Genomic DNA, 93,581 nt, shown 5'->3' with positions numbered 1-93,581 from the left:
AAGTGAAACGCCGTAGCGCCGATGGTAGTGTGGGGTCTCCCCATGCGAGAGTAGGGAACTGCCAGGCATCAAATAAGAAGAACCCCAGCCTGACGGCTGGGGTTTTTTGCTTTCCGGGCGAAAAAGGCAAATGAAATGACCCGGAAGTAAGTACTTAAACAGCCTCTTTTTGCGCTAACCACTGCAAAACAAACTCCGCGATTTCCTCAATATCATTAAGATCCAGCACCGGTACCTTCAGCACCCGCGCAACATCGCTCGCAACCGCGATCGCATGTTCATCTATCGTTAATTCACTGATGTCGTGTCCGCAATCTTCGCGCCAGAGCAGGATCTTAGGTACCGGTTCATGTTTAAAGCCCTCGACCAGCACCAGATCCAGCTTTGTCGCATCCATCCTGCTGACCAGCCAGCTAAGATCCAGCTCCATGTTATCAGGCGTTTCCGTCATTAATGCCCATCGTTGGCTGCTGGCGACCAGCGTCTGCGCTGCGCCTGCCTTGCGTAACTCATAACTATCCTTGCCCGGCGTATCAACATCCATATCATGATGGGTATGCTTGATTAAGCCGGGACGAATGCCCCGCGCGCGCAGCGCAGGGATAAGCTTTTTCAACAGTGTGGTCTTACCCGTTCCGCTCCAGGCCGCTACGGCAAGTAATGGGATCATGATTTCTCCTGCCAGTGCGCGAGATCGTCAGGCGTATTCACATTGGCGAATGCCGCACGCCGATCGCTGAAATCGACCGCATGCCCGCCTGCTTCGCGCATAAACATCATAACCCTGCGTTCACCTCGCGCCAGCCACGCTTCGAGCCGCGGTAAAAGGTCCCGATGAAGTAGAACAATCACCGGATGATCCCTTTCGCCATCATGCACCCACACTGCCGGAGCCTGCCCACGGCCTGCCAGTAAACGCGGTAAGAGATCGTCCGGAATATAGGGTGTATCGCAGGGGCAAAAGAGAAACCATTCGGCTTCGCACTGTTGTAAGGCAGCCAGCATACCCGCCAGCGGCCCCGGGAAATCACGTAGCGTATCCTCAATGACCGGCAGACCACTGAGTCGATAGGTATCAAGATTTCGATTAGCGCTGATCGCCACACTCGCTACCTGCGGCGCTAATCGCCCGGCGACATGTTGCCAGAGTGGTTTCCCGTTAAGTGGCAGCAAGCCTTTGTCTTTTCCTGCCATGCGCGAAGCTTTGCCGCCAGCCAGCACGACGCCGAGCACTGCACTGCTATTCTTCACCAGTAACGCCTCTTTTATTGTGGGATTGACCCTGCTAACGTGTCTGGACACAAAATAAGGAGCAGATACATGAAATGTAAACGCCTCAACGAAGTTATCGAACTTCTCCAGCCGGCGTGGCAGAAAGAGCCCGAACTCAATTTAATGCAATTTTTACAGAAACTGGCGCAAGAGTCAGGTTATGAGGGCGAACTGGCAGATTTAAGTGATGACATCCTGATCTATCACCTGAAAATGCGCGACTCGGCAAAAGACGCAGCGATACCGGGGATTCAAAAAGATTACGAAGAGGATTTCAAAACCGCGTTACTGCGCGCCCGCGGCGTGATTAAAGAGTAAAACCTTGTAAGAGGAGCCACCGAAAACGACCCAAAATGATATCCTGAATCATTCGTCGTATTTTCGGATCCCAGGATGACCTGTAACGCTTTTACTTTCCAGACGCTTCACCCGGATACCATCATGGATGCGCTTTTCGCGCAGGGGATCCGGGTCGATTCCGGCCTCACTCCGCTTAATAGCTACGAAAACCGTGTTTATCAGTTTCAGGACGAAGATCGCCGCCGCTATGTCGTGAAATTTTACCGGCCGCAGCGCTGGTCAGCGGAACAGATACGTGAAGAGCATCAATTTGCGCTCGACCTGCAAGAGAATGATGTGCCGGTCGCCGCACCGCTCGCGTTTAACCATGAAACCCTGCTCACCCATGAGGATTTCCTCTTCGCCGTTTTCCCGAGCGTCGGCGGCCGCCAGTTTGAAGCGGATAACCTTGATCAGATGGAGTGGGTTGGCCGCTACCTCGGCCGCCTGCACCAAACCGGCCGTCAAAAACGCTTTACTCATCGTCCTGAGATGGGTGTTATCGAATACTTGATAGAGCCGCGTCAGCTTTTTGAGTCCACGGCCCTGATCCCCGCAGGCTTAAAAGAGGCGTTTCTGAGCGCTGTTGACAAGCTTATCGAGGCCGTTATGGCGCAGTGGCATAATCGCGCCAACGTGCTGCGTCTGCACGGGGATTGCCATGCCGGGAATATTCTCTGGCGCGATGGTCCAATGTTTGTCGATTTAGACGATGCGCGTAATGGCCCGGCTGTACAAGATCTATGGATGTTACTGCACGGTGATAAAGCCGAACAGCGCATGCAGCTGGAGATGATCGTCGAAGCCTACGAAGAGTTTTGTGAATTTGATACTGCGGAGCTGGCCTTGATCGAACCACTGCGCGCCATGCGCCTGGTTTACTATCTGGCGTGGCTAATCCGCCGCTGGGACGACCCCGCATTTCCCAAAAATTTCCCCTGGTTGAACAGCGAAGATCACTGGCGCAATCAGACGCATATTTTTCTTGAACAGGTTAAGGTTCTGCAAGAACCCCCTTTAGCATTAACCCCCATGTATTGAACGGAGAGAGTTGACCATGAAGAAGATTTGGCTGGCGCTGGCAGGAATGATTCTGGCATTTAGCGCTTCGGCAGCAGACATTACCGAAGGTAAGCAGTACAACACGCTGGATAAACCGGTCGCCGGTGAACCGCAGGTACTGGAGTTCTTCTCATTCTATTGCCCGCACTGCTACGATTTCGAGCAGGTCTGGCACGTCTCCGAGGCGGTGAAAAAGAAACTGCCGGAGGGGACAAAAATGACCAAATATCACGTCGAGTTCCTGGGGCCGCTGGGCAAAGAGATGACGCAGGCCTGGGCCGTAGCCATGGCACTGGGTGTGGAAGATAAAATCAGCTCTCCGATGTTCGAAGCGGTACAAAAAACGCAGACTGTTCAAAGCGTTGCTGACATCCGCGACGTATTTATCAAAGCTGGTGTGAAGGGTGAAGAGTATGATGCCGCCTGGAACAGCTTCGTAGTGAAATCCCTGGTTGCTCAGCAAGAGAAGGCCGCGGCCGATCTGCAGTTGCAGGGTGTACCGGCGATGTTCGTCAATGGTAAATACCAGATCGATCAACGCGGTATGGACGGCAGAAGCCTTGATACGTTCGTGAAAAGCTATGCCGATACGGTGAAGTTCCTGGTTGAGAAGAAGTAAAGCTAACGCCGGTCATTGACCGGCGTTTTTACATGAGGCTTTGATGGCATCTATACGTTCATCTTTAGCGAGCCATAACCCATTCAGCCACTGCTGAAAGCTACGCTTAAAATTCTTGTCGTTAATATAATCGCCGTGCAACCCCTCATGAACCGCCAGCAAATCAACACGCACCACGATACGGGTCAATTTACCGCTGAGCATGTCGAAAAAGGGCGTGCGATCGTTTTCCGGGTAGCAGAGCGTCACATCCAGTAACTTATCGAACTGTTTACCCAAAACATTTAACGCCATCGCTATACCCGCCGCTTTTGGCGGCAGGAGATGCTTAAACGAAGAGCGTGTCTGACGCCGTTTCTCTTCCGTAAAACGCGATCCTTCCACAAAATTCACCATCGTCGTCGGTTGCAGGCGAAACCTCTCACATGAACGGCGAGTTGTTTCAACATCTTTACCCCGTCTTTCGGGGTGCCGCAGGAGATAACCTCTTGAGTAGCGGCGCATGAAAGGCATATCCAGCGCCCAGCACGCCAGGCCGATAAAAGGCACCCACGCGAGTTGCTGTTTCAGGAAGTATTTGTTCATCGGGATCTGTTTGCGGAACAGCACGCACAGCACCACGATATCTGCCCAGCTGTGATGATTACAAATAAGGAGATACCAGTTTCTCTTATTCAGCCCCTCCAGCCCCTGAATATCCCATTCCAGCCGGGGATTAAGACGCAGCAGCCAGTAGAGCCCCTCACACCAGCAAGCCATCATCATATTGCAGAATGCAGAGATCGCCCGCCAAAAACGCGGGATCGGAATAAGTAGTTTTAACAGGCCAGCGATAATAATCGGCACAGAGCAGACAATAGTAAGCAGTATGGTTAACAGAACGCTAAAAAAGAGCGTTATAACCGCGTGTAGTCTCGACATGATGAACTATTTCAAAAAGTTAGCAGCAAGATGCTCGCTAAAAGGTATGCAAAACGCCGATTTTAACAGAAAACCGAGAGCGGCAACGGGGAAACCTTTTTCAGCGCTTTTGATGATTAGTAAAGAAGAAAGCAACCCCTTTTTTCTTCTATCCACAAAGAGCAGATTATCACCAAAAAGCAATAGCGATCCTTTTCATCTATTTAACTTTTTGTTTTTAATGGTTTTGTATATTCCTGCGATCTACATAAAGGCACAAAAATCCAGCCAATTAAAAACTGTGCACAAACTTATCCACAGGATGTTTCTGCGAGGGATCCCGACGATCGCGAAATCTTTTCCGCCATTTACCGGGAAAAACTCATGTTTTCATCCTGTCTGTGGCATCCTTTAGCGTAAATTTAAAAACAGGCATGGATATCATGGTTCAGATCCCCGAAAACCCACTCATTCTTGTTGACGGCTCCTCTTACCTTTATCGCGCGTATCATGCGTTTCCACCTCTGACCAACAGCGTTGGGGAACCCACCGGCGCAATGTACGGCGTATTGAATATGCTGCGCAGCCTGTTGCTGCAGTATCAGCCGACGCATGTCGCAGTGGTGTTTGATGCGAAGGGTAAGACGTTCCGTGATGAGTTGTTCGAACATTACAAATCCCACCGACCGCCGATGCCGGACGATCTGCGCGCGCAGATTGAGCCGCTGCATGCAATGGTGAAAGCGATGGGGCTGCCGCTGCTGGCGGTATCGGGCGTTGAAGCGGATGACGTGATCGGCACGCTGGCATGTGAAGCAGACAAAAAAGGGCGTCCGGTGCTGATCAGTACCGGCGACAAAGATATGGCGCAGCTTGTAACGCCGAATGTCACGCTGATCAACACTATGTCCAACACCATTCTGGGGCCGGAAGAGGTCGTCACCAAATATGGCGTGCCGCCAGAGCTGATTATCGACTTCCTCGCGCTGATGGGCGACTCCTCCGATAACATCCCGGGCGTGCCTGGCGTGGGCGAAAAAACCGCGCAGGCCCTGTTACAAGGGCTGGGGGGTCTGGACTCGCTCTATGCCGCGCCAGAGAAGATTGCCGAATTGAGCTTCCGTGGTGCGAAAACCATGGCGGCGAAACTGGAGCAGAATAAAGAGGTTGCTTACCTCTCCTACCAGCTGGCGACCATCAAAACCGATGTTCCGCTGGAGCTGACAAGCGAACAGCTTGAAGTTCAGCAGCCAGCCATCGAGGAGCTTGTGGAGCTCTTTAAGCGTTACGAATTTAAGCGCTGGACGGCGGATGTCGAAGCCGGGAAATGGCTGCAGGCCAGAGGAAGCAAGCCAGCCGCGAAGCCGCAGGAAACCATCGTGGTGGAAGCGGAGCCTGATATCCCAACGGCCACGCTCTCGGCAGAAAGTTACGTCACTATTCTTGATGAAGAGACGTTGCAGAGCTGGATCGGCAAACTGAGAAGCGCGGCGCTGTTTGCCTTTGATACGGAAACGGACAGCCTGGATAACATCAGCGCTAATCTCGTCGGCATCTCCTTTGCTATCGAGCCGGGCGTGGCAGCCTATGTGCCCGTTGCCCATGACTACCTTGATGCGCCGGATCAAATCCCGCGCGACCGCGCGCTGGAACTGCTGAAACCGCTGCTGGAAGATGAAAAGCTTCTCAAAGTCGGCCAGAACCTGAAATACGATCGCGGCGTGCTGGAAAACTACGGCATCGAACTGCGCGGCATCGCCTTTGACACTATGCTTGAGTCCTACGTGCTGAACAGCGTTGTGGGTCGCCACGACATGGACAGCCTCTCTCAGCGCTGGCTGAAGCACAAAACCGTGACCTTCGAAGAGATCGCCGGGAAAGGTAAAAACCAGCTGACTTTTAACCAGATTGCGCTGGAAGAAGCCGGACATTACGCGGCGGAAGATGCCGATGTCACGCTGCAACTCCACCTGGCGATGTGGCCGGAGCTGCAACAGCACGCCGGCCCGCTGAATGTCTTCCAGAATATTGAAATGCCGCTGGTGCCGGTCATTTCCCGTATCGAACGCAACGGCGTCAATATCGATCCGGCGGTGCTGCACAAGCACTCTGAGGAGCTGACCCTGCGCCTGGCAGAGCTGGAGCAAAAAGCGCATGAGATCGCGGGCGAAGCATTCAACCTCTCGTCGACCAAGCAGCTGCAAACCATTCTGTTTGAAAAGCAGGGCATTAAGCCGCTGAAGAAAACGCCGGGCGGCGCGCCGTCGACCTCAGAAGAGGTGCTGGAGGAGCTGGCGCTCGATTACCCGCTGCCGAAGGTGATCCTGCAATATCGCGGGTTAGCGAAGCTTAAATCGACCTACACCGATAAGCTGCCGCTGATGATCAACCCGAAAACCGGGCGGGTGCACACCTCTTACCACCAGGCGGTGACCGCGACCGGGCGCTTATCTTCTACCGATCCTAACCTGCAAAACATTCCTGTGCGTAATGAAGAGGGACGTCGTATTCGTCAGGCCTTTATCGCGCCGAAGGATTACGTCATCGTCTCTGCGGACTACTCGCAAATCGAGCTGCGCATCATGGCGCACCTCTCGCGGGATAAGGGCCTGCTGAAAGCGTTTGCTGAAGGTCAGGATATTCACCGCGCAACGGCGGCAGAGGTCTTTGGTTTGCCGCTGGAGAGCGTAAGCAATGAGCAGCGCCGCAGCGCGAAAGCGATCAACTTCGGTCTGATCTACGGGATGAGCGCCTTTGGCTTGTCGCGCCAGCTCAATATTCCGCGCAAAGAGTCGCAGAAGTATATGGATCTCTACTTCGAGCGCTATCCTGGCGTGCTGGAATATATGGAGCGCACCCGCGCGCAGGCGAAAGAGAGCGGTTATGTTGAAACGCTTGATGGCCGCCGTCTCTATCTGCCGGACATCAAATCCAGCAACGCTGCCCGCCGTGCGGGCGCTGAGCGCGCGGCGATCAACGCTCCGATGCAGGGTACAGCGGCAGATATCATCAAACGCGCGATGATCGCCGTTGATGCGTGGTTACAGCAAGAGAAGCCGCGCGTGCGGATGATCATGCAGGTACACGATGAACTGGTGTTCGAGGTGCACAAAGAGGATATCGAGGCGGTAACGAAGAAGATCCACGAACTGATGGAGAGCAGTACTCAACTCGATGTGCCGCTGCTGGTGGAAGTGGGAAGCGGACCAAACTGGGATCAAGCGCACTAAGCCTGCGGCAGGAAAGGGACTTTTCTGTAACTAAGCAACATAACCCGGCGTTTTTGTGACAATCATTAGAATTCCGTATGTAAAAATTGAAAAGAAATTACAAAAAGTACTTTGTCCAGATCCAAAAAGGGAGTAGAGTTATTCGCGTAGGGTACAGAGGTAAGATGTTCTATCTTTCAGACCTTTTACTTCACGTAATCGGATTTGGCTGAATATTTAGCCGCCCCAGTCAGTAATGACTGGGGCGTTTTTTATTGTGCAAAATAAAGCAATAAAGCGCAGCGGACGCCGCGCAAGAAGGGGTTATTCGCCTGCGTCTTCTGCTGCTGGCGGAAGGGATGAGAACCAGCTATCCAGCTTCTCGCGCAGTTTGTCCACGCCCTGTTTTTTCAATGATGAAAACGCTTCAACCTGCACATCGCCATTAAAGGCGATCGCCGCTTCCCGCACCATCGTAATCTGCGCTTTACGCGCGCCGCTGGCGAGCTTGTCCGCTTTGGTCAGCAGTACCAGCACCGGGATCTCGCTTGCCACTGCCCAGTGAATCATCTGCTGATCGAGATCTTTTAACGGGTGGCGGATATCCATCAGCACTACCAACCCTTTCAGGCACTGACGCTTCTCCAGATATTCACCCAGCGCGCGCTGCCATTTGATTTTCATCTCTTCCGGCACTTCGGCATAACCGTAGCCAGGCAGATCGACAAGGCGTTTGCCCTCTACGACTTCGAACAGGTTGATTAACTGCGTACGGCCAGGCGTTTTAGAGGTACGCGCCAGGCTCTTTTGATTGGTTAGCGTATTGAGAGCGCTCGATTTTCCGGCGTTGGAGCGGCCAGCGAATGCCACTTCGATGCCGGTATCGGCGGGTAAGTGGCGAATATCAGGCGCACTGGTGACAAAGTGCGTCTGTTGGTAATTCAGGTTAGTCAAAATGGTCGTCTCCATCGTTAAAGCATGCGGGGATTATACCTGAACCCACGTAAAAGGCTGTTTTTCTCGCATCATTCCGCTTTGTGCGCGATTGCTATGAGTTTTGTAGGAGATCAGCCCGTTATAGGTTGCGAATTTTCAGAGTAGTTGCAGGTTAAAAATTAGCTAAAATTAATTTAATCAATAACTTATTTTTATGGAATTCTCTTAAATTATCATTTCACGGGTTTTACCTGCTTGTCTCTTTCTCTGAGACGGGTAAAGTAACGACCTGTAGCAGGACGCTTTACAGGAAAGGATAACTCACGGATCGAGGGGTCGGGAGCGCCAGGAGGCGAAGACCAGAGGAACACGTCAGGAGACGTTCACAAGGAGAGGGATCGCGACACGGAGTGTTGATGCTAATGGAAAAACAGGGCAGGTTGATAGCAAACAGGGAACGTAAAGCCCTTTAAGGGTCAGGGTCAAGAAAAAGGCGACAGTTTACACTGCCGCCTTTTTTCTTTGCTTGCTTTCTGCTAGATTCCGCCGCAATTCTATACTGATGAAAAACCACCTAAGACCCCTATGATGAAAAAACCGTCTACCCAACCGCGCGGCAAAGTGCGCCGTAAAACCCGTGAAGAGTTGAACCAGGAAGGCCGCGAACGTAAGCGTGAGAAACGGCATCGCGGCAACGCTTCAGGCAGCCGCGCAAACGGTGGCGATAACGCGTCTGGCTCCGGCAAGGGCAAAGCGCAGAAAGATCCGCGTATTGGCAGTAAAAAACCGATTCCGCTGGGTGTTACCGACACGCCAGTCACTAAGCAGCACAAACCGAAGAGTGAGAAACCTATGCTTTCACCGCAGGCTGAATTAGAGATGCTGGAAACGGATGAGCGCCTGGATGCGCTACTTGAACGTCTTGAAGAGGGTGAAACCCTGAGCGCCGACGAGCAGAAATGGGTTGATGCCAAACTGGATCGCATTGATGAGCTGATGCAGAAGCTTGGCCTCTCCTACGATGATGACGAAGAAGAAGAGGAGGAGGAGCGTAAGGAAGATATGATGCGTCTGCTCAAGGGCGGCAACTAATCCTTTCTTATGGGGCTTCCCGTCCTGCTTATAACCCTTCCGGTTATATGTTATCTGGTGTGGTTATTCGTTAAACTACAGCGGTTGTCGCGGCGCAAACAGTGGCTGCGCAACCGGCTGATAACCCGAAACGGGGTCAGGCCAGGCCGCCGGTATCGCCAGCGGCGTCATCGGAAGGAGTAAGGAATGTCTGAGCATGTCATCGACTGGGATCTGGCCCTGATCCAGAAATATAACTATTCCGGGCCGCGTTATACGTCCTATCCCACTGCACTTGAGTTTTCTGACGACTTCGGCGAAGCGGATTTTCACCGCGCCGTAGCGCGTTACCCTGAACGTCCCCTTTCGCTCTACGTTCATATCCCGTTTTGCCACAAGCTCTGCTATTTCTGCGGCTGCAATAAAATCGTCACCCGTCAGCAGCATAAGGCCGATCAATACCTTGATGCTCTGGAGCAGGAGATTCTCCACCGCGCGCCGCTGTTTAAAGGCCGTCACGTCAGCCAACTGCACTGGGGCGGCGGTACGCCAACCTATCTCAACAAAGCACAGATCAGCCGTCTGATGGCGCTGTTGCGCGGTAACTTCGCCTTTGATGCCGATGCGGAGATCTCCATTGAAGTCGATCCGCGCGAAATTGAACTGGAAGTGCTTGACCATCTACGCGGGGAAGGATTTAACCGCCTCAGCATGGGCGTGCAGGATTTTAATAAAGAGGTACAGCGGCTGGTTAACCGCGAACAGGACGAAACGTTTATCTTCGCTCTGCTTAACCACGCGCGCGACATCGGCTTTACGTCGACCAATATCGACCTGATTTACGGCCTGCCCAAACAGACGCCGGAGAGTTTCGCCTACACGCTGCAACGTGTCGCTGAGCTAAGCCCGGACCGCTTAAGTGTCTTTAACTATGCGCATCTGCCGACGCTCTTTGCCGCTCAGCGCAAAATTAAAGACGCGGATCTGCCTTCGGCGCAGCAGAAGCTCGATATTCTGCAGCAGACTATCTCCTCCCTGACCGCATCCGGGTATCAATTTATCGGCATGGATCACTTCGCCCGTCCGGATGACGAACTGGCGATTGCCCAGCGCAACGGCGTGCTGCACCGCAACTTCCAGGGTTACACCACCCAGGGCGACAGCGATCTGCTGGGGCTTGGCGTCTCGGCCATCAGCATGATTGGCGACAGCTACGCGCAAAACCAGAAAGAGCTCAAACACTACTATCAGCAGGTTGATGAGCAGGGAAATGCGCTGTGGCGCGGCATTGCGCTGTCCCGCGATGACTGCATTCGCCGGGATGTGATCAAGGGGCTCATTTGTAATTTCCGCCTGGCATTCAGCGATATTGAGCGCGCGTGGGATCTCGATTTCCGCGACTACTTTGCGGAAGATCTGCAGCTGTTAGCGCCATTGATTAAAGATGGGCTGGTGGAGAGGGATGAGCAGGGGCTACAGGTGACGGCGAAAGGGCGTCTGTTGATTCGCAACATCTGCATGTGCTTCGATGTCTATCTGCGCCAGAAAGCGCGGCTGCAGCAGTTCTCGCGGGTGATTTAACAGGCCTGCAAAAGCACCAGGCCTGTTAAACCGCTAGCTAAACAGCCCGACCAGCGTTGCACAAAGCAGCGCTGCGACGGCCGTTTGCGGCGTATGGCTGGCAGAGGCGCCAGCCGTAACCAGATGAATGAACGATTCCAGCATGATAACCCCCCCTGAACGCGCAAGATCATACTGCACTGCGGCTAACAGTAAAGCACAAAATAGCAGCACTTTTCGCCAGCGGTTCGCGCTTTACGCTCACTCCATGCCCAGCTCTTTTAACTTACGCGTCAGGGTATTGCGCCCCCAGCCGAGCAGGCGTGCCGCTTCCTGTTTATGCCCCTGAGTGTGGCGCAGCGCGGTAGTCAGCAGTGTGCGCTCCATCTCCGGTTGCGCTTCAGAGAGCAGGTTTTGATGACCGGAGCGCAGCGCGCGATCGGCCCACTGCGCGAGCAGTGTCGCCCAGCTGTCCGGCAGACTCTGCGACGGGCTCTCCGGCACAGTAGCTTCAAACAGCTCACTGGGCAGATCCTGAATCAGCACTTCCTGGCCTGCCGCCATCACCGTTAACCAGCGGCAGGTGTTCTCCAGCTGGCGCACGTTGCCCGGCCATGCCAGACGGGTCAATGCCGCTTCAGTTTCCGGATGCAGCAGCTTCGCTTCCACACCCAGTTCACGGGCAGCGTCCTGTAAGAAGTGGCGCGCCAGACGCGGAATATCTTCCCGGCGTTCGCGCAGTGGCGGCAGATGTACGCGGATAACATTCAGACGGTGGAACAAGTCCTCCCTGAATTTTCCCTCCTGTACGCGCAGCTCCAGGTTCTGGTGCGTTGCCGCAATAATACGTACATCGACTTTCACCGGCGCATAGCCGCCCACGCGGTAAAACTGCCCATCGGCTAGCACGCGCAGCAAACGCGTCTGTACATCAAGCGGCATATCGCCAATTTCATCTAAAAACAGCGTGCCGCCATCGGCCTGCTCAAAACGCCCCTGACGAATGGTATTCGCGCCGGTAAAGGCTCCTTTCTCGTGGCCAAACAGCTCCGATTCGATCAAATCTTTCGGGATCGCCGCCATATTGAGGGCGATAAACGGCGCTTTAACGCGCGGGCTGTGGCGATGCAGCGCATGAGCAACCAGCTCTTTCCCGGTGCCGGACTCGCCGTTAATCAATACGCTAATCGATGAGCGCGACAGACGGCCAATAATGCGAAACACATCCTGCATCGCCGGCGCTTCGCCGATGATATCGGTGGTCGGGCCGAGGGCCTGCACATTGCGCGGCTGCTGCTGCTCCTGATAGTGACTGATAGCGCGCTCAACCAGCGCCACCGCTTCATCAATATCGAACGGTTTAGGCAGGTAGTCGAAGGCCCCCTGCTGATAAGCACTGACCGCCGCATCCAGATCGGAGTGCGCGGTCATAATGATGACCGGGAGCATCGGATGGCGCTGCTTAATCTGTTTTAACAGCGCCAGACCGTCCATACCGGGCATGCGAATATCCGAAAGCAGAACATCCGGCGTTTTGGTGGTCAGCGCATCAAGCACTTCATTGGCACTTTCAAACGTTGTACAACTCAAGCCTGCCCCGGTGAGCGCGCGTTCAAGCACCCAACGGATGGAGCTATCGTCATCCACGATCCAGACTATCCCTCGTTGCATAAACACCTCTACTTCCGAATAGGCAGGAATACCGAGAACTCGGTATGGCCTGGCCAACTGGTAAATTCAATTTTGCCTGAGTGTTGATCAATCAGGCTGCGTGCAATCGATAAGCCAAGTCCGGTGCCGCCTTCGCGGCCGCTGACCATCGGGTAAAACAGCGTATCCTGCAGATGCTGCGGTATACCCGGGCCGTTATCCTGCACATCGATTCTTGCTGCCAGGCGATAACGTACGCCGTGCAGCGTTAACTGAAACGCGGTGCGGGTGCGCAAAACAATTTCGCCACCTTCCGGCCCCAGTGCCTGAAGCGCATTGCGCACGATATTCAGTAAAACCTGCTCGATTTGGTCAGGATCGTGCGCCAGTTCCGGCAAACTGGGATCGTAATCGCGGATTAACGTGACGTTATCCGGCAGCTCCATCGACACCAGATTTACAACGCGCTCTGCCACTTTATGGATGCTTTCGGTGACGTGCATACCCGGTTGCTGCGGGCCTAACAGGCGATCAACCAGATTGCGCAGGCGGTCGGCCTGCTCAATGATCACTTTGGTGTACTCCAGCAGTGAAGGGTCGGGCAGCGCTTTGCTTAATAGCTGTGCCGCGCCGCGCAGACCGCCAAGCGGGTTTTTAATCTCATGGGCCAGGCCGCGCACCAGATCGCGAGCCGCCACCTGCTGGGCATGCTGCAATTGCTCCTGGCTTAAACGCCGCTGGTTATCCATCGGCGCCATTTCCAGCAGCACCAGCCCGTCCGGCAGCCGTTGTGCTGTCAGGGAGAGAATATGCGAGCGCCCGTCGATGACCAGCGTCACTTCGTTATCGGTAAAGCCCTGGCCTGCATGCAAACTTTCACGCAGCAGCTCAATATTGAGGGAGAAGTAGCTCAGCAGTTCCGGCAGCGGAGTGCCGAACAGTTTGCGCGAGCTTTGCGCCAGCAGCTGTTGTGCCGCGGGGTTGGCGTAATGTACCGCCAGATCGTCATCAACAAGCAGGATGCTGTTGATCAAAGAGTTGAGGATCTGCCCAGCATCGGGCAGCGCGCCGCTTGCCATGTAGCAGTCTCCCGGAGATATGCACCAATTTTGTGCAGTATAGCGTTATAGAAAGAAAAAGCGCGTGAGATCAGGTTGTTGTCGGCGAAAAAAGCCCATCGTGTGATGGGCCAAAGTTTCCACGGCAACTAAAAAATCCTCTGGCCTTTTTCTCGCCGTCGCGGCGTTAGCTGCCTACGACAAGAAATCGGCCGAGTATTAATGACGTAATTAAACGCTGTAATAGAGTTCGAACTCTACCGGGTGCGGCGTCATGCGAACGCGGTCGTTCTCTTCCATACGCAGTGCGATGTAAGCATCGATAGCGTCGTCGGTGAATACGCCGCCAGCGGTCAGGAACTCACGGTCAGCGTCCAGCGCGTTAAGCGCCTCTTCCAGGGAGCCTGCAACCTGCGGGATCTCTTTTGCCTCTTCCGGCGGCAGATCGTACAGGTTCTTGTCCATTGCTTCGCCCGGGTGGATTTTGTTTTTAATACCATCCAGGCCCGCCATCAGCAGCGCGGCAAAGCACAGGTACGGGTTCGCAGCCGGATCCGGGAAGCGCACTTCGATACGACGCGCTTTCGGAGAGGCAACAACCGGGATACGGATTGATGCGGAACGGTTACGGGCAGAGTAAGCCAGCATAACCGGTGCTTCGTAACCCGGGACCAGACGCTTGTAGGAGTTGGTGGTCGGGTTAGAGAGGGCGTTGATCGCTTTTGCGTGTTTGATTACGCCGCCGATGTAGTACAGCGCCATTTCAGACAGGCCAGCGTATTTGTCGCCAGAGAAGAGGTTGGTGCCGTTCTTGGAGAGGGACATGTGGCAGTGCATACCGGAACCGTTATCACCGAACATCGGTTTCGGCATAAAGGTCGCGGTTTTACCGAAGCGGTGCGCGACGTTATGTACCACATATTTGTAAATCTGAATTTCGTCCGCTTTTTTGGTCATGGTGTTGAAGCGGGTTGCCACTTCGTTCTGGCCCGCGGTCGCCACTTCGTGGTGATGCGCTTCAACCACCAGGCCCATCTCTTCCATCACCAGACACATGGTGGAACGCAGATCCTGAGAGGAGTCTACCGGCGGAACCGGGAAGTAACCGCCTTTCACAGCCGGACGGTGACCTTTGTTACCACCTTCATATTTGGTGGTGGTGTTCCATGCGCCTTCGATATCGTCGATAGCAACGCTGGAACCGGAAATAGAGCTGCCGAAACGCACGTCGTCAAACAGGAAGAATTCCGGCTCTGGCCCAAACAGCACGGTGTCTGCCAGACCGGTGGAGCGCAGGTACTCTTCAGCGCGTTTTGCGATGGAGCGCGGATCGCGATCGTAGCCCTGCATGGTGCCTGGCTCGAGGATATCGCAGCGAATAATCAGCGTAGACTCTTCGTAGAACGGGTCAATGACAGCGGTAGTCGCGTCCGGCATCAGCACCATGTCGGATTCGTTGATGCCTTTCCAGCCACCAATCGAAGAACCATCAAACATTTTGCCTTCTTCAAAGAAGTCAGCGTTGACCTGATGGGCTGGGATCGTGACGTGCTGTTCTTTACCTTTGGTATCTGTGAAGCGCAGATCGACAAACTTCACTTCGTGCTCATTCAGCATCGTCAAAACGTGTTCAGCGGACATACTTAAACTCTCCCGGGATTGTCATTGTCGTCGTGGTAACGAGGTCTTCTAATTACTACGTAAATCTGGCGTAGTTGCCGTACAATGGATAAGCGAAATCTATGCCAACTTTTAAATCCTCCTAAAAAGGCGTTATCATGCTCGGCATAGTGCAAAAGGGCTGCACCATGATGGTTACCTTGCACCAATATAGTGCTTTTATGGAAACATAGAGCACTATATTGGTGCAATTTTCGTTATTTGCCCCTTTTAACGCTCCGTGAAAGCGATCACAAAGCAACTCTGCAATACTTGTTTGCAGGGTATGTTTGTGATCCTGTTTAGTCCTTCGATTAATACGTGTACAATAACGCGCTATTTCTAATGCCTGAGGCAAAGTTGTGATCGAAAATCTGCGTAACATCGCCATCATTGCTCACGTTGACCATGGTAAAACGACCCTGGTTGACAAGCTGCTGCAGCAATCCGGTACGTTCGACGAACGTGCTGAAACTCAAGAGCGTGTGATGGACTCCAACGATTTGGAGAAAGAGCGTGGGATTACCATCCTCGCTAAAAACACCGCTATCAAATGGAATGATTATCGTATCAACATCGTTGATACCCCGGGGCACGCCGACTTCGGTGGTGAAGTTGAGCGTGTAATGTCCATGGTTGATTCCGTGCTGCTGGTGGTTGACGCATTTGACGGCCCGATGCCGCAAACGCGCTTCGTGACCAAAAAAGCATTTGCCCATGGTCTGAAACCTATCGTGGTAATCAACAAAGTTGACCGCCCTGGCGCGCGTCCGGACTGGGTTGTTGATCAGGTCTTCGACCTGTTCGTTAACCTCGACGCGACCGACGAGCAGCTGGACTTCCCGATCGTTTACGCATCTGCGCTGAACGGTATCGCGGGTCTGGACCACGAAAACATGGCTGAAGACATGACCCCGCTGTACCAGGCGATTGTTGAACATGTACCGGCACCGAACGTCGATCTCGACGGCACGCTGCAGATGCAGGTTTCCCAGCTCGATTACAACAACTACGTTGGCGTAATCGGCATCGGCCGTATCAAGCGCGGTAAAGTGAAGCCGAACCAGCAGGTCACTATCATCGATAGCGAAGGCAAAACCCGTAACGGCAAAGTCGGTAAAGTGCTGACTCACCTGGGGCTGGAGCGTATTGAGAGTGACGTGGCAGAAGCGGGCGATATCATTGCGATTACCGGTCTGGGCGAGCTGAACATCTCCGACACCATCTGCGATCCGCAGAATGTCGAAGCGCTGCCGGCGCTCTCTGTTGATGAGCCGACCGTAACCATGTTCTTCAACGTCAACACCTCTCCGTTCTGTGGCAAAGAGGGTAAATATGTTACCTCTCGTCAGATCCTTGATCGCCTGAACAAAGAGCTGGTTCACAACGTTGCGCTGCGCGTTGAAGAGACCGAAGACGCTGATGCGTTCCGTGTTTCGGGTCGTGGTGAGCTGCACCTCTCTGTTCTGATCGAGAACATGCGTCGTGAAGGTTTCGAAATGGCGGTTTCCCGTCCGAAAGTCATCTTCCGCGAAATCGACGGCCGTAAACAAGAGCCGTTCGAGAACGTGACGCTGGACGTTGAAGAGCAGCACCAGGGTTCTGTTATGCAGGCACTGGGCGAGCGTAAAGGCGATCTGAAAAACATGAATCCGGACGGCAAAGGCCGCGTACGTCTCGACTACGTGATCCCAAGCCGTGGTCTGATCGGCTTCCGTTCTGAGTTCATGACCATGACCTCCGGTACCGGTCTGCTTTACTCCACCTTCAGCCACTACGACGATATTCGTCCGGGCGAAGTGGGCCAGCGTAACAACGGCGTACTGATCTCCAACGGTCAGGGTAAAGCGGTGGCGTTTGCGCTGTTCGGTCTGCAGGATCGCGGTAAGCTGTTCCTCGGTCACGGTGCGGAAGTGTATGAAGGCCAGATCATCGGTATTCACAGCCGTTCTAACGACCTGACGGTAAACTGCCTGACCGGTAAGAAACTGACTAACATGCGTGCGTCCGGTACGGACGAAGCAACGGTTCTGGTTCCGCCGATCAAGATGACCCTGGAGCAGGCGCTCGAGTTCATCGATGACGACGAACTGGTAGAGGTAACGCCTCAGTCCATTCGTATCCGTAAACGTCATCTGACTGAGAACGACCGTAAACGCGCAATGCGCGGTGCAAAAGAAGACTAATTCTCCTCTTTTAGCCCAACAAAAGCCGCTGATAATCAGCGGCTTTTTTTTATCCCGCGATCGCGGGCGTGAAAGGGCCCGCTATTCAAGCGTAAACTTTCCCGCTACAGTTAACTCTCCATGGCAGGCAAGGAGAGGCAAATGCTCTATATCTTTGATTTAGGTAATGTGATTGTCGATATCGACTTCAACCGGGTGCTCGGTGCCTGGAGCGATTTCAGCCGCGTACCACTGGCAACCCTGAAGCAGAACTTTGTCATGGGGGAGGCCTTCCACCGTCATGAACGCGGGGAGATAAGCGATGAGGAGTTCGCCAAAGCCCTGTGTGAAGAGATGGCGCTGCCGCTAAGCTATGAGCAATTCTCCACCGGCTGGCAGGCGGTATTCGTCGCGCTACGGCCGGAAGTCATCGACATCATGCATAAACTGCGCGGACAGGGACACCGTGTGGTAGTGCTGTCGAACACCAACCGCCTGCACACGACATTCTGGCCGGAACAGTATCCGGAGATCCGCGCCGCTGCCGATCATATCTATCTCTCCCAGGAGATGGGTATGCGTAAACCTGAAGCGCAGATATACCAGCAGGTTCTTACTCAGGAGGGCTTCCCGGCGGAAGATGCCGTCTTTTTCGACGACAATGCTGAAAATATTGCTGGCGCTGAGCGTGTGGGGATTACGTCGATCCTGGTCGCCAGTAAGGCCACCATTGTGGACTATTTTTCAAAGCTGCTATGAGAGATGCCGTAAAACAGCGCGCGAAGAGGAGTGCGCAGTCGCTGCTGGCCTGGCTAAAGCTGCTGTGGCGACATATCAACGATGACAACATGACGACGCTGGCGGGGAATCTCGCCTACGTCTCACTGCTCTCGCTGGTGCCGCTGATTGCGGTGATCTTCGCGCTATTCGCCGTTTTCCCGATGTTTTCCGACATCAGCATCCAGCTGCGGCACTTTATTTTTGCCAATTTCATTCCCACAACCGGCGACGTTATTCAGAACTACATTGAGCAGTTCGTCGCCAACTCTACGAAGATGACCGCGGTAGGAGCCTGCGGGCTGGTGGTCACTTCGCTCCTGCTGATGTACTCCATCGACAGCGCACTGAACACCATATGGCGCAGCACCCGCGTGCGTCCGCACGTCTACTCTTTTGCCGTCTACTGGATGATCCTGACCCTCGGCCCACTGCTGGCCGGGGCGAGCCTGGCGATCAGCTCCTATCTGTTGTCGCTGCGCTGGGCCAGTGAGCTCAACAGCGTGATTGATGATGTACTGCGTATTTTTCCGCTGATCCTCTCCTGGCTTTCATTCTGGCTGCTCTACAGCATCGTTCCGACCACGCGCGTACCGAACCGCGATGCGGTGCTGGGCGCATTTGTTGCGGCGGTGCTATTTGAACTGGGCAAGAAAGGTTTTGGTTTATATATCACCATGTTCCCCTCCTACCAGCTGATCTATGGCGTACTCGCTGTTATCCCGATCATGTTTCTCTGGGTCTACTGGACCTGGTGTATCGTCTTGCTTGGGGCGGAAATTACTGTCACTCTCGGGGAATACCGCGAACTTAAAAAAGCAGCACAACGAGAAGAAGCAGACCAACCATGATTGCATTAATTCAACGCGTTGCCCGTGCGAGCGTTAGCGTGGCGGGGGAGGTAACGGGTGAAATCGGCCCGGGTCTTCTGGTATTACTCGGCGTCGAGAGGGAAGACGACGAGCAGAAAGCGAACCGCCTGTGTGAACGAGTACTGGGATACCGGATTTTTAGCGATGCCGAAGGGAAAATGAATCTTAACGTCCAGCAGGCTGGCGGCAGTGTGCTGGTGGTATCGCAGTTTACGCTGGCAGCCGATACCGAGCGTGGCATGCGCCCTGGCTTTTCACGCGGTGCCGCGCCAGAAAAAGCCGAGGCGCTCTATAACCACTTTGTTGCACGCTGCGGTCAGCAAATCGCCACGCAAACCGGGCGCTTCGCTGCCGATATGCAGGTGTCGCTGGTCAATGACGGTCCTGTCACATTCTGGCTACAGATATGAGCCAGCTTGCGGCGCGGCCCCGGGTCACAAGAGAGAATGCAGCTATGTATCATCTTCGCGTACCGCAAACTGAAGAAGAGTTAGAACGTTACTACCAGTTCCGCTGGGAAATGTTACGCAAGCCGTTGCACCAGCCGCAGGGCTCCGAGCGCGACGCATGGGACGCCATGGCGCATCACCAGATGGTGGTTGATGAAGAGGGCAATATCGTCGCTTCCGGGCGGCTCTATATCAATGCCGATAACGAAGGCTCGATCCGTTTTATGGCGGTGCATCCCTCCGTGCAGGATAAAGGCCTCGGCACGCTGATGGCGATGACCCTTGAATCCGTCGCCCGTCAGGAGGGTGTAAAGCGCGTTACCTGTAGCGCCCGTGAAGATGCGGTGCCTTTCTTCGCCAAGCTGGGGTTTATCAACGAAGGCGAAATCACCGCGCCGCAAACCACCCCCATCCGCCATTTTCTGATGATCAAACCCATCGCCTCGCTGGATGATATTCTTCATCGCGGCGACTGGTGTGGTCAGCTGCAGCAGGCCTGGTATCAACATATTCCGCTCAGCGAAAAGATGGGCGTGCGCATCCAGCAGTACACCGGGCAAAAATTTATTACCACCATGCCGGAAATCGGAAATCAAAATCCGCACCATACGCTGTTTGCCGGTAGCCTTTTCTCGCTGGCGACGCTCACCGGCTGGGGGCTTATCTGGCTGATGCTGCGCGAGCGCCACCTGGGAGGCACGATTATTCTCGCCGACGCCCATATCCGCTACAGCTCGCCCATCAGCGGGAAACCGAGCGCCATTGCCGATCTCGGCTCGCTAAGCGGCGATCTCGACCGCCTGGCACGCGGGAAAAAAGCGCGTGTACAGATGCAGGTGGAGCTGTTTGGCGATGATAAACAGGGCGCACTTTTCGAAGGTATCTACATTGTTCTGCCCGCAAAACCCTTCGGCTCGTTCGAGGAGGGCGGCAATGAAGAGGAGTAGAGGCTGATCCTGCCGAGGGCGCGCGCGAATGGCGCGCTTTACCGGACAGCCAGTTACACTCTGGCGATGCGCGCCGCCACATCGTAAATCACATCCGTTGCCGTGCGGCTGATGCCGGCCAGCTGGAAGAAACCGTGTATCACACCGAGATAACGCGAACAGGAGCAGGCCACGCCCTGTGCGGTCATTCGCTGATAGAGTGACTCTCCTTCATCGCACAGCGGGTCAAACTCCGCAGTGATGATATGTGTCGGCGGCAGGCCGTTGAAATCATCGCGCCACAGCGGGCTGACATCCGGCAGCAGGCGATCGGTCTCGCCAAGATAGTGATCATAGCCGGAGAGCAGCGCCTCGCGGGTGATGACGTAATCCGAGCCGTTAAGGGTGTAGCTGTCGGACCAGGCAGTTGCATCAAGCATCGGGTAGATGAGGATCAGCTGAGCGGGCTGCCACTCGCCTGTGGCTTTTAAGCGCATCGCCGTGACCAGCGCCAGATGCCCTCCCGCGCTATCGCCCGCCAACGTGATGCGCTGACAATCGATGCCAAGCTGCTGCGCGTTTTCCCGGATCAGTTCGGCCCCCCTCCGCGCATCATCATGTGCTGCTGGCCAGCGGTGTTCCGGCGCAAGGCGGTACTGCACGGCGATGACCCGACAGCCGCTGTAAAAGGCGAGCTGGCGCAGCTGTTTATCATGGGTATCGAAACCGCCGCTGACAAAACAGCCCCCGTGATAGTAGATAAGTGCGGGCAGATTACCGTTGGCATCTTGCGGCGAGAAGCAGCGAAAGCGAATACCTTCCAGCGTCAACTCACTCACCTCAACGCGCTGTTCCGTTTCGCCTGCCAGCGCCGTGCTGGCGAGATACTGCGCGCGCCGGTCATCAATACTCTGCTCGCAGACGGAAGGCCGTCCTGCAGCAATAAAGTCGCTTACCAGTTGGCTAATACCCTGTTCCAGTGCCATTTCGCATTCCTTTGTCTGTATAAATACCCAGGTTTTATAGCCTGGTTTTTGCGAAATGAAAACGGGGGTTTTTGGGCTGAAAATGAAAAGTGGAACTCAGCTCGAAAGAACGTTTTTTTCCTCAAAATGACACTTGCCCAGCAAAAATGGCAGCGTATCGTGTGGCTGGAAAATAAACGCTTACGATATACTGAGGTGATATATGGATGTTCTCTCTGGAGTAATTATGGGGCGTATTTTGTTGGATTTATCAGATGATGTTATACGCAGGCTCGATAGCTTAAAGCAGCAGCGTAACCTCCCTCGTGCTGAATTATTACGGGAAGCGGTTGAGCAGTATCTTGAAAAGCAGAACACGACAAGCGCTCGCAATGCTTTAGGTCTATGGGGAGATGAGGGCGAAGATGGTCTTGAATTTGAGAGAAAACTGCGCGAGGAGTGGTGACTATGAGCAACCTTGCGTTATTTGATACCAATATCTTGATTGATCTGTTTAATGGCCGGGAAGAGGCTGCTAACACTTTTGAAGATTACAGTGGCAGGATCGCCATCAGCCTGATTAGCTGGATTGAAGTGCTGGTTGGCGCTAAAAAAGTAGGGCAGGAAATTGCGACACGCGCTTTTCTTGATTCACTTGAGGTCATAGAGATTTCCCATCCCATAGCAGAACGAAGCATTGAGCTGCGTCAGGCGTATCGCATGAAGCTGCCCGATGCCATCATTCTTGCAACAGCTCAGATACATAGCCGTTGCCTCGTTACGCGCAATACCAAAGATTTTGCGTCTGTAACAGGGGTTTTAACACCTTATCAGTAACAGGCCGGGCAAAAACTTACCGCGACCTGCTGAATTTACTCCCCCTCGCCGGGGAATAAGAACGGGTTGATGGAGCTGCGGGCGAACCCTTCCTGCTCCATGCGGGCATCGAGGATCAGCGACGCAAGATCGTCGGCCACCGCTTCGACATTCTGGTCTTTTTCCTGATAAAGAATCTTCAGGTAAGTGCCGCAGTCGCCGCAGCTTTCCGCTTTGATTGCCGCCTGCTCGTTATCCAGCGACCAGTAGTGCAGATCGCGGGTTTGCTCGCAATTGCTGCACTTCACGCGCACCACGTGCCATTCAGTTTCGCACAGGTTGCAGTGCAGGTAGCGAAGCCCCTGGCTGCTGCCGATGTGCACAGTACTGGACACCGGCATCGATCCGCACACCGGGCAGAACTGGCGCTGTTCGCCATATTCCGCGCGGGCTTTCCCTGGGATGAGGCTGGCCATCTGCGCCCAGTAGAGCGACAGCGCGGCCCAGATAAAGGGCGCTTTATCGCTGCTGACGGAGGCGAAGTCAGCGGCAAAGAGTGCGCTGGCCATCGCTTCCAGCTCCTGTGCGGAGGCTTTTTCCAGATTCTCGATCACCGCCAGCGCCGGGCCGCTCATCTCCGGTTTCAGCTCGGCAATCAGCGAATGCAGCAGCTTGTGCCAGTGCGTATCGCGCGGCAGGACATGAATATCGAGCGGCGGTTTGCCCTGCGCGGCAGCTTCTTTAAGACGCGCCGTCAGGTCGAGTTGTAACGGGTGGTCATACAGCACCACCTCCTGAGCATGGGCGATAAGCGCGGCAAAACGCAGATAATCACCCAGCGGATTACTCTCTGCCAGCGTGCGCAGACGTTCCGCACGGCGGTTGTAGAGGTTTTTGAGTCTGGGGAATAACAACGGCGGAATCACTTCCGCCGTGCGTTTTTCGCTCTTCTCCAGCTCATCTTGCGGGATTATGCGAATACTCATTCAGTTGGTTTTTCCGTTGTCTTGCTGCGAACTTCCCGGTACCAGCGCGGGTGATGTTTCTTCGCCCAGGTACTGGTAACCCAGCCTTCCACCATTGCGGTTATGGTGCCTTTAACCCACAAGGCGGCATAAATGTGCACCATGATAACCACAATCAACGCGACTGCTGCAAATGAATGCACCATCAGCGCTAAGCGGATTACCGGGATGGGAAACGCGGGTGCAAAGTAAGGGCGCCAGATAACCACGCCGCTTGCCAGTAGCAACACCAGGAAGATAATCGCCGCCCAGAACACACACTTCTGACCGAAATTATAGCGCCCGGTGTCACCCACTTCCTCATTGACGACGATCTTACGAATATTCTTCGCCCAAAAGATATCATCCCTATTGATGAGGTTATGGTGCCAATAGCGGAAAAACATGATTATAAACGAGGCAAACATCACCACGCCGACAAACGGATGAAGGATACGCGCCAGCTGCGGCGTCCCCAGAATGTTCATCAACCAGTTGAAGGAAGGGAAGAAAAATCCCAGCCCGCTCACCGCTGCCAGCACGAAGCAGAAGGCGGTGATCCAGTGGTTGATGCGCTCGGGTGCCGAATAGCGCACGATGGTGTCACGTTTTCTCATTTGCGCACCTCGTCTTTCTCTTCATGCAGGTTGTCCTCTTCCTCTTCTGCGCGGTTCGGACCGACACCGACATAGTGGAAGATGCTGGCCGCGAAGGTGGCCGCAAAGCCGACCGCCGCAAGAGGTTTCCAGATCCCTTTCCAGAACTTCACGGTCTCGCTGATCGCCGGGTTTTCCGGCAGGCCATGATAGAGATTCGGGTTATCGGCATGGTGCAGCACATACATCACGTGCGTGCCGCCAACACCGGCCGGATCGTACAGGCCTGCTTTCTCATAACCACGGGTTTTCAGCTCTGCCACGCGCTCGCCGGCGAGGTTTTTCATATCCTCTTTGGAGCCAAAGTGGATAGCGCCGGTCGGGCAGGTTTTCACACAGGCCGGTTCCTGGCCTACCGTTACACGGTCAACGCACAGCGTACATTTGTAGACGCGATTGTCTTCCGGGTTCAGGCGCGGCACATCGAACGGACAGCCAGCGATGCAGTAACCACAGCCAATGCACTGCTCAGACTGGAAGTCGACAATGCCGTTAGCATACTGAATGATAGCCCCTTCTGACGGGCATGCTTTCAGACAGCCAGGATCGGCGCAGTGCATGCAGCCATCTTTACGAATCAGCCACTCCAGTTTGTCGTTCTGCTCCACTTCCGAGAAACGCATCACCGTCCATGATTTAGCGGTCAGATCTGCGGGGTTGTCATACACCCCGACGTTATGCCCCACCTCATCACGCAGGTCGTTCCATTCGGAACAGGCCACCTGACAGGCTTTACAGCCGATACAGGTGGTGACGTCGATAAGCTTCGCCACTTCCTGCTGGTGATCCCGCGCCTGAGGCGCGGGAGTGAAACCGTTAGTCGCGGAACGACGGATGATGTCTTGCGATTGATAAGCCATAAGTCGTCTCCGTTACACCTTTTCCACATTCACCAGGAACGCCTTGAACTCCGGCGTTTGGGTATTCGCATCACCGACAAACGGCGTCAGCGTGTTGGCGATAAAGCCTTTCTTCGCCACGCCCTCGTAACCCCAGTGAATAGGAATACCGATCGTGTCGATATCTTTGCCGTCCACTTTCAGGGTGCGGATACGCTTGGTCACCACCGCTTTGGCTTTGATATAGCCACGGTTGGAGGAGACACGCACGGTATCGCCCTGCGTAATGCCGAGCTTGCCCGCCAGTTTCTCACCAATCTCCACAAACTGTTCCGGCTGCGCAATCGAGTTCAATAACGCGTGTTTAGTCCAGTAGTGGAAGTGCTCGGTCAGGCGGTAAGTGGTACCGACATACGGGAACTTATCGGCTTTACCCATCGCCGCGAGATCGCCTTTAAAGACGCGCGCGGCAGGGTTGGAGACAACATTTGGGTGCAGCGGGTTGGTGCCCAGCGGCGTTTCAAACGGCTCGTAGTGCTCCGGGAACGGCCCTTCCATCATCTTATCAAGCGCGAAGAGGCGACCCAGCCCTTCCGGCTGCATGATAAACGGTCCGACTTCGCTGCCCGGTGCGGCGGTGCTGTAGTCCGGAATATCTGCACCTACCCACTTGCCGTTGGCGTAGCTGAGCAGCTTGCGCTTCGGATCCCACGGATTACCCTGCGGGTCAGCGGAGGCACGGTTATAGAGAATACGGCGGTTGAGCGGCCACGCCCATGCCCAGCCCAGCGTATTGCCGAGACCTGACGGATCGGCATTATCGCGTCGCGCCATCTGGTTGCCGTCCGGCGTCCAGCTCCCGGCGAAAATCCAGCAGCCGCTTGAGGTGCTGCCGTCATCGCGCAGGTGCGCAAAGCTGGCAAGCTGGTTGCCTTTCTTCGCCAGCACGTCGCCGCTTACCGGATCGATAATATCGACCAGCGCTTTGCCGTTGCTCTCCATCGCCACTTCTTCCGCCGACGGATTCTCCGGCGTCGAGTAGTTCCAGGTCATGTTCAGAACCTGTTCCGGATTCGCGCCACCCTCTGCGGCATACATCTTACGCAGACGTAAGAAGATACCGGCCAGGATCTCACCGTCGTTCAGCGCTTCGCCCGGGGCGTCGGCACCTTTCCAGTGCCACTGCAACCAGCGACCGGAGTTAACGATAGAGCCGTTCTCTTCAGCAAAGCAGGTCGACGGCAGGCGGAACACTTCGGTCTGGATGGTCGACGGATCGACATCGTTAGACTCGCCGTGGTTCTGCCAGAAGGTCGAGGTTTCCGTATTCAGCGGATCGATGGTCACCAGGAACTTCAGTTTCGACAGTGATGCCACTACCTTGTTCTTGTTCGGGAACGAGGCGACCGGGTTAAAGCCCTGGCAGATATAGCCGTTGACCTTGCCCTGACTCATCATTTCGAAGTACTGCAGAACGTCGTAGCCTTTGTCCCACTTCGGCAGCCAGTCAAAGCCCCAGCTGTTCTCCGCCGTCGCTTTGTCGCCAAAGAAGGCTTTCATCATTGAGACGAAGAATTTCGGGTAGTTACTCCAGTAGTTAACCTGGCCTTCCAGCAGCGGTTTCGGCGTGTTAACGGTCAGGTAGGTCTGGAGATCTTTCTGCTTCTCGCTCGGCAGCGTCATGTAACCCGGCAGACTCTGCGACAGCAGGCCAAGATCGGTCAGACCCTGGATATTGGAGTGACCGCGCAGGGCGTTTACGCCGCCGCCTGCCATCCCCATATTGCCGAGCAGCAGCTGGATCATCGCCATGGTACGGATGTTCTGCGCGCCGACGGAGTGCTGCGTCCAGCCCAGTGCATAGAGGAACGAGGCGGTCTTATCGTGCGCGCTGGTTTCCGCGATGTACTCGCACACCTTCAGGAAGTCCGCTTTTGGCGTCCCGCAGATGTTCTCCACCACGTCAGGCGTATAGCGGGAGACGTGCTGTTTCAGCAGGTTCCACACGCAGCGCGGGTGAGTCAGCGTTTTATCGCGTTTGGCGAAACCCTTCTCATCCAGCTCGTAGTTCCAGGTGGTTTTGTCGTACTTGCGTGTTTCTGCGTTATAGCCGGTGAACAGACCATCTTCAAAGCCAAAATCTTCACGCACGATGAGGCTGGCGTTGGTATAGGCTTCGGTATATTCGCGGTTATATTTTTCGTTGTTCAGCAGGTACAGCAACACGCCTGACAGGAAAGCGATGTCAGTACCGGAACGAATCGGCGTATAAAAATCCGCAACAGAGGCGGTTCGCGTAAAGCGTGGATCAATAACAATCAGCTTCGCGCCATTGTGGATCTTGGCTTCCATCGCCCAGCGGAATCCCACCGGATGCGCTTCTGCCGCGTTCCCGCCCATCACGACGATGAGGTTGGCGTTCTTCATATCAACCCAGTGGTTGGTCATCGCACCGCGACCAAATGTTGGAGCAAGACTTGCTACCGTTGGTCCGTGTCAGACACGCGCCTGGTTATCGACAGCTAACATGCCGAGTGCGCGGGTAAATTTCTGGGTTAAATAGCCGGTTTCGTTACTGGAAGCGGATGCGCACAGCATCCCGGTGCTCAGCCAGCGGTTAACGGTGGTGCCTTCGGCGTTCTGCGCAACATAGTTGGCGTCGCGGTCGGCTTTCATCAGTTTGGCGATGCGCTCAAAGGCATCTTCCCAGGTGATGCGTTGCCACTTATCGGAACCTGGCGCACGGTATTCCGGGTACTTCAGGCGGCTTTCAGAGTGGATGAAATCCACCAGACCTGCCCCTTTCGGGCAGAGCGCGCCGCGGTTTACCGGATGGTCCGGGTCGCCTTCGATATGGAAAATTGACGCTTTGGCGTTTTTTGCACCGTCGCCGAGGCTATACATCAATAGCCCGCAGCCCACGGAACAATATGTGCAAGTATTACGGGTTTCGCGGGTGCGCAACAGCTTATATTGCCGTGTCTCCGCGAGTGCAATGTTGGGGGCAAAGCCCAGTGCTGCAGCCGTTGTACCTGCCATACCGCCAGCGCAGATCTTAAAGAACTGCCTTCTGCTGACCTGCATGGGTTACTCCTGGGTTGACATTACTCTTATCGTTTTTTTCTTTGCGGTGAATTTCACAAAGGTTCAGAATTGCCGCTTATCCCTCTGCTTAAGAAGGATATGCGCGGAGAATACCACATTGTCGGTACGCTTGTTCGAGGGTAGTTAATACAAAGTGAACATTTTGCATACTAAAAAGCACAAAAATGCAACATCAGTCACAGGCGTACGCGAAGTCGTGCTCTGGAAGCGTGACAACCTGCAGCAGCCCCAGCCAGATATGCTGGCAGAAGAGGTGCCTGTCGCGCTGGTCTACAATGGTATTTCCCACGTGGTGATGATGGCATCACCAAAAGATCTGGAGGTGTTCGCCATCGGCTTCTCCTTATCCGAAGGGATTATTGAAACCCCCGCCGACATTTACGGTATGGATATTGTGCCGTCCTGTAACGGGCTGGAGGTGCAGATCGACCTCTCCAGTCGCCGCTTTATGGGGCTAAAGGAGCGCCGCCGCGCGCTGGCCGGGCGCACCGGCTGCGGTGTTTGCGGGGTTGAGCAGCTCAACGATATCGGTAAGCCCATCGCGCCGCTGCCGTTCACCCAGACCTTTGATTTAGCCGCGCTGGATCACGCGCTCGCCCACTTGACCGACGTGCAGCCTATCGGGCAGCTGAGCGGCTGTACTCACGCCGCCGCATGGCTATTACCTTCCGGCGAGCTGGCGGGCGGGCATGAAGATGTGGGGCGCCATGTGGCGCTGGATAAGCTGCTCGGACACCGGGCGCGCGCCGGTGAAACGTGGGCGTCCGGTGCGGTGCTGGTCTCCAGCCGCGCCAGCTATGAGATGGTGCAAAAATCGGCGATGTGCGGCGTCGAAATCCTGTTTGCCGTCTCCGCAGCGACCACCCTGGCGGTTGAAGTGGCGCAGCGTTGTAACCTGACGCTGGTCGGTTTTTGCAAGCCAGGCAGGGCGACGATTTATACCCACCCGCAGCGGCTGGTGGGTGTAAATTAAGCGTCAAAAAAACTGAAAGAGTTTAGCAAATCCTTCCGCTTTTTGTTTTGAGGGTAGAGGCCTATCATTACTTTCATCGAGGCAAAGCGCCTCACTTAAACAAAATAACGTAAGGGTTTATCTCATGAAAAACATCAAAACTTTTGTTGCAGTTATCGCTCTCGCTTCCTCTTTCGGTACATTTGCTGCGCAAACCGTGACCGCAACCGACACCACGCTAAGCGGTGCGGAAGCGAAAATTGCCGCCCAGGCACAGCAGGCTGGCGCCTCTTCTTACCAGATCACCGAAGCGTATAACGGCAATCAGGTTCACATGACCGCTGAACTGACCAAATAAGTTATGCAGTATCGTCGAAAGAGCGCCTCCGGGCGCTTTTTTCGTTTTAGTGCAGACCCGCCAGACGCAGCAGGGCTGTGACAACCGCCGCCGACAGGATCACCACGATCAACGGCATTTTGCGCCAGGCCAGAAAGAGTGCAAACAGCACGCCTAAGACGCGCGCCATCCCGGCGAAGTGATCCCCTTCATACAGCATTGCGGCCAGTGCAACAGCGAACAGCAGCGTGGTCGCCGCATCCGAGAGTAGCCCCTGCGCACGTTCCGACAATGCCAGCCGCCCGCCCAATTTCGCCCCGCCAAGCCGCATCAGATAGGTACCTACAGAGAGAATGGCGATGCCGCCAAGAGTCAGTGCAACGCTTGCCATTATCGTCTCCTCGTCAGTAAGCCAAGCAGTGAGAGCAGCACCGGTAACCCCACCGGTGCGAAGGGGACCGTCGCCAGTGAGAGCGCCGCGCCGCTACAGGCGCGTATCAGCGTGGTGCGCTTTTTCAGCGCTGGCAGCACCAACGCCAGCAGTATCGCCGGGAAAACTGCGTCCAGGCCGATGGTTTCCGGCGCGGGCAGCAATGTTCCGACCGACGCGCCGAGCAGCACGCCAACCGGCCACAGCAGCGCCACGCCCAGCCCGCAGAGCCAGTAAGCCGCTTTGCGCTGTTCAGGCGTTGATTGCGAAAGCCCGAACACCACGCTCTCATCATTCATAATGTGACAGCCCAACAACCCGGCGGCCCGTTTACCCACCAGCTCGCGTACCGTCACGCCGAACGGAATATGGCGCGCATTGACCAGCAGCCCGGCGACCGCCGCCGCCAGCGGGCTACCGCCGCTTGCCACAATACCGATAAACATAAACTCCGACGCGCCTGCCAGAACGAGTGTCGAGAGCATCAGCGGCACCCAGAGCGGAAAGCCGTAAGCCATCGCCAGAGAACCATAGGAGACGCCGACAACGCCGACCGCCAGGCAGACCAGCCCAATCGCTCTCACCGTGTCGCTTGTAAGGGAAGAAAAGTGTCGTGTGAACATCGCTTTTTAGCCATATCGAACGTGTATCCATTATAATGAACATCCTGTGACCGTTTTTCAAGACGAACATAACGTTCGATTAAATGAACATTAAGGCCGGTATGACACAACCCATCGCTATTATCGCCAAAAGCCTGGCGCGTGAGCGGCAACGAACCGGGCTCTCGCTGGCGGAGATCGCCCGTCGCGCGGGGATTGCCAAATCGACGCTATCGCAGCTGGAAGCGGGCAACGGCAATCCGAGCCTCGAAACCCTGTGGGCACTCTGCGTGGCGCTGGATATTCCTTTCGCCCGTCTGCTGGAGCCGCAAAACCCGCAAACGCAGGTTATTCGCCGCGGTGAAGGCACTAAAGTGGTCGCCGAACAGGCACACTACCAGGCGATATTGCTGGCAACCTGTCCGCCCGGCGCGCGGCGCGATATCTATCTGCTGCTGACGCAGCCCGGCGCGGATCGCATCTCCCACCCACACCCTGCCGGTTCGGTCGAGCACATTATTGTGACGCAGGGCCGGGCGCTGGTCGGGCTGACCGAAGCGCCTGAAGAGTTAAACGAAGGGGATTACATCTGTTACCCGGCGGATCGCGAGCATATCTTTAAAGCGCTGGAGCCGGATACGCAGGCGATCCTCGTTGCCGAGCAGAATTGAGCCTTTCTCCCCTGCGTCTGTTGAAGGGGGGAAGGGGAGCGGCTTACGCCAGATAGAACACCTCTTTCAGCTCGGTGCTCACCGGGCTGTTATCGGCATTGGCAGGCATCACCTCGCGCATATGTTTCCACCAGCGCTGGCACACCTCGGTGCGGGCGACCGCCGCCCAGCGCGCTTCTGATTCAATCTCTACCGTGGCAAAGAGCAGGTTGCGCGCTTTATCAAGATAGATGGCGTAATGGTGCGCGCCCGCCTCTTTCAGCACCGCTTCAAGCTCTGGCCAGATCGGGTTATGGCGACGCGCGTACTCTTCATGCGCATCGGGGTTTACCTGCATAACAAACGCTTTGCGGATCATAATGTCTCCAGATAGAGTTCGCGCACCTCATCGCGGCTGAGCTGCGCGGATTGCAGGGAGGCGGAGTCAGCGTTCTGTCCCGCATAAAATTCATCATGTTTCTCCCCGATTTGATTGAATCCTGCCGGCGGGAAGGCTCACCGTCGCCGGATGAAAATTTTCCCGCTGGCGCGTTGACGTAAGCCACCATCCGGCAACCCATGCCTGCACTACAGCCGTCGGCGCTGTACCAGGCGGCGAGTGAGGATCGGCAGTGAAATCACCACGATCAGCATCGCGCCGACAATAATCGACATCACGATCCCCGGCACGTTGAGCAGGCTCAGGCCAAAGGTCACCAGCCCCATCAAAAAGGCGGCGATAATCACGCCGACCATGCTGCCGGAGCCGCCGAGAATATTAATGCCGCCAAGCACTGCCATCGTCACCACGGAGAGTTCCCAGCCCAGCGCAATGGTCGGGCGCGTGCTGCCGAGGCGCGAAGTCAGCAGCACCGACGCCAGCCCCGCCATCAACCCCACCAGCGCGAAGAGGATCAGGTTGTGACGTTTGACATTGATCCCGGCATACCACGCGGCGGTCGGGTTATTGCCGATGGCGTAGGTACGGCGGCCAAAGTTGGTTTTATGCAGCAGAAAGGCAAACAGCAGCCCGAGCACGATAAAGAGCGCAAACTCGAACGACAGTGCGCCCCAGACGTAGCCCTGACCGAGCCACGCGAAGCTCTCCGGCCAGCTGTTCAGCGCCTGGTCGCCAAGCAGGATGTAGGAGATGCCGCGGTACAAGCTCATGGTGCCGATAGTGATAACAATCGACGACAGGTTGAAGCGGGTCACCAGAAAGCCGTTGAACAGCCCGCACAGCAGCCCGACACCCAATCCCACGCAAACCAACAGCGGCGTATCGACGCCCGCCTGCGCGCAAAAGCCCATCGCCGTTGAGCTGAGCGCGATAGTGGCGGCGACCGAGAGATCGATCTCTCTGGCGATAATCAACATGGCCATCGGCAGCACGATGATGGCCTTCTCGGTGAAGTTGAAGGTGGCGTCTGACAGGTTCCAGATATTCAGGAAATAGGGCGAGGCGAGAGCGTTCACCACAAACACCGCCAGTGTCACCGCCAGTAAAAACCCCTCCCAGCAGAGCAGACGGCGCAAGAGCGGCGTCGACGCAGCCGGGTTGTTTACAGCTTCCGAAGTCAGGATTTTGCTCATGATTTCACCGCCTGTTTCTGTCGGGCCAGCGCCGCATCGCGCAGGATTAACCGCCCTTTGCGCTTATTGCCGCGCTCATTGAGCAGCACCGCAATCACGATCACCGTGCCGGAGATCGCCATCTGCCAGAAGGGCGAGACGCCAATCACCGGCAGGGCATTGTTGATTACGCCGAGGAACAGCGCGCCAAGCAGACAGCCGAGCACGCGCCCGCTGCCGCCCATGGTGCTGATGCCGCCAATCACACAGGCGGCCACCACCTGTAGCTCAAAGCCGTTGGCGACATCGACATAGGCTACGGCGAAGCGCGAGATCCACAAATAGCCGCAGAACCCGGCCAGCGCGCCGGAGAGGCAGAAGCTGACGAACTGCATCTTTCCGGCGTTGATGCCGGTGTAGTACGCCGCCGTGGCGTTGCCGCCTGCGGTATAGAGCGCCCGCCCGCTGCGGCTGTAGCGCAGGAAGTAACCCACCAGCAGCAGCGCGGCAATGGCGCACCAGCTCAGCACCGGTAGCCCCAGCAGTCCACTACGCGGCACAGCAAGAAAATCGGCGCTCATCTGATTGGCGTTCACCCAGCCACCGCCGGAGAGGAGAAAGATAATGCCGCGGTAGATACTCATGGTGCCGAGCGTCACCACAATCGCCGGAATACCCAGCCTCCACACCAGCAGGCCGTTGATGACTCCCATCACCAGCCCCAGCGCGGTCGCCAGCAGCAGCAACGCCCAGACCGGCACATCGGGATGGTGGAAATTAATCAACGCCACAATCATGCCGGTGAGTGCCAGGTTTGCCGCCATCGACAGATCGATCCCTTTGGTCAGCAGCACCATCATCTGCCCAAGCGCGAGAATGATCAGGATGGCGGTATCGTTGAACATCTCCACCAGGTTACCGGGGCTGATAAAGGTGGGTACGCGGCTGCCGATGGCCAGCATCAGCAGCACTATCACCCCACCAAGCAGCGCTTCGCGATGTTTAAGCAGTGCGTTCATCATGCGGCCTCCTGCCCGGCACCGCTGGCGGCGCTGACAATGGTTTCTGCCGACGCCTCCCCGGCCCGGTAGTGCGCGACCATCAACCCTTCATGCATGACGATCACCCGATCGGCCATGCCCATCACTTCCGGCAGTTCGGAGGAGACCATAATCACCGCCAGCCCCTGCGCTACCAGTTCGGACATAAACTGGTGCACCGCCGCTTTCGAGCCGATATCAATCCCTTTGGTTGGCTCATCGAGGATAATCACCTGCGGCTGGGTGGCGAGCCACTTACCGATCACCACTTTCTGCTGATTACCGCCGGAGAGCGTCTCCACTGGCTGCTTCCAGCTGAATGCTTTGACCTGCAAACGGCGGGCGTACTCCTCTGCCAGCGCCCACTCTTTGGCGTCGTTCAGCACTCCGTTGGCGTTGAGCGTGCTCAACTGCGGCAGGCTGATGTTCTGGGCAATCGACAGCGCAGTGATCGCCCCCTGCTGCTGCCGCTCTTCCGGCACGCAGACTATTCCGGCCTGAATCGCATCCGCTGGCTGGCGGAACTGCACCGCCTTGCCATTGAGAATAATCTCCCCAGACGCCGGGCGCGTCACGCCGCAGAGCGCCTGCATCAGCTCGGTACGCCCGGCACCGACCAGACCATAAAAGCCGAGTATCTCCCCTTTACGCAGGTTAAAGCTGATGTGGGCGAACTCGGTCGCGTGACAGAGATCGTTTACCTCCAGCACCGTGTCACCCGGCTCGCAGGCGATTTTCGGCCAGCTCTGGCTGATAGCGCGCCCGACCATCAGCGTCACCATCCGCGCTTCGGTAATCTCCTGAATGGCCCCGGATTCGATAAAGAGACCATCGCGCAAAATGGTGTAGTGATCCGCCAGCTCGAAAATTTCATCGAATTTGTGCGAGATAAAGAGGATCGCTTTGCCCTCCTGCTTCAGACGCTCAACGATGTGATAAAACTCCAGAATCTCGTGCTGCGAGAGGGCAGCGGTCGGCTCATCAAGGATGACTACCTGTGCATCAAAGGCGAGGGCGCGGGCAATCGCCACCATATGACGCTGGGCGATGCTGAGCGTTTTAAGCGTGGCGCGCGGATCGATCTGCACCTCCAGCCGGGCGAGAATGGCCCGCGCCTGCTGGTGCATGGCGGGCCAGTCGAGCTTTTTCAGCAGCCCTTTATAGAGATAGTGACCGACAAAAATGTTCTCGGTGACCGACAGCTCGTCGAACAGTACTGTCTCCTGGTGAATGGCGGTAATGCCCACTCTGTGCGCGGCATCGGGCGTCGGCAGAGAGATGGGGATCGCTTTATAGAGGATCTTACCCTCATCGGGCTGATAAATGCCGGTCATCACTTTGACCAGCGTCGATTTGCCCGCGCCGTTCTCGCCAATCAGGGCGGTTACGTGGCCAGGCCAGAGATCAAGCTGTACGTTCTCAAGGGCGCGCACGCCGGGAAAGCGTTTGCTGATGCCCTTAAGCGACAGCAGTGGGGTGGATGCCGTCATGATAACTCTCCGGTTTTTGCCCCCTCCCGTCAGAGAGGGGAAAGGGTCAGAACATCTTTGAGAACTTATCAATGTTGCTGGCGTCGTAGACGAACGGCTCCGCCATCGCGCCACTGCCGTCGGCATCCAGCTTCACTTTTCCTAACCGGCCCATGCTGGCTTCCGTTTTGCTCGCCGTCCCTTTCACCAGATCGTGCGCTAAATAGGTGGCGGCATAACCGAGATCGATCGGGTTCCAGATGGCAAAGCTTTTACTTGCACCAGATTTGATGGCACCCGCCATCTCAGAGGGCAAGCCGAGACCGGTGACGTAGACTTTGCCGATTTTGCCCTGGTCCTTTACCGCCTGCGCTGCCGCCACAATGCCAACGGAGGAGGGGGAGACAATCACTTTTAGATCCGGGTAAGACTTCAGCAGACCGACCGCTTCGCGGTAGCTTTTATCGGAGAGGTCGTCGCCATACGCGACGGTGACCAGATTGACAGAGGGGTACTTCGGCAGCACCTTTTTCATCTCCGCAATCCAGATATTCTGGTTGGTTGAGGTTGGCGTGGCGCTCAGAATGGCGACCTCACCCTTCTCGACGTTGAGCGCTTTCAGCGCATCGGCGGCAAGCCTGACGTTGGTTTCACCAATCAGCTCGTTGTTGGAGGGGTTGAGATGGATCTGCCGCCCGGCTTTTGCCACGCCGGAGTCCCACGACACCACTTTGATACCGCGCTGCATCGCTTTTTTCAGCACCGGCACCACCGCGTCCGGATCGTTGGCGGAGATGGCGATCGCATCTACCCCCTGGGCGATCAACCCGTTCAGCACTTCGATCTGCGCTTCCGCCGTGGTGGTGGTTGGCCCGGTGTAGATTACTTTAACGTCGCCTAACTCTTTCGCTGCTTCCTGCGCGCCGGTGTTGGCGGCTTCAAAAAAACCGTTCCCTAACGATTTCGCCACCAGGGCGATTTTTACTTCGGCGATGGCGGAACCGGATAACGCCATCATGACAACAGTGAGGATCAAGCTTGCTTTTGTTTTCATTGCTCGTACTCCACGGATGACACTCCCGTCCGCTTTCGTATTGGCGAAATCACCAGGGAGTGGTTTTTTGCAGGTGAACAGAGTTCGCCCCGTCTGCGTGAGCGGGGCGCGTGTTTTTAGTGGTACAGGTCTAACGCCGATTGCAGCGGGTTGACGCCGAAGCGTTTGCCCAGTGCGATCAGTTCTTCACGGGTGATGGTCTGTTTCATACCGCCCATTGAATAGATTTTGACTAACACCTCGGCGGATTTTTCCGCGGTATCGATCAGGCCAAACGCTTCATCCAGCGTGGGGCCGCTGCCGAAAACGCCATGGAACGGCCACAGCACCAGCGCATGTGTCTGCATGTCGTTGGCGGTGGCGCGGCCAATCTCATCGGTGCCCGGCACCATCCACGGCAGAATGCCGACGCCGTCCGGGAAGACCACCAGACACTCGGTGCTCCCTTCCCACAGCTTGCGGGTAATCAGATCGGAGCTATTTTCCAGCACGTAGGTCAGGGCGATAAGGTTGGTGGCGTGGCAGTGCATGATCACCCGATCTTTGCCACCGGTCGCGTTGATGCGCTCGCAGTGGGACAAGAAGTGCGCCGGCAGCTCGGAGGTGGGCACCGCTTCGTTAGTCAGCCCCCACAGGATGTGGTAACCGGCACCGTCGCTGTCGACTTTGACCACGCCGAGGTTTGCCGTTGGATCGAGCTGCACGTTGCGGAAAAATTTGCCGGAGCCGGTGACGATAAACGGCGTGTTGGCGAGGAGCGGCATCGGCTGGCTGAGGGGAATGTAGCGCGGTTGCGGGTGGAAATCTGCTTCATACGGCGCAATATCCGCATCATCGAGACGCAGGGTCAGGTTACCGCCGTTGCGCTCATCCCAGCCCTTCAGCCAGGCGTCAGTGGTCGCTTTAATCATCCCCTGGACGAACCAGGCGTTAATAATGGTCTGCATGTAGGGAGTTCCTGTTGGTTCTGTTGCCGGATGGCGGCTAACGCCTTATACCGGCCTACGAAAATATGAATACCGCGTCATCCGGCACACGGTTACTGGCGCTGGCGTAATACCCCTTGCTCATACGCCCGTACGCTCTCAAGCCACTGGCTACCGGCGGGGGTGTCGTGGCGCTGACAATAGATCTCCCACACCGCCTGCCACGGCAGGGATTTCTGCTCTTCGAGCAGCGCAAGGCGCGCGGTGTAATCGCCAGCGGCTTCCAGCTGGCGCAGCTGTTCAACCGGCTCCAGCAGAGCACGCAGCAGCGCTTTTTTCATGTTGCGAGTGCCAATCACCCACGCGGCGATACGGTTGATAGAGGCGTCAAAGAAGTCGAGGCCGATATGCACGCGGTCGAACAGCTTATGGCGAATGATTTCGCTGGCGATGGCCTGGGTTTCGTCATCCAGTAGCACCACGTGATCGCTGTCCCAGCGCACCGGGCGGCTGACGTGCAGCAGCAGGCGCGGTACATAGAGCATGGCAGCGGAGATTTTGTCGGAGATCACCTCTGTCGGGTGGAAGTGGCCCGCATCCAGGCAGAGCGCGGTCTGGCGGCTGGTGGCGTACCCCATATAGAACTCATTCGAACCGACGGTGTAGCTCTCGGCGCCGATGCCGAACAGCTTGCTCTCCACGGCATCGATATGGTGCGCCGGGTTCAGTTTTTCGCTCAGCGCGTCGTCCAGCGCCGCAAGCAGACGCTGGCGCGGTGCCAGGCGATCGACGGTGACATCCTTCATGCCATCCGGTACCCAGATATTCATCACCGACGGCGTGCCGAGCTGCTCGCCGAACGAGGCGGAGACGCGGCGGCTGGCCTTCACATGCTCAATCCAGAACTGGCGAACCTCATCGTTGGCGTGAGAGAGGGTAAAGCCGTCGGCGCTGAAGGGGTGCGAGAAGCAGGAGGGGTTAAAATCGAGCCCCAGGTGATTGGCTTTCGCCCACGCGACCCAGTTTTTAAAGTGCTCCGGCTTGATCTCGTTGCGCGCCACGGGCGTATCGGCTTCGTGATAAATCGCATGCAGGTTGAGGCGTTTGGGGCCAGGGATCAGGCTCAGCGCCTGCTCAAGATCGGCGCGTAATTCGGCGGCGTTGCGCGCTTTACCCGGATAGTTACCGGTGGCCTGAATGCCGCCGGTCAGGCTGCCTTCCGGGTTTTCAAACCCGGCCACATCGTCGCCCTGCCAGCAGTGCATCGAGACCGGCAGGCGATCGAGCTGACGCAGCGCCTCCTCTGCATCGATGCCGACCGCGGCGAAACGCTCTCTGGCAATCTCCCAGGCCTGTTCAAGTTGAGTGGTCATGCGCAAAGCTCCTTTCGTTTTTGCTGAAAACGCGCGACATAACGGGCGATTTCATTATCAGAATGCGGGGTAAAGGTGAGCAGGGGGTGGTTAGCCGCCACCACCTGACGAAACGCATCGACGTTGGTTAGCTCACCCAGCGTCATCAGCTGTACGCCAATATTGCCAAGGGTTGAGGCTTCAACCGGCCCGGCGATCACCGGCAAACCGCAGGCGTCGGCGCAAAGCTGGTTCAGGAGCTGGTTCTGGCAGCCGCCGCCGACAATGTGCAGGCGGGTAAAGGGCTTGCCGCGCAGGGTGGCCAGCTCGCTCAGCACATCGGCATAGAGCAGGGCGAGGCTATCGAAGATGCAGCGCGCCAGCTCGGCGGCGCTCTGCGGTATGGGTTGATCCGCGTCGCGGCAGGCGGCCTGGATCTCGGCGCTCATGTTTGCCGGGTTGATAAAGCGCTCATCGTTTGGGTTGATGATGAAGCGGCAGACCGCGATCTGCCCGGTGAGGGCGATAAGCGCGGGCAGGTCGCTAATGCTCTGCTCTTTCAGCACCCGCTGTAGCAGCCACAGGCCCATGATGTTTTTCAGCACGCGGTAGCGCCCCTCGGCACCCCCTTCATTGGTGATATTGGCGGCGAGCGCGGCGTCGCTGGTGTAGGGCGTTTTGCTCTCAAAGCCCATCAATGACCAGGTGCCGGAAGAGAGGTATGCCGCGTCGTTATCGACCAGCGGCGAGGCGATCACCGCGCTGGCGGTATCGTGGCTGGCAACGGCGACCACCGGAATAGCGTTGCCCTGCGGGCAGATCCAGTCGCCAATCACATTGCCCGGATGGGTCGGTGTGCCAAACCAGCTGGCGGGCACCCCGGCCCAGTCAAGCAGCCTGGCGTCCCAGGTATCGGTATGGATATTGACCAGCTGCGTGGTGGTGGCGTTGGTGTACTCCCAGTTGCGTTGCCCGGTGAGGCGGAAGCTGAAATAGTCCGGGATCAGCAGGGCGTGCTCTACCTGCGCCACGGTTTCCGGTTGCTGCTCCGCCAGTGCGCGCAGCTGGTAGAGGGTGTTGAAGGGGAGGAACTGGATGCCGCTGCGGCGGTAGATATCGGCTTTTCCCGGCTGCTGGAAAGCGCGTTGCATAATGCCGTCGGTACGGCTGTCGCGGTACGCGATCGGCAGGCCGACGCGCTCGCCCGCGCGGTTAATCAGCACATAATCAACGCCCCAGGTATCAATGCCGATGCTGTCAGGCTGCACGCCGGATTCGCACACCTTTTGCAGCCCGGTGCGGATGTCGGCCTCAAGGCGGTCAATATCCCAACAGTCGCACCCGTCGACTCTCTGCAAGCTGTTAACAAAGCGGTGAATTTCCTGAAGCGTCAACTCCCGGCTCTGGCGATCGTAACGCGCCAGCATTACCCGTCCGCTGGAGGCACCTAAATCAACCGCGACGCAGTGGCGAAAAGTCATGATGAGGTCCTTCATAGAGTCATTACGGACAGTCTAAAAAAAGGGGCGTGGGGGCTACCTTCTTACTACTGACAACAGCGGAGGGGCGCTGGCAAGAAAGCAAAGATGAACGTGAGCGAGTTCACATATTCCAGCGATGACGCGGCGTTGCGCCATTGTGACTCTGACCACATTTCCCGATCTTTCCGGGCGCTTCTTGAAAAATGGGCAGCTTATGCGCGAAATGGCGTCGAAAATTAAAGGCCAGGTTCGCCGCCCTTAATTACTATTTTGAGACTGTTTCTCATTTGCTGGGGCGATCATGACCATACTGCATAGCGTCGATTTCTTTCCGACAGGTAAATCACCGGTTGCCATTGAGCCGCGGCTGCCGCAGGCGGCTTTTCCTGAGCATCATCATGATTTTCATGAAATTGTGATTGTTGAGCATGGCTCCGGCATTCATGTTTTTAACGGCCAGCCTTACACCATCAGCGGCGGCACGGTCTGCTTTGTGCGCGATCACGACCGCCATCTCTATGAACATACGGAAAATCTCTGCCTGACCAATGTGCTCTACCGCTCGCCGGACGCTTTCCGCTTCCTCGCCGGGTTAAACCAGCTGTTACCGCAGGAGCAGGAGGGGCATTATCCGTCGCACTGGCGGGTCAGCCAGCAGACGCTGGGGCAGGTGCGCGGCATTATCAGCCAGATGGAGGCACAGGGCGCGGAACTGGAAACTCACGATATTGCCAACCGTGAAATGCTGTTTATGCAGCTGCTGGTGCTGCTGCGCCGGAGCAGCCAGCAGGCGGAGATGGGCAACAGCGATGCGCGACTTAACCAATTGCTGCTGTGGCTGGAGGATCACTTCGCGGAGGATATCTGCTGGGCGGCGCTTGCCGGGCACTTCACGCTCTCCTTACGCACCCTGCATCGCCAGCTTAAACAGACCACCGGCATGACACCGCAGCGCTACCTGAACCGCCTGCGGCTGATCAAAGCCCGCCATATGCTGCGCCACAGCGATGAGAGCGTCACGGAGATCGCCTTTCGCTGTGGATTTGGCGACAGTAACCACTTTTCGACTCTATTTCGCCGCGAGTTTAGCTGGTCGCCGCGAGAGATCCGTCAGGGGCGCGATACGCTGCTTCAGTAACGAGAAGAGAATCACCGATTTTGGCTGCGCTTTGACTAATAATGTCAGGTTAGCGCACATAGAGGTGATGATGTGACAGGCCAGCTTATTCTTCGTCGGGACGATTTTTTTCCGCGCGCCGGTCAGGCGGTGGCGGTGGCGGATCGCTATCCGCAACATGTGTTTGCCGAACACACCCACGAGTTCAGTGAGCTGGTGATGGTGTGGCGCGGCAATGGCCTGCATCTGCTTAACAACCGTCCGTACCGCATTACGCGCGGCGATCTCTTCTATATTCGCGCCGAGGATTGCCACTCTTACGCCTCAGTTAACGATCTGGTGTTGCAGAACATCATCTACTGCCCGGAGCGGCTGACGCTCAATCTGGACTGGGCAGGGCTGATCCCTGGCTTTAGCGGCACGGCGCGGAGCCCGCACTGGCGCATCGGCAGCAGCGGCATGGCGCAGGCTCGCCAGGTGATCGCCCAGCTAGAGCATGAGAGCAACAAGAGCGATCCGCTGGCGAATATGATGGCGGAAACGCTCTTTGCCCAGCTGGTGATGACCTTAAAACGCCACCGTTTCGCCGCCGATAATCTGGCCGCCACCCACAGCGAAGCGCTGCTTGATAAGCTGATTACCGCGCTTTCCGGCAGCCTGAATCGCAGCTTTGTGCTTGAGCAGTTTTGCGAGCAGGAGCAGTGCAGTGAGCGCGCTCTGCGCCAGCAGTTTCGCTCCCAGACCGGCATGACCATCAACCACTATCTGCGCCAGCTGCGCATCTGCCACGCGCAATATCTGCTCCAGCATTCGGAGCAGATGATTGGTGAAATCGCCATGCAGTGCGGGTTTGAGGACAGTAACTACTTTTCGGTGGTTTTTAGCCGCGAAGTGGGAATGACGCCAGGGCAGTGGCGTCATCGCAGCCGCGCCGCCGCCTGACTGGCCCGGCATACCGAGGCCGGGAAATCCCTATCGTCATCGCGTTACGCATCCTGTACGCCTTTTCTTTTCTGGTCGGGACAGTAGTCGCCGATCCGCAGAGTGTAAAAATCAGTAAACGATTTAACCCTGGGACGGTTGCCGCGCTGCGCCTGACGATGGCGATCAGGGCATGACGGCGATGAGCAGCTTCACAATTTCAAGAACATAACTAAAATAGATAACCTTATAGAAACTACGGCATTGATAAACATTTTCAATATCACGTAATTAACTATAATGATCCAACTGCTTACGCGGCGTTAACAATTCCGCCGCCAGACTAAAAATGGAGATGAAAATGAGCTATACACTGCCCGCTCTGCCGTATGCGTATGATGCCCTTGAGCCTCATTTCGACAAGCAGACGATGGAAATCCATCACACTAAACATCACCAGACCTACGTAAACAACGCCAACGCCGCGCTGGAAAGCCTGCCGGAGTTCGCAAGCCTGCCGGTTGAAGAGCTGATCACCAAGCTGGACCAGCTGCCGACCGACAAGAAAACCGTACTGCGCAACAACGCAGGTGGCCACGCTAACCACAGCCTGTTCTGGAAAGGCCTGAAAGTCGGCACTACCCTGCAGGGCGATCTGAAAGCCGCTATCGAGCGCGATTTCGGTTCCGTGGATAACTTCAAAGCTGAATTTGAAAAAGCCGCAGCAACCCGCTTCGGTTCCGGTTGGGCATGGCTGGTGCTGAAAGGCGACAAACTGGCCGTGGTCTCCACCGCAAACCAGGACTCCCCGCTGATGGGTGAAGCGATCTCTGGCGCATCCGGCTTCCCGATCATCGGTCTGGATGTGTGGGAACACGCTTACTACCTGAAATTCCAGAACCGCCGCCCGGACTACATCAAAGCGTTCTGGGACGTGGTGAACTGGGACGAAGCAGCAGCGCGTTTCGCCGCGAAGAAATAAGTTCGCATACCGCTCCACGCCTTGCGTGAGGTCAACCCCCGTCCGGCTCAGCCGTCGGGGGTTTTTTATTGCCTGTGGCTTATTGCCGCGATGCGATATTAAACACCTGGTCGACAATGGCGCACTGCGCGTCGCTGAGCGTGCCGCCGACATTGCGCGAGACGGGCGTCGAGTAGCCGAATTTGCGTGACACCACGGTTTTGATGGTGGTGACGAAATCATCCCCGATGGCGTAGATCGCCATAAACTTGCCGATCTCCTGCTGCGCTTTACTCAGCCCGTCGAGATCGCCGGCGCGCCAGGCTTCTCTCGCCTGCACAAACAGCTCCGGCATCACGTTATTCAACCCGGAGATGACCCCTGCGCCGCCTGCCAGTAAGTTAGGAATGTAATACTCGTCGTAGCCGCTCAGCACCGCAAAATCGCGGCGTACCGCCTGGGTGGCGATGATCATATTCCGCGTGTGTGACTGGCAATCGACCGTATCTTTGATGCCGGCGAAATCAGGAAACTCGGCGGCAAGGGTGGCGACCAGTTCCGGCGTTAAATCGCAGCCGGTACGCGCCGGGAAGTTATAGGCGAACCATTTGCCCTCAACCGCCTGCCCGATAGCGCGGAAGTAGTGTAATAACTGCCCGCTGGTCTGCCCGTAATAATAGGGCGGCAGCACCATCACCGCGTCATACCCGACGCGCCGCGCCTCTTGTGCCATGCGCACAACATCGGAAAAGCAGGTGGAGGAGACGTTTGCCACCAGCGTGCCCGGCGTCATCTCCCGTGCTTCACGGATAAGCAGTAAGCGCTCCTCCAGCGAGAACGAGGCAAACTCCCCGATGCTGCCCATCAGTAGCACGACGTCGATTTTCGCCGCGGTCAGGCGGGCAATATGGTGCGCTAAGCCTGTAAGATCGATACTCCCTTCGCGATCCATCGGTGTGATGGAAGGGCACCAGACGCCGGAAAATGGAACTGTAGTGGCCACGTCGCTCTCTCCTCGTTTAATGAAATTGCGTTTCAAATCTCAAGGTAAGTGATAACACGGCATGGCGTCAGACACGCGCATGAATGTCTCATTTTCGCCGCTTCGGGTGAGAAAAAAGTGTGCTCTAATAACGCGATCAACAACGGCACTCCGGGAGGGAAGATGCGCCATCAGGTTAACGTTTTCAGGGGCAAGATAAGGGATTATGCGGGCAGCCGACCGAGCGCCATCGCCAAATTGCAGGTGCAGGGCGAGCTGACCCTGACGGAGCTGGGCATTGTGGGCGATGAGCAGGCAGAGAAAAGCTACCACGGTGGGGCTGACCGCGCGCTCTGCCACTATCCACGTGAACACTACGCGCACTGGGCGCAAGCCTTCCCGCAAAAGGCCGCGCTATTTTGCGCGCCCGCCTTCGGCGAAAACCTCTCTACCGTCGGTCTGACGGAGCAAACTGTTTTTATCGGCGATATCTTTCGCTGGGGCGAAACGCTGATTCAAGTGACGCAGCCGCGCTCGCCCTGCTTTAAGCTTAACTACCACTTTGGCATTGAGGATATGGCAAGCCAGATGCAGGCGAGCGGCCGCGTGGGCTGGCTCTACCGGGTGATTGCCGCAGGCTCCGTCGCGGCTGACGCGCCGTTAGAGCTTGTCTCAAGGGTAAGCGATGTCAGCGTTCATGAGGCAGCGGCGATCGCCTGGGCTCAACCGTTTGATGATGAACAGTATCAGCGCTTGCTGGCGGCGGCGGGATTATCGGCGAGCTGGACGCGCACGATGCAGAAGCGGCGCCTGAGCGGCAAGATCGAGGATAACTCCCGGCGGCTGCGCGGATAAAAAAACGCCCTCTCCGGTGGGAGAGGGCGCATTATCAGGCGCGTTTATAGAGCGGCAGCCAGAGGGTTAAGCGTAAACCGCCCAACGGGCTATCGTCCGCTTTCACCCAACCGCGATGCTGCTGGATCGCCGTTTCGACAATCGCCAGCCCCAGGCCAGTGCCGCCTGACTCGCGGTCGCGCGCTTCGTCGGTGCGGTAGAAGGGACGGAAAATCTGCTCGCGATCTTCTGCGCTGACGCCAGGGCCATCATCATCAACGTTGATGGTGATACCATCTTTATCCACCGCAAAGCTCACTTCGATTTTGGTGTGAGAGTAGCGCAGCGCGTTACGGACAATATTCTCCAGCGCGCTCTCCAGCGCGTTGGGGTTGCCATACAGCGGCCATGGCCCGGGCGGGAAGGTGACCGTCAGGGATTTGCCCATCTGCTCGGCTTCGAACGCGGCGTTATCCAGTACCTCATGCCACAGCTGATTGGCTTTTACCGTTTCGCTGACCAGCGCGTTTTTCTGCTGGTTGCGCGACATGACCAGCAGATCGTTGATCATGCTGTCCAGCCGCTGGGCTTCGGTTTCGATCCGCTCCAGCTCTTTGCTCTCTCCGCTACGGCGACGCAGCAGGGCGGTGCCAAGCTGCAGGCGCGTCAGCGGCGTGCGCAGCTCGTGGGAGATATCCGACAGCAGACGCTGCTGCGCGGTCATCATCCGCTCCAGCGCGCTCACCATCTGGTTAAAACTGGCTCCGGCGGCGAGGAACTCCTGCGGCCCGGCTTCCAGCTCCGGATGCTGACGCAGGTTGCCTTGCGCCACCTCATCCGCCGCGTTTTTCAACTTCCGCGCCGGTTTTGCCAGGCTCCACGCCAGCCACAGCAGCAGCGGTGAACTGATCAGCATGGTGACGATCAGCAGCAGCAGCGGGCGGTCAAACAGCAGGTTGATAAAGTCAGATTGCGAGTTGCTGGCGGGGCGAATCAGATAGAGCTGGTAGTTATCTTCCCCGTCGCGAATGGAGAAGGGACCGACCATTTCGACGCGGCCATACTTTTTCTTCTGCGGATGATCGGAGTTATCGGCCTGGCCGATAAAGTTGCGGATGATCTGCATTTCGCTGCGCTCCGCGCCGATCACACGCCCTTCGCTGGTCACCAGCAGCAGACGCTGACCGGGCGGTGCCCATTTATCGATGGCGCGAAACAGCCTGCGCCACCACATCAGATCGTTCGGCGGGTCGTTAGCCAGCTCCGCTTCCACATGCTGTTCAATCATCAGACCCTGGCGCTGCTCGCTGTCGAGCAGCTCCGTCATCTGGCGGGAGTCCAGCTTTGGCACCATCAATACCAGCATCAACACCAGCGCCAGGGTTAACCAGAAGATGGCGAAGATGCGGGCGGTCAAACTTCCTATCATGAAGCGGAGACCATCAGGTAACCGCGACCTCGCAGGGTTTTAAACCACGGATGCCCATCTTTACGCTCCGGCAGTTTGCGGCGCAGGTTGGAGATATGCATGTCGATGGCGCGATCGAACGGCGTCAGGCGTTTACCCAGCACTTCCTGGCTCAGATGTTCACGCGATACCACCTGGCCTAAATGCTGAGCCAGCAGGTAGAGCAGGGTAAATTCGGTGCCGGTGAGCTCCAGCGACTGCCCGTCAAAGCTCGCTTCCTGGCGACCAGGATTGAGGCTGAGCGCGTCCACTTCCAGCGTCGGCGAACCGCTGTCGCTGTTCTGCTGCTGCTCGCTCCAGTGGGAGCGGCGCAAGATCGCGCGAATACGCGCCACAAGTTCACGATCGTTAAAGGGTTTCGGGAGGTAGTCATCCGCGCCCAGCTCAAGGCCGAGAACGCGATCCAGCTCGCTGCCACGGGCAGTAAGCATAATTACCGGTGTCTGGTGTGTCTGTCGTAGCTCTTTAAGGGTATCAATGCCGTTTTTCTTCGGCATCATCACGTCGAGCAAAAGCAAATCGATGCTGTCATCAAGGAGGTCGAGCGCCTGTTCACCGTCATGGGCAACGAGCACGTTAAAACCTTCCATGTCGAGAAGTTCCTTTAACAAGGAAGTCAGCTCTCGGTCATCATCTACTAAAAGGATTTTATTCATTGTTTAAATACCTCCGAGGCAGAAATTACGTCATCAAGCGTCGCTAATCCATGACTTTACGTTGTTTTACACCCCCTGACGCATGTTTGCAGCCTGAATCGTAGACTGATTTTCGTTCACTCGTGAGACAAATAGGTTACTGGAGTAAATGATGCGCATCGTTACCGCTGCCGTCATGGCCTCAACGCTGACATTAAGCGCTGTTAGCCAGGCTGCTGAAGCCGTAACAGGCGATAACTGGCATCCCACTGAGGGGATCGCACAGCGCAGTGTTCAGAGCCATATGTTCGACGGTATTAATCTGACCGAACATCAGCGCCAGCAGATGCGGGATCTGATGACACAGGCGCGGCACGATCAGCCACCTGTTAATGTTAGCGAAATGGAGACAATGCACCGCCTTGTCACCGCAGATAAATTTGATGAAACCGCTGTACGCGCTCAGGCAGAAAAAATGGCGCAGGAGCAGGTCGCTCGCCAGGTTGAGATGGCGAAAGTCCGCAATCAGATGTACCACCTGCTTACGCCAGAGCAGCAAGCGGTTTTGAACCAGAAGCACCAACAACGGATGGCGAAGCTGCGTAACGTTGCGCAGATGCAAAAAAGCTCCCCGTTGACGGTAATGAGTAGCAGCAGTACCAGGTAACAACCCCTGTTTTTCCTTGCCATAGACACCATCCCTGTCTTCCCCTACATGATGTGGGGGTTTTTTTTGCCCGCAATTCCTGCGTTTATTTTCTCCATTGCTGCTTTTGCTATCCGTTATAATTCCGCCAACGACAAGCAGGAGCATGTATGAAAGCATCTTATGGACGGCTGGTCACACGGGCGGCAATGGCGGCAACCATCATGGCGTCGCTGCTGCTGGTGATTAAAATTTTCGCCTGGTGGCATACCGGTTCGGTCAGTATCCTGGCGGCGCTGGTCGATTCACTGGTGGATATCGCTGCGTCGCTTACCAACCTGCTGGTGGTGCGCTATTCGCTGCAACCGGCGGATGAGGAGCATACCTTCGGGCACGGCAAAGCGGAGTCGTTAGCCGCGCTGGCGCAGAGCATGTTTATCTCCGGCTCCGCGCTGTTCCTCTTTTTAACCGGCATTCAGCATCTTGCGCAGCCGGAGCCCTTGCATGCCGCAAGGATTGGCGTTGCCGTCACGCTGGTGGCGCTGATCAGCACTGTGATTCTGGTCACCTTTCAACGCTGGGTTGTGCGCAAAACACACAGCCAGGCGGTGCGCGCGGATATGCTTCATTATCAGTCTGATGTTATGATGAACAGCGCTATTCTCATCGCGCTTGGGCTGGCGTGGTATGGCTGGCACCGGGCGGATGCGCTGTTTGCGCTGGGTATCGGCGGCTATATCTTGTACAGTGCTTTGCGTATGGGGTATGAGGCGGTACAGGCGCTGTTAGATCGCGCGCTACCCGATGGAGAGCGTCAGGAAATTGTCGATATTGTCACTTGCTGGCCGGGCGTCAGAGGCGCTCACGATCTTCGCACGCGGCAGTCAGGGCCGACCCGCTTTATTCAAATACATCTGGAAATGGACGATCACCTGCCGCTGGTTGAGGCGCATCTTGTCGCTGAACAGGTCGAGCAGGCAATTTTGCGCCGTTTTCCCGGCTCCGATGTGATTATTCATCAGGATCCATGTTCAGTTGTTCCTCAAGGACGATAAGCCCGCAGAGGCTTTCGTAACGCGTTTTTAAGTGTGGGTCAGCGGTGAGGTTGTGTATAAAATACCCCCATTTCGCCTGACCTGAATCAATTCAGCAGTAGTGGATTGAGATACTATTTGCAGCATTGTTGTTCGCTCCCCGTGGGAGTTGCTTCGGGCCACAGAATTTTATTTTGCATTCCTAAGTTCAGAGGTAGTCATGATTAAAAAAATCGGTGTGTTGACAAGCGGCGGTGATGCGCCAGGCATGAATGCCGCCATCCGCGGCGTTGTCCGTGCAGCATTAACAGAAGGTCTGGAAGTTGCAGGTATCTATGACGGCTACCTGGGCCTGTATGAAGACCGTATGATCCAGCTTGACCGCTACAGCGTGTCTGACATGATCAACCGCGGCGGTACTTTCCTCGGCTCTGCCCGCTTCCCGGAGTTCCGCGAAGAGCATATCCGTGCCGTGGCTATCGAAAATATGAAAAAGCGCGGCATTGACGCGCTGGTCGTCATTGGCGGCGACGGCTCCTACATGGGCGCAAAGCGCCTGACTGAAATGGGCTTCCCGTGTATCGGCCTGCCGGGCACCATCGATAACGACGTTGCCGGTACCGACTACACCATCGGCTACTTCACCGCCCTGCAAACTGTGGTTGAAGCAATCGACCGCCTGCGTGACACCTCCTCCTCACACCAGCGCATCTCCATCGTTGAAGTGATGGGGCGTTACTGCGGCGATCTGACCCTGGCGGCGGCCATTGCCGGCGGGTGTGAGTTTATCGTTCTGCCGGAAGTGGAGTTCAACCGCGAAGACCTGGTCGCCGAGATCAAAGCCGGTATCGCCAAAGGTAAAAAACACGCGATTGTGGCGATCACCGAGCACATCTGCGATATCGACGAGCTGGCGAAGTACATTGAGAGCGAAACGCAGCGCGAAACCCGCGCGACCGTGCTGGGCCACATCCAGCGTGGCGGTTCGCCGGTGCCTTACGACCGCATTCTCGCCTCCCGCATGGGCGCTTACGCTATCGATCTGCTGCTGCAGGGCTACGGCGGCCGCTGCGTCGGTATCCAGAACGAAAAAATGGTGCATCACGACATCATCGACGCGATCGAAAACATGAAGCGTCCGTTCAAGGGCGACTGGCTGGACTGCGCGAAAAAGCTCTATTAATACGCAACACGCCCTCTCTGCTGAGGGCGTTTTTTTACCGCAAGTTATTCCCCAAAGTTATAGCCAATCTTTTTTTATTCTTTAATCATCGGATCCCTTTCTGGCAGGCTGGTGTCATCAAAATTGACAACCGAAGAGAGCGGGCAATGAATAAATGGGGCGTAGGCTTAACACTGCTGCTGGCTTCCAGCAGCGTGCTGGCAAAAGATATCCAACTGTTAAACGTGTCTTACGATCCGACGCGTGAACTGTACGAGCAGTACAACAAAGCGTTCAGCGCGCACTGGAAACAGGAGACCGGCGACAATGTGGTGATCCGCCAGTCACACGGCGGTTCCGGCAAACAGGCGACATCGGTTATCAACGGTATTGATGCCGATGTGGTAACGCTGGCGCTGGCCTATGACGTTGATGCGATTGCCGAGCGCGGTCGTATCGATAAAAACTGGATAAAACGCCTGCCCGACAACTCTGCGCCCTACACCTCGACCATTGTCTTCCTGGTGCGCAAAGGCAATCCGAAACAGATCCACGACTGGAACGATCTGGTAAAACCGGGCGTCTCCGTTATCACGCCGAACCCGAAAAGCTCCGGCGGCGCACGCTGGAACTACCTGGCTGCCTGGGGTTATGCCCTGCATCAGAACGGTGGCGATCAGGCCAAAGCGCAGGAGTTCGTCAAAGCGCTGTATAAAAATGTCGAAGTGCTCGATTCCGGCGCGCGCGGCGCGACCAACACCTTTGTGGAGCGCGGGATTGGCGATGTGCTGATTGCGTGGGAAAACGAAGCGCTGCTGGCAACCAAAGAGCTGGGCAAAGATAAGTTTGAGATCGTCACCCCGAGTGAATCTATTCTCGCTGAGCCGACCGTGTCGGTGGTCGACAAAGTCGCGGATAAAAAGGGTACCCAGAAAGTGGCTGAAGCCTATCTGAAGTATCTCTACTCGCCACAAGGGCAGGAGATCGCCGCCAGGAACTTCTACCGCCCGCGCGATGCGCAGGTTGCGGCAAAATACGCCAGCGAATTCCCGAAACTGAAATTGTTCACCATTGATGATGTGTTCGGCGGCTGGAGCAAGGCGCAGAAAGAGCACTTCGCCAACGGCGGCACCTTTGATCAGATCAGTAAACGCTAATTTTTACTGTTAAACCAGCCGGATGGCGCAAGTGCTATCCGGCAAAATCGATGTGTCACTTCGTTTAATTTTTACGCTATTATGCCGTTTCTTTCAGCAAAGGAAGCGGAAAATGAAAACTGTTAAACGTCTTATGATTGTCCTGTTGGTTCTGATTATTGTTGCAGCCGCAGGTGTATGGATTTGGATAAAGTTCGCCAGCAACCCGGACGCGTTGCGCCAAATCGTCTTACAGCAGTGCCTGCCCAATATGCGCAATCACCACAACCCTGCACCCTGCGAGCAGGTGAATCTCAAAAACGGTTATGTGTTAATGAAGGACCGCAACGGCCCGTTGCAGTATCTGTTAATGCCCACTTATCTGGTTAACGGTACCGAAAGCCCGTTACTGCTTAAGCCTGCTACGCCGAACTTCTTCTGGCAGTCATGGCAATCACGCGACGTGATGAGCACCCGACGCGGTAGCCCAGTCCCGGATGAGGCGGTCTCGCTGGCTATCAACTCCCGTCTTGGGCGTACCCAGAACCATTTCCATATTCATATCTCCTGCCTGCGCACCGACGTGCGCCAAAAGCTCAATGAGAATGCCGGACGCATCAGCAGCCAGTGGCTGGCATTGCCCGGCGGGCTGCTTGGGCATGAGTATTTAGCCCGCCGGGTAACGGCAGAGGAGCTGGCGCAGCGCAGCCCCTTCCTGATGCTGGCGGAAGAGGTGCCGGACGCTAAAGCGCATATGGGACGCTTTGCGCTGGCTTTGGCGCAGCAAGCGGACGGCTCGTTTGTGCTGCTGGCGACGGAGCGAAATCTGCTGGCGTTAAACCGCGCATCGGCGGAAGAGATTCAGGATCATCAGTGCGAGATCCTCAAATAACCCCACCATAATTCGCATTTACTCACTCTGCCTGTCGCCGTAGACTTGCTGGAAAAATCTACAGGAGACAGGCATGTCGCTCTGGCTTTCACACCCTCTGTTCCTTCCCTCTGTTATCGTCGGCATCACCATTATTCTCTGGGCTACGTCGCTGTTACCGGAGTTCATCACCGCGCTGCTCTTTTTCACCGCCGCGATGATCGCGAAAATCGCGCCGCCGGAGGTGATTTTCGGCGGCTTTGCCTCGTCCGCTTTCTGGCTGGTTTTTAGCGGCTTTGTGCTTGGCGTCGCGATTCGTAAAACCGGGCTGGCGGATCGGGCGGCGCGGGCGCTGTCGGCGAAGATGACTGGCTCCTGGCTGCAGATGGTGGCAAGCGTGGTGCTGCTCAGCTATGCGCTGGCGTTTGTCATGCCCTCCAATATGGGGCGCATTGCGCTGTTGATGCCGATTGTCGCGGCGATGGCAGCGCGCGCCGGCATCAATGAGGGTACACGTGCGTGGTATGGCCTGGCGCTGGCAGTCGGCTTCGGCACCTTCCAGCTTTCGGCAACGATTCTGCCTGCCAACGTCCCCAACCTGGTGATGAGCGGCGCGGCGGAGGGCTCCTACGGTATCCATCTCAACTATTTGCCTTATCTGCTGCTGCACACTCCGGTGCTGGGGATCCTGAAAGGTGCGATCCTGATTGGTCTAATCTGCTGGCTCTTTCCCGGTAAACCGCAGGCGATACGCGAAGCGCTGCCTTCTACGCCGATGAGCAGCGATGAAAAGCGTCTCGCGTGGCTGCTGGCGGTAGTGCTGACGCTGTGGGTGACAGAGAGCTGGCACGGCATTGGTCCGGCGTGGACCGGGCTGGCGGCCGCCTTCGTCACACTGCTGCCGCGCGTCGGGTTTATCACTGGTGATGAGTTCTCCAGCGGCGTGAATATCCGCACCTGCATCTATGTCGCCGGGATCCTGGGGCTGGCGATCACCGTGACGCAAACCGGTATCGGTAGCGCGGTGGGCGAGGCACTGTTGCATGTGATGCCGCTTGATGCCGAACGTCCGTTCACCAGTTTTCTGGCGCTTACCGGCATTACCACCGCCCTCAATTTTATTATGACCGCTAACGGTGTCCCGGCGCTGTTTACCACGCTGGCACAGAGCTTTTCCGACGCCACCGCTTTCCCGCTGCTGTCGGTGATTATGATTCAGGTGCTGGGCTATTCGACGCCGCTGTTGCCCTATCAGGCTTCGCCGATTGTGGTCGCGATGGCGCTCGGTAAAGTGCCGGCGCGCGCGGGTATGCTGCTCTGTCTGGCGCTGGCGCTGGTGAGTTATCTGCTGCTGCTGCCGCTCGATTACGCGTGGTTTAAGGTGCTGGGGAAATTGTAGAAAATACCCTCTCCCGGGCGGGAGAGGGTAACAGCAGCATTACGCCTGTTTAGCGGCTTCAGCTGCTTTAACGATCACCGCGAAGGCGTCGGCTTTCAGGGAAGCACCGCCAACCAGCGCGCCGTCGATGTCCGGCTGGGCAAAGAGTTCTGCCGCGTTGCTGGCGTTAACAGAGCCGCCGTACTGGATGATCACTTGCTCAGCCACTTTCGGGTCGGCTTTCGCAATATGGTCACGGATAAATTTGTGCACGGCCTGAGCCTGCGCCGGGGTTGCGGATTTGCCGGTACCGATCGCCCAAACGGGTTCATAAGCGATAACCACGCCTTCGAACGCGCTCGCGCCCTGAGTTTTCAGCACGGCGTCGATCTGGCGAGCGCACACTTCTTCGGTTTTACCCGCTTCGTTTTCCGCTTCGGTTTCACCGATGCACAGCACCGGAACCAGACCCTGCTCTTTCAGCACGGCGAATTTTTTCGCGATCAGCTCATCGGATTCAGCGTGGTAAGTACGACGCTCGGAGTGGCCGATGATGATGTATTTTGCGCCGATATCTTTCAGCATTTCAGCGGAGGTTTCGCCGGTGAACGCGCCAGAGAGGTTAATATCAACGTTCTGTGCGCCCAGGATAATGTGGCTGCCGTCAGCGGCGTGTTTTGCCAGATCCAGGTAGAGATTCGGCGGCGCAATCGCCACGCCGCAGCCTGAAACGCCCGCCAGTTCGGTACGCAGGTTAGCGATCAGTTCGTTTACCATGTGGCGGCTGCCGTTCAACTTCCAGTTACCCATCACTAAAGGATGTCGCATTTTTACTCTCCACGCGCTTGGCGAATTAATGAAAATGGCCGCCCCTCAGGGCAGCATGGTCTGAGAAACAGTATAGAGATCCCTCCCCTGAAAGGCTTTGCTTTTTGTCATTTATTGTTCCCTTCAAGAGGTTCAGATAGCGTCAGCTTAATCGGTTCAACCGCGAAGGTTAGCCCCTTTTCCCCGTTGTCTGCCACCACATAGCGCACCGCGCCCTCCGTCTCAGCATAGTAGGCTTTGCTTTTGCCGTTGGTCAGCAGCTTTTGCAGCTTTTGCATACTTTGCGCCGCGGTCATGGTCGGAGAGAAGGCGCGGATAAAGGCGCTCATATACTCCTGCGCCTTCGCTTTAGCCGCCTTCTGCTCCGGCCCCTGCACCGGCAGCCAGGTGATCTGCATCGATTTAATCTTTAACGTTCCGCGCTCCAGCGCCGTGGAGGCATAAAGATAATCATTGATGCGCGTAGCCGCGCGCGTCAGGTTGGCACGATCGCTGCGGCTGTCGACGGCGCGAAACTCGTTCAGCGCAAGCGTGGGATTGTCGGCATTGAACTTTTCACGGAACTGGCTGATAGATTCGTCAAAGGTGGGGGCGCCCGGCAGTAAGTAGGGCGCGGTGACGGCGGCTGGCGCCTCTTCTGCCCAACCCGGCGCGCAAAATGCCAGCGCGGAAAAGAGCAGCCAAAAGTGGTAACGCCGTGCTTTCATTCACATCGCCCTCTGTAGAGTGTGCTGACGATTAAAACGAGATTGGGCGGCCTTGTCAAAAACTCCCGCCGCCAGGGTACACTAGCCGCTATTACGATAATAAGGAACCTTACATGGGCATACAGCAGTGGTTGTTTTCGTTTAAGGGGCGCATTGGACGCCGCGATTTCTGGATCTGGATGGTGCTGTGGGTCGTGAGCATGACTCTGCTGTTTGTGCTGGCGAATGACGGCATGCTCGATTTCCAGACGGCGGCGTTTATCCTCGTCTGCCTGATCTGGCCAACCGCCTGCGTGATGGTTAAACGGCTGCACGATCGCGGTCGCCACGGTGCCTGGGCGCTTTTGATGGTGCTGGCGTGGATGCTGCTGTCAGGCAACTGGGAGATCCTCAACGGCACGCTGGCGTGGGCGGTGGGACGCCTGATTCCGGTGGCCATTATCGTGGTCATGATGATCGACCTGGGCGCGATGATCGGCACCCAGGGCAAAAATCGTTTTGGCAGCGAGACGCTTGAGGTGAAGTTCCGCTGATTACCAGTAGTGCTCAGCGGTGATATGCCCCGGACGGCGGCGCAGGTGTTTAGCCATCTGCCGGGAATCTTTCAGCAGCTGTGTGGTGTCGCGCACCATCTGTGGGTTACCGCACAGCATCACATGGCTGGTCTCAGCGGTCATCGGCAGACCGACCGCTTCCTCCAGCGCGCCGCTCTCAATCAGCGCTGGCACGCGCCCGGTCAGGGAGCCGGAGAGCGTCTCGCGGCTGACCACCGTCTGAATGCGCAACTTCCCTTCATAGCGCTTTTGCAGCTCCAGCATCAGCGGCAGGTAGCTCAAATCCGCGCCGTAGCGCACCGCATGCAGCAGGACGATATTTTTGAACCGTTCAAGATCTTTCCCCTCCTGCAGCATCGACAGATAAGGCCCGATAGCCGTGCCAGTCGCCAGCATCCAGAGCGTCTCGCACTCTGGCACCTCTTCCAGCACGAAAAAGCCGGCGGCTTCGCTGACAATTAACAGTTCATCGCCCGGTTGCAGGGCAGCCAGGCGCGGGCTCAGTTTCCCTTCCGGAACGGTGACGAGATAGAACTCAAGATCCGGATTACCCGGTGCATTGACGTAGGAGTAAGCGCGCTGCACGCGTTCGCCGTCAATCTCCAGCCCAAGCTTGGCGAACTGTCCGGCAGTGAAGGGTTGAACGGGGGCATGTACGGTGAGGCTGAAGAGTGCATCGGTCCAGAATTCCACCTTTGTGACTTTTCCTGTTACCCATTCCGCCATGGTTCTCTCCTGTTCTGTAACGTTGCCTTATCCTGGTGGTTGTCGCCTGAGATTTCCAGCCCGTGCGAGCCGGAAAGCTCAATTGAACAAATAGACTTACAGTATATGTCGTTGTACGTCCGGGTCTTTACGATCCAGATAATGGATCGATTGAATCCGGCGAATGGTGCGCGATTTACCGCGGATCAGCAGCGTCTCGGTGGTTGCCATATTGCCTTTGCGCGTAATGCCATCCAGCAGATCGCCTTTGGTGATACCAGTGGCAGAGAAGATGACATTATCACTGCGCGCCATCTCATCCAGGCGCAGCACATTACCTGCCTCAATCCCCATACCGCGGCAGCGTTTCAGCTCCTGCTCGCCGATACGGCGGTTCTCTTCACTGTCGCCCTTCACCTGGTGACGCGCCAGCAACCGGCCCTGCATATCGCCATCCAGCGCGCGGATCACTGCCGCCGACACCACGCCTTCCGGCGCGCCGCCAATCCCGTAGAGCACATCCACTTCGCTGTCGGGCATGCAGGTGAGGATCGACGCGGCGACATCGCCGTCAGGAATCGCAAACACGCGCACGCCCAGCGCCTGTAACTCGGCGATGGTTGCATCATGGCGCGGCTTGGCAAGAATAGTGACCGTCAGTTCGCTGAGCGGTTTGCCGAGCGCGGCGGCGATATTGCGCAGGTTATCGGCTAAAGGCAGGTTGAGATCGATAGCGCCTCTGGCTCCGGGGCCGACGATCAGCTTTTCCATATACATGTCCGGCGCGTTGAGGAAGCAGCCTTTGTCACCGACCGCGAGCACCGCCAGCGCGTTGGCCTGGCCCATTGCCGTCATGCGCGTCCCTTCAATCGGGTCGACGGCAATATCGACCGCGTCGCCTTTGCCGGTGCCCACTTTCTCTCCGATAAAGAGCATCGGCGCTTCGTCGATCTCCCCTTCACCGATGACAATCGTGCCGTCAATATTGACCTGGTTGAGCATAATGCGCATAGCGTGTACCGCTGCGCCGTCCGCCGTGTTTTTATCGCCGCGCCCCAGCCATTTATAGCCAGCCAGTGCCGCAGCTTCGGTAACACGGGAGAATTCGATGGCAAGTTCTCGTTTCATCACACACTCAGTTTTGAAAGAAATTGCGCGAAGTTTAACACAGTGAAAAGAGGACGGGGGTGCGGCAGATACCCCCTCCCGGCAGGGAGAGGGCATAAGTGGAGAGAGTTACTCTTCGAGATCTTCCCACGCCATTGCGCGTTTCACGGCTTTTTTCCAGCCGCTGTAGCGGAAGTTACGCTCGGTGGTTTCGATACCCGGACGGAACTCGCGCTCGATCACCGCTTTCTCCTGCAGCTCATCCAGATTCTGCCAGAAACCAACCGCCAGGCCCGCCAGGTAAGCGGCACCCAGCGCGGTGACTTCGCGCACTTCCGGACGCTCAACGCGCGTGCCGAGAATATCGGACTGGAACTGCATCAGGAAGTTATTCGCCACCGCGCCGCCATCCACACGCAGTGCGTGCAGACGAATGCCGGAGTCTGCCTGCATTGCTTCCAGCACATCGCGGGTCTGGAAGGCAATTGACTCCAGCGTCGCACGAATGATGTGGTTCGCATTAACACCACGGGTCAGGCCGAAGATGGAGCCGCGTGCATACGGGTCCCAATACGGCGCGCCCAGGCCGGTGAAGGCCGGAACAACATAGACGCCGTTGGTATCCTTCACTTTGGTGGCGAAGTACTCGGAGTCGAACGCGTCGTTGATCAGCTTCATCTCATCGCGCAGCCACTGAATGGAAGCGCCAGCCATAAACACCGCGCCTTCCAGTGCATAGTTCACTTCGCCTTTCGGGCCGCAGGCGATGGTGGTCAGCAGGCCATGATCGGATTTCACCGCCTGCTCGCCGGTGTTCATCAGCATAAAGCAGCCGGTGCCGTAGGTGTTTTTCGCCATCCCCTCTTTCACGCACAGCTGGCCAAACAGCGCCGCCTGCTGGTCGCCCGCAATACCGGCGATAGGGATACGCGTGCCGCCTTTACCACCGATGTTGGTCTGGCCGTAAACTTCGGAGGACTTACGCACCTGCGGCAGCATTGCGCGCGGGATATCCAGCACTTCGAGCATTTTGTCGTCCCACTCCAGCGTATGGATGTTGAACAACATGGTGCGTGAGGCGTTGGTGTAGTCGGTAACGTGTACGCGTCCCTGGGTCATTTTCCAGATAAGCCAGGTATCGACCGTACCGAACAGCAGTTCGCCGCGTTTAGCCCGCTCGCGTGAACCTTCAACGTGGTCGAGGATCCACTTCACTTTAGTGCCGGAGAAGTAGGGGTCGATTACAAGCCCGGTGGTGCTACGGATGTAATCTTCCATGCCGTCACGTTTGAGCTTTTCGCAGATCTCAGAGGTACGGCGGCACTGCCAGACGATAGCGTTATGAATCGGTTTGCCGGTTTCACGCTCCCAGACAATGGCGGTTTCGCGCTGGTTGGTAATACCGATGGCGGCAATCTCGTCGGAGCTGATATCCGCTTTCGCCAGCACTTCGACCAGCGTAGAACTTTGTGACGCCCAAATTTCCATCGGGTCATGCTCAACCCAGCCTGGCTTCGGGTAGATTTGTTCAAATTCGCGCTGTGAAACGCTAATGATGTTGGCATCGTGGTCCATCACAACGGCGCGGGAGCTGGTAGTGCCCTGGTCGAGCGCAACGATATATTTTTTGTCAGTCATAGTTATGATCCCGTAGTCACATTACAGCGAAGCTTTTTGTTGAGCCGTGGTGGAGGCGGTGCCTTTCTCTTTCGCAGCCTCACTTGTTCCAGACGGCAGATGGCGGGCGATCAGTTTGCGATAGCTGAACGCGCCAAGCGCCGCGCCTACAATCGGCCCAAAGAGCGGCACGAGGAAGTAGGGAATATCTTTGCCGCCGGTAAAGGCGACGTTACCCCAGCCGGCGAGCCAGGCGAAGGTTTTCGGTCCAAGATCGCGCGCCGGGTTCATGGCGAAGCCGGTGAGCGGTCCCATTGAAGCACCAATGACCGCGATCAGCAGACCAATCAGCAGCGGAGCCATTGGGCCACGCGGCACGCCGTTGCCATCATCGCCCAGCGCCATAATCACGCCCATCAGAATAGCGGTAATCACCATCTCAACCGCGAAGGCCTGCACAAGATTGATATGCGGGTTGGGGTAGGTTGAAAAGATGCCAGCCAGATCAAGACTTTCGACGCTGCCGCGAACCATATTGTGCGTCTGTTCGAAGTCGAGGAAAAGATTGTAGTAAAGCCCGTAAACAAGTGCAGCCGCGCAAAACGCGCCGGCAAATTGAGAAAAAATAAAAGGAACAACTTTGCGTCCGTCAAAGCTCGCGAAGAGCCAAAGTGCAATGGTTACAGCCGGATTAAGATGCGCGCCGGAAACCCCTGCGGTCAGGTAGATGGCCATCGCCACGCCCAAACCCCAGATAATACTGATTTCCCACTGGCCAAAAGTGGCGCCCGCCACTTTTAACGCTGCAACACATCCCACGCCGAAGAAAATCAACAACCCGGTACCGAGAAACTCGGCAATGCACTGGCCTTTTACGGTTGGTGTCTGACTCATAATCGGATCCTGCAGAAGTTTAATGGTTATTGTAGGCATGAGAGAAACAGCACCCCCATGATGTCGTGTAGACATAGTGTTAATTTATCGTTAACGAGCAAAAACGAGAAATATCGAAATCGAAATGTGTGTACTGCGTCAATAAAATGAGCGTTTACGAGCGGTGGCGCGCGTTTTTGCACCAATACGAAATGATATTTGAATCATTTATGTAACGCGGGTATTAACAATTACGGAGTAGCGAAGCGGATTGCACCAGGACCAGGACGAAAAGTGTTGCAAAGCGCAAACAGCGCCGCTCCATGCTGGACAGGGGCTGGCGCGATTCATACAATCGGTAACAAGCGAAATCCGCTCATCGTATTAAGGCGTCGCCGCTCTGCGGGACGAGGATGCTTAAAGACACGCATAATTTAGCGGGCAGACGGGCTACCTATTTGTCTGGCAAATAATGAAGTGTAAGTCCATCAACGCCTTGCCACTCAGGAGAAGTATGACTATGTCATTAGAAGTATTTGAGAAACTGGAAGCAAAAGTACAGCAGGCGATTGATACCATCACCCTGCTGCAGATGGAAATCGAAGAACTGAAAGAGAAGAACAACAGCCTGTCGCAGGATGTTCACTCTGCACACCAGAGCCGTGAAGAGCTGGAGCGCGAAAATCAACAGCTGCGTGAGCAGCAGCACGGCTGGCAGGAGCGTCTGCAGGCGCTGCTGGGCCGCATGGAAGAAGTGTAATTACGCTTTATCTTTCGTGCCGTCGCGGCGTTGGCTGCGCGCGCTCACCCCGGTCACATAGTTATCTATGCTCCCGGGGATTCACCTGCTTGCCGCCTTGCCACAACACGAAATCTTTTGCGTATTAAGCAAACTAGTTAAGCGCCATTTCATTTGGCAGCGACAAAAAGGGCACCCTCAGGTGCCCTTTCGTTTATTCGATATCGAGAGGATCTTCGGCGAGAATAATGCCGGTGTTATCGGCATAGAGATGGTCACCGGAGAAGAAGGTTACGCCGCCGAAGTTGACGCGAATATCACTTTCGCCAATGCCTTCGCCCGCTGCGCCAACCGGAATTGCGGCCATCGCCTGGATGCCGATATCCAGCTCTTCCAGATCGTCCACCTGGCGCACCGCGCCGTAGACCACCATTCCTTCCCACTCGTTTTGCGCCGCCAGACGCGCGAGATCGGCGTCAACCAACGCCCGGCGTACGGAACCGCCGCCGTCGACCACCAGCACGCGACCACGACCATTCTGTTCGAGCAGATCGTAAAGCAACCCGTTATCCTCGAAACATTTCACCGTGATGATTTGCCCGCCGAAAGAGGAGCGACCGCCAAAGTTGGAAAACAGCGGTTCGACGACGTTGACCTCTTCCTGGTAGATGTCACAAAGCTCAGAAGTATCGTATTTCATAGGATTTACGTTCAGTTGCTGCGAGAGCCGTAAGTATATCGCGCATCGCGCGCTGTTGGCAAAAGCATCAATTTTTAATTGCTCTCTGGCGCTCAGGCGAGCGTCTTGCTCAAAATAATCCCCAGTACAAACAGCAGATTAGTCAGCAACGCGCCTTTTACTGTGCGTTCAAGCATCGGCGGCATTGCGCGTGGATCGCGCTCGCGCAGCACATAACGTGCCTGCTTAAACAGCAGCGGCGCGGCGAGCAAAAATAGCCAGCCCCAGAGGCTGTGCAGCGAAATCAGGTTGAAGAGCGCAAGGCAGAGCAGCGCGCCCGCCAGCAAACCGGCATGGTAACGGCGGGCATTCACCGGCCCTAAGCGCACCACCAGCGTATATTTGCCGTTCTCGCGATCGCTATCGATATCGCGCAGGTTATTGATGTTCAGCACCGCCGTCGCCAGCAAGCCGCAGGCGGTGGCGGGGAGGAAAATCGCCGGAACTAGCGTATGTGCCTGCAGATACCAGCTCCCCATCACGCTTATCCAGCCGAAGAAGGTGAGCACTGAAATATCGCCCAGCCCTTGATAACCATACGGCCGCTTGCCAACGGTGTAGGTTATGGCGGCGATAATCGACAGACCGCCGAGCGCGAGGAAGCCGACAAAATCGGCCATCGTCTGGGTCGCGGCGCTTACCAGCCCCAGTCCGGAAATAGAGCTCAGCACAATCACGATAAGCAGCGCGCGCTTCATCTGCCCAAGGGAGATCGCCCCTTTTTGCATCCCACGCAGCGGCCCGATGCGATCCGGCTTATCGCTGCCTTTGATGGCATCGCCATAGTCATTCGCGAGGTTAGAGAGAATTTGCAGCAAACCGGCGGTAATCAGCGACAGCGCCGCGACCAGCGGATCAAAGTAGCCCTGCCACCAGGCAAGCACGGTTCCCACCACGATAGCGGCAAAGGCCAGCGGCAACGTTTTCGGTCGCAGGCTTTCCAGCCATGCCTGGGTAAGGCTCAGAGAGTGCGTATCGTTCATAAGTCCGGCCAAAAAAAATGGGGGCATAAGCCCCCATCGAGTGTGATGAAAAGAGTCTGGCCGCGATTATAAGATAAAACGGCTCAGATCTTCATCCGCCACTAAAGCATCAAGGTGTTTACTCACATAGTCTGCATCAATGGTAATGGTTTCGCCGCCCAGATCGCTGGCGTCATAGGAGATATCCTCCATCAAACGCTCAAGTACGGTGTGCAAACGGCGCGCGCCGATGTTTTCGGTGCTTTCATTCACCTGCCATGCGGCCTGCGCGATACGCTTGATGCCGTCGTCGGTAAATTCGATATTTACCCCTTCGGTTGCCATCAGCGCTTTGTACTGCACGGTGACGGAGGCGTTTGGCTCGGTGAGGATGCGCTCAAAATCTTCAGCGGTCAGCGCCTGCAGCTCAACACGGATCGGCAAACGACCCTGCAGCTCCGGGATGAGATCTGACGGGCTGGCAACCTGGAACGCGCCGGAAGCGATAAACAGGATATGGTCGGTTTTCACCATCCCGTGTTTGGTCGACACGGTGCAGCCCTCAACCAGCGGCAGCAGGTCGCGCTGTACACCTTCGCGGGAGACGTCCGGGCCGGAGGTGTTACCGCCGCGCTTACAGATTTTATCGATCTCATCGATAAAGACGATACCGTGCTGCTCAACGGCTTCGATCGCTTCCTCTTTCAGCTCTTCCGGGTTGACCAGTTTCGCCGCTTCTTCTTCGATCAGCAGCTTCATCGCGTCTTTGATTTTCAGCTTACGCGGCTTCTGCTTCTGCCCGCCCAGGTTCTGGAACATGGACTGCAGCTGGTTGGTCATCTCTTCCATGCCCGGAGGTGCCATGATCTCTACGCCCATTGGCGCGGCAGCGAGATCGATCTCAATCTCTTTATCATCCAGCTGGCCTTCGCGCAGCTTTTTACGGAAGGATTGGCGCGCCGCAGAGGGTTCCGCCGCCTGTTCCGGCTGTCCCCAGTTGTTTTTCGCCGGCGGGATCAGCACGTCAAGGATGCGCTCTTCCGCCATCTCTTCGGCGCGGTAGCGGTTTCTGTCGATTGACTGGCTGCGCACCATTTTCACGGCGGCATCGGTCAGATCGCGGATAATCGAATCCACTTCTTTCCCGACATAGCCGACTTCGGTGAATTTGGTCGCTTCCACTTTGATAAACGGCGCGTTGGCGAGCTTCGCCAGACGACGGGCGATTTCGGTTTTACCGACGCCGGTCGGGCCGATCATCAGAATATTTTTCGGTGTCACTTCGTGACGCAGCTCCTCATCGAGCTGCATACGGCGCCAGCGGTTACGCAGAGCAATCGCCACAGAGCGCTTTGCCGCGTCCTGGCCGATGATGTGTTTATTCAGTTCGCTGACGATTTCGCGTGGGGTCATTTCAGACATGGGAGATCCTTACGCTTGAGCGGGTAATTCTTCGATGGTATGGAAGTGGTTGGTGTAGATGCAGATATCGCCTGCGATCCCCAACGCCTTCTCAGCAATGTCGCGCGCGCCAAGCTCAGTGTTCTCCAGCAGTGCGCGGGCAGCGGCCTGGGCGTATGGTCCGCCGGAACCGATGGCAATCAGGTCATTTTCCGGCTGAATCACATCGCCATTACCGGTAATGATCAGCGACGCAGTTTCGTCGGCGACCGCTAACAGCGCCTCCAGCTTGCGCAGCATACGATCGGTACGCCAGTCCTTTGCCAGCTCGACGGCGGCTTTCACCAGGTGACCCTGGTGCATTTCCAGTTTGCGTTCAAAAAGCTCAAACAGCGTGAAGGCATCCGCTGTACCGCCCGCAAAGCCTGCAATGACTTTGTCGTTATAGAGACGGCGAACTTTTTTAACGTTGCCCTTCATCACGGTGTTGCCCAGTGTGGCCTGGCCATCACCGGCGATAACGACATGGCCGTTACGGCGTACGCTTACGATTGTTGTCACGAGCAGACCCCTTGGTTACAAAAGCACATACAGCGCCCCGCACAGCGTACGGGGCAGAATGCAATTATAGATGGGGGGGATTTTGGGGGTTTCAACCCCCGGCGGAAAGTCGAATGCAGTTTGCGTGACCAGCCAGTTTCAGCTTGCCAAGAGTGGCCTCGGCGCTCTCTTTGCCTTTCAGCGGGCCCATCACGACGCGATTCCAGCCATTATTACTGGTAATGCGCGAGTCAAAACCTTCAAACGCCAGCTGCGCACGGACGGTTTCTGCCTGCTCCTGGCCTTTGAATGAGCCGCACTGGATCAGCCAGCGACGCTCATCTTTTTTCTCCGTCGGCTGCGCCTTCGCTGTTTCCGCTTCACGCGTTACCGGCGCGGCCTGCTGCGTTTTCGGCTGTGTGGCGTTGCTGTGCGGCGGCGTCTGCAGCAGATCCTGATAGGGTTGCGAATTAGTGGCCGGTTTCTGCTGCGCTTGCTGTGTCTGGCGCGGCGGCGCGGCGACGCGCGCAGGTTGTTGTTCCACCGTGCGCGGCTGCATACGCGGTTGCTGCACCGGCTGGCTTTGCGTCCACTGAGACTGCTGCTGCTGCATTTGCTGAACCTGGCGCTGGCGCTGCAACGTTTGCTGGCGCTGCTCCGGCGTCTGCTCGTTCCATGGCACTTCGTTGAGCTGCGTCGGCATCTGGCGCATATCTGCCTGCATCTGGGCTAACAGCTGGCGCTGTTCATCGGTTAACTGCTCCGGTTTTTGCACTTCGCCCCCGGCCGTCGGCTCGGTGGGTGCCCGCACACCCGGCTGGCGGCTCTCCAGCTCTTTAATATAGCGCCAGCGCTCTTCCGGCTTCGGCGGCAGGCCGTTACCGGTTACTTTCTGGTTCTGCAGGGACTCCGACTCTTCTTTCTTATGATGGGTAATAAAGTACAAACCACCGATAAAGGCGACCAGCACGGCGGCCGCTATCGCGACCATTGCTGGAGAGACCGCAGGCGCGCTGCGCTGCTTTTTCTTTGAGGTGCTCTTCTTTCGCCGCGCAGGAGTCGACTGGCTGCGGCGTACATAATCTCGTTGTGCCACTATCGTTTCGCTGTATTCATATTCGTTTAACAGCCCGCCATGTTACTTAAGCGACGGGGTTTTGACCAGAAGAGGGCGTCCGAAAGCCCCTGGCTTTACGTTAGCGCCCGCGTTGAGCCACGCAGGATTAATTCACAATCTAATAGTCGCGAGCCGCTGCTCACCGTGTGGCCCTGTAACTGCTCCAGCAGAAGCAGCATCGCTTCACGCCCAATGTCGTAGCGCGGCTGCGCGACGGTGGTGAGCGGCGGGTCGCAATACTCTGCCAGCGAGATGTTATCAAAGCCGATAATCGACAGATCCTCCGGCACTTTCAGACCCCGGCGTTTCGCCTGCGACAACGCACCAAGCGCCATCACATCGCTATGGCAGAAAACGGCGGTTGGCGGTTTCGGCAGGCTGAGAAGCTGTTCCAGCGCCTGCGCCCCGGCTTCGAAGGTGAAATCGCCGCGCGTAATATAGTGTTTATCCACCGTCGCACCGGCGCGACGCAGCGCCTGCACGTAACCCTGCAGGCGGTAGTGGCAGAGCGGCATCTCTTCCGGTCCGGCGATACAGCCAATTAGCTGATGCCCCTGCTCCTGCAGATAAGTGACGGCATTGAAGGCCGCAGTCAGATTATCAATATGCACCGTCGGTAGCTCCAGCTCCGGCGCGAATTCGTTGGCCATCACCATCGGCGGTAGATTGCGCTGCTCTTCAATGCTGGCGTCAAACGGCAGACGTGAACCGAGCAGCAGCATGCCATCAATTTGCTTGGTGATGATCAGATCGATGAAGGTCTTTTCCTGCTGGTTTTGATGCGCGCAGTCGCCAATTAATACCAGATAACCATGCTCGGCGGCGGTCACTTCGATGCCGCGAATAATCTCACTGAAGAAGGGATCGCAGATATCCGGCACAATCACCAGCAGCGTACGGGACTCATTGCGCTTAACATTGCGGCCCATTGACTGTGGCAGGTAGCCCACTTCCATGGCGGCCTGCTCTACCCGGTTGCGGGTCGCCTGTGACACTTTTTCCGGGTTCATTAATGCACGAGAGACGGTTGCCGTAGACACCCTGGCTTTCATAGCAACGTCTTTCATGGTTGCTGCCGCAACCTGATTTTTCGGTTTCACCTTGTTCTCCTCGCATGCACGGGCAGGCGTCGTCTCATTTTTATCAGATAGTTAAGGGCACCGGTTACAGAAATTTCACAAAAAATGTGATGAATGTTGAATTTTACGCGCTGGCTCGCAGCATTAGCTTTCAATGGGGTCGACATCCAGCACCCATTTTACCCGTCGCGCATCGGGCAGGGTGTTAATGAGCGCCAGCGCACCGTGCACGATATGTTGCAGGCGAATGCGGGAGGGGTGCTGTAGCAGGATTTGCCAGCGGTAGCGCCCGGCGCGCTTGGCCGCCAGCGCCGGAACCGGACCGAGGATCCAGAGTTGGTTGTCCGCCAGCGGGCTCGCCTGCAGCAAGTTTTTCAGCTGTTGCAGGAAGAGCGGGGCGTGTTGATTGTTCTGATCTTCAGCGCGGATCAGCACATGGCTGGTCCACGGCGGCAGTTGCAGCGTCTGGCGCTCGGCCAGCGCCTGCTCGGCAAAGGTGTCGTAGCCTTTATGCAGCAGGGTTTGCAGCAACGGGTGCTCAGGGTGGTGCGTTTGCAGCACCACTTCGCCCTGTTTGCCGGCGCGCCCGGCGCGGCCTGAAACCTGCGTATAGAGCTGGGCAAAACGCTCTGCGGCGCGGAAGTCGGCGGAAAAGAGCGCGCCGTCGACGTCAAGCAGCGCCACCAGCGTGACATCCGGAAAGTGATGCCCTTTGGCGAGCATCTGAGTGCCGATTAAAATGCGCGCGCCGCCGCGGTGTACTTCAGCAAGATGCTGCTCCAGCGCACCCTTGCGGCTGGTCGTGTCCCGGTCGATGCGCGAAATCGGCACGCCGGGAAACAGTGGGGCCAGCGCCTGCTCCAGCTGCTCGGTACCGAGGCCAACCGGCAGCAGGTGCGTTGAGCCGCAGGATGGGCACTGGCGCGGCACCGGACGCTGGCTGTCGCAGTGGTGGCAACGCAGATGCTGCTGCGCCTGGTGGAAGGTGTAGTAGTGATCGCAGCGCGCGCACTCGGCGATCCAGCCGCAATCATGGCAGAGCAGCGCCGGAGCGAAGCCTCGCCGGTTAAGAAAGAGGATCGCCTGGTTACCCGCTTGCAAATGCTGACGCAGCCGGTTGATTAAGGCAGGCGCCAGTCCCGCCTGCAGCGGCTGGGCTTTCATATCCAGCACGTGCTGCATCGCCGGACGCGCGCTGCCTGCACGGCGCGTTAAACGCAGAATGTGATATTTCCGCGCCCGCACATTATGCAGCGTCTCAAGCGCCGGCGTCGCCGAGCCGAGGATGATCGGGATCTGTTCGCTGTGCGCGCGGTAAACAGCCAGATCGCGCGCATGGTAGCGCCACCCCTCCTGCTGTTTATAGGAGCTGTCATGCTCCTCATCAATGACGATCACGCCAAGATTTTTAAAGGGGGTGAAGAGCGAGGAGCGCGTACCGATCACAATCGCCGCTTCACCGCTTTTTGCTTTCTGCCAGGTGGTCAGGCGTTCACTGTCGTTAAGGCCAGAGTGCAGCACTTCAACGGGGGCATTAAACCGCTCGCGAAAACGGGCGATAGTTTGCGGCGTCAGACCAATTTCCGGCACCATCACCAGCGCCTGTTTGCCCTGTTCGAGCACATTTTCCAGCACGCTCAGATAGACTTCCGTTTTGCCGGAGCCAGTTACGCCCGCCAGTAGCCAGGCGGAGAAGCGATCAGCCGCGCTGTGGATCGCCCCTACGGCGGTGGCCTGTTCGGTATTGAGCCGCAGCCGGTCGCCGCTAACGGAAAAGGTGCTGCGCCAGTCCGAAAAGGTCGGCGTTTCGCTGTTCATCTCCACCAGCCCCTTTGCGCGCAGGGCTTGCAGAGTGACGCTTTTCAGATCTAAAGCTGCTAACTGATGCTGCCACACTTTGCCTTTGCGCAGCGCCGAGAGGGCCTGCTGCTGTTTCGGCGACTTGATGCGGTTAATGTCGGTGGCCTGGCCCTGTTCTGTGGCGAACCAGTAGCCCTGAAACTCGGCGCTGGCCGGTTTGGTCTGCCGCAGCAGAACGGGGAGGGCATTGAATAACACATCGCCAATAGGGTGGTGATAATAGTCAGCCGCCCATAACAGCATCCGCCAGACCGGCATTGAAAACGCGGGCTCGCTGTCCAGCACCTCTTCAACGCCTTTAAGCTCCGCCAGCGGTAATTCGCTTTTGTCGCTGACCGCCACCACAATCCCGACGCGAGTCTGATTACCGAACGGCACACGCACGCGAAAACCAGCGCTGGCGGGGGTTCCCTCCGGCAGCAGGTAATCGAAAGTGCGGGGCAGCGGTACAGAGAGCGCAACGTGGGCGACGGGCATTTCATCATCCTGACTTGAAAAGTGGCGGGTTAGTATACACATTGTTAAGACGGTCGAGCGGATCAGTTTGCATACGCTGGTTAATTTCTGTATGATTCGCCGCCTTTGATGCTCATTGCAGCGTCGAAGATTCACTTACATATCAACTCGCGTGGTGTCTGGCGTTAGGGCTGGAAGAGCGACGCGGCCTTAAACTGAGGTTTCCCATGAAAAAAGGTATTCACCCGAATTACGTAGCGATTACTGCAACCTGTTCTTGCGGTAACGTGATCGAAACCCACTCAACTCTGGGTCACGATCTGAACCTGGACGTGTGTGGTAAATGCCACCCGTTCTTCACCGGTAAGCAGCGTGATGTTGCAACTGGTGGCCGTGTTGACCGTTTCAACAAACGCTTCAGCATCCCGGGCAGCAAGTAAGTTGCCAAAGAAAAAAGCGCCGAAAGGCGCTTTTTTTGTCTCTGCGGTTTGCCTCAGGGGCGCTATTTTTGTGATGCATCTCACAAAAATATTGCTCTGGTCAAAAAACAGGCATATTCTGTCGCCATACATCTCCTCACACTATTTGAGCGTTAAAGGATAATTTGTATGCTGACAGCCATGAAAAACGTATTTATGTCTTACCTACTCTCACTGGCAGAAGTGCATCCGGAAGTGACGCGTTTCTGATTAGCAGGTGCGATAAATTAAAAAGGGCGGAATATGATTTCCGCCCTTTTTATTGCGATCAGTATTCCCACGTATCCGGGTCAATGCCCATTTCACGCATAATCACTTTCGCCTCTTCCGGGATCTCATCGCTGCGCTCTTTGCGCAGGTCTTCATCATTCGGCAAAGGCTGGCCGGTGAACGCATGTAAAAACGCCTCGCACAGCAGTTCGCTGTTGGTGGCGTGGCGCAGGTTATTCACCTGACGACGGGTACGTTCATCGGTGAGGATTTTTAACACCTTAAGAGGAATGGACACCGTAATTTTTTTTACTTGCTCACTCTTCTTGCCGTGCTCAGCGTATGGGCTGATATATTCGCCGCTCCATTCAGCCATGAGATACCTTTAATCCTCTCAGTCATTGATCTATACCCGGTCGCGCCGGGCCGTAATTGCGCGTAGTTTACCGTAGAGTCATCGGGGTGACACCGTGTATCGCTCTGCAATATCGTACGAAAGCATATAATTTTAACGGCTATTATGCGATTGCTCAATCTATACGCAAAGAAGTTTAGATGTCCAGATGTATTGACGTCTATTATTCCAGTGTTTACTCTGTGACCTGACTTTTCATCCATTAAGCCAGGAAGCCTTCACCATGACGCGTAAACAGGCCACCATCGCAGTGCGTAGCGGATTGAACGATGACGAGCAGTACGGTTGCGTTGTCCCCCCTATTCACCTCTCCAGCACCTATAACTTCACCGGTTTTAACGAACCCCGCGCCCACGATTACTCGCGTCGCGGTAATCCTACGCGTGATGTAGTACAGCGTGCGCTGGCGGAGCTGGAGGGCGGTGCGGGTGCAGTAATGACCAATACCGGCATGTCGGCGATTCACCTGGTGACCACGGTTTTCCTTAAGCCTGGCGATCTGCTGGTGGCACCGCACGACTGTTACGGCGGCAGCTATCGTCTGTTTGATAGCCTGGCGAAGCGCGGCTGCTACCGCGTGAAGTTTGTCGATCAGGGTGATGAGCAGGCGTTGAAAGCGGCGCTGGCAGAAAAACCGAAGCTGGTGTTGGTAGAAAGTCCAAGCAACCCATTGTTGCGCGTTGTAGATATTGCGAAAATCTGTGGGCTTGCGCGGGAGGCGGGTGCGGTGAGTGTGGTGGATAACACCTTCCTTAGCCCGGCGTTACAAAACCCGCTGGCGCTGGGGGCGGATCTGGTGCTGCACTCCTGTACTAAATACCTCAACGGGCACTCCGATGTGGTAGCTGGCGTGGTGATTGCGAAAGATGAAGAGACCGTCACCGAACTGGCATGGTGGGCAAATAATATTGGCGTCACCGGCAGCGCCTTCGACAGCTATTTGCTGCTGCGCGGGCTGCGCACCCTGTCTCCGCGCATGGAAGTGGCGCAGCGTAACGCGCAGGCGATTGTCGACTTTTTGCAGACCCAGCCGCTGGTGAAAAAGCTCTACCATCCCTCCCTGCCTGATAATCAGGGCCATGAGATTGCGGCGCGTCAGCAAAAGGGCTTTGGCGCGATGTTGAGTTTTGAACTGGATGGCGATGAGCAGACACTGCGTCGTTTCCTGAGCGGATTGTCGCTGTTTACACTGGCGGAATCGTTAGGCGGGGTTGAGAGTTTAATCTCCCACGCCGCGACCATGACCCATGCGGGCATGGCGCCGGAAGCACGCGCCGCCGCCGGGATCGGTGAGACGCTGCTGCGCATCTCCACCGGTATTGAAGATAGTGAAGATTTGATTGCCGATCTGGAAAATGGCTTCCGGATCGCCGCTGAGGGGTAAACATGAGTGTGATTGCGCAGGCAGGGACGAAGGCTCGTCAGCTGCACAAATTTGGTGGCAGTAGTCTGGCAGATGTGAAGTGTTATCTGCGCGTAGCAGGGATCATGGCGGAGTACTCGCAACCAGGCGACATGATGGTGGTCTCGGCCGCTGGCAGCACCACCAACCAGTTGATCAACTGGCTTAAACTGAGCCAGACCGATCGCCTCTCTGCGCATCAGGTGCAGCAATCGCTGCGTCGCTACCAGCTCGAATTAATTAACGGTCTGTTACCTGCCGATGTAGCCGATGGCCTGACCAGCGCGTTTATCCACGACCTGGAGCATCTCGCCGCGCTGCTCGACAGCGGCATCACCGATGCCGTCTATGCCGAAGTGGTGGGGCATGGCGAAATCTGGTCCGCGCGCTTAATGGCGGCGGTGCTGAATCAGCAGGAACTTAATGCTACATGGCTTGATGCCCGCGACTTCCTGCGCGCCGAGCGCAGCGCGCAGCCGCAGGTCAATGAAGGGGCTTCGTACCCTTTACTCCAGCAGCAGCTGGCGCAGCATCCGGGCAAACGAATTGTGGTCACCGGCTTTATCAGCCGTAATGATGCGGGCGAAACCGTGCTGCTTGGCCGTAACGGCTCGGACTACTCGGCAACGCAAATCGGCGCGCTGGGCGATGTCTCGCGCGTAACCATCTGGAGCGACGTTGCGGGGGTCTATAGCGCCGATCCGCGTAAAGTAAAAGATGCTTGTCTGCTGCCACTGTTGCGTCTGGACGAGGCGAGCGAGCTGGCGCGTCTGGCCGCGCCGGTACTTCATGCCCGCACGTTACAGCCGGTTTCCGGTAGCAATATCGATCTGCAACTGCGTTGCAGCTACAACCCCGAGCAGGGGTCGACGCGCATTGAGCGCGTGCTCGCTTCCGGCACCGGGGCACGCATTGTCACCAGCCATGATGATGTCTGCCTGATTGAGTTCCTTGTGCCGTCAGGGCAGGACTTCAGGCTGGCGCACAGAGAGATCGACATTACTCTTAAGCGCGCGCAGGTGCGCCCGCTGGCGGTCGGTGTGCACGCTGACCGCAATCTGTTGCAGCTCTGCTACACCTCTGAAGTGGTCGACAGTGTCTTTAAACTGCTTGATGAGGCCGGTCTGCCGGGCGAGCTGCGTTTGCGCCAGGGGCTGGCGCTGGTGGCGATGGTCGGTGCGGGCGTATGCCGCAATCCGCTGCATAGCCACCGCTTCTGGCAGCAGTTAAAAGGGCAGCCGGTCGAGTTTATCTGGCAGTCGGACGAAGGCATTAGCCTGGTGGCCGTGCTGCGCGTTGGCCCGACCGAGAGCCTGATCCAGGGTCTGCACCAGTCGCTGTTCCGCGCGGAAAAACGTATTGGCCTGGTGCTGTTCGGCAAAGGTAATATCGGCTCCCGCTGGCTGGAGCTCTTCTCCCGCGAGCAGAGCGCGCTCTCGGCGCGCACCGGGTTTGAGTTTGTGCTGGCGGGCGTGGTTGATAGCCGTCGCAGCCTGTTAAGCTACGACGGCCTGGATGCCAGCCGCGCCCTCGCTTTCTTCAATGATGAAGCGGTAGAACAGGATGAGGAGTCGCTCTTTCTGTGGATGCGCGCCCATCCTTACGACGATTTAGTGGTGCTGGATGTGACCGCCAGCGAGCAGCTTGCTGAACAGTATCTCGATTTCGCCAGCCACGGCTTCCATGTGATCAGCGCTAACAAGCTGGCGGGCGCAAGCAAAAGCGACCGCTTCCGCCAGATCCATGACGCCTTTGAAAAAACCGGCCGCCACTGGCTCTATAACGCCACCGTCGGCGCGGGTCTGCCGGTTAACCACACCGTGCGCGATCTGCGCGACAGCGGCGATTCGATTCTGGCGATCAGCGGTATCTTCTCCGGCACGCTCTCCTGGCTGTTCCTGCAGTTTGATGGCACCGTGCCGTTTACCGAGCTGGTGGATCAGGCGTGGCAGCAGGGGCTGACTGAGCCGGATCCGCGAGTCGATCTCTCCGGTAAGGATGTGATGCGCAAGCTGGTGATCCTTGCCCGCGAAGCGGGGTATGACATCGAGCCGGATCAGGTGCGCGTCGAGTCGCTGGTGCCGACAGGCTGCGAAGCGGAGTCTGTCGATCACTTCTTTGAAAATGGTGAGGCGTTAAATGAGCAGATGCTCCAGCGCCTTGAAGCCGCCCGCGAACTGGGACTGGTGCTGCGTTACGTTGCCCGTTTCGATGCCAATGGCAAAGCGCGTGTTGGCGTTGAAGCGGTGCGCCCGGAGCATCCGCTTGCTGCGCTGCTGCCGTGCGATAACGTCTTTGCTATTGAGAGCCGCTGGTATCGTGATAACCCGATGGTGATCCGCGGGCCGGGCGCAGGCCGGGATGTCACCGCTGGCGCTATTCAGTCCGATATTAATCGCCTCGCACAGCTACTGTAGCCCTGGCTTCAACTCCTCTTCCGCACCGGAAGGGGAGTTTTTCCCGCCCCATGAAACTTTTTCATCTTCGCTGAAAACTCCTCACGCACAATCACGATATTTCTGTTGACGCTTTGTACGATTTCCGTCATTTTTACATCTGGACGTCTAAACGTATAGAAGTTCACTCACCCTGGATAATGACTTGTGATTGATGAGGTAAGGTATGAGCTTTTTTCACGCCAATCAGCGGGAAGCCCTGAATCAGAGCCTGGCGGAAGTTCACGGCCAGATTAACGTCTCCTTTGAGTTTTTCCCGCCGCGCACCAGTGAAATGGAACAGACCTTATGGAACTCCATCGATCGCTTAAGCAGCCTGAAGCCGAAATTTGTTTCGGTCACATACGGCGCGAACTCCGGCGAGCGCGACCGTACGCATAGCATTATCAAAGGGATTAAAGATCGCACCGGGCTGGAAGCGGTGCCGCATCTGACCTGCATCGACGCCACGCGTGATGAGCTGCGCACTATTGCGCAGGATTACTGGAACAACGGCATTCGCCATATCGTTGCTCTGCGCGGCGATTTACCACCGGGCGGCGGAAAGCCAGAGATGTATGCCACCGATCTGGTGAGCTTGTTAAAAGAGGTGGCAGATTTTGATATCTCCGTCGCCGCTTACCCGGAAGTGCACCCGGAAGCGAAAAGCGCGCAGGCCGACCTGCTCAACCTGAAGCGTAAAGTCGACGCGGGAGCCAGCCGCGCGATCACGCAATTTTTCTTTGATGTTGAGAGCTACCTGCGCTTTCGCGATCGCTGCGCCTCAACCGGTATCGACGTCGAGATCATTCCCGGCATTTTGCCGGTCTCCAACTTTAAGCAGGCGAAAAAGTTCGCCGACATGACCAACGTGCGCATCCCGGCGTGGATGTCGCAAATGTTCGCCGGGCTCGATGACGATGCGGAAACCCGCAAGCTGGTCGGCGCGAATATCGCGATGGATATGGTGAAGATCCTCAGCCGCGAGGGGGTAAAAGATTTCCACTTCTATACCCTGAACCGCGCCGAAATGAGCTATGCCATTTGCCATACCCTGGGCGTGCGCCCGGCCTGTAACGTTGCCGTCTGACGCTTTATCCCGTCGGCTGAGGGCGCTTGCGCCGCGGCCTCTTTACAGGCTCAGGCTGCCAAAAGCGCGTTGCCAATCCTGCTCGAACTTCTCGACGGCGGATTCAACGGCGGGCGTATTGAGCATCTGTTTCGCGACATCGACCGGCAGGGTAATCGCCTCGCAACCGGCCAGAAGGCAGTCGAGCGCCTGGCGCGGCGTTTTAAAACTCGCCGCCAGCACTTTGCTCTGTGGCGCATGCAGGCTCAGCAGGGTTTGTAGCTCCTGCACCATACGCACACCGTCGCCGCCCTGCGCATCGACACGGTTAACATAGGGCGCGACATATTTCGCCCCAGCCAGCGCCGCCAGTAAGCCCTGCGCCGCGCTATAGACCGCCGTACCGAGCGTGACGATCCCCTCTTTTTTCAACTGCTTAATCGCCGCCAGCCCTTCGCCAGTCACCGGGATTTTAACCACGATACCCGGCAGCGCGTGATGAAGCCTTTTCGCCTCGCTCACCATGCCTTCTGCATCGCGGCTCATCACCTGGGCAAAGAGCGTCCCATTCGCACCAATCGCCTGCTGCAGGCGCGGTAACACCTCCTGGATCGGGATTTTACCGGCGGCAATAATGCTCGGATTGGTGGTGACGCCTGCCAGCGGATAGATGCGTGCAAGGCGCTCCACTTCCGCAATATCGGCTGTATCCAGATAGAGTTCCATCCTGCTTCCTCATTAATTCAGTCTGGCAAAAGCATACGGTCTGCGGTGCGGCGGGAGCTATATAACAATTCTGCCAAACACTGGACAAATGTACGCATGAGGTTGAAGTGCGACAGCGCTCACAAAATACGATTTAGCCTGATATAAAAAGGCTCAAGGCCAGGGGCGCAGATGAGATGCAGGGATAAAAGCGTACAAAAATCCAGTGTTAACGTTATTTGTCGCGTAGCTGGCTGTGGTAGTGCTGGCGATATTCGGAAGGCGAGCGCTCGGTGTTTTTACGGAACAGGCGGCAGAAGTAGTTGCTGTCGACAAACCCGCAGCTGTGCGCCACCTCTTTAATTTTCAGGTCGTAGCCTTTGAGCAGCGTTTTCGCATGCTCCAGACGGGTATGGGTCAGGTATTCACTAAAGCCGACCGCGCCGGTTTTCTGGAACAGATGAGAGAGGTAATTGGGAGAGATGTAGAACGCCTGCGCGACCGACTCGCGGGTGAGCGGCATGGCGTAATGTTCATCGATATAGTCACGAATGGCTTCAAACAGCGCCTGGCTGCGCGATGCGGTATGGATCTGGCTGCCGAGCAGATCGTGGCAGTGGCTTAGCAGGCTGGTGACAATCAATCGTGCCGTGTGCTGCTCATCCGGCTGCATCTGCATCTCATGCAGCGTTTGTAGCAGGAATGAACCCACGCGCGGGCCGCGCCGGGCTACATGCTGCCGGGTCAGCGTCTGGAGCGTGGCGCCATCCCACTGCGTAAGGCTAAAGCAGAGTTGCTGTTTGCCAAACAGCACGCTTAAGCTCTTCGCCGGGGCCAGCCAGCGCGGGCAGTTCCAGCCGCCAGCGGGAACGTACAGCACGTCATGCTGCATCATTAACGCCGTCTCGCCGGCGATCGCTGCATCGGTTAGCGCCCCCTCCAGCACAATCTCCAGCCGCGGGAAATCGAGCTGGCAGGCAAGCGCAGGCGCGGCTGCGTTCACTGCCGCAAAACGGATCTGCCCAAGCGTTAGCGGGCTGTGGATCAAGCGGGAGAGGAGAGGCGCAATATCGTGGCTCATGATGTTCCTGCAACAAAAAAACAGGCTCACCATAGCGCCAGGCTAAAAAAAAAGCCATCCCGATAGGATGGCTTTATACGCTTACTGGTTGGCGGGGAGATCGCCATACGGCAGTGCGTCGTAATCCCGTAGCGCGTTTTTCTTGTACGGGTTACCGATCCAGCGCGTGACTTCAACAAACTGCGGGTTGACCACCGAGCGTGTCGGGTCATAGCCGTCATAGCGCAGGCCTGCTAAATCAGACCAGGTGTGGATCAGCTGCGAGCTGCTGTATTTGCGGTTGAGATCGGCGGAGAAATCCCGCGGATGCGCCGCTTGCCACTTGTCCGAGGTCCAGAGGATAAACGGAATGGTGTACATATGGCGCGTCGGCTCCGCTTCGTTACGTCCCTGAATATTGTGCGGCGGCGTGTCATACACCTCTTCGCCATGATCGGAGAAGTAGAGCAGGAAGCCGTTCGGGTCGGTCGCTTTGTAGTCATTAATCAGCGAGGAGACAACATGATCGTTAAAGCGGTTGGCATCGTCATAGTTGTTGTAGGTCTCGGATTGATCGGCATCCAGCCCCGGCGGTTGATGATCGTGCTTATCCGTAAACTTGCCCCAGCCTTGCGGGTAGCGGAAGTCGTATCGAATATGTGTACCGAGCAGGTGCACAATGATGAACTTCTTCGGCGCAGGATCGGCGAGCACGGTTTTAAACGGCTTCAGCACGTTGGTGTCATATTCGCGGGCGCTCTGCGTACGCTGCTGGTTCATATAGAACTGCACATCCGTCTGTTTTGAAAAGACGGTCAACATGGTGTTGCGCTCGGTCATCGTCTGCTGGTTAGTGATCCAGAAGGTTTTGTACCCGGCCTGCTTCATCATGTTCATCAGCGAGGGCTGCGTCAGATAGAGATCGGGATGCTGCTCATCGGCGAATGTCAGTGCCTGTTGCAGAATCTCGATAGTATAGGGGCGTGACGTAACCACGTTAGTAAAGAGGCTCATCCGCGGGTCGCTTTTATGCAGCGCATCCAGCTCCGGCGTGGTTTCGCGCGGGTAGCCATACAGGCTCATGCGGCCACGCTGCGTCGACTCACCAATCACCAGCACCAGTGTGCGCGGCGCATCGCCCGATTCATCTTTCAGGTTCGCCAGCGGTGGCAGGGCATGGTTGCTGTCGAGCAGCCTGTTGAGGCTATTCAGCTGATTACGATACTGCACATAGCCCATCACCAGTTGCCACGGCGCGGCAGGCTCCAGCTTGGAGGCTAATCCTGAGGAGGCCTTAGCGAGGTTCTGCTTATATTTCAGCATGTTTATCGCAATCGGGTTGAGGATTAGCCCATACAGCAGGGCGAATGAGACGACCCAGCGCCACGGGTTAGGAATGTAAACCGGGCGCAGGCGAGTCCACAGGAGGATCGCGCCCGCAGTGTAGGCCAGCGCAATCAGCACCAGTTTCAGGCTGAAGTATTGACCTAAAAACTCGCTCGCTTCATGGGTGTTGGTTTCAAACATCACAAACAATACGCTCTGCGAGAACTCCTGCCCGTAGATGACGTAATAGGAGAGCATCGACAGCGACGTGGCCCACAGCACCACGCCAATGGTCGCCGCGATGGCGCGCGTATAGCGTGGGAAGAGGAAGACCGGGATTAGCCACAGTGAGCTGAACAGAATAGAGTCGCGAAAACCATTGGTGCCGCTGTATCCGCTAACCAGGATAGCGACCTGCAGAACCGTGGAGAAGTACCAAAAATAGAGCAGAGCCCATCCAAGGGCTTTCATACTAAACGGCTGTTTAGTATGAGATTGTGTGGAGCGCATACGAAGTGCCTGTGCGAATAAATAGCGCTAAAACATAGCGGCTAAAGCTTAAGCAAACCTGAATGTCACTATTCAGGCGGGTTTGTTTTGGTGAAGACTCATCAGGATGTGAGAATTTCGCGAGGAATATAAGGAATGTGAAGGATATATGACAATCAAAATTTGCAGCATTTTTACCCAAAAGATAAAAATGCTGCAATCGGTTAACAAAAATGGGGCGAGGGCATTAGCCGGTGTTACGCATCCCGGCGGCGACGCCCGCGATAGTCACCATCAGCGCTTGCTCAACGCGGCTATCCGGCTCTTTCTGCTCCTCTTCCGCCAGACGCGAGCGTTGCAGCAACTCGGCCTGCAGTACGTTGAGCGGGTCAGTGTAGATATTGCGTAACTGGATAGATTCGGCAATCCACGGCAGATCGGCCATCAGATGGGAGTCGTTGGCGATATCCAGCACCACTTTGATATCAGCCGCCAGCAGCTTACGCAGCTCTTTGCCCAGCGGCCACAGCTCCGGTTTCACCAGCCGCTGATCGTAATACTCTGCCAGCCACAGATCCGCTTTCGAGAAGACCATCTCCAGCATGCCAAGGCGCGTGGAGAAGAATGGCCAGTCGCGGCACATCGCTTCCAGCTCGCTCTGCTTGCCATCTTCCACCACTTTTTGCAGCGCTGCGCCCGCGCCGAGCCAGGCCGGCAGCATCAGGCGGTTCTGCGTCCAGGCGAAGATCCACGGAATGGCGCGTAGCGACTCGACCCCGCCGGTCGGGCGACGTTTTGCCGGACGCGAGCCCAGCGGCAACTTGCCCAGCTCCTGCTCCGGTGTCGCCGAGCGGAAGTAGGGGACAAAGTCTTTGTTTTCGCGCACATAGCCGCGGTACATCTCGCAAGAGATCGCCGACAGCTCATCCATGATGTGACGCCATTCGGTTTTTGGCTCCGGCGGCGGCAGCAGGTTGGCTTCCATAATCGCGCTGGTGTAGAGGGAGAGGCTGCTGATGGTTACTTCCGGCAGGCCATATTTAAAGCGGATCATCTCGCCCTGCTCGGTGACGCGCAGACCGCCTTTCAGGCTGCCGGGCGGTTGCGAGAGCAGTGCCGCGTGTGCCGGTGCGCCGCCGCGGCCGATAGAGCCACCGCGACCGTGAAACAGCGTTAGCTCAATGCCCGCTTTCTCGCAGGTTTTGATCAACGCGTCCTGCGCCTGGTACTGCGCCCAGCTTGCGGCCATCACGCCCGCATCTTTCGCGGAGTCGGAGTAGCCAATCATCACCATCTGTTTGCCCTGAATAAAGCCGCGATACCAGTCGATATTGAGCAACTGGCTCATCACGTCATTGGCATTGTTCAGGTCATCGAGGGTTTCAAACAGCGGGGCAACCGGCAGCGCGAAGCCGATACCGGCCTCTTTCAACAGCAGATGCACGGCCAGCACGTCGGACGGCGTCTTCGCCATGGAGATCACATACGCGGCAATCGATCCGCGCGGCGCTTCGGCGATCACCCGGCAGGTATCGAGCACTTCGCGGGTCTCTTCGCTCGGCTCCCACTGGCGCGGCAGCAGCGGACGTTTGGAGTTAAGCTCGCGGATCAGGAAGGCCTGTTTGTCGGCTTCCGACCAGCTTTCGTAATCGCCGATGCCAAGGTAGCGGGTCAGCTCGCCCAGCGCTTCGGTGTGACGGGTGCTCTCCTGGCGAATGTCGATACGCACCAGCGGCACGCCAAAACTCTTCACGCGGCGCAGCGTATCAAGCAGTTCGCCGTTGGCGATAATGCCCATGCCGCAGGCTTGCAGGGATTTGTAACAGGCGTAGAGCGGCTCCCACAGCTGCTCGTTTTGCGTCAGCAGCCCGGCAGGCTTCGGCAACTTCTGCCCTTTCAGGCGCGCTTCCAGCCAGCTCTGCGTAGCAATCAGATCGCCGCGCAGCTTTTTCATCAGGTAACGATAGGGTTCGCGAGCACCTTCGGCTCCGGCCAGTTCGCGCAGTTCGTCGGTACACTCGACCATCGACAGCTCGGAAATCAGCAGCTGGATATCTTTCAGGAAGAGATCGGTCGCTTTCCAGCGGCTGAGCAGCAGCACGTGGCGGGTGATATCGGCGGTAACGTTTGGGTTGCCGTCGCGGTCGCCGCCCATCCAGGAGGTAAAGCGTACCGGGACAAAATCGACCGGCAGCTTGTAATTGAGGTTCTCTTCCAGCTGTTCGTTCAGTTCGCGCAGGTAGTTCGGCACCCCTTCCCAAAGGCTGTTTTCCACCACCGCAAAGCCCCACTTTGCTTCATCGACCGGGCTTGGGCGGTTGCGACGGATCTCATCAGTGTGCCAGGACTGGGCAATCAACTGGCGCAGACGGCGCATCAGCTGGTGGCGCTCATAATCGGCAATATCGCTGTTATCGAGCTGTTTTAAACAGGCATTCACTTCCACCATCTTGTGGATCAGAGTCCGACGCGTGATCTCGGTCGGGTGCGCGGTCAGCACCAGCTCCAGCGAGAGGGATTCAATTGCATTGATAATGGTGGATTCGTTGAGATGAGGTTGGTCTTTCAGCTTTCTGATGGTGCGGGCAATCACTTCCGGGTTGCTGGCCGCTTCACCTTTCGCTGAAATGCTGTGGTACTGCTCGGCCGTATTCGCCAGATTCAGAAACTGGCTGAATGCGCGGGCCACCGGCAGCAGCTCATCATTGGAGAGATTCTGCAAGGTGTTGAGCAGTGCCTGGCGGTCGGTTTCATTGCCGGCGCGAGAAGATTTGGACAGCTTACGGATTGTTTCGACGCGGTCGAGAATGTTCTCGCCCAGTGCATCCTTGATGGTATCTCCCAGCAGTTTGCCGAGCATACTGACATTACTACGCAACGCGGAATATTGTTCGTTCATGTTACCCCAGACACCCCATCTCATTTTATTTTGTTATACCCGCCGTTGAGCAGATATAAGACACCGTCTTTTATAAAGCCACGTAAAACTCACTACGTCAATTGCGGCGAAATCGGTTCAGCAATCGAATAAATCACGGGAATTTATGAAAGTTAACACCCTTCGCTGCAGATAAGTTTCGCTTATGAAGTGCACGCTTTTGGCGCATAAAAATCCCCTCAGCAGAGGGGATGATTCATCTGTTTTGTCGCGCTTAATGCCAACAGAAATGGTGCACAACCTGGGTAATAAGCTCGCGCGTGGGCTTAATAAAGCGCGTTTCCAGGTATTCATCCGGTTGGTGAGCCTGGTTAATGGAGCCAGGGCCGAGTACCAGCGTCGGACAGAGCGTTTGAATAAACGGCGCTTCGGTGCAGTAGTTCACCACTTCCGTTTCGACGCCGAGCAGTTTTTCCACCACCTCAACCAGTTGATGATCCGGCGGACATTCGTAACCGGGGATCGGCGGATGGAGTTCAAAGACATTCAGGCGGCCTGGCCAGCGGGAACTGACCGGCTCCAGCGCTTCATTAAGCAGCCCGTTGAGATCGTCGAGCGTCATCCCCGGCAGCGGGCGAATATCCATATGTAATTCACAGCAGGCGCAGATCCGGTTTGCCGCATCACCACCATGAATATGACCCAGGTTAAGCGTCGGATAGGGAACGGTGAACGCCTCATAGTGATAGCGCTCTTTCAGGTTGTCGCGCAGATTAAGAATATGGCCGATGGCATCGTGCATCAGCTCAATGGCGTTGACGCCGCGCGCCGGATCGCTTGAGTGGCCGGACTGGCCGAGAATGCGGATGGCGTTGGAGATATGGCCTTTATGGGCGCGAACCGGTTGCAGTGACGTCGGCTCGCCGATAATGGCGCAATCCGGGCGCAGCTGCGTATTCTCCGAGAAGTAGCGCGCCCCCGCCATGCTGGTCTCTTCATCGGCGGTGGCGAGGATGTAGAGCGGCTTGCTCAGTTTTGTCACATCGACGTCACGCAGGGCATCAAGAATAAAGGCGAAAAAGCCTTTCATATCTGCCGTGCCGAGGCCGTACAGCTTGTTATCGTGCTCGGTAAGCGTGAAGGGATCGCGCGTCCAGCGCCCGTCGTCAAACGGTACGGTGTCAGTATGGCCGGTCAATAACAGACCGCCGGCACCGCTGCCGACGCTGGCAAGCATATTGAATTTGTTACGTGTGCCGGGTACCGGCTGCACTTCAACAGTGAACCCAAGATCGCCAAACCATCCTGCCAGCAGATTGATTAAAGACGCATTACTCTGATCGAGCGCTTCTTCCGTTGCGCTGATCGACGGAGTGGCAATCAGGGCGCGGTAGATCTCGATAAATGGCGGCAAATTCATTTTCATTGTTGACATACCTGAGTTCGTGATAGTATCAATATTCATGCAGTAAATATGCATAAAAATACAATAATGCTGAGCGTATGGGAACCCGTAAGGCGACTTTGCTCAGCGATGCGGGAGGGAGAACGCGCCCTTCCAGATCCGAACATGACGTAAGAAGGTAGACCGCCCCGATGTTGAACACACTAATTGTGGGTGCCAGCGGTTACGCCGGCGCAGAACTTGTGTCCTATGTAAATCGCCATCCTCATATGAACATAACCGCTTTGACGGTTTCTGCGCAAAGTAATGATGCAGGAAAATGTCTCTCCGATTTACATCCGCAGCTGAAGGGCATTGTCGATCTGCCGCTGCAGCCGATGGCCGATATCAAGGATTTTCTTACCGGCGTGGATGTGGTGTTCCTCGCGACCGCGCACGAAGTGAGCCACGATTTGGTGCCGGATTGCCTGGCGGCCGGCTGCGTAGTGTTCGATCTCTCTGGCGCCTTCCGCGTCAACGATCCCGCGTTTTATGAAACCTTCTATGGCTTTACCCATCAGCATGCCGATCTGCTCGAAAAAGCGGTTTACGGCCTGGCGGAGTGGAACCATGACAAAATCAAAGAGGCGCAGCTGGTTGCCGTGCCGGGTTGCTACCCGACGGCCGCGCAGCTCTCCTTAAAACCGCTGATCGATGCGGGCCTGCTGGATCTTAATCAGTGGCCGGTGATCAACGCCACCAGCGGCGTCAGCGGCGCAGGGCGCAAGGCCGCGCTCTCTAACAGCTTCTGTGAAGTGAGCCTGCAGCCGTACGGCGTCTTCAACCATCGCCATCATCCGGAAATCGCCACCCACCTCGGTACTGACGTGATCTTCACGCCGCACCTGGCAAGCTTTCCGCGTGGAATTCTGGAAACCATCACCTGCCGCTTAAAACCTGGCGTGACCCATGCGCAAATCACAGCCGTGTTCAAGCAGGCTTACGATGGTAAACCGCTGGTTCGGCTGTATGAAAAAGGCGTCCCGGCGCTGAAAAATGTGGTTGGCCTGCCGTTCTGCGATATCGGCTTTGCCGTGCAGGGCGAACACCTGATTGTGGTCGCGACGGAAGATAACCTGCTGAAAGGTGCGGCGGCGCAGGCGATGCAGTGTGCCAATATTCGTTTCGGCTATGCTGAAACCCAGTCTCTTATCTAATCGAACAGGCGTGATGATGAATCCATTAATTATTAAGCTCGGTGGCGTACTGCTGGATAGCGAAGAAGCGCTGGAGCGTTTGTTTACCGCCCTGGTGCAGTACCGCGAAGCCCATCAGCGTCCGCTGGTGATCGTTCACGGCGGCGGCTGCGTGGTGGATGAGTTAATGAAGCAGCTCAATCTGCCGGTGAAGAAGAAGAGTGGCCTGCGTGTGACGCCTGCCGATCAGATTGACATTATTACCGGCGCGCTGGCGGGCACCGCCAACAAAACGCTGCTGGCGTGGGCGAAGAAACACCATATCGCCTCGGTAGGGCTGTTCCTCGGCGATGGCGACAGCGTCAGTGTCACCCAGCTGGATGAAGAGCTTGGTCATGTGGGGTTAGCGCAGCCGGGCTCGCCGAAGCTGATTAACACCCTGCTTGAGGGCGGTTTCCTGCCGGTCGTCAGCTCCATCGGCGTGACTGATGAAGGCAAGCTGATGAACGTTAATGCCGATCAGGCGGCAACGGCGCTGGCATCGACGCTTGGCGCGGATCTGATTCTGCTCTCCGACGTGAGCGGTATTCTTGATGGTAAAGGCCAGCGCATCGCCGAGATGACCGCGGCTAAAGCGGAGCAGCTGATTGCGCAGGGCATTATTACCGATGGCATGATCGTGAAAGTAAATGCGGCACTGGATGCGGCGCGCACGCTGGGTCGTCCGGTGGATATCGCCTCCTGGCGTCACGCTGAGCAACTGCCGGCGCTGTTTAACGGTACGCCGATCGGCACACGTATTCTCGCATAAAAGCGCCCGGCGCCCGTTCGGGCCTGGGTGAACTGAATCTGTAGGCCGGATAAGCGCAGGCGCCATCCGGCAAAACGTAGAAAAGAGGGAAGCATATTATGGCACTTTGGGGCGGGCGTTTTACTCAGGCAGCGGATCAACGGTTCAAACAGTTCAACGACTCTTTGCGCTTTGACTACCGCCTGGCGGAGCAGGATATCGTTGGCTCTGTGGCCTGGTCCAAAGCGTTAGTCACCGTTGGCGTGATGAGCGAAGCCGAGCAGCAGCAGCTTGAAGAGGCGCTGAACACCCTGCTGGAAGAGGTGCGCGCCAACCCGGAGCAGATCCTGCAGAGCGACGCGGAAGATATTCATAGCTGGGTGGAAGGGAAGCTGATCGATAAAGTGGGTCAGCTTGGCAAGAAATTGCATACCGGGCGCAGCCGTAACGACCAGGTCGCCACCGATCTGAAACTGTGGTGCAAAGAGACCATCAGCGAACTGCTGCTGGCGAACCGTCAGCTGCAGAGCGCGCTGGTGGTGACCGCAGAGAACAATCAGGACGCCGTCATGCCGGGCTATACGCACCTGCAGCGTGCCCAGCCGGTCACCTTTGCGCACTGGTCTTTGGCTTACGTTGAGATGCTGGCCCGTGATGAGAGCCGTTTGCAGGATGCGCTGAAGCGTCTGGATGTCAGCCCCCTGGGCTGCGGCGCGCTGGCGGGCACTGCCTATGAGATTGATCGCGAACAGCTCGCGGGCTGGTTAGGTTTTGCGTCGGCCACCCGTAATAGCCTGGACAGCGTTTCCGACCGCGATCACGTGCTTGAACTGCTCTCCAGTGCTTCGATTGGCATGGTGCACCTGTCGCGTTTCGCCGAAGATCTGATCTTCTTCAACTCTGGTGAAGCGGGTTTTGTTGAGCTTTCCGATCGCGTCACTTCCGGCTCATCTTTGATGCCGCAGAAGAAAAACCCGGATGCGCTGGAGCTGATCCGCGGTAAATGCGGTCGTGTTCAGGGCGCGCTCACTGGCATGATGATGACGCTGAAAGGGCTGCCGTTGGCCTACAACAAAGATATGCAGGAAGATAAAGAGGGGCTGTTCGACGCGCTTGATACCTGGCTTGACTGCCTGCATATGGCGACACTGGTGCTGGATGGTCTTCAAGTGAAACGTCCGCGTTGCCAGGAAGCGGCGCAGCAGGGTTACGCGAACGCGACCGAGCTGGCAGATTACCTGGTCGCCAAAGGCGTGCCGTTCCGTGAAGCGCACCACATTGTGGGTGAAGCGGTCGTGGAAGCGATTCGTCAGGGTAAGCCGCTGGAGGAGCTGGCGCTTGCCGACCTGCAACAGTTCAGCACAGTGATTGGTGACGATGTTTACCCAATCCTTGCCCTGCAATCTTGCCTGGATAAACGCGCGGCGAAAGGGGGTGTTTCCCCGACGCAGGTTGCGCGGGCGATTGCTGAGGCAAAAGCGCGTCTTGTGTGAGATAAGCGTGGAAACGAGATGAGCCTGGCGTAACGCCGGGCTTTTTTGTATGCAAAAAAAAGCGGACACAAAGGTCCGCAAAACGTTCACGTTGGCTTTAGTTGTACAGAGAGAAACGGTAGAGAAGAGGGGGACTGGTTAGGGTGAAACACAGTACCACTACGTTTCCTGGAGCCAATTATTGTACAGAAGGCTTGATAGGGATAATCGTTCATTGCTATGCTATCTATCGCCATGAACTATCGTGGCGACGGAGGATGAAGATGAATATTCGTGATCTTGAATACCTGGTGGCATTAGCGGAACACCGCCATTTTCGCCGTGCAGCCGACTCTTGCCACGTCAGCCAACCTACGCTGAGCGGGCAGATCCGCAAACTGGAAGATGAACTGGGCGTAATGCTGCTTGAGCGCACCAGCCGCAAGGTTCTCTTTACCCAGGCCGGATTGCTGCTGGTGGACCAGGCGCGCACGGTACTGCGCGAAGTCAAGGTGCTCAAAGAGATGGCAAGCCAGCAGGGGGAAACCATGTCCGGCCCGCTGCACATTGGGCTGATCCCGACTGTAGGCCCCTATCTGCTGCCGCATATTATTCCGCTGCTGCATCAAACCTTCCCGAAACTCGAGATGTATCTGCACGAAGCGCAGACGCAGCAACTGCTGGCGCAGCTTGATAGCGGCAAGCTCGACTGCGCGATCCTCGCGCTGGTGAAAGAGAGCGAAGCCTTTATTGAAGTGCCGCTGTTTGACGAGCCGATGATGCTGGCTATTTACGAAGATCATGCCTGGGCGAACCGCGAATGCGTGCCGATGGCCGATCTGGCGGGTGAAAAGCTGCTGATGCTGGAAGATGGGCACTGCCTGCGCGATCAGGCGATGGGCTTCTGCTTCGAAGCGGGCGCGGATGAAGATACCCATTTCCGCGCAACCAGCCTGGAAACGCTGCGTAATATGGTCGCGGCAGGAAGCGGCATCACGCTGCTGCCAGCGCTTGCCGTACCGCGCGAGCGTAAACGTGATGGCGTGGTCTACTTACCGTGCATTAAGCCGGAGCCGAAGCGTACGGTTGGGCTGGTTTATCGACCAGGCTCGCCGCTGCGCAGCCGCTATGAGCAGCTGGCAGAGGCCATCCGCGGCGCGATGGATGGCCATTTCGATAATGGCTTAAAACAGGCGGTTTAAGCCGTTCAGTGCCGCTACCCGATAGGCTTCCGCCATGGTTGGGTAGTTGAAGGTGGTGTTAACGAAGTACTCAATGGTGTTACCGCCACCTTTCTGCTCCATAATCGCCTGGCCGATGTGAATAATCTCGGCTGCGCGCTCGCCAAAGCAGTGGATCCCCAAAATCTCTTTGGTTTCGCGGTGAAACAGAATCTTCAGCGTACCGATATTCATGCCCACGATTTGTGCCCGCGCGAGGTGTTTAAACTGTGCACGACCCACTTCATAAGGCACTTTCATGGCAGTGAGCTGCTGTTCGGTTTTACCGACGGAGCTGATCTCCGGAATGGTGTAGATGCCGGTCGGAATATCCTCAATCAGATGCGCGGTGGCTTCACCTTTGATCATCGCCTGCGCGGCGATACGCCCCTGATCGTAAGCCGCTGATGCCAGGCTCGGATAACCAATCACATCGCCCACGGCGTAGATGTGTGGCAGCGCGGTCTGGTACATGCTGTTGACCTTCAGCTGACCACGGCTATCCGCTTCCAGCCCGATATTAGCAAGCTGAAGGCTGTCGGTATTCCCGGTGCGGCCGTTCGCGTAGAGCAGGCAGTCCGCTTTCAGCTTCTTCCCCGATTTCAGGTGCATGATGACGCCATCATCTAATGGCTCGATGCGCTCATACTCTTCGTTGTGGCGAATCACCACGCCGCTGTTCCAGAAGTGGTAGGAGAGGGAGTCAGACATCTCCTGATCGAGGAACGCCAGCAGGCGATCGCGGGTGTTGATCAGGTCTACCTTCACATTCATACCGCGGAAAATCGACGCATATTCACAGCCAATAACCCCTGCACCATAGATAATTACGTGTCGGGGTTCGTGGTGCATATCAAGAATCGAGTCGCTGTCGTAGACGCGCGGGTGCGCGAAGTCGACATCATCCGGGTGATAAGGGCGCGAGCCGCAGGCGATGACAAACTTCTCTGCCGTCAGCGTTTCGACGGTGCCATCATGACACTCCAGCGCCAGCGTGTGGTCATCAATAAAGTGCGCGTTGCCTTCCAGAATGTCGCAGTGGTTACGCTCATAAAAACCCTGACGCATACGCGTTTGCTGGTTAATCACGCTTTCGGCATGGTTCAGGATGTCGGAGAAAGAGGAGCGAAGAAGGCGGGAATGGTCGCTGTAGAGCGGGTTCTGGTTAAACTCGATAATGCGGCTGACTGCGTGACGGAGCGCTTTCGAGGGGATGGTGCCCCAGTGCGTACAGCCGCCGCCGACATTGTGGTAGCGCTCAATAACCGCTACCCGGGCTCCCTGTTTAACGAGACCCATGGCTGCACCTTCGCCGCCGGGACCGGAGCCTATCACTATTGCATCGTAATCGTAGGAATGTGGCATGGTAAGGCTTACCTGTTCTTATACATAAAAGCAACATAATACTAACATTAACCGCGGGATAACCCAATTATCACTGTGCTTTTTTCCGCTGAAAAAGAAGAATCTGCGCGTAAACAATCCGTCACAATCCAGTACAATCGGTTTGGATTTATTCTCTGGTATAGTGCCAGCGGGCCCCTGGAAGGATTCAAACATCGTGATGGGTGTAAGAGCGCAACAAAAAGAGAGAACGCGGCGGTCACTGGTTGAAGCCGCATTCAGCCAACTGAGCGCTGAGCGAAGTTTTACCAGTCTGAGCCTGCGGGAAGTGGCTCGTGAAGCGGGCATTGCGCCAACGTCATTTTACCGGCACTTCCGCGACGTGGATGAACTCGGTCTGACGATGGTCGATGAGAGCGGACTGATGCTGCGCCAGCTGATGCGCCAGGCGCGCCAGCGGATCGCCAAAGGCGGCAGTGTGATCCGCACGTCGGTCTCCACTTTTATGGAGTTTATCGGTAATAACCCGAACGCCTTTCGGCTACTTTTACGTGAGCGCTCAGGAACGTCAGCCGCGTTTCGTGCAGCGGTCGCGCGCGAGATCCAGCACTTTATTGCGGAACTTGCCGATTACCTCGAACTCGAAAACCATATGCCGCGCGCCTTTACGGAAGCGCAGGCTGAAGCGATGGTCACCATCGTCTTTAACGCCGGTGCGGAAGCGCTGGACGTGAGCGCAGAGCAGCGCAAACAGCTGGAAGAGCGGCTGGTTTTACAGCTGCGTATGATTTCAAAAGGCGCATATTACTGGTATCGCCGCGAACAGGAAAAAATGGCGCAACAACCGACGAGTGAAGGATGAATGATGAAACAGTCAGGTCAAGATAAAGGTACGCTGCTGCTGGCGCTGATCGCCGGTTTGTCCATTAACGGCACGTTTACCGCCGTGTTTAGCTCCCTCGTACCCTTTTCGCTCTTTCCCATTATCTCGCTGGTGCTGACGATCTACTGTCTGCATCAGCGCTACCAGAATCGCACTATGCCGGTGGGTTTACCGGGTCTTTCCGCCGCCTGCTTTATTCTCGGTGTGCTGCTCTACAGTGCCGTGGTACGCGCGGAGTATCCGGATATGGGCTCTAACTTCCTGCCCGCTCTGCTGGCGGTGATTCTGGTCTTCTGGATTGGCTTTCGCCTGCGCAACCGCAGTCGTCAGTACGAAGCCTCCGATTCTGAGTAAACGTTAAGCCGGAGGGCGTTTGACACCTCCGGCATCGCGATTACTTGCGCGTCAGCAGGACGCCGCACTCCATATGGTGCGTGTAGGGGAACTGGTCAAACAGCGCCAGGCGTGAAACCGTATGCGTCTGGCTTAAGGTTTCCAGGTTTTTGCATAACGTTTCCGGGTTGCAGGAGATATACAGGATGCGCGGGTAGGCCTGCACCATCTTCTCCGTCTCTGCATCCAGCCCGCTGCGCGGGGGATCGACGAAAATCGTTTCGCACTGGTAGCTCTGCAAATCAATACCCTGTAAGCGGTTAAAGGCACGCACGCCGTTCATCGCCTGAGTAAACTCCTCCGCCGACATGCGGATAATCTGCACATTATCAATGTGGTTCGCTGCGATGTTGTACTGCGCCGCTGCAACCGAAGGTTTAGCAATCTCTGTCGCCAGTACGCGATCGAAATTGCGCGCCAGCGCCAGTGAGAAGTTGCCGTTACCGCAGTAAAGCTCCAGCAGATCGCCTTTCGACCCACGCGTCACATCCAGCGCCCACTCTAGCATCTGAATATTCATTGCCGCATTCGGCTGGGTGAAGCTGTTCTCCACCTGGCGGTAGATCATCTCCTGACCATCAACCGGCAGGCGCTCATCAACGAAATCCTGGTCCAGCTCGATTTTGGTTTTGGTGGCGCGGCCAATAATCTGCACATTCAGGTTCTGCGCGCGTAACGCGTCGCGCAGGCGCGTGGCCTCTACCAGCCACTCGGCATCCAGTTTCTTGTGATAGAGCAGGGTGATGATCGCCTGGTTGCTCAGGGTGCTCAGATAATCAATCTGGAAGAGTTTATGGCGCAGGGTTTTGTTATCGCGCACCGCATCAATCATCACCGCCATTAACTGACTGATCAGCTCGCTTGCCGCCGGGAAGCTGTCGACACGGATACGCGATTTGGTCTGCTGATCGAAAATGATGTGGTAGAGATCGTCCCCGTCGTGCCAGATACGGAACTCGGCGCGCATACGGTAATGGCTGACAGGCGAGCGGAACACCTCCGGAAGCGGCGCGGAAAAAGGCGTCATCAACGATTGCAGACGTACGACTTTTTCGGCCAGTTGGGCTTCGTACTGTTCTGTCGGCAGGTGTTCTGGGGTCATGATGCTTCCTGAGAGATTATGAATAACGCGGGGATTGTAGGGATTGCTCACGGGATGTCCAGCCCGGGGCGCAACGAAATAGTCTCTTAGCAGTCTGGACATCTATATGTAACGGAATGTAGCATCCTTTTTCCGGTCCTGTGAGTTAAAAGGGAATCCAGTGTAAATCTGGGGCTGACGCGCAGCGGTAAGGATAAAGGTGAGAGGCCAGACACTGCCTGCGGGTGGGAAGTCGCCTCTTGTAGTACCTCCAAGCCCGAAGACCTGCCGGCATACGTCGCATCTGGTTGTCATCATCGCGAGCTACTGATGGAACCTGCGGCATCCTTCTTATTATGTGGATGCTTACATAATGATAAAAAAAGCTTCGCTGCTGACGGCGCTCTCCGTCACGGCGTTTTCCGGCTGGGCGCAGGATAGCGGTCAGGATCAGTTAGTGGTGACAGCAAACCGTTTTCAACAACCGCTTAAAACCGTGTTGGCACCGACGGAAATTGTTACGCGTGAAGATATCGATCGCTGGCAGTCGCGCTCACTGATAGAGGTTCTGCGCCGCCTTCCGGGCATCGATATTTCGCAAAGCGGCGGTATCGGGCAGCTCTCTTCTGTCTATGTGCGGGGTACGGAAGCCAAACACCTGCTGCTGATGATTGACGGTGTGCCGGTTGGCCGTTCCGGCATCAGCAACAGCCCCGAACTGAACCAGATCCCGCTCTCGCTGGTGCAGCGCGTGGAGTACATCCGCGGGCCACGCTCGACGGTGTATGGCTCTGGCGCAATTGGCGGCGTGGTTAACATCATTACCCTGGCGGGCGATGAGAAATCACAAATTAATGCTGGCATCGGTTCGAAGGGGTATCAAACCTACGACGGTACAATGCGCCAGCGTTTTGGTGACACGGTGGTAACTGGGTCGGCTTCCTATACCGGCACGCGTGGATTTAACGTTCAGCCCGATTCCAGTTGGGATCATGATCAGGACCGCGACGGCTACCGGAACAAAACCTTCTGGGGTAGCGTACAGCATACGTTTAACGACAATTTTGACGGCTTCTTCCGCGGGTATGACTTCAGTAATAACGTGGATTATGACCTCGGCAGCCCGCCCTTTTCGCCGGAATACAGCGCTGATGAGCGCCAGCTCTATGCCCAGGGCTGGGATACCGGACTCAACTTCCGCCATGATATTTACTCTTCTCAGCTGCTGGCGAGCTATCAAAAAAGCAAAGACTACAACTACAGCAGCATCTATGGTCGTTATCACACGGGCACGACGCTGGATGAACTGGAGCAGCGCTACATTCAGTGGGCAAATAACGTTGATATCGGCAAAGGTTCGGTTGGCGCGGGCGTGGACTGGAAGCAGGAGCGGCTGGTGTCGTCCAACGAGACCAGCCGCGATGCCTACGATCGCGATAATACCGGGCTCTACCTGACAGGAATGAAGCAGTTAGGCGATGTGACGCTTGAGGCGTCTGGTCGTGAAGATAAAGATGATTCATTTGGCTGGCATGGCACCTGGCAGACGGCAGCAGGGTGGGAGTTTGTACCGGACTATCGCCTTACTCTCTCTTACGGCACGGGATTCCTTGCACCGTCGCTGGGCCAGCAGTTTGGCGCGAAGCGGTTTGGCATTGCCTCGAATCCAGACCTGAAGCCGGAAGAGTCGAAACAGTGGGAAGCAGGTATCGAGGGGCTTACCGGTCCGCTGGACTGGCGTCTCTCGGCGTACCGCTATGAGATAGAGAACCTCATTGATTACAGCAATCAGGCTTATATCAATGTTAAGTCAGCGACTATCAAAGGTGTTGAGTGGACCGGCGATATCAGTACGGGCATTTTCTCACACCGCGTCACTCTGCAATATATTGACCCGCGTGATGATGAAACCCACGACGTTTTGCAGCGTAGAGCGCAGCGTCAGGCGAAGTACCAGCTTGACTGGTCTGTATATGATGTCGATTTGGATCTTGCATGGGAGTATTTCAGTAAGCGTCACGATTATACAACGGGCGAGAAACGTATTCTGCCAAGTTATAGCACCGTCGATTTTTCTGCCTCATATCCTGTAACCTCTCACCTGACAGTTCGTGGTAAAATCGCCAACCTGTTCGATAAAGAGTACGAGACAGCATATGGTTACCAAACTGCAGGACGGGAATACACCTTGTCTGGCAGCTACACCTTCTGACGCGCGGCCCACCGTGCTGGTGTTTGACTCCGGCGTCGGTGGGCTTTCCGTGTATGACGAGATCCGGCAGCTCCTGCCGGACTTGCACTATATCTACACTTTCGACAACGTCGCGTTTCCCTATGGTGAGAAGAGCGAGGAGTTTATTGTTGAGCGTGTTGTCGAGATTGTTTCCGCCGTTCAGGCGCGCTACCCCCTCTCTCTGGCCATTATTGCCTGTAACTCGGCAAGCACCGTTTCGCTACCCGCGCTGCGTGAGAAGTTTACCTTTCCGGTAGTGGGTGTGGTGCCGGCGATCAAACCTGCGGCACGGTTAACGGCAAACGGCATCGTAGGCTTGCTGGCGACGCGCGGCACGGTGAAGCGTCCTTATACGCATGAATTGATCGCGCGCTTCGCTAATGAGTGCCGGATCGAAATGCTGGGGTCCGCTGAACTGGTGGAGCTGGCCGAGGGCAAACTGCACGGTAAGCCTGTGCCGCTTGAGGAGTTGCGCCGTATTCTGCGCCCATGGCTACGGATGAAGGAGCCACCAGACACCGTGGTGCTGGGCTGCACTCACTTTCCACTATTACAAGAAGAGCTGTTGCAGGTGCTGCCGGAAGGGACGCGGCTGATTGATTCAGGTTCGGCGATTGCGCGGCGTACCGCCTGGCTGCTGGAGCATGAAGCGCCGGAGGCTAAATCTTTTGACAATAATATTGCCTACTGCATGGCGCTGACGCCTGAAACTGTACAATTACTGCCCGTTTTGCAGCGCTATGGCTTCGAAAGGCTCGAAAAACTGGCTGTTTAACGCTGTTTTGCGCAAAAAAGAGACGGTTGAAAAGTTTTTTGAAATTAGGGGTTGTCAGCAGGAATTAACGCCCTATAATGCGCCTCCACTGACACGGCACAACGGCAAACACACCGGCCTGTCAGGTGAAGAAATCTGA

Annotated in this window: 88 protein-coding genes and 1 riboswitch; of the genes, 41 read left to right on the top strand and 47 right to left on the bottom strand. The window is 56.4% G+C overall.

The features are described 5' to 3' along the window. Nucleotides 1-154: 154 nt before the first annotated feature. Together mobB and mobA are read right to left on the bottom strand one after the other, a co-directional pair. Nucleotides 155-670, bottom strand: a complete 516-nt coding sequence (mobB, locus tag PU683_RS19720) for a molybdopterin-guanine dinucleotide biosynthesis protein MobB (protein WP_277174222.1) — start codon at nucleotides 668-670, stop codon at nucleotides 155-157. Then, on the bottom strand, nucleotides 667-1,251 hold the full coding sequence (mobA, locus tag PU683_RS19715; protein ID WP_277174221.1) for a molybdenum cofactor guanylyltransferase MobA: 585 nt from the start codon (nucleotides 1,249-1,251) through the stop codon (nucleotides 667-669). Before mobA ends, mobB begins: the two co-directional genes overlap by 4 nt. A 69-nt stretch (nucleotides 1,252-1,320) precedes the next feature. On the opposite strand from mobA, the gene PU683_RS19710 reads away from it, so the two are divergent. From PU683_RS19710 to dsbA, 3 genes are all read left to right on the top strand, one after another. Next, on the top strand, nucleotides 1,321-1,590 hold the full coding sequence (locus PU683_RS19710) for a YihD family protein (protein WP_023479302.1): 270 nt from the start codon (nucleotides 1,321-1,323) through the stop codon (nucleotides 1,588-1,590). A gap of 75 nt (nucleotides 1,591-1,665) precedes the next feature. Beyond that, complete coding sequence (locus tag PU683_RS19705) at nucleotides 1,666-2,652, top strand: serine/threonine protein kinase (protein ID WP_277174220.1); 987 nt, start codon at nucleotides 1,666-1,668, stop codon at nucleotides 2,650-2,652. Between the two features lie 16 nt (nucleotides 2,653-2,668). Then, nucleotides 2,669-3,292 (top strand): thiol:disulfide interchange protein DsbA, encoded by a 624-nt coding sequence (dsbA, locus tag PU683_RS19700; protein ID WP_277174219.1) that lies wholly within the window; start codon nucleotides 2,669-2,671, stop codon nucleotides 3,290-3,292. Between the two features lie 12 nt (nucleotides 3,293-3,304). On the opposite strand, the gene PU683_RS19695 is transcribed toward dsbA, so the two are convergent. Further along, the gene (locus PU683_RS19695; RefSeq protein ID WP_277174218.1) at nucleotides 3,305-4,213 is read right to left on the bottom strand and encodes a 1-acylglycerol-3-phosphate O-acyltransferase, YihG family; all 909 of its coding nucleotides are present in this window, start codon (nucleotides 4,211-4,213) and stop codon (nucleotides 3,305-3,307) included. A gap of 422 nt (nucleotides 4,214-4,635) precedes the next feature. Between PU683_RS19695 and polA the strand changes: the two genes are divergently transcribed. Then, nucleotides 4,636-7,422: a DNA polymerase I gene (gene polA, locus PU683_RS19690; protein WP_277174217.1), complete on the top strand. Its 2,787-nt coding sequence runs from the start codon at nucleotides 4,636-4,638 to the stop codon at nucleotides 7,420-7,422. A 164-nt stretch (nucleotides 7,423-7,586) separates the two neighbouring features. Continuing rightward, the gene (gene spfP / locus PU683_RS22510; protein WP_071892919.1) at nucleotides 7,587-7,634 is read left to right on the top strand and encodes a small protein SpfP; all 48 of its coding nucleotides are present in this window, start codon (nucleotides 7,587-7,589) and stop codon (nucleotides 7,632-7,634) included. Nucleotides 7,635-7,725: 91 nt separating this feature from the next. On the opposite strand, the gene yihA is transcribed toward spfP, so the two are convergent. Further along, the gene (gene yihA, locus PU683_RS19685; RefSeq protein ID WP_277174342.1) at nucleotides 7,726-8,355 is read right to left on the bottom strand and encodes a ribosome biogenesis GTP-binding protein YihA/YsxC; all 630 of its coding nucleotides are present in this window, start codon (nucleotides 8,353-8,355) and stop codon (nucleotides 7,726-7,728) included. Between the two features lie 570 nt (nucleotides 8,356-8,925). Here yihA and yihI point away from each other — a divergent pair. Then, on the top strand, nucleotides 8,926-9,429 hold the full coding sequence (gene yihI / locus PU683_RS19680) for a Der GTPase-activating protein YihI (protein WP_277174341.1): 504 nt from the start codon (nucleotides 8,926-8,928) through the stop codon (nucleotides 9,427-9,429). 186 nt (nucleotides 9,430-9,615) lie between these two features. After that, nucleotides 9,616-10,989, top strand: coding sequence for an oxygen-independent coproporphyrinogen III oxidase (hemN, locus tag PU683_RS19675; RefSeq protein ID WP_277174216.1), 1,374 nt, complete (start codon nucleotides 9,616-9,618; stop codon nucleotides 10,987-10,989). Between the two features lie 33 nt (nucleotides 10,990-11,022). Here the strand turns inward: hemN and PU683_RS19670 are convergent, their stop codons facing one another. The 4 genes from PU683_RS19670 to glnA all read right to left on the bottom strand — a co-directional run bounded on the left by PU683_RS19670 (nucleotide 11,023) and on the right by glnA (nucleotide 15,317). Next, complete coding sequence (locus PU683_RS19670) at nucleotides 11,023-11,133, bottom strand: YshB family small membrane protein (protein WP_094192975.1); 111 nt, start codon at nucleotides 11,131-11,133, stop codon at nucleotides 11,023-11,025. A 96-nt stretch (nucleotides 11,134-11,229) separates the two neighbouring features. Next, on the bottom strand, nucleotides 11,230-12,639 hold the full coding sequence (glnG, locus tag PU683_RS19665; RefSeq protein ID WP_277174215.1) for a nitrogen regulation protein NR(I): 1,410 nt from the start codon (nucleotides 12,637-12,639) through the stop codon (nucleotides 11,230-11,232). A gap of 8 nt (nucleotides 12,640-12,647) precedes the next feature. Continuing rightward, entirely contained in the window at nucleotides 12,648-13,697 is a 1,050-nt protein-coding gene (glnL, locus tag PU683_RS19660) for a nitrogen regulation protein NR(II) (protein WP_277174214.1), read from the bottom strand. Nucleotides 13,698-13,907: 210 nt separating this feature from the next. After that, on the bottom strand, nucleotides 13,908-15,317 hold the full coding sequence (gene glnA, locus PU683_RS19655; RefSeq protein ID WP_187800638.1) for a glutamate--ammonia ligase: 1,410 nt from the start codon (nucleotides 15,315-15,317) through the stop codon (nucleotides 13,908-13,910). A 380-nt stretch (nucleotides 15,318-15,697) separates the two neighbouring features. On the opposite strand from glnA, the gene typA reads away from it, so the two are divergent. From typA to fabY, 5 genes are all read left to right on the top strand, one after another. After that, complete coding sequence (gene typA / locus PU683_RS19650; protein WP_277174213.1) at nucleotides 15,698-17,521, top strand: ribosome-dependent GTPase TypA; 1,824 nt, start codon at nucleotides 15,698-15,700, stop codon at nucleotides 17,519-17,521. A gap of 141 nt (nucleotides 17,522-17,662) precedes the next feature. Further along, nucleotides 17,663-18,259, top strand: coding sequence for a glucose-1-phosphatase (gene yihX / locus PU683_RS19645; protein WP_277174212.1), 597 nt, complete (start codon nucleotides 17,663-17,665; stop codon nucleotides 18,257-18,259). After that, entirely contained in the window at nucleotides 18,256-19,128 is an 873-nt protein-coding gene (locus PU683_RS19640) for a virulence factor BrkB family protein (protein ID WP_277174211.1), read from the top strand. The genes yihX and PU683_RS19640 overlap by 4 nt, the downstream gene beginning before the upstream one ends. Next, nucleotides 19,125-19,559 (top strand): D-aminoacyl-tRNA deacylase, encoded by a 435-nt coding sequence (gene dtd, locus PU683_RS19635; RefSeq protein WP_277174210.1) that lies wholly within the window; start codon nucleotides 19,125-19,127, stop codon nucleotides 19,557-19,559. The genes PU683_RS19640 and dtd overlap by 4 nt, the downstream gene beginning before the upstream one ends. A 44-nt stretch (nucleotides 19,560-19,603) precedes the next feature. After that, nucleotides 19,604-20,545: a fatty acid biosynthesis protein FabY gene (gene fabY / locus PU683_RS19630; RefSeq protein ID WP_277174209.1), complete on the top strand. Its 942-nt coding sequence runs from the start codon at nucleotides 19,604-19,606 to the stop codon at nucleotides 20,543-20,545. 53 nt (nucleotides 20,546-20,598) lie between these two features. On the opposite strand, the gene PU683_RS19625 is transcribed toward fabY, so the two are convergent. Further along, a complete protein-coding gene (locus tag PU683_RS19625) occupies nucleotides 20,599-21,510 on the bottom strand; it encodes an alpha/beta hydrolase (RefSeq protein ID WP_277174208.1) in 912 nt (303 codons plus the stop codon). Nucleotides 21,511-21,712: 202 nt separating this feature from the next. On the opposite strand from PU683_RS19625, the gene PU683_RS19620 reads away from it, so the two are divergent. Together PU683_RS19620 and PU683_RS19615 are read left to right on the top strand one after the other, a co-directional pair. Then, nucleotides 21,713-21,955, top strand: a complete 243-nt coding sequence (locus PU683_RS19620; RefSeq protein WP_277174207.1) for a ribbon-helix-helix domain-containing protein — start codon at nucleotides 21,713-21,715, stop codon at nucleotides 21,953-21,955. 2 nt (nucleotides 21,956-21,957) lie between these two features. After that, nucleotides 21,958-22,326, top strand: a complete 369-nt coding sequence (locus tag PU683_RS19615) for a type II toxin-antitoxin system VapC family toxin (protein ID WP_277174206.1) — start codon at nucleotides 21,958-21,960, stop codon at nucleotides 22,324-22,326. 35 nt (nucleotides 22,327-22,361) lie between these two features. On the opposite strand, the gene fdhE is transcribed toward PU683_RS19615, so the two are convergent. The 4 genes from fdhE to fdnG are packed head-to-tail and all read right to left on the bottom strand — an operon-like array spanning nucleotide 22,362 to nucleotide 27,888. Then, nucleotides 22,362-23,291, bottom strand: coding sequence for a formate dehydrogenase accessory protein FdhE (gene fdhE, locus PU683_RS19610; RefSeq protein WP_023479362.1), 930 nt, complete (start codon nucleotides 23,289-23,291; stop codon nucleotides 22,362-22,364). Beyond that, a complete protein-coding gene (fdoI, locus tag PU683_RS19605; RefSeq protein WP_277174205.1) occupies nucleotides 23,288-23,926 on the bottom strand; it encodes a formate dehydrogenase cytochrome b556 subunit in 639 nt (212 codons plus the stop codon). Before fdoI ends, fdhE begins: the two co-directional genes overlap by 4 nt. Continuing rightward, nucleotides 23,923-24,825, bottom strand: a complete 903-nt coding sequence (gene fdxH / locus PU683_RS19600) for a formate dehydrogenase subunit beta (protein ID WP_277174204.1) — start codon at nucleotides 24,823-24,825, stop codon at nucleotides 23,923-23,925. The genes fdoI and fdxH overlap by 4 nt, the downstream gene beginning before the upstream one ends. A 12-nt stretch (nucleotides 24,826-24,837) precedes the next feature. Then, nucleotides 24,838-27,888 (bottom strand): formate dehydrogenase-N subunit alpha, encoded by a 3,051-nt coding sequence (gene fdnG, locus PU683_RS19595; RefSeq protein WP_277174203.1) that lies wholly within the window; start codon nucleotides 27,886-27,888, stop codon nucleotides 24,838-24,840. A 154-nt stretch (nucleotides 27,889-28,042) separates the two neighbouring features. On the opposite strand from fdnG, the gene fdhD reads away from it, so the two are divergent. Both fdhD and PU683_RS19585 read left to right on the top strand, forming a co-directional pair. Further along, the gene (gene fdhD / locus PU683_RS19590; RefSeq protein WP_277174202.1) at nucleotides 28,043-28,882 is read left to right on the top strand and encodes a formate dehydrogenase accessory sulfurtransferase FdhD; all 840 of its coding nucleotides are present in this window, start codon (nucleotides 28,043-28,045) and stop codon (nucleotides 28,880-28,882) included. A gap of 124 nt (nucleotides 28,883-29,006) precedes the next feature. Beyond that, on the top strand, nucleotides 29,007-29,219 hold the full coding sequence (locus PU683_RS19585; RefSeq protein ID WP_023479356.1) for a YdgH/BhsA/McbA-like domain containing protein: 213 nt from the start codon (nucleotides 29,007-29,009) through the stop codon (nucleotides 29,217-29,219). A gap of 46 nt (nucleotides 29,220-29,265) precedes the next feature. On the opposite strand, the gene PU683_RS19580 is transcribed toward PU683_RS19585, so the two are convergent. Further along, nucleotides 29,266-29,589, bottom strand: coding sequence for an AzlD domain-containing protein (locus PU683_RS19580; protein ID WP_277174201.1), 324 nt, complete (start codon nucleotides 29,587-29,589; stop codon nucleotides 29,266-29,268). Next, nucleotides 29,589-30,251, bottom strand: a complete 663-nt coding sequence (locus tag PU683_RS19575; RefSeq protein WP_277174200.1) for an AzlC family ABC transporter permease — start codon at nucleotides 30,249-30,251, stop codon at nucleotides 29,589-29,591. The genes PU683_RS19580 and PU683_RS19575 overlap by 1 nt, the downstream gene beginning before the upstream one ends. A 101-nt stretch (nucleotides 30,252-30,352) precedes the next feature. Here PU683_RS19575 and PU683_RS19570 point away from each other — a divergent pair, with 101 nt between their 5' ends. After that, a complete protein-coding gene (locus PU683_RS19570; protein ID WP_023479331.1) occupies nucleotides 30,353-30,901 on the top strand; it encodes a helix-turn-helix domain-containing protein in 549 nt (182 codons plus the stop codon). A 43-nt stretch (nucleotides 30,902-30,944) separates the two neighbouring features. Here PU683_RS19570 and rhaM read toward each other — a convergent pair whose 3' ends face one another. The 8 genes from rhaM to rhaB all read right to left on the bottom strand — a co-directional run bounded on the left by rhaM (nucleotide 30,945) and on the right by rhaB (nucleotide 39,774). Continuing rightward, on the bottom strand, nucleotides 30,945-31,259 hold the full coding sequence (gene rhaM / locus PU683_RS19565; protein ID WP_277174199.1) for an L-rhamnose mutarotase: 315 nt from the start codon (nucleotides 31,257-31,259) through the stop codon (nucleotides 30,945-30,947). Nucleotides 31,260-31,468: 209 nt separating this feature from the next. Further along, the gene (locus tag PU683_RS19560) at nucleotides 31,469-32,473 is read right to left on the bottom strand and encodes an ABC transporter permease (RefSeq protein WP_277174198.1); all 1,005 of its coding nucleotides are present in this window, start codon (nucleotides 32,471-32,473) and stop codon (nucleotides 31,469-31,471) included. Then, nucleotides 32,470-33,474: an ABC transporter permease gene (locus PU683_RS19555; RefSeq protein ID WP_277174197.1), complete on the bottom strand. Its 1,005-nt coding sequence runs from the start codon at nucleotides 33,472-33,474 to the stop codon at nucleotides 32,470-32,472. Before PU683_RS19555 ends, PU683_RS19560 begins: the two co-directional genes overlap by 4 nt. Next, nucleotides 33,471-34,982, bottom strand: coding sequence for a sugar ABC transporter ATP-binding protein (locus PU683_RS19550; RefSeq protein ID WP_277174196.1), 1,512 nt, complete (start codon nucleotides 34,980-34,982; stop codon nucleotides 33,471-33,473). Before PU683_RS19550 ends, PU683_RS19555 begins: the two co-directional genes overlap by 4 nt. A gap of 46 nt (nucleotides 34,983-35,028) precedes the next feature. Next, nucleotides 35,029-36,015, bottom strand: a complete 987-nt coding sequence (rhaS, locus tag PU683_RS19545; protein ID WP_277174195.1) for a rhamnose ABC transporter substrate-binding protein — start codon at nucleotides 36,013-36,015, stop codon at nucleotides 35,029-35,031. Nucleotides 36,016-36,131: 116 nt separating this feature from the next. Next, a complete protein-coding gene (gene rhaD / locus PU683_RS19540; RefSeq protein WP_277174194.1) occupies nucleotides 36,132-36,962 on the bottom strand; it encodes a rhamnulose-1-phosphate aldolase in 831 nt (276 codons plus the stop codon). A gap of 92 nt (nucleotides 36,963-37,054) precedes the next feature. Continuing rightward, entirely contained in the window at nucleotides 37,055-38,314 is a 1,260-nt protein-coding gene (locus PU683_RS19535; RefSeq protein WP_277174193.1) for an L-rhamnose isomerase, read from the bottom strand. Then, the gene (gene rhaB / locus PU683_RS19530; RefSeq protein WP_277174192.1) at nucleotides 38,311-39,774 is read right to left on the bottom strand and encodes a rhamnulokinase; all 1,464 of its coding nucleotides are present in this window, start codon (nucleotides 39,772-39,774) and stop codon (nucleotides 38,311-38,313) included. Before rhaB ends, PU683_RS19535 begins: the two co-directional genes overlap by 4 nt. Before the next feature lie 301 nt (nucleotides 39,775-40,075). On the opposite strand from rhaB, the gene rhaS (PU683_RS19525) reads away from it, so the two are divergent. The 3 genes from rhaS (PU683_RS19525) (at nucleotide 40,076) to sodA (ending at nucleotide 42,794) form a co-directional block, all read left to right on the top strand. Beyond that, nucleotides 40,076-40,912 (top strand): HTH-type transcriptional activator RhaS, encoded by an 837-nt coding sequence (rhaS, locus tag PU683_RS19525; RefSeq protein WP_277174191.1) that lies wholly within the window; start codon nucleotides 40,076-40,078, stop codon nucleotides 40,910-40,912. Between the two features lie 72 nt (nucleotides 40,913-40,984). Then, nucleotides 40,985-41,833, top strand: a complete 849-nt coding sequence (gene rhaR / locus PU683_RS19520; protein WP_277174190.1) for an HTH-type transcriptional activator RhaR — start codon at nucleotides 40,985-40,987, stop codon at nucleotides 41,831-41,833. A gap of 340 nt (nucleotides 41,834-42,173) precedes the next feature. Continuing rightward, a complete protein-coding gene (gene sodA, locus PU683_RS19515) occupies nucleotides 42,174-42,794 on the top strand; it encodes a superoxide dismutase [Mn] (protein ID WP_277174189.1) in 621 nt (206 codons plus the stop codon). A gap of 79 nt (nucleotides 42,795-42,873) precedes the next feature. Here sodA and PU683_RS19510 read toward each other — a convergent pair whose 3' ends face one another. Further along, nucleotides 42,874-43,776, bottom strand: a complete 903-nt coding sequence (locus tag PU683_RS19510) for a dihydrodipicolinate synthase family protein (protein ID WP_277174188.1) — start codon at nucleotides 43,774-43,776, stop codon at nucleotides 42,874-42,876. 162 nt (nucleotides 43,777-43,938) lie between these two features. On the opposite strand from PU683_RS19510, the gene yiiM reads away from it, so the two are divergent. Next, nucleotides 43,939-44,610: a 6-hydroxyaminopurine reductase gene (gene yiiM, locus PU683_RS19505; RefSeq protein ID WP_277174187.1), complete on the top strand. Its 672-nt coding sequence runs from the start codon at nucleotides 43,939-43,941 to the stop codon at nucleotides 44,608-44,610. Between the two features lie 34 nt (nucleotides 44,611-44,644). Here yiiM and cpxA read toward each other — a convergent pair whose 3' ends face one another. Beyond that, on the bottom strand, nucleotides 44,645-46,018 hold the full coding sequence (gene cpxA / locus PU683_RS19500; RefSeq protein ID WP_277174186.1) for an envelope stress sensor histidine kinase CpxA: 1,374 nt from the start codon (nucleotides 46,016-46,018) through the stop codon (nucleotides 44,645-44,647). Next, nucleotides 46,015-46,713 (bottom strand): envelope stress response regulator transcription factor CpxR, encoded by a 699-nt coding sequence (gene cpxR / locus PU683_RS19495; protein ID WP_034812606.1) that lies wholly within the window; start codon nucleotides 46,711-46,713, stop codon nucleotides 46,015-46,017. The genes cpxA and cpxR overlap by 4 nt, the downstream gene beginning before the upstream one ends. 151 nt (nucleotides 46,714-46,864) lie before the next feature. On the opposite strand from cpxR, the gene cpxP reads away from it, so the two are divergent. The 6 genes from cpxP to PU683_RS19465 all read left to right on the top strand — a co-directional run bounded on the left by cpxP (nucleotide 46,865) and on the right by PU683_RS19465 (nucleotide 52,940). After that, nucleotides 46,865-47,359 (top strand): cell-envelope stress modulator CpxP, encoded by a 495-nt coding sequence (gene cpxP / locus PU683_RS19490; RefSeq protein WP_277174340.1) that lies wholly within the window; start codon nucleotides 46,865-46,867, stop codon nucleotides 47,357-47,359. Between the two features lie 149 nt (nucleotides 47,360-47,508). Continuing rightward, on the top strand, nucleotides 47,509-48,393 hold the full coding sequence (gene fieF, locus PU683_RS19485) for a CDF family cation-efflux transporter FieF (RefSeq protein WP_277174185.1): 885 nt from the start codon (nucleotides 47,509-47,511) through the stop codon (nucleotides 48,391-48,393). A gap of 199 nt (nucleotides 48,394-48,592) precedes the next feature. Beyond that, nucleotides 48,593-49,555 carry a 6-phosphofructokinase gene (gene pfkA / locus PU683_RS19480; RefSeq protein ID WP_187800615.1) on the top strand — a complete coding sequence of 321 codons (963 nt, stop codon included), beginning with the start codon at nucleotides 48,593-48,595 and terminating at the stop codon, nucleotides 49,553-49,555. Between the two features lie 146 nt (nucleotides 49,556-49,701). Next, nucleotides 49,702-50,691, top strand: a complete 990-nt coding sequence (locus tag PU683_RS19475) for a sulfate ABC transporter substrate-binding protein (RefSeq protein WP_277174184.1) — start codon at nucleotides 49,702-49,704, stop codon at nucleotides 50,689-50,691. A gap of 112 nt (nucleotides 50,692-50,803) precedes the next feature. Beyond that, on the top strand, nucleotides 50,804-51,562 hold the full coding sequence (locus tag PU683_RS19470; RefSeq protein ID WP_277174183.1) for a CDP-diacylglycerol diphosphatase: 759 nt from the start codon (nucleotides 50,804-50,806) through the stop codon (nucleotides 51,560-51,562). 73 nt (nucleotides 51,563-51,635) lie between these two features. Then, on the top strand, nucleotides 51,636-52,940 hold the full coding sequence (locus PU683_RS19465; protein ID WP_277174182.1) for an SLC13 family permease: 1,305 nt from the start codon (nucleotides 51,636-51,638) through the stop codon (nucleotides 52,938-52,940). A 39-nt stretch (nucleotides 52,941-52,979) separates the two neighbouring features. On the opposite strand, the gene tpiA is transcribed toward PU683_RS19465, so the two are convergent. Together tpiA and PU683_RS19455 are read right to left on the bottom strand one after the other, a co-directional pair. Beyond that, entirely contained in the window at nucleotides 52,980-53,747 is a 768-nt protein-coding gene (gene tpiA, locus PU683_RS19460; protein WP_277174181.1) for a triose-phosphate isomerase, read from the bottom strand. Between the two features lie 107 nt (nucleotides 53,748-53,854). Then, nucleotides 53,855-54,454 (bottom strand): YiiQ family protein, encoded by a 600-nt coding sequence (locus PU683_RS19455; RefSeq protein WP_277174180.1) that lies wholly within the window; start codon nucleotides 54,452-54,454, stop codon nucleotides 53,855-53,857. Between the two features lie 113 nt (nucleotides 54,455-54,567). Between PU683_RS19455 and PU683_RS19450 the strand changes: the two genes are divergently transcribed. After that, the gene (locus tag PU683_RS19450; protein WP_277174179.1) at nucleotides 54,568-54,987 is read left to right on the top strand and encodes a DUF805 domain-containing protein; all 420 of its coding nucleotides are present in this window, start codon (nucleotides 54,568-54,570) and stop codon (nucleotides 54,985-54,987) included. On the opposite strand, the gene fpr is transcribed toward PU683_RS19450, so the two are convergent. The 4 genes from fpr to PU683_RS19430 form a co-directional block, all read right to left on the bottom strand. After that, nucleotides 54,988-55,734, bottom strand: coding sequence for a ferredoxin--NADP(+) reductase (gene fpr / locus PU683_RS19445; RefSeq protein WP_277174178.1), 747 nt, complete (start codon nucleotides 55,732-55,734; stop codon nucleotides 54,988-54,990). Nucleotides 55,735-55,830: 96 nt separating this feature from the next. Beyond that, entirely contained in the window at nucleotides 55,831-56,841 is a 1,011-nt protein-coding gene (glpX, locus tag PU683_RS19440) for a class II fructose-bisphosphatase (protein WP_042717041.1), read from the bottom strand. A gap of 108 nt (nucleotides 56,842-56,949) precedes the next feature. Continuing rightward, nucleotides 56,950-58,458 carry a glycerol kinase GlpK gene (gene glpK / locus PU683_RS19435; RefSeq protein ID WP_277174177.1) on the bottom strand — a complete coding sequence of 503 codons (1,509 nt, stop codon included), beginning with the start codon at nucleotides 58,456-58,458 and terminating at the stop codon, nucleotides 56,950-56,952. Between the two features lie 21 nt (nucleotides 58,459-58,479). After that, a complete protein-coding gene (locus PU683_RS19430) occupies nucleotides 58,480-59,331 on the bottom strand; it encodes an MIP/aquaporin family protein (RefSeq protein WP_277174339.1) in 852 nt (283 codons plus the stop codon). A 493-nt stretch (nucleotides 59,332-59,824) separates the two neighbouring features. On the opposite strand from PU683_RS19430, the gene zapB reads away from it, so the two are divergent. Next, a complete protein-coding gene (gene zapB, locus PU683_RS19425) occupies nucleotides 59,825-60,070 on the top strand; it encodes a septal ring assembly protein ZapB (protein WP_023479321.1) in 246 nt (81 codons plus the stop codon). A gap of 193 nt (nucleotides 60,071-60,263) precedes the next feature. On the opposite strand, the gene rraA is transcribed toward zapB, so the two are convergent. From rraA to priA, 7 genes are all read right to left on the bottom strand, one after another. Then, nucleotides 60,264-60,749, bottom strand: coding sequence for a ribonuclease E activity regulator RraA (gene rraA / locus PU683_RS19420; protein WP_023479360.1), 486 nt, complete (start codon nucleotides 60,747-60,749; stop codon nucleotides 60,264-60,266). A 92-nt stretch (nucleotides 60,750-60,841) separates the two neighbouring features. Then, a complete protein-coding gene (gene menA / locus PU683_RS19415; protein WP_277174176.1) occupies nucleotides 60,842-61,771 on the bottom strand; it encodes a 1,4-dihydroxy-2-naphthoate polyprenyltransferase in 930 nt (309 codons plus the stop codon). A gap of 66 nt (nucleotides 61,772-61,837) precedes the next feature. Further along, the gene (hslU, locus tag PU683_RS19410; protein ID WP_023479328.1) at nucleotides 61,838-63,172 is read right to left on the bottom strand and encodes an ATP-dependent protease ATPase subunit HslU; all 1,335 of its coding nucleotides are present in this window, start codon (nucleotides 63,170-63,172) and stop codon (nucleotides 61,838-61,840) included. A 9-nt stretch (nucleotides 63,173-63,181) separates the two neighbouring features. Then, nucleotides 63,182-63,712 (bottom strand): ATP-dependent protease subunit HslV, encoded by a 531-nt coding sequence (gene hslV, locus PU683_RS19405; RefSeq protein ID WP_023479345.1) that lies wholly within the window; start codon nucleotides 63,710-63,712, stop codon nucleotides 63,182-63,184. Nucleotides 63,713-63,803: 91 nt separating this feature from the next. Continuing rightward, a complete protein-coding gene (gene ftsN / locus PU683_RS19400; protein ID WP_277174175.1) occupies nucleotides 63,804-64,787 on the bottom strand; it encodes a cell division protein FtsN in 984 nt (327 codons plus the stop codon). Between the two features lie 95 nt (nucleotides 64,788-64,882). Then, nucleotides 64,883-65,908, bottom strand: a complete 1,026-nt coding sequence (gene cytR, locus PU683_RS19395; protein WP_277174174.1) for a DNA-binding transcriptional regulator CytR — start codon at nucleotides 65,906-65,908, stop codon at nucleotides 64,883-64,885. A gap of 123 nt (nucleotides 65,909-66,031) precedes the next feature. Continuing rightward, on the bottom strand, nucleotides 66,032-68,224 hold the full coding sequence (priA, locus tag PU683_RS19390; protein ID WP_277174173.1) for a primosomal protein N': 2,193 nt from the start codon (nucleotides 68,222-68,224) through the stop codon (nucleotides 66,032-66,034). Between the two features lie 206 nt (nucleotides 68,225-68,430). Between priA and rpmE the strand changes: the two genes are divergently transcribed. Beyond that, complete coding sequence (gene rpmE / locus PU683_RS19385) at nucleotides 68,431-68,643, top strand: 50S ribosomal protein L31 (RefSeq protein WP_023479344.1); 213 nt, start codon at nucleotides 68,431-68,433, stop codon at nucleotides 68,641-68,643. Nucleotides 68,644-68,950: 307 nt separating this feature from the next. Here rpmE and metJ read toward each other — a convergent pair whose 3' ends face one another. Further along, nucleotides 68,951-69,268 carry a met regulon transcriptional regulator MetJ gene (gene metJ / locus PU683_RS19380; RefSeq protein WP_023479337.1) on the bottom strand — a complete coding sequence of 106 codons (318 nt, stop codon included), beginning with the start codon at nucleotides 69,266-69,268 and terminating at the stop codon, nucleotides 68,951-68,953. A gap of 262 nt (nucleotides 69,269-69,530) precedes the next feature. Here metJ and metB point away from each other — a divergent pair, with 262 nt between their 5' ends. The 3 genes from metB to metF all read left to right on the top strand — a co-directional run bounded on the left by metB (nucleotide 69,531) and on the right by metF (nucleotide 74,234). Beyond that, nucleotides 69,531-70,691, top strand: coding sequence for a cystathionine gamma-synthase (metB, locus tag PU683_RS19375; protein ID WP_277174172.1), 1,161 nt, complete (start codon nucleotides 69,531-69,533; stop codon nucleotides 70,689-70,691). Nucleotides 70,692-70,693: 2 nt separating this feature from the next. Further along, nucleotides 70,694-73,126, top strand: a complete 2,433-nt coding sequence (locus PU683_RS19370) for a bifunctional aspartate kinase/homoserine dehydrogenase II (RefSeq protein WP_277174171.1) — start codon at nucleotides 70,694-70,696, stop codon at nucleotides 73,124-73,126. A gap of 205 nt (nucleotides 73,127-73,331) precedes the next feature. Then, the gene (metF, locus tag PU683_RS19365) at nucleotides 73,332-74,234 is read left to right on the top strand and encodes a methylenetetrahydrofolate reductase (protein WP_277174170.1); all 903 of its coding nucleotides are present in this window, start codon (nucleotides 73,332-73,334) and stop codon (nucleotides 74,232-74,234) included. 42 nt (nucleotides 74,235-74,276) lie between these two features. Here the strand turns inward: metF and fsa are convergent, their stop codons facing one another. The 5 genes from fsa to argE form a co-directional block, all read right to left on the bottom strand. Beyond that, entirely contained in the window at nucleotides 74,277-74,939 is a 663-nt protein-coding gene (gene fsa / locus PU683_RS19360) for a fructose-6-phosphate aldolase (RefSeq protein WP_277174169.1), read from the bottom strand. A 214-nt stretch (nucleotides 74,940-75,153) separates the two neighbouring features. Next, complete coding sequence (locus PU683_RS19355) at nucleotides 75,154-75,999, bottom strand: helix-turn-helix transcriptional regulator (RefSeq protein WP_277174168.1); 846 nt, start codon at nucleotides 75,997-75,999, stop codon at nucleotides 75,154-75,156. An 81-nt stretch (nucleotides 76,000-76,080) separates the two neighbouring features. After that, on the bottom strand, nucleotides 76,081-77,814 hold the full coding sequence (locus PU683_RS19350; protein WP_277174167.1) for a phosphoethanolamine transferase CptA: 1,734 nt from the start codon (nucleotides 77,812-77,814) through the stop codon (nucleotides 76,081-76,083). Between the two features lie 226 nt (nucleotides 77,815-78,040). Next, a complete protein-coding gene (gene ppc / locus PU683_RS19345; protein ID WP_277174166.1) occupies nucleotides 78,041-80,692 on the bottom strand; it encodes a phosphoenolpyruvate carboxylase in 2,652 nt (883 codons plus the stop codon). A gap of 253 nt (nucleotides 80,693-80,945) precedes the next feature. Continuing rightward, nucleotides 80,946-82,097 (bottom strand): acetylornithine deacetylase, encoded by a 1,152-nt coding sequence (argE, locus tag PU683_RS19340; RefSeq protein ID WP_277174165.1) that lies wholly within the window; start codon nucleotides 82,095-82,097, stop codon nucleotides 80,946-80,948. A 170-nt stretch (nucleotides 82,098-82,267) separates the two neighbouring features. Here argE and argC point away from each other — a divergent pair, with 170 nt between their 5' ends. The 4 genes from argC (at nucleotide 82,268) to oxyR (ending at nucleotide 86,715) form a co-directional block, all read left to right on the top strand. Next, nucleotides 82,268-83,272 carry an N-acetyl-gamma-glutamyl-phosphate reductase gene (argC, locus tag PU683_RS19335; protein ID WP_277174164.1) on the top strand — a complete coding sequence of 335 codons (1,005 nt, stop codon included), beginning with the start codon at nucleotides 82,268-82,270 and terminating at the stop codon, nucleotides 83,270-83,272. A gap of 13 nt (nucleotides 83,273-83,285) precedes the next feature. Continuing rightward, nucleotides 83,286-84,062 (top strand): acetylglutamate kinase, encoded by a 777-nt coding sequence (gene argB / locus PU683_RS19330; protein ID WP_277174163.1) that lies wholly within the window; start codon nucleotides 83,286-83,288, stop codon nucleotides 84,060-84,062. 98 nt (nucleotides 84,063-84,160) lie between these two features. After that, nucleotides 84,161-85,534 (top strand): argininosuccinate lyase, encoded by a 1,374-nt coding sequence (gene argH, locus PU683_RS19325; RefSeq protein WP_277174162.1) that lies wholly within the window; start codon nucleotides 84,161-84,163, stop codon nucleotides 85,532-85,534. Between the two features lie 263 nt (nucleotides 85,535-85,797). Continuing rightward, complete coding sequence (oxyR, locus tag PU683_RS19320) at nucleotides 85,798-86,715, top strand: DNA-binding transcriptional regulator OxyR (protein WP_277174161.1); 918 nt, start codon at nucleotides 85,798-85,800, stop codon at nucleotides 86,713-86,715. Here oxyR and sthA read toward each other — a convergent pair. Further along, nucleotides 86,698-88,098: a Si-specific NAD(P)(+) transhydrogenase gene (gene sthA, locus PU683_RS19315; RefSeq protein ID WP_277174160.1), complete on the bottom strand. Its 1,401-nt coding sequence runs from the start codon at nucleotides 88,096-88,098 to the stop codon at nucleotides 86,698-86,700. The two genes, oxyR and sthA, sit on opposite strands and share 18 nt — an antisense overlap. Nucleotides 88,099-88,294: 196 nt before the next feature. Here sthA and fabR point away from each other — a divergent pair, with 196 nt between their 5' ends. Both fabR and PU683_RS19305 read left to right on the top strand, forming a co-directional pair. After that, nucleotides 88,295-88,939: an HTH-type transcriptional repressor FabR gene (gene fabR / locus PU683_RS19310; RefSeq protein ID WP_034812619.1), complete on the top strand. Its 645-nt coding sequence runs from the start codon at nucleotides 88,295-88,297 to the stop codon at nucleotides 88,937-88,939. 3 nt (nucleotides 88,940-88,942) lie between these two features. Further along, nucleotides 88,943-89,314 (top strand): YijD family membrane protein, encoded by a 372-nt coding sequence (locus PU683_RS19305; protein ID WP_277174338.1) that lies wholly within the window; start codon nucleotides 88,943-88,945, stop codon nucleotides 89,312-89,314. Nucleotides 89,315-89,354: 40 nt separating this feature from the next. On the opposite strand, the gene trmA is transcribed toward PU683_RS19305, so the two are convergent. Further along, complete coding sequence (trmA, locus tag PU683_RS19300; RefSeq protein WP_277174159.1) at nucleotides 89,355-90,455, bottom strand: tRNA (uridine(54)-C5)-methyltransferase TrmA; 1,101 nt, start codon at nucleotides 90,453-90,455, stop codon at nucleotides 89,355-89,357. Between the two features lie 116 nt (nucleotides 90,456-90,571). Beyond that, nucleotides 90,572-90,741: riboswitch (cobalamin riboswitch) on the top strand. A gap of 66 nt (nucleotides 90,742-90,807) precedes the next feature. On the opposite strand from trmA, the gene btuB reads away from it, so the two are divergent. Beyond that, nucleotides 90,808-92,646, top strand: coding sequence for a TonB-dependent vitamin B12 receptor BtuB (btuB, locus tag PU683_RS19295; protein WP_277174158.1), 1,839 nt, complete (start codon nucleotides 90,808-90,810; stop codon nucleotides 92,644-92,646). Next, complete coding sequence (gene murI, locus PU683_RS19290) at nucleotides 92,591-93,442, top strand: glutamate racemase (protein ID WP_277174157.1); 852 nt, start codon at nucleotides 92,591-92,593, stop codon at nucleotides 93,440-93,442. Before btuB ends, murI begins: the two co-directional genes overlap by 56 nt. The last annotated feature ends 139 nt before the right edge of the window (nucleotides 93,443-93,581 follow it).

Source organism: Candidatus Kosakonia sp. 282A-S69 (genome assembly GCF_029433855.1).
Lineage (GTDB): Bacteria > Pseudomonadota > Gammaproteobacteria > Enterobacterales > Enterobacteriaceae > Kosakonia > Kosakonia cowanii_A.
Note: the sequence above shows the minus strand (reverse complement) of the source record. Positions and strands in the feature narration are given on the sequence as shown.

Excerpts from the sequence above, each read along its gene's own strand:
- mobB (WP_277174222.1), bottom strand. The coding sequence starts at position 670 with ATGATCCCATTACTTGCCGTAGCGGCCTGGAGCGGAACGGGTAAGACC.
- PU683_RS19710 (WP_023479302.1), top strand. The coding sequence starts at position 1,321 with ATGAAATGTAAACGCCTCAACGAAGTTATCGAACTTCTCCAGCCGGCG.
- PU683_RS19705 (WP_277174220.1), top strand. The coding sequence starts at position 1,666 with ATGACCTGTAACGCTTTTACTTTCCAGACGCTTCACCCGGATACCATC.
- dsbA (WP_277174219.1), top strand. The coding sequence starts at position 2,669 with ATGAAGAAGATTTGGCTGGCGCTGGCAGGAATGATTCTGGCATTTAGC.
- PU683_RS19695 (WP_277174218.1), bottom strand. The coding sequence starts at position 4,213 with ATGTCGAGACTACACGCGGTTATAACGCTCTTTTTTAGCGTTCTGTTA.
- polA (WP_277174217.1), top strand. The coding sequence starts at position 4,636 with ATGGTTCAGATCCCCGAAAACCCACTCATTCTTGTTGACGGCTCCTCT.
- yihI (WP_277174341.1), top strand. The coding sequence starts at position 8,926 with ATGAAAAAACCGTCTACCCAACCGCGCGGCAAAGTGCGCCGTAAAACC.
- hemN (WP_277174216.1), top strand. The coding sequence starts at position 9,616 with ATGTCTGAGCATGTCATCGACTGGGATCTGGCCCTGATCCAGAAATAT.
- PU683_RS19670 (WP_094192975.1), bottom strand. The coding sequence starts at position 11,133 with ATGCTGGAATCGTTCATTCATCTGGTTACGGCTGGCGCCTCTGCCAGC.
- glnG (WP_277174215.1), bottom strand. The coding sequence starts at position 12,639 with ATGCAACGAGGGATAGTCTGGATCGTGGATGACGATAGCTCCATCCGT.
- glnL (WP_277174214.1), bottom strand. The coding sequence starts at position 13,697 with ATGGCAAGCGGCGCGCTGCCCGATGCTGGGCAGATCCTCAACTCTTTG.
- glnA (WP_187800638.1), bottom strand. The coding sequence starts at position 15,317 with ATGTCCGCTGAACACGTTTTGACGATGCTGAATGAGCACGAAGTGAAG.
- yihX (WP_277174212.1), top strand. The coding sequence starts at position 17,663 with ATGCTCTATATCTTTGATTTAGGTAATGTGATTGTCGATATCGACTTC.
- PU683_RS19640 (WP_277174211.1), top strand. The coding sequence starts at position 18,256 with ATGAGAGATGCCGTAAAACAGCGCGCGAAGAGGAGTGCGCAGTCGCTG.
- dtd (WP_277174210.1), top strand. The coding sequence starts at position 19,125 with ATGATTGCATTAATTCAACGCGTTGCCCGTGCGAGCGTTAGCGTGGCG.
- fabY (WP_277174209.1), top strand. The coding sequence starts at position 19,604 with ATGTATCATCTTCGCGTACCGCAAACTGAAGAAGAGTTAGAACGTTAC.
- PU683_RS19625 (WP_277174208.1), bottom strand. The coding sequence starts at position 21,510 with ATGGCACTGGAACAGGGTATTAGCCAACTGGTAAGCGACTTTATTGCT.
- PU683_RS19620 (WP_277174207.1), top strand. The coding sequence starts at position 21,713 with ATGGATGTTCTCTCTGGAGTAATTATGGGGCGTATTTTGTTGGATTTA.
- PU683_RS19615 (WP_277174206.1), top strand. The coding sequence starts at position 21,958 with ATGAGCAACCTTGCGTTATTTGATACCAATATCTTGATTGATCTGTTT.
- fdhE (WP_023479362.1), bottom strand. The coding sequence starts at position 23,291 with ATGAGTATTCGCATAATCCCGCAAGATGAGCTGGAGAAGAGCGAAAAA.
- fdoI (WP_277174205.1), bottom strand. The coding sequence starts at position 23,926 with ATGAGAAAACGTGACACCATCGTGCGCTATTCGGCACCCGAGCGCATC.
- fdxH (WP_277174204.1), bottom strand. The coding sequence starts at position 24,825 with ATGGCTTATCAATCGCAAGACATCATCCGTCGTTCCGCGACTAACGGT.
- PU683_RS19585 (WP_023479356.1), top strand. The coding sequence starts at position 29,007 with ATGAAAAACATCAAAACTTTTGTTGCAGTTATCGCTCTCGCTTCCTCT.
- PU683_RS19580 (WP_277174201.1), bottom strand. The coding sequence starts at position 29,589 with ATGGCAAGCGTTGCACTGACTCTTGGCGGCATCGCCATTCTCTCTGTA.
- PU683_RS19575 (WP_277174200.1), bottom strand. The coding sequence starts at position 30,251 with ATGTTCACACGACACTTTTCTTCCCTTACAAGCGACACGGTGAGAGCG.
- PU683_RS19570 (WP_023479331.1), top strand. The coding sequence starts at position 30,353 with ATGACACAACCCATCGCTATTATCGCCAAAAGCCTGGCGCGTGAGCGG.
- rhaM (WP_277174199.1), bottom strand. The coding sequence starts at position 31,259 with ATGATCCGCAAAGCGTTTGTTATGCAGGTAAACCCCGATGCGCATGAA.
- PU683_RS19560 (WP_277174198.1), bottom strand. The coding sequence starts at position 32,473 with ATGAGCAAAATCCTGACTTCGGAAGCTGTAAACAACCCGGCTGCGTCG.
- PU683_RS19555 (WP_277174197.1), bottom strand. The coding sequence starts at position 33,474 with ATGATGAACGCACTGCTTAAACATCGCGAAGCGCTGCTTGGTGGGGTG.
- PU683_RS19550 (WP_277174196.1), bottom strand. The coding sequence starts at position 34,982 with ATGACGGCATCCACCCCACTGCTGTCGCTTAAGGGCATCAGCAAACGC.
- rhaS (WP_277174195.1), bottom strand. The coding sequence starts at position 36,015 with ATGAAAACAAAAGCAAGCTTGATCCTCACTGTTGTCATGATGGCGTTA.
- rhaD (WP_277174194.1), bottom strand. The coding sequence starts at position 36,962 with ATGCAGACCATTATTAACGCCTGGTTCGTCCAGGGGATGATTAAAGCG.
- PU683_RS19535 (WP_277174193.1), bottom strand. The coding sequence starts at position 38,314 with ATGACCACTCAACTTGAACAGGCCTGGGAGATTGCCAGAGAGCGTTTC.
- rhaB (WP_277174192.1), bottom strand. The coding sequence starts at position 39,774 with ATGACTTTTCGCCACTGCGTCGCGGTTGATTTAGGTGCCTCCAGCGGA.
- rhaS (WP_277174191.1), top strand. The coding sequence starts at position 40,076 with ATGACCATACTGCATAGCGTCGATTTCTTTCCGACAGGTAAATCACCG.
- sodA (WP_277174189.1), top strand. The coding sequence starts at position 42,174 with ATGAGCTATACACTGCCCGCTCTGCCGTATGCGTATGATGCCCTTGAG.
- yiiM (WP_277174187.1), top strand. The coding sequence starts at position 43,939 with ATGCGCCATCAGGTTAACGTTTTCAGGGGCAAGATAAGGGATTATGCG.
- cpxA (WP_277174186.1), bottom strand. The coding sequence starts at position 46,018 with ATGATAGGAAGTTTGACCGCCCGCATCTTCGCCATCTTCTGGTTAACC.
- cpxR (WP_034812606.1), bottom strand. The coding sequence starts at position 46,713 with ATGAATAAAATCCTTTTAGTAGATGATGACCGAGAGCTGACTTCCTTG.
- cpxP (WP_277174340.1), top strand. The coding sequence starts at position 46,865 with ATGCGCATCGTTACCGCTGCCGTCATGGCCTCAACGCTGACATTAAGC.
- fieF (WP_277174185.1), top strand. The coding sequence starts at position 47,509 with ATGAAAGCATCTTATGGACGGCTGGTCACACGGGCGGCAATGGCGGCA.
- pfkA (WP_187800615.1), top strand. The coding sequence starts at position 48,593 with ATGATTAAAAAAATCGGTGTGTTGACAAGCGGCGGTGATGCGCCAGGC.
- PU683_RS19475 (WP_277174184.1), top strand. The coding sequence starts at position 49,702 with ATGAATAAATGGGGCGTAGGCTTAACACTGCTGCTGGCTTCCAGCAGC.
- PU683_RS19470 (WP_277174183.1), top strand. The coding sequence starts at position 50,804 with ATGAAAACTGTTAAACGTCTTATGATTGTCCTGTTGGTTCTGATTATT.
- PU683_RS19465 (WP_277174182.1), top strand. The coding sequence starts at position 51,636 with ATGTCGCTCTGGCTTTCACACCCTCTGTTCCTTCCCTCTGTTATCGTC.
- tpiA (WP_277174181.1), bottom strand. The coding sequence starts at position 53,747 with ATGCGACATCCTTTAGTGATGGGTAACTGGAAGTTGAACGGCAGCCGC.
- PU683_RS19455 (WP_277174180.1), bottom strand. The coding sequence starts at position 54,454 with ATGAAAGCACGGCGTTACCACTTTTGGCTGCTCTTTTCCGCGCTGGCA.
- PU683_RS19450 (WP_277174179.1), top strand. The coding sequence starts at position 54,568 with ATGGGCATACAGCAGTGGTTGTTTTCGTTTAAGGGGCGCATTGGACGC.
- fpr (WP_277174178.1), bottom strand. The coding sequence starts at position 55,734 with ATGGCGGAATGGGTAACAGGAAAAGTCACAAAGGTGGAATTCTGGACC.
- glpX (WP_042717041.1), bottom strand. The coding sequence starts at position 56,841 with ATGAAACGAGAACTTGCCATCGAATTCTCCCGTGTTACCGAAGCTGCG.
- glpK (WP_277174177.1), bottom strand. The coding sequence starts at position 58,458 with ATGACTGACAAAAAATATATCGTTGCGCTCGACCAGGGCACTACCAGC.
- PU683_RS19430 (WP_277174339.1), bottom strand. The coding sequence starts at position 59,331 with ATGAGTCAGACACCAACCGTAAAAGGCCAGTGCATTGCCGAGTTTCTC.
- zapB (WP_023479321.1), top strand. The coding sequence starts at position 59,825 with ATGACTATGTCATTAGAAGTATTTGAGAAACTGGAAGCAAAAGTACAG.
- rraA (WP_023479360.1), bottom strand. The coding sequence starts at position 60,749 with ATGAAATACGATACTTCTGAGCTTTGTGACATCTACCAGGAAGAGGTC.
- menA (WP_277174176.1), bottom strand. The coding sequence starts at position 61,771 with ATGAACGATACGCACTCTCTGAGCCTTACCCAGGCATGGCTGGAAAGC.
- hslU (WP_023479328.1), bottom strand. The coding sequence starts at position 63,172 with ATGTCTGAAATGACCCCACGCGAAATCGTCAGCGAACTGAATAAACAC.
- priA (WP_277174173.1), bottom strand. The coding sequence starts at position 68,224 with ATGCCCGTCGCCCACGTTGCGCTCTCTGTACCGCTGCCCCGCACTTTC.
- rpmE (WP_023479344.1), top strand. The coding sequence starts at position 68,431 with ATGAAAAAAGGTATTCACCCGAATTACGTAGCGATTACTGCAACCTGT.
- metJ (WP_023479337.1), bottom strand. The coding sequence starts at position 69,268 with ATGGCTGAATGGAGCGGCGAATATATCAGCCCATACGCTGAGCACGGC.
- metB (WP_277174172.1), top strand. The coding sequence starts at position 69,531 with ATGACGCGTAAACAGGCCACCATCGCAGTGCGTAGCGGATTGAACGAT.
- PU683_RS19370 (WP_277174171.1), top strand. The coding sequence starts at position 70,694 with ATGAGTGTGATTGCGCAGGCAGGGACGAAGGCTCGTCAGCTGCACAAA.
- metF (WP_277174170.1), top strand. The coding sequence starts at position 73,332 with ATGAGCTTTTTTCACGCCAATCAGCGGGAAGCCCTGAATCAGAGCCTG.
- fsa (WP_277174169.1), bottom strand. The coding sequence starts at position 74,939 with ATGGAACTCTATCTGGATACAGCCGATATTGCGGAAGTGGAGCGCCTT.
- PU683_RS19355 (WP_277174168.1), bottom strand. The coding sequence starts at position 75,999 with ATGAGCCACGATATTGCGCCTCTCCTCTCCCGCTTGATCCACAGCCCG.
- PU683_RS19350 (WP_277174167.1), bottom strand. The coding sequence starts at position 77,814 with ATGCGCTCCACACAATCTCATACTAAACAGCCGTTTAGTATGAAAGCC.
- ppc (WP_277174166.1), bottom strand. The coding sequence starts at position 80,692 with ATGAACGAACAATATTCCGCGTTGCGTAGTAATGTCAGTATGCTCGGC.
- argE (WP_277174165.1), bottom strand. The coding sequence starts at position 82,097 with ATGAAAATGAATTTGCCGCCATTTATCGAGATCTACCGCGCCCTGATT.
- argC (WP_277174164.1), top strand. The coding sequence starts at position 82,268 with ATGTTGAACACACTAATTGTGGGTGCCAGCGGTTACGCCGGCGCAGAA.
- argB (WP_277174163.1), top strand. The coding sequence starts at position 83,286 with ATGATGAATCCATTAATTATTAAGCTCGGTGGCGTACTGCTGGATAGC.
- argH (WP_277174162.1), top strand. The coding sequence starts at position 84,161 with ATGGCACTTTGGGGCGGGCGTTTTACTCAGGCAGCGGATCAACGGTTC.
- oxyR (WP_277174161.1), top strand. The coding sequence starts at position 85,798 with ATGAATATTCGTGATCTTGAATACCTGGTGGCATTAGCGGAACACCGC.
- sthA (WP_277174160.1), bottom strand. The coding sequence starts at position 88,098 with ATGCCACATTCCTACGATTACGATGCAATAGTGATAGGCTCCGGTCCC.
- PU683_RS19305 (WP_277174338.1), top strand. The coding sequence starts at position 88,943 with ATGAAACAGTCAGGTCAAGATAAAGGTACGCTGCTGCTGGCGCTGATC.
- trmA (WP_277174159.1), bottom strand. The coding sequence starts at position 90,455 with ATGACCCCAGAACACCTGCCGACAGAACAGTACGAAGCCCAACTGGCC.
- btuB (WP_277174158.1), top strand. The coding sequence starts at position 90,808 with ATGATAAAAAAAGCTTCGCTGCTGACGGCGCTCTCCGTCACGGCGTTT.
- murI (WP_277174157.1), top strand. The coding sequence starts at position 92,591 with ATGGTTACCAAACTGCAGGACGGGAATACACCTTGTCTGGCAGCTACA.